General features: G+C 48.7%; 118 protein-coding genes, 2 tRNA genes and 1 riboswitch (1 of these 121 running past the window's edge). Of the genes, 70 read left to right on the forward strand and 50 right to left on the reverse strand.

Annotation, left to right across the window (positions count from 1 at the left end; all coding sequences use genetic code 11):
• The coding region (locus CLV60_RS03145) for a fibronectin type III domain-containing protein (RefSeq protein WP_106593967.1) at positions 1–2,315 on the reverse strand (2,315 nt) is incomplete at its 3' end.
• A 291-nt stretch (positions 2,316–2,606) separates the two neighbouring features.
• On the opposite strand from CLV60_RS03145, the gene CLV60_RS03150 reads away from it, so the two are divergent.
• The 3 genes from CLV60_RS03150 (at position 2,607) to CLV60_RS03160 (ending at position 6,146) form a co-directional block, all read left to right on the forward strand.
• Positions 2,607–3,278 carry a succinate dehydrogenase cytochrome b subunit gene (locus CLV60_RS03150; RefSeq protein ID WP_106593968.1) on the forward strand — a complete coding sequence of 224 codons (672 nt, stop codon included), beginning with the start codon at positions 2,607–2,609 and terminating at the stop codon, positions 3,276–3,278.
• A gap of 49 nt (positions 3,279–3,327) precedes the next feature.
• Positions 3,328–5,316, forward strand: a complete 1,989-nt coding sequence (locus CLV60_RS03155) for a fumarate reductase/succinate dehydrogenase flavoprotein subunit (RefSeq protein WP_106593969.1) — start codon at positions 3,328–3,330, stop codon at positions 5,314–5,316.
• 77 nt (positions 5,317–5,393) lie between these two features.
• On the forward strand, positions 5,394–6,146 hold the full coding sequence (locus CLV60_RS03160) for a succinate dehydrogenase/fumarate reductase iron-sulfur subunit (protein WP_211302197.1): 753 nt from the start codon (positions 5,394–5,396) through the stop codon (positions 6,144–6,146).
• 140 nt (positions 6,147–6,286) lie between these two features.
• On the opposite strand, the gene CLV60_RS03165 is transcribed toward CLV60_RS03160, so the two are convergent.
• The 4 genes from CLV60_RS03165 to CLV60_RS03180 form a co-directional block, all read right to left on the reverse strand.
• Positions 6,287–6,907 carry an OmpH/Skp family outer membrane protein gene (locus tag CLV60_RS03165; RefSeq protein WP_106593971.1) on the reverse strand — a complete coding sequence of 207 codons (621 nt, stop codon included), beginning with the start codon at positions 6,905–6,907 and terminating at the stop codon, positions 6,287–6,289.
• An 85-nt stretch (positions 6,908–6,992) separates the two neighbouring features.
• Complete coding sequence (locus tag CLV60_RS03170; protein WP_106593972.1) at positions 6,993–7,358, reverse strand: hypothetical protein; 366 nt, start codon at positions 7,356–7,358, stop codon at positions 6,993–6,995.
• 10 nt (positions 7,359–7,368) lie between these two features.
• Positions 7,369–9,825: a penicillin acylase family protein gene (locus CLV60_RS03175; protein ID WP_106593973.1), complete on the reverse strand. Its 2,457-nt coding sequence runs from the start codon at positions 9,823–9,825 to the stop codon at positions 7,369–7,371.
• Positions 9,826–9,862: 37 nt separating this feature from the next.
• Complete coding sequence (locus CLV60_RS03180) at positions 9,863–10,594, reverse strand: copper homeostasis protein CutC (RefSeq protein ID WP_106593974.1); 732 nt, start codon at positions 10,592–10,594, stop codon at positions 9,863–9,865.
• Between the two features lie 138 nt (positions 10,595–10,732).
• Between CLV60_RS03180 and CLV60_RS03185 the strand changes: the two genes are divergently transcribed.
• The 4 genes from CLV60_RS03185 to CLV60_RS03200 all read left to right on the forward strand — a co-directional run bounded on the left by CLV60_RS03185 (position 10,733) and on the right by CLV60_RS03200 (position 12,635).
• Positions 10,733–11,029: a type II toxin-antitoxin system HigB family toxin gene (locus CLV60_RS03185; RefSeq protein ID WP_106593975.1), complete on the forward strand. Its 297-nt coding sequence runs from the start codon at positions 10,733–10,735 to the stop codon at positions 11,027–11,029.
• Between the two features lie 5 nt (positions 11,030–11,034).
• Complete coding sequence (locus CLV60_RS03190; RefSeq protein ID WP_106593976.1) at positions 11,035–11,412, forward strand: helix-turn-helix domain-containing protein; 378 nt, start codon at positions 11,035–11,037, stop codon at positions 11,410–11,412.
• 158 nt (positions 11,413–11,570) lie between these two features.
• Entirely contained in the window at positions 11,571–11,792 is a 222-nt protein-coding gene (locus CLV60_RS03195) for a DUF2795 domain-containing protein (RefSeq protein ID WP_013927448.1), read from the forward strand.
• Positions 11,793–11,981: 189 nt separating this feature from the next.
• A complete protein-coding gene (locus CLV60_RS03200; RefSeq protein ID WP_106593977.1) occupies positions 11,982–12,635 on the forward strand; it encodes an AlbA family DNA-binding domain-containing protein in 654 nt (217 codons plus the stop codon).
• Here CLV60_RS03200 and CLV60_RS03205 read toward each other — a convergent pair.
• The 3 genes from CLV60_RS03205 to CLV60_RS03215 all read right to left on the reverse strand — a co-directional run bounded on the left by CLV60_RS03205 (position 12,604) and on the right by CLV60_RS03215 (position 15,656).
• Positions 12,604–13,893, reverse strand: a complete 1,290-nt coding sequence (locus tag CLV60_RS03205) for a voltage-gated chloride channel family protein (protein WP_106593978.1) — start codon at positions 13,891–13,893, stop codon at positions 12,604–12,606. The two genes, CLV60_RS03200 and CLV60_RS03205, sit on opposite strands and share 32 nt — an antisense overlap.
• Before the next feature lie 30 nt (positions 13,894–13,923).
• Positions 13,924–13,988, reverse strand: a riboswitch (Fluoride riboswitch).
• A gap of 83 nt (positions 13,989–14,071) precedes the next feature.
• Positions 14,072–14,431 carry a DUF3127 domain-containing protein gene (locus CLV60_RS03210; protein ID WP_106593979.1) on the reverse strand — a complete coding sequence of 120 codons (360 nt, stop codon included), beginning with the start codon at positions 14,429–14,431 and terminating at the stop codon, positions 14,072–14,074.
• Between the two features lie 79 nt (positions 14,432–14,510).
• Positions 14,511–15,656 (reverse strand): cystathionine gamma-synthase, encoded by a 1,146-nt coding sequence (locus tag CLV60_RS03215; RefSeq protein ID WP_106593980.1) that lies wholly within the window; start codon positions 15,654–15,656, stop codon positions 14,511–14,513.
• 166 nt (positions 15,657–15,822) lie between these two features.
• Here CLV60_RS03215 and CLV60_RS03220 point away from each other — a divergent pair, with 166 nt between their 5' ends.
• The 5 genes from CLV60_RS03220 (at position 15,823) to CLV60_RS03240 (ending at position 20,648) form a co-directional block, all read left to right on the forward strand.
• On the forward strand, positions 15,823–16,509 hold the full coding sequence (locus tag CLV60_RS03220; RefSeq protein ID WP_229210795.1) for a TVP38/TMEM64 family protein: 687 nt from the start codon (positions 15,823–15,825) through the stop codon (positions 16,507–16,509).
• Between the two features lie 125 nt (positions 16,510–16,634).
• A complete protein-coding gene (locus CLV60_RS03225) occupies positions 16,635–18,218 on the forward strand; it encodes a sodium:solute symporter family protein (protein ID WP_106593982.1) in 1,584 nt (527 codons plus the stop codon).
• Positions 18,219–18,286: 68 nt separating this feature from the next.
• The gene (locus CLV60_RS03230) at positions 18,287–19,267 is read left to right on the forward strand and encodes a dihydrodipicolinate synthase family protein (RefSeq protein WP_106593983.1); all 981 of its coding nucleotides are present in this window, start codon (positions 18,287–18,289) and stop codon (positions 19,265–19,267) included.
• Between the two features lie 31 nt (positions 19,268–19,298).
• Complete coding sequence (locus tag CLV60_RS03235; protein WP_106593984.1) at positions 19,299–19,622, forward strand: RNA polymerase sigma factor; 324 nt, start codon at positions 19,299–19,301, stop codon at positions 19,620–19,622.
• 150 nt (positions 19,623–19,772) lie between these two features.
• A complete protein-coding gene (locus tag CLV60_RS03240) occupies positions 19,773–20,648 on the forward strand; it encodes an AraC family transcriptional regulator (protein ID WP_106593985.1) in 876 nt (291 codons plus the stop codon).
• Here the strand turns inward: CLV60_RS03240 and CLV60_RS03245 are convergent, their stop codons facing one another.
• The 7 genes from CLV60_RS03245 to CLV60_RS03275 all read right to left on the reverse strand — a co-directional run bounded on the left by CLV60_RS03245 (position 20,649) and on the right by CLV60_RS03275 (position 25,475).
• Complete coding sequence (locus CLV60_RS03245; RefSeq protein WP_106593986.1) at positions 20,649–21,083, reverse strand: DoxX family protein; 435 nt, start codon at positions 21,081–21,083, stop codon at positions 20,649–20,651.
• Between the two features lie 94 nt (positions 21,084–21,177).
• Positions 21,178–22,473 carry an MFS transporter gene (locus CLV60_RS03250; RefSeq protein ID WP_106593987.1) on the reverse strand — a complete coding sequence of 432 codons (1,296 nt, stop codon included), beginning with the start codon at positions 22,471–22,473 and terminating at the stop codon, positions 21,178–21,180.
• A gap of 24 nt (positions 22,474–22,497) precedes the next feature.
• Positions 22,498–23,292 (reverse strand): alpha/beta fold hydrolase, encoded by a 795-nt coding sequence (locus CLV60_RS03255; protein ID WP_106593988.1) that lies wholly within the window; start codon positions 23,290–23,292, stop codon positions 22,498–22,500.
• Complete coding sequence (locus CLV60_RS03260) at positions 23,285–23,548, reverse strand: type II toxin-antitoxin system RelE family toxin (RefSeq protein ID WP_106593989.1); 264 nt, start codon at positions 23,546–23,548, stop codon at positions 23,285–23,287. The genes CLV60_RS03255 and CLV60_RS03260 overlap by 8 nt, the downstream gene beginning before the upstream one ends.
• Positions 23,541–23,732, reverse strand: coding sequence for a hypothetical protein (locus tag CLV60_RS03265; protein WP_106593990.1), 192 nt, complete (start codon positions 23,730–23,732; stop codon positions 23,541–23,543). Before CLV60_RS03265 ends, CLV60_RS03260 begins: the two co-directional genes overlap by 8 nt.
• A gap of 105 nt (positions 23,733–23,837) precedes the next feature.
• Positions 23,838–24,912 (reverse strand): peptide chain release factor 2 gene (gene prfB, locus CLV60_RS03270; protein ID WP_146151516.1). Its coding sequence is split into 2 segments (ribosomal slippage): positions 23,838–24,851 and positions 24,853–24,912, totalling 1,074 coding nucleotides; the frame shifts between segments, so codons are not numbered across the junction.
• Positions 24,913–25,112: 200 nt separating this feature from the next.
• Positions 25,113–25,475, reverse strand: coding sequence for a four helix bundle protein (locus tag CLV60_RS03275; RefSeq protein ID WP_106593992.1), 363 nt, complete (start codon positions 25,473–25,475; stop codon positions 25,113–25,115).
• 239 nt (positions 25,476–25,714) lie between these two features.
• On the opposite strand from CLV60_RS03275, the gene lpdA reads away from it, so the two are divergent.
• A complete protein-coding gene (gene lpdA / locus CLV60_RS03280) occupies positions 25,715–27,112 on the forward strand; it encodes a dihydrolipoyl dehydrogenase (RefSeq protein ID WP_106593993.1) in 1,398 nt (465 codons plus the stop codon).
• A gap of 254 nt (positions 27,113–27,366) precedes the next feature.
• Positions 27,367–27,864, forward strand: coding sequence for a nucleotidyltransferase (locus tag CLV60_RS03285; RefSeq protein WP_229210796.1), 498 nt, complete (start codon positions 27,367–27,369; stop codon positions 27,862–27,864).
• Positions 27,865–27,915: 51 nt separating this feature from the next.
• On the opposite strand, the gene CLV60_RS03290 is transcribed toward CLV60_RS03285, so the two are convergent.
• Complete coding sequence (locus CLV60_RS03290; RefSeq protein WP_106593995.1) at positions 27,916–28,914, reverse strand: polysaccharide deacetylase family protein; 999 nt, start codon at positions 28,912–28,914, stop codon at positions 27,916–27,918.
• A 53-nt stretch (positions 28,915–28,967) separates the two neighbouring features.
• Between CLV60_RS03290 and CLV60_RS03295 the strand changes: the two genes are divergently transcribed.
• The 4 genes from CLV60_RS03295 (at position 28,968) to CLV60_RS03310 (ending at position 32,044) form a co-directional block, all read left to right on the forward strand.
• Complete coding sequence (locus CLV60_RS03295) at positions 28,968–29,609, forward strand: hypothetical protein (RefSeq protein WP_106593996.1); 642 nt, start codon at positions 28,968–28,970, stop codon at positions 29,607–29,609.
• The gene (locus tag CLV60_RS03300) at positions 29,551–30,498 is read left to right on the forward strand and encodes a hypothetical protein (RefSeq protein ID WP_106593997.1); all 948 of its coding nucleotides are present in this window, start codon (positions 29,551–29,553) and stop codon (positions 30,496–30,498) included. The genes CLV60_RS03295 and CLV60_RS03300 overlap by 59 nt, the downstream gene beginning before the upstream one ends.
• Before the next feature lie 56 nt (positions 30,499–30,554).
• On the forward strand, positions 30,555–31,535 hold the full coding sequence (locus tag CLV60_RS03305) for a hypothetical protein (protein ID WP_106593998.1): 981 nt from the start codon (positions 30,555–30,557) through the stop codon (positions 31,533–31,535).
• Positions 31,536–31,690: 155 nt separating this feature from the next.
• Complete coding sequence (locus CLV60_RS03310) at positions 31,691–32,044, forward strand: META domain-containing protein (RefSeq protein WP_211302182.1); 354 nt, start codon at positions 31,691–31,693, stop codon at positions 32,042–32,044.
• Positions 32,045–32,049: 5 nt separating this feature from the next.
• Here the strand turns inward: CLV60_RS03310 and CLV60_RS03315 are convergent, their stop codons facing one another.
• Genes CLV60_RS03315 through CLV60_RS03325 form a run of 3 tightly spaced genes read right to left on the reverse strand, consistent with a single transcriptional unit; the run spans position 32,050 to position 34,748 of the window.
• Positions 32,050–33,027, reverse strand: coding sequence for a bifunctional heptose 7-phosphate kinase/heptose 1-phosphate adenyltransferase (locus CLV60_RS03315; RefSeq protein WP_106594000.1), 978 nt, complete (start codon positions 33,025–33,027; stop codon positions 32,050–32,052).
• 42 nt (positions 33,028–33,069) lie between these two features.
• Positions 33,070–33,498 (reverse strand): GNAT family N-acetyltransferase, encoded by a 429-nt coding sequence (locus tag CLV60_RS03320; RefSeq protein WP_106594001.1) that lies wholly within the window; start codon positions 33,496–33,498, stop codon positions 33,070–33,072.
• The gene (locus CLV60_RS03325) at positions 33,495–34,748 is read right to left on the reverse strand and encodes a bifunctional 3,4-dihydroxy-2-butanone-4-phosphate synthase/GTP cyclohydrolase II (RefSeq protein WP_106594002.1); all 1,254 of its coding nucleotides are present in this window, start codon (positions 34,746–34,748) and stop codon (positions 33,495–33,497) included. The genes CLV60_RS03320 and CLV60_RS03325 overlap by 4 nt, the downstream gene beginning before the upstream one ends.
• A 182-nt stretch (positions 34,749–34,930) precedes the next feature.
• Between CLV60_RS03325 and CLV60_RS03330 the strand changes: the two genes are divergently transcribed.
• The 4 genes from CLV60_RS03330 (at position 34,931) to CLV60_RS03345 (ending at position 40,457) form a co-directional block, all read left to right on the forward strand.
• Complete coding sequence (locus tag CLV60_RS03330; RefSeq protein WP_106594003.1) at positions 34,931–36,904, forward strand: T9SS type B sorting domain-containing protein; 1,974 nt, start codon at positions 34,931–34,933, stop codon at positions 36,902–36,904.
• Positions 36,905–37,091: 187 nt separating this feature from the next.
• Positions 37,092–39,014: a T9SS type B sorting domain-containing protein gene (locus CLV60_RS03335; RefSeq protein ID WP_106594004.1), complete on the forward strand. Its 1,923-nt coding sequence runs from the start codon at positions 37,092–37,094 to the stop codon at positions 39,012–39,014.
• Between the two features lie 55 nt (positions 39,015–39,069).
• Positions 39,070–39,417, forward strand: coding sequence for a YbaB/EbfC family nucleoid-associated protein (locus tag CLV60_RS03340; protein ID WP_211302183.1), 348 nt, complete (start codon positions 39,070–39,072; stop codon positions 39,415–39,417).
• Between the two features lie 11 nt (positions 39,418–39,428).
• Positions 39,429–40,457: a glycosyltransferase family 2 protein gene (locus tag CLV60_RS03345; RefSeq protein WP_106594005.1), complete on the forward strand. Its 1,029-nt coding sequence runs from the start codon at positions 39,429–39,431 to the stop codon at positions 40,455–40,457.
• Here the strand turns inward: CLV60_RS03345 and CLV60_RS03350 are convergent.
• Positions 40,438–40,659 carry a PspC domain-containing protein gene (locus tag CLV60_RS03350; protein ID WP_106594006.1) on the reverse strand — a complete coding sequence of 74 codons (222 nt, stop codon included), beginning with the start codon at positions 40,657–40,659 and terminating at the stop codon, positions 40,438–40,440. The two genes, CLV60_RS03345 and CLV60_RS03350, sit on opposite strands and share 20 nt — an antisense overlap.
• A 352-nt stretch (positions 40,660–41,011) precedes the next feature.
• Between CLV60_RS03350 and CLV60_RS03355 the strand changes: the two genes are divergently transcribed.
• Positions 41,012–41,206 (forward strand): cold-shock protein, encoded by a 195-nt coding sequence (locus CLV60_RS03355; RefSeq protein WP_015813455.1) that lies wholly within the window; start codon positions 41,012–41,014, stop codon positions 41,204–41,206.
• Positions 41,207–41,269: 63 nt separating this feature from the next.
• Here CLV60_RS03355 and lysS read toward each other — a convergent pair whose 3' ends face one another.
• Positions 41,270–42,985 (reverse strand): lysine--tRNA ligase, encoded by a 1,716-nt coding sequence (gene lysS / locus CLV60_RS03360; RefSeq protein ID WP_106594007.1) that lies wholly within the window; start codon positions 42,983–42,985, stop codon positions 41,270–41,272.
• Between the two features lie 210 nt (positions 42,986–43,195).
• Between lysS and CLV60_RS03365 the strand changes: the two genes are divergently transcribed.
• Positions 43,196–45,697 carry an AsmA-like C-terminal region-containing protein gene (locus CLV60_RS03365; protein ID WP_106594008.1) on the forward strand — a complete coding sequence of 834 codons (2,502 nt, stop codon included), beginning with the start codon at positions 43,196–43,198 and terminating at the stop codon, positions 45,695–45,697.
• Between the two features lie 3 nt (positions 45,698–45,700).
• On the opposite strand, the gene CLV60_RS03370 is transcribed toward CLV60_RS03365, so the two are convergent.
• Entirely contained in the window at positions 45,701–46,411 is a 711-nt protein-coding gene (locus tag CLV60_RS03370) for a response regulator (RefSeq protein WP_106594009.1), read from the reverse strand.
• Positions 46,412–46,498: 87 nt separating this feature from the next.
• Positions 46,499–47,308 carry a YjiK family protein gene (locus CLV60_RS03375; RefSeq protein WP_106594010.1) on the reverse strand — a complete coding sequence of 270 codons (810 nt, stop codon included), beginning with the start codon at positions 47,306–47,308 and terminating at the stop codon, positions 46,499–46,501.
• On the opposite strand from CLV60_RS03375, the gene CLV60_RS03380 reads away from it, so the two are divergent.
• Positions 47,307–48,521 carry an AI-2E family transporter gene (locus CLV60_RS03380; protein ID WP_229210797.1) on the forward strand — a complete coding sequence of 405 codons (1,215 nt, stop codon included), beginning with the start codon at positions 47,307–47,309 and terminating at the stop codon, positions 48,519–48,521. The two genes, CLV60_RS03375 and CLV60_RS03380, sit on opposite strands and share 2 nt — an antisense overlap.
• Positions 48,522–48,530: 9 nt before the next feature.
• Here CLV60_RS03380 and CLV60_RS03385 read toward each other — a convergent pair whose 3' ends face one another.
• From CLV60_RS03385 to CLV60_RS03400, 4 genes are all read right to left on the reverse strand, one after another.
• On the reverse strand, positions 48,531–49,013 hold the full coding sequence (locus tag CLV60_RS03385) for a gliding motility lipoprotein GldH (RefSeq protein ID WP_106594011.1): 483 nt from the start codon (positions 49,011–49,013) through the stop codon (positions 48,531–48,533).
• A gap of 46 nt (positions 49,014–49,059) precedes the next feature.
• The gene (locus CLV60_RS03390) at positions 49,060–49,560 is read right to left on the reverse strand and encodes a hypothetical protein (protein WP_106594012.1); all 501 of its coding nucleotides are present in this window, start codon (positions 49,558–49,560) and stop codon (positions 49,060–49,062) included.
• Positions 49,561–49,650: 90 nt separating this feature from the next.
• On the reverse strand, positions 49,651–50,448 hold the full coding sequence (locus tag CLV60_RS03395) for a (Fe-S)-binding protein (RefSeq protein WP_106594013.1): 798 nt from the start codon (positions 50,446–50,448) through the stop codon (positions 49,651–49,653).
• A 13-nt stretch (positions 50,449–50,461) separates the two neighbouring features.
• On the reverse strand, positions 50,462–51,820 hold the full coding sequence (locus CLV60_RS03400) for a 4Fe-4S dicluster domain-containing protein (protein WP_106594014.1): 1,359 nt from the start codon (positions 51,818–51,820) through the stop codon (positions 50,462–50,464).
• A 225-nt stretch (positions 51,821–52,045) separates the two neighbouring features.
• On the opposite strand from CLV60_RS03400, the gene CLV60_RS03405 reads away from it, so the two are divergent.
• The 6 genes from CLV60_RS03405 to CLV60_RS03430 all read left to right on the forward strand — a co-directional run bounded on the left by CLV60_RS03405 (position 52,046) and on the right by CLV60_RS03430 (position 56,752).
• Positions 52,046–52,118, forward strand: a tRNA-Phe gene (locus CLV60_RS03405).
• Between the two features lie 158 nt (positions 52,119–52,276).
• Positions 52,277–53,260 carry a helix-turn-helix transcriptional regulator gene (locus tag CLV60_RS03410; protein ID WP_106594015.1) on the forward strand — a complete coding sequence of 328 codons (984 nt, stop codon included), beginning with the start codon at positions 52,277–52,279 and terminating at the stop codon, positions 53,258–53,260.
• Between the two features lie 82 nt (positions 53,261–53,342).
• Entirely contained in the window at positions 53,343–54,422 is a 1,080-nt protein-coding gene (locus CLV60_RS03415) for an alkene reductase (RefSeq protein ID WP_106594469.1), read from the forward strand.
• A gap of 227 nt (positions 54,423–54,649) precedes the next feature.
• Positions 54,650–55,300 carry a hypothetical protein gene (locus CLV60_RS03420; protein ID WP_106594016.1) on the forward strand — a complete coding sequence of 217 codons (651 nt, stop codon included), beginning with the start codon at positions 54,650–54,652 and terminating at the stop codon, positions 55,298–55,300.
• On the forward strand, positions 55,279–56,064 hold the full coding sequence (locus tag CLV60_RS03425; RefSeq protein ID WP_106594017.1) for a sensor histidine kinase: 786 nt from the start codon (positions 55,279–55,281) through the stop codon (positions 56,062–56,064). Before CLV60_RS03420 ends, CLV60_RS03425 begins: the two co-directional genes overlap by 22 nt.
• Positions 56,048–56,752 (forward strand): response regulator transcription factor, encoded by a 705-nt coding sequence (locus tag CLV60_RS03430; RefSeq protein ID WP_170118706.1) that lies wholly within the window; start codon positions 56,048–56,050, stop codon positions 56,750–56,752. Before CLV60_RS03425 ends, CLV60_RS03430 begins: the two co-directional genes overlap by 17 nt.
• Before the next feature lie 14 nt (positions 56,753–56,766).
• Here CLV60_RS03430 and CLV60_RS03435 read toward each other — a convergent pair whose 3' ends face one another.
• Positions 56,767–57,351, reverse strand: coding sequence for a hypothetical protein (locus tag CLV60_RS03435; RefSeq protein ID WP_106594019.1), 585 nt, complete (start codon positions 57,349–57,351; stop codon positions 56,767–56,769).
• 23 nt (positions 57,352–57,374) lie between these two features.
• A complete protein-coding gene (locus CLV60_RS03440) occupies positions 57,375–58,157 on the reverse strand; it encodes a hypothetical protein (protein WP_106594020.1) in 783 nt (260 codons plus the stop codon).
• A 156-nt stretch (positions 58,158–58,313) separates the two neighbouring features.
• On the opposite strand from CLV60_RS03440, the gene ubiE reads away from it, so the two are divergent.
• From ubiE to CLV60_RS03475, 7 genes are all read left to right on the forward strand, one after another.
• The gene (gene ubiE / locus CLV60_RS03445) at positions 58,314–59,036 is read left to right on the forward strand and encodes a bifunctional demethylmenaquinone methyltransferase/2-methoxy-6-polyprenyl-1,4-benzoquinol methylase UbiE (protein ID WP_090156021.1); all 723 of its coding nucleotides are present in this window, start codon (positions 58,314–58,316) and stop codon (positions 59,034–59,036) included.
• On the forward strand, positions 58,985–59,719 hold the full coding sequence (gene porT / locus CLV60_RS03450) for a type IX secretion/gliding motility protein PorT/SprT (protein ID WP_310589259.1): 735 nt from the start codon (positions 58,985–58,987) through the stop codon (positions 59,717–59,719). Before ubiE ends, porT begins: the two co-directional genes overlap by 52 nt.
• 123 nt (positions 59,720–59,842) lie before the next feature.
• A tRNA-Val gene (locus tag CLV60_RS03455) sits at positions 59,843–59,917 on the forward strand.
• Positions 59,918–60,461: 544 nt separating this feature from the next.
• Entirely contained in the window at positions 60,462–60,929 is a 468-nt protein-coding gene (locus tag CLV60_RS03460; protein WP_211302184.1) for an ankyrin repeat domain-containing protein, read from the forward strand.
• A gap of 18 nt (positions 60,930–60,947) precedes the next feature.
• Positions 60,948–62,168, forward strand: coding sequence for an amidohydrolase (locus CLV60_RS03465; protein ID WP_106594472.1), 1,221 nt, complete (start codon positions 60,948–60,950; stop codon positions 62,166–62,168).
• Positions 62,169–62,283: 115 nt separating this feature from the next.
• A complete protein-coding gene (locus CLV60_RS03470) occupies positions 62,284–62,760 on the forward strand; it encodes a DUF4822 domain-containing protein (protein ID WP_106594021.1) in 477 nt (158 codons plus the stop codon).
• Positions 62,761–62,921: 161 nt separating this feature from the next.
• The gene (locus CLV60_RS03475; RefSeq protein WP_106594022.1) at positions 62,922–64,052 is read left to right on the forward strand and encodes a TlpA disulfide reductase family protein; all 1,131 of its coding nucleotides are present in this window, start codon (positions 62,922–62,924) and stop codon (positions 64,050–64,052) included.
• Positions 64,053–64,211: 159 nt separating this feature from the next.
• Here CLV60_RS03475 and CLV60_RS03480 read toward each other — a convergent pair whose 3' ends face one another.
• On the reverse strand, positions 64,212–65,369 hold the full coding sequence (locus CLV60_RS03480) for a Gfo/Idh/MocA family protein (protein WP_106594023.1): 1,158 nt from the start codon (positions 65,367–65,369) through the stop codon (positions 64,212–64,214).
• Positions 65,370–65,492: 123 nt separating this feature from the next.
• Between CLV60_RS03480 and CLV60_RS03485 the strand changes: the two genes are divergently transcribed.
• From CLV60_RS03485 to CLV60_RS03530, 10 genes are all read left to right on the forward strand, one after another.
• Entirely contained in the window at positions 65,493–67,592 is a 2,100-nt protein-coding gene (locus CLV60_RS03485; RefSeq protein WP_106594473.1) for a bi-domain-containing oxidoreductase, read from the forward strand.
• Positions 67,589–69,487, forward strand: coding sequence for an alginate lyase family protein (locus CLV60_RS03490; RefSeq protein WP_106594024.1), 1,899 nt, complete (start codon positions 67,589–67,591; stop codon positions 69,485–69,487). The genes CLV60_RS03485 and CLV60_RS03490 overlap by 4 nt, the downstream gene beginning before the upstream one ends.
• Positions 69,488–69,531: 44 nt before the next feature.
• Positions 69,532–69,819, forward strand: a complete 288-nt coding sequence (locus CLV60_RS03495) for a DUF6364 family protein (protein WP_106594025.1) — start codon at positions 69,532–69,534, stop codon at positions 69,817–69,819.
• Positions 69,812–70,237, forward strand: a complete 426-nt coding sequence (locus CLV60_RS03500; RefSeq protein ID WP_170118707.1) for a type II toxin-antitoxin system VapC family toxin — start codon at positions 69,812–69,814, stop codon at positions 70,235–70,237. Before CLV60_RS03495 ends, CLV60_RS03500 begins: the two co-directional genes overlap by 8 nt.
• Before the next feature lie 9 nt (positions 70,238–70,246).
• Positions 70,247–71,512, forward strand: coding sequence for a glycosyltransferase family 4 protein (locus tag CLV60_RS03505; RefSeq protein ID WP_106594027.1), 1,266 nt, complete (start codon positions 70,247–70,249; stop codon positions 71,510–71,512).
• Between the two features lie 50 nt (positions 71,513–71,562).
• The gene (locus tag CLV60_RS03510) at positions 71,563–72,183 is read left to right on the forward strand and encodes a thioredoxin family protein (RefSeq protein ID WP_106594028.1); all 621 of its coding nucleotides are present in this window, start codon (positions 71,563–71,565) and stop codon (positions 72,181–72,183) included.
• Positions 72,184–72,245: 62 nt separating this feature from the next.
• Positions 72,246–73,649 carry a 4Fe-4S binding protein gene (locus CLV60_RS03515; protein ID WP_229210798.1) on the forward strand — a complete coding sequence of 468 codons (1,404 nt, stop codon included), beginning with the start codon at positions 72,246–72,248 and terminating at the stop codon, positions 73,647–73,649.
• Positions 73,650–73,655: 6 nt separating this feature from the next.
• Positions 73,656–74,177 carry an NADH-quinone oxidoreductase subunit J family protein gene (locus CLV60_RS03520; RefSeq protein ID WP_106594029.1) on the forward strand — a complete coding sequence of 174 codons (522 nt, stop codon included), beginning with the start codon at positions 73,656–73,658 and terminating at the stop codon, positions 74,175–74,177.
• Positions 74,174–74,485, forward strand: a complete 312-nt coding sequence (gene nuoK / locus CLV60_RS03525; RefSeq protein WP_106594030.1) for an NADH-quinone oxidoreductase subunit NuoK — start codon at positions 74,174–74,176, stop codon at positions 74,483–74,485. Before CLV60_RS03520 ends, nuoK begins: the two co-directional genes overlap by 4 nt.
• Positions 74,482–74,928: a DMT family transporter gene (locus CLV60_RS03530; RefSeq protein WP_106594031.1), complete on the forward strand. Its 447-nt coding sequence runs from the start codon at positions 74,482–74,484 to the stop codon at positions 74,926–74,928. Before nuoK ends, CLV60_RS03530 begins: the two co-directional genes overlap by 4 nt.
• Positions 74,929–74,984: 56 nt before the next feature.
• Here the strand turns inward: CLV60_RS03530 and CLV60_RS03535 are convergent, their stop codons facing one another.
• On the reverse strand, positions 74,985–75,482 hold the full coding sequence (locus tag CLV60_RS03535) for a DUF6265 family protein (protein ID WP_106594032.1): 498 nt from the start codon (positions 75,480–75,482) through the stop codon (positions 74,985–74,987).
• Between the two features lie 171 nt (positions 75,483–75,653).
• Positions 75,654–77,546, reverse strand: coding sequence for an amidophosphoribosyltransferase (locus CLV60_RS03540; RefSeq protein ID WP_106594033.1), 1,893 nt, complete (start codon positions 77,544–77,546; stop codon positions 75,654–75,656).
• 331 nt (positions 77,547–77,877) lie between these two features.
• On the opposite strand from CLV60_RS03540, the gene recO reads away from it, so the two are divergent.
• Positions 77,878–78,573: a DNA repair protein RecO gene (gene recO, locus CLV60_RS03545; protein WP_106594034.1), complete on the forward strand. Its 696-nt coding sequence runs from the start codon at positions 77,878–77,880 to the stop codon at positions 78,571–78,573.
• 69 nt (positions 78,574–78,642) lie between these two features.
• The gene (locus CLV60_RS03550) at positions 78,643–79,347 is read left to right on the forward strand and encodes a DUF4488 domain-containing protein (RefSeq protein ID WP_229210799.1); all 705 of its coding nucleotides are present in this window, start codon (positions 78,643–78,645) and stop codon (positions 79,345–79,347) included.
• Positions 79,348–79,350: 3 nt separating this feature from the next.
• On the opposite strand, the gene CLV60_RS03555 is transcribed toward CLV60_RS03550, so the two are convergent.
• Together CLV60_RS03555 and CLV60_RS03560 are read right to left on the reverse strand one after the other, a co-directional pair.
• Positions 79,351–79,785 (reverse strand): DUF3299 domain-containing protein, encoded by a 435-nt coding sequence (locus CLV60_RS03555; protein WP_106594036.1) that lies wholly within the window; start codon positions 79,783–79,785, stop codon positions 79,351–79,353.
• Complete coding sequence (locus tag CLV60_RS03560; RefSeq protein WP_106594037.1) at positions 79,782–80,192, reverse strand: hypothetical protein; 411 nt, start codon at positions 80,190–80,192, stop codon at positions 79,782–79,784. Before CLV60_RS03560 ends, CLV60_RS03555 begins: the two co-directional genes overlap by 4 nt.
• A gap of 89 nt (positions 80,193–80,281) precedes the next feature.
• Here CLV60_RS03560 and CLV60_RS03565 point away from each other — a divergent pair, with 89 nt between their 5' ends.
• Positions 80,282–80,824, forward strand: a complete 543-nt coding sequence (locus tag CLV60_RS03565) for a heavy-metal-associated domain-containing protein (RefSeq protein WP_106594038.1) — start codon at positions 80,282–80,284, stop codon at positions 80,822–80,824.
• A 364-nt stretch (positions 80,825–81,188) separates the two neighbouring features.
• On the opposite strand, the gene lptB is transcribed toward CLV60_RS03565, so the two are convergent.
• Together lptB and recJ are read right to left on the reverse strand one after the other, a co-directional pair.
• Positions 81,189–81,920, reverse strand: a complete 732-nt coding sequence (lptB, locus tag CLV60_RS03570; RefSeq protein WP_106594039.1) for an LPS export ABC transporter ATP-binding protein — start codon at positions 81,918–81,920, stop codon at positions 81,189–81,191.
• A gap of 19 nt (positions 81,921–81,939) precedes the next feature.
• On the reverse strand, positions 81,940–83,652 hold the full coding sequence (gene recJ / locus CLV60_RS03575; RefSeq protein WP_106594475.1) for a single-stranded-DNA-specific exonuclease RecJ: 1,713 nt from the start codon (positions 83,650–83,652) through the stop codon (positions 81,940–81,942).
• Positions 83,653–83,770: 118 nt separating this feature from the next.
• On the opposite strand from recJ, the gene ruvX reads away from it, so the two are divergent.
• From ruvX to CLV60_RS03590, 3 genes are read left to right on the forward strand one after another with little or no spacing between them, the layout of a single operon-like run.
• A complete protein-coding gene (gene ruvX, locus CLV60_RS03580) occupies positions 83,771–84,184 on the forward strand; it encodes a Holliday junction resolvase RuvX (RefSeq protein ID WP_106594040.1) in 414 nt (137 codons plus the stop codon).
• 48 nt (positions 84,185–84,232) lie between these two features.
• A complete protein-coding gene (gene def, locus CLV60_RS03585; RefSeq protein ID WP_106594041.1) occupies positions 84,233–84,820 on the forward strand; it encodes a peptide deformylase in 588 nt (195 codons plus the stop codon).
• A 25-nt stretch (positions 84,821–84,845) separates the two neighbouring features.
• Entirely contained in the window at positions 84,846–85,637 is a 792-nt protein-coding gene (locus CLV60_RS03590) for an amidohydrolase (protein WP_106594042.1), read from the forward strand.
• Between the two features lie 24 nt (positions 85,638–85,661).
• Here CLV60_RS03590 and gatC read toward each other — a convergent pair whose 3' ends face one another.
• Positions 85,662–85,949 (reverse strand): Asp-tRNA(Asn)/Glu-tRNA(Gln) amidotransferase subunit GatC, encoded by a 288-nt coding sequence (gene gatC / locus CLV60_RS03595; protein ID WP_090156047.1) that lies wholly within the window; start codon positions 85,947–85,949, stop codon positions 85,662–85,664.
• A 627-nt stretch (positions 85,950–86,576) separates the two neighbouring features.
• Between gatC and CLV60_RS03600 the strand changes: the two genes are divergently transcribed.
• The 7 genes from CLV60_RS03600 (at position 86,577) to CLV60_RS03630 (ending at position 92,553) form a co-directional block, all read left to right on the forward strand.
• A complete protein-coding gene (locus CLV60_RS03600; protein ID WP_106594043.1) occupies positions 86,577–87,416 on the forward strand; it encodes a MotA/TolQ/ExbB proton channel family protein in 840 nt (279 codons plus the stop codon).
• A 61-nt stretch (positions 87,417–87,477) separates the two neighbouring features.
• The gene (locus tag CLV60_RS03605) at positions 87,478–88,092 is read left to right on the forward strand and encodes an ExbD/TolR family protein (RefSeq protein ID WP_106594044.1); all 615 of its coding nucleotides are present in this window, start codon (positions 87,478–87,480) and stop codon (positions 88,090–88,092) included.
• 25 nt (positions 88,093–88,117) lie between these two features.
• Entirely contained in the window at positions 88,118–88,699 is a 582-nt protein-coding gene (locus CLV60_RS03610; protein WP_106594045.1) for an ExbD/TolR family protein, read from the forward strand.
• A 27-nt stretch (positions 88,700–88,726) separates the two neighbouring features.
• A complete protein-coding gene (locus CLV60_RS03615; RefSeq protein WP_106594046.1) occupies positions 88,727–89,551 on the forward strand; it encodes an energy transducer TonB in 825 nt (274 codons plus the stop codon).
• 3 nt (positions 89,552–89,554) lie between these two features.
• Positions 89,555–89,776: a hypothetical protein gene (locus tag CLV60_RS03620; RefSeq protein ID WP_106594047.1), complete on the forward strand. Its 222-nt coding sequence runs from the start codon at positions 89,555–89,557 to the stop codon at positions 89,774–89,776.
• Positions 89,773–90,720 (forward strand): substrate-binding domain-containing protein, encoded by a 948-nt coding sequence (locus tag CLV60_RS03625; protein ID WP_106594048.1) that lies wholly within the window; start codon positions 89,773–89,775, stop codon positions 90,718–90,720. Before CLV60_RS03620 ends, CLV60_RS03625 begins: the two co-directional genes overlap by 4 nt.
• 90 nt (positions 90,721–90,810) lie before the next feature.
• Entirely contained in the window at positions 90,811–92,553 is a 1,743-nt protein-coding gene (locus CLV60_RS03630) for a tetratricopeptide repeat protein (RefSeq protein ID WP_229210800.1), read from the forward strand.
• A 92-nt stretch (positions 92,554–92,645) separates the two neighbouring features.
• On the opposite strand, the gene CLV60_RS34590 is transcribed toward CLV60_RS03630, so the two are convergent.
• The gene (locus tag CLV60_RS34590; protein ID WP_106594050.1) at positions 92,646–92,852 is read right to left on the reverse strand and encodes a hypothetical protein; all 207 of its coding nucleotides are present in this window, start codon (positions 92,850–92,852) and stop codon (positions 92,646–92,648) included.
• 133 nt (positions 92,853–92,985) lie between these two features.
• Between CLV60_RS34590 and CLV60_RS03640 the strand changes: the two genes are divergently transcribed.
• Together CLV60_RS03640 and aroC are read left to right on the forward strand one after the other, a co-directional pair.
• Complete coding sequence (locus CLV60_RS03640; protein ID WP_229210801.1) at positions 92,986–94,356, forward strand: BatD family protein; 1,371 nt, start codon at positions 92,986–92,988, stop codon at positions 94,354–94,356.
• 4 nt (positions 94,357–94,360) lie between these two features.
• Positions 94,361–95,440: a chorismate synthase gene (gene aroC / locus CLV60_RS03645; RefSeq protein WP_106594052.1), complete on the forward strand. Its 1,080-nt coding sequence runs from the start codon at positions 94,361–94,363 to the stop codon at positions 95,438–95,440.
• Here the strand turns inward: aroC and CLV60_RS34110 are convergent, their stop codons facing one another.
• The 3 genes from CLV60_RS34110 to CLV60_RS03655 form a co-directional block, all read right to left on the reverse strand.
• Positions 95,441–95,635 carry a hypothetical protein gene (locus CLV60_RS34110; protein ID WP_146151517.1) on the reverse strand — a complete coding sequence of 65 codons (195 nt, stop codon included), beginning with the start codon at positions 95,633–95,635 and terminating at the stop codon, positions 95,441–95,443.
• Between the two features lie 130 nt (positions 95,636–95,765).
• Positions 95,766–97,109, reverse strand: coding sequence for a Gfo/Idh/MocA family protein (locus CLV60_RS03650; protein ID WP_106594053.1), 1,344 nt, complete (start codon positions 97,107–97,109; stop codon positions 95,766–95,768).
• Positions 97,110–97,134: 25 nt separating this feature from the next.
• Positions 97,135–98,142 (reverse strand): formylglycine-generating enzyme family protein, encoded by a 1,008-nt coding sequence (locus CLV60_RS03655; RefSeq protein ID WP_106594054.1) that lies wholly within the window; start codon positions 98,140–98,142, stop codon positions 97,135–97,137.
• A 111-nt stretch (positions 98,143–98,253) separates the two neighbouring features.
• On the opposite strand from CLV60_RS03655, the gene CLV60_RS03660 reads away from it, so the two are divergent.
• The gene (locus CLV60_RS03660; protein WP_106594055.1) at positions 98,254–100,146 is read left to right on the forward strand and encodes an ABC-F family ATP-binding cassette domain-containing protein; all 1,893 of its coding nucleotides are present in this window, start codon (positions 98,254–98,256) and stop codon (positions 100,144–100,146) included.
• Between the two features lie 112 nt (positions 100,147–100,258).
• Positions 100,259–100,891 carry a DedA family protein gene (locus CLV60_RS03665; RefSeq protein ID WP_106594056.1) on the forward strand — a complete coding sequence of 211 codons (633 nt, stop codon included), beginning with the start codon at positions 100,259–100,261 and terminating at the stop codon, positions 100,889–100,891.
• Positions 100,892–100,895: 4 nt separating this feature from the next.
• Here CLV60_RS03665 and CLV60_RS03670 read toward each other — a convergent pair whose 3' ends face one another.
• Positions 100,896–101,165: a helix-turn-helix domain-containing protein gene (locus CLV60_RS03670; protein WP_106594057.1), complete on the reverse strand. Its 270-nt coding sequence runs from the start codon at positions 101,163–101,165 to the stop codon at positions 100,896–100,898.
• Between the two features lie 178 nt (positions 101,166–101,343).
• Here CLV60_RS03670 and CLV60_RS03675 point away from each other — a divergent pair, with 178 nt between their 5' ends.
• On the forward strand, positions 101,344–102,045 hold the full coding sequence (locus tag CLV60_RS03675) for a hypothetical protein (protein ID WP_229210803.1): 702 nt from the start codon (positions 101,344–101,346) through the stop codon (positions 102,043–102,045).
• Here CLV60_RS03675 and CLV60_RS03680 read toward each other — a convergent pair.
• Positions 102,006–102,533, reverse strand: coding sequence for a gamma carbonic anhydrase family protein (locus CLV60_RS03680; protein WP_106594058.1), 528 nt, complete (start codon positions 102,531–102,533; stop codon positions 102,006–102,008). The genes CLV60_RS03675 and CLV60_RS03680 overlap by 40 nt on opposite strands.
• A 90-nt stretch (positions 102,534–102,623) precedes the next feature.
• On the opposite strand from CLV60_RS03680, the gene CLV60_RS03685 reads away from it, so the two are divergent.
• A complete protein-coding gene (locus CLV60_RS03685; protein WP_106594059.1) occupies positions 102,624–103,184 on the forward strand; it encodes a YqgE/AlgH family protein in 561 nt (186 codons plus the stop codon).
• Positions 103,185–103,189: 5 nt separating this feature from the next.
• On the opposite strand, the gene CLV60_RS03690 is transcribed toward CLV60_RS03685, so the two are convergent.
• Positions 103,190–103,411, reverse strand: coding sequence for a hypothetical protein (locus CLV60_RS03690; RefSeq protein WP_229210804.1), 222 nt, complete (start codon positions 103,409–103,411; stop codon positions 103,190–103,192).
• A gap of 160 nt (positions 103,412–103,571) precedes the next feature.
• Between CLV60_RS03690 and CLV60_RS03695 the strand changes: the two genes are divergently transcribed.
• The 3 genes from CLV60_RS03695 (at position 103,572) to gcvP (ending at position 108,159) form a co-directional block, all read left to right on the forward strand.
• Positions 103,572–104,828: a metallophosphoesterase gene (locus CLV60_RS03695; protein WP_106594060.1), complete on the forward strand. Its 1,257-nt coding sequence runs from the start codon at positions 103,572–103,574 to the stop codon at positions 104,826–104,828.
• 96 nt (positions 104,829–104,924) lie between these two features.
• Positions 104,925–105,131, forward strand: coding sequence for a hypothetical protein (locus CLV60_RS03700; RefSeq protein ID WP_106594061.1), 207 nt, complete (start codon positions 104,925–104,927; stop codon positions 105,129–105,131).
• A 133-nt stretch (positions 105,132–105,264) separates the two neighbouring features.
• The gene (gene gcvP / locus CLV60_RS03705; RefSeq protein ID WP_106594062.1) at positions 105,265–108,159 is read left to right on the forward strand and encodes an aminomethyl-transferring glycine dehydrogenase; all 2,895 of its coding nucleotides are present in this window, start codon (positions 105,265–105,267) and stop codon (positions 108,157–108,159) included.
• Positions 108,160–108,237: 78 nt separating this feature from the next.
• On the opposite strand, the gene CLV60_RS03710 is transcribed toward gcvP, so the two are convergent.
• The 6 genes in view from CLV60_RS03710 to nuoF are tightly spaced (at most 41 nt apart) and all read right to left on the reverse strand, a layout consistent with a single transcriptional unit that may run on beyond the window.
• The gene (locus tag CLV60_RS03710; protein WP_106594063.1) at positions 108,238–108,756 is read right to left on the reverse strand and encodes an NADH-quinone oxidoreductase subunit J family protein; all 519 of its coding nucleotides are present in this window, start codon (positions 108,754–108,756) and stop codon (positions 108,238–108,240) included.
• A 35-nt stretch (positions 108,757–108,791) separates the two neighbouring features.
• Entirely contained in the window at positions 108,792–109,385 is a 594-nt protein-coding gene (locus tag CLV60_RS03715) for a NuoI/complex I 23 kDa subunit family protein (RefSeq protein WP_106594064.1), read from the reverse strand.
• An 18-nt stretch (positions 109,386–109,403) separates the two neighbouring features.
• The gene (gene nuoH, locus CLV60_RS03720) at positions 109,404–110,483 is read right to left on the reverse strand and encodes an NADH-quinone oxidoreductase subunit NuoH (RefSeq protein WP_106594065.1); all 1,080 of its coding nucleotides are present in this window, start codon (positions 110,481–110,483) and stop codon (positions 109,404–109,406) included.
• A 41-nt stretch (positions 110,484–110,524) separates the two neighbouring features.
• Positions 110,525–111,640: an NADH-quinone oxidoreductase subunit G gene (locus CLV60_RS03725; RefSeq protein ID WP_106594066.1), complete on the reverse strand. Its 1,116-nt coding sequence runs from the start codon at positions 111,638–111,640 to the stop codon at positions 110,525–110,527.
• Between the two features lie 17 nt (positions 111,641–111,657).
• Positions 111,658–113,178, reverse strand: a complete 1,521-nt coding sequence (locus CLV60_RS03730) for a glycosyltransferase family protein (protein ID WP_106594067.1) — start codon at positions 113,176–113,178, stop codon at positions 111,658–111,660.
• Positions 113,178–113,306: the final stretch of an NADH-quinone oxidoreductase subunit NuoF gene (nuoF, locus tag CLV60_RS03735; RefSeq protein WP_106594068.1), read on the reverse strand. 1,212 nt of this gene lie beyond the right edge of the window; only the last 129 of its 1,341 coding nucleotides appear in the window; its start codon lies off the right edge, out of view — the gene reads right to left on this strand; the stop codon is at positions 113,178–113,180. Before nuoF ends, CLV60_RS03730 begins: the two co-directional genes overlap by 1 nt.

A 113,306-nucleotide genomic window follows, 5' to 3' on the forward strand; every position in this document is an offset into this window, starting at 1 on the left:
GCCCTGAGCGAATCGCAATTGAGGGGGTCCAGGGTAAGCACCGGCGGACATGGCCTGGTGGTATCCGAAGAAGAAACACAGAGTATCTGCGAGAAGTTATAGAGCACTGATGGCTTGATCTGGCTGTTGTTGTAGGAGCCGACCGTTTCCACTTTATAACAATAGGTAGAGTCCTTGAAAATGGTCACATTCACGGTTCCGTCGGCGGCGTATTTGTCGGCCCCATCATCGACGTAGGTAAATGTCTGCGGCCCGGTGACGGATACTTCGGCAATGCGGTTGAATGTGCCGGGTTTCGTTTTATCCTCGCGGTACACGCGGTGCACGCGGTTGCCATTGTCCCAGGGCACGAGCGCGGTCCATTTCAATCCTACCTGATTAGGCTGTGCAGCGGCTTGTTCGAGCCTTACCGAGCTGGCGGTTTCGGTTTCGTCAAACTTGGTGAGCTGACCGTTTACGGTGGTATAATATTCGAGCTTGTAGTTGTAGGCATTGACCTGTGTGTTCAGCCCTTTATCGACGAACAGGGTATCGGCAGCTCCTGGTGTGAGGTTTGTGTTGATGTCGGCAATTTTGGTGAAAGCGGTACCATTCTGTCCGGTAGCCCTGTAAAGGCGGTACTGGGCGGGAAGGCCAGTTGCAGTGGCAGGTCTGATCCATTTCACGGTGATTTGTCCTCTTGTAGTGCTGGTAGAATCGACAGTCACGTTGGTGATGACCGGCATGGCCAATGGGAGGTTGAGGCAATACTCGGCGGAAGCAAGGCTTTCCCCGCCGCCGATCAGGTAACCCGGGTCGGTAGGGCTGGCACCTGGCCGTGGGAACATGGCCACGATGCGGTAGGAATAAGAAACTCCCGCGCGTAGGCCTTCCCCGCCGTTATTGTCCAAGAATGTGGTCTGGTTAATATCGACTCTTCCAATTTCTTCATACCCCGATCCGGCAGGAATGCCCGGGCTACATGGCTCTATGGGAATATCCGTACATCTTTCAGCCCGGTAGATGGCAATTTTGGCGCCGGGGATCTGGCATTTATAGGCATCCCAGTTAAGACGGTATGCTGTTCCCGTCGGATCAGCAACTGCAGTCCCTTTCAGACCCATTGGCTGAGGGCCGTAAACTCTGATATTCATAGTGGTCATATCGGCCAGCTTCTTGAATAGCGATGGGTTGGGGTAGGTAGGCGGAGGGCCGTCCTCCACCTTGAACAGCACGGAGTAAGTGCCCAAACGGATGTGATCACAGGAAGTTTGCCAGGTGAAAGTTCCGTTTACAGTACCCTGCGCGCCCTGATTGGCAACGGTGAAAGTCGCTACCGGAGGTTTGATTAGGGTGGGGTCATACAGGCCGCTGGCAGATGTCAATGTAAGCTTATCGCCGTTTTTATCGGTTGCGACAACCTTTTGGTTAATCAGCGTCCCTGCCTCGACGCAAATATCAGGGATTGGTGTAATCACCGGCCGATCGTTGCGGGCGTCGTCGACGATGATCTGCATATCGCGGACGATCTGCCCGATAAGCACGCCATCGCGCCATTCTTCGACGATAAATGCTACATTATAATAGCCTTTGGTAACAGGCGCATCCCAGATCAAATCGCCCGTGACGTTGTTCAGACTGAATGTTGCCGGGGTAGCTCCGGTCTCGGTCTGGCCGGGCGGGGTTGTCAGGTTGGGATCATCATATATAAGGTTCATGCCCAATCCATTAGCCCCGGCTCGCTGGGGGACGAACATCCGATAGGCGATGCTGTCGCCATCGGCGTCGAATGCAGCAGGGTTATGGATGTAGCGTTGCCCCACAGCCGCGAGGTCAATAGGAGCGTTGCGGAGAACGGGGGTTCTGTTCAAACCAAAAGCAGCATTGATTTCCAGGGTCGTACTTACATAAAAATTGAGACTCTTAGTCGGCTTTGGCCCGATGTTCAGCACGTTTTCGTTACGGGCATCCGCTTCGGCAGAGATGCGGTAGGCGCCTACTGACGGGAACGTGTAAATGGCTATGTACACGTTTTGAGTGGTATTGTTGCCAATATCGACAATGGGAAGAATCCTGGGTGCTTCAACAAATTGAGGCTCTCCGGTGCCTTTCACATTATTGATTGTGAAAGTGATCTTGGTCTGTGCATCAGCGGCACCTTTTCCACTAATCATGTCGAAATAGCCCGTAAGCTTGATCTCGTACGTGGGTGTGGTAAGCGACAGCCTTGTGGCCGTGATTTCCCCCGCCCGAAAGTGTGTGGCAAAAGCCTGGCCGAACGGCGCTATAAGCAGCAGGATAACAGTCAGAATCCGGAAAAATAGAGGTTTGGGCATGGGTAGGTTCGTTGATCGTTCGGCTATGTAACAACTCAACGAAACTCGTGTTTGAAAATGTGTGCTATTCGGTTACAAAATAGTTGGAGAGAAAGTGCTGATGCGTTCGCACTGAGCGTCTTGCTTTTGCAAAGACTAATCAGTCTAAATAATTCTTAATAATGATTATAAATAAACGGCGCGGTTTGCAAAAATGAAAGGGATTCTTTGTCTCGCTAACGTTTGTGATATACCTTTGAAAGGTTCTAAATATACCTCATTTTTTTGCACTAAAACCATTCGTTTTTGATTATGTCGTGGTTTTCACAAACGTTAACGAGCTCTATCGGTAAAAAACTTCTGATGGCTCTTACCGGACTTTTTTTGATCAGCTTTCTGGTAATTCATGCCACTATCAACGCCATGATTTTCTACAATGATGGCGGCGAGACGTTCTCCCACTGGGGGCATTTCATGGGTACTAACCCGATTATACGTACGCTTGAAATAGGCCTGGTGGCGGGTTTTCTGATCCATATCATTGATGGTTTGATGCTCTGGAAAAGTAACCGCGATGCCCGTCCGGTGAAATATGCTGTCAACAATGCAGCCGCGAACAGCACCTGGTACTCGCGCAGCATGGGCTTGCTGGGAACGTTGCTTCTGATTTTCCTTGTGATCCATACTTCTCATTTCTGGATTCCTAACCGTTCCAATCAGTTTGCAACAGGCGAAGAACTGAACCTTTATCAGATGATGCTCGAAACTTTCCAGAATCCGGTGGTGGTACTGATTTACGTACTGGGCTGCGTTTCACTTTTCTGGCATTTGCTGCACGGTTTTAAAAGCGCGTTCCAGTCGTTGGGTCTTAACCACGTGAAATACAATGGTGCGATCTCATTCGTAGGAACCGCATTCTCGATCATCGTGCCGATCCTCTTTGCATTAATGCCGATCTCGATCTACCTCGGCTGGGTGAAGTAATCCCGATAGCGTCTTATTTCTAAATTTTCGATTAAATAATATTTGATATATGGCAACGTCATCTCGTCTGGATGCCAGAATACCACAAGGACCACTCGAAAGTAAATGGAGCAAATACCGCTCGTCGGTTCCGCTTGTCAACCCTGCCAACAAACGTAATCTCGAGATTATCGTTGTAGGGACCGGACTTGCCGGTGCTTCTGCCGCTGCTACGCTCGCGGAGCTCGGTTATAAAGTAAAAGCATTCTGTTTTCAGGATTCTCCACGCCGTGCGCACTCCATTGCCGCACAGGGAGGGATCAATGCAGCAAAAAACTACCAGAATGACGGTGACTCGGTTTACCGTCTTTTTTATGATACCATTAAAGGAGGTGACTACCGTGCGCGTGAAGCGAACGTGCACCGCCTTGCCGAAGTTTCGGGTAACATTATCGACCAATGCGTAGCGGCAGGTGTGCCTTTCGCACGTGAGTACGGCGGCTTGCTTTCCAACCGTTCATTCGGTGGAACGCAGGTGCAGCGTACATTCTACGCAGCGGGTCAGACGGGCCAGCAGCTTTTGCTTGGAGCGTATTCAGGCTTGCAGCGCCAGGTAGGTATGGGTACTGTTAAAATGTACAACCGCCACGAAATGCTCGACGTCGTGAATATCGATGGCAAATGCCGCGGTATCATCGCACGTAACCTCATAACCGGGGAGATTGAAAGACACGGAGGCCACGCGGTACTGCTTTGTACAGGTGGTTACGGAAACGTGTTCTACCTTTCTACCAATGCAATGGGCAGCAATGTAACTGCCGCATGGAAAGCCCACAAACGCGGTGCATTCTTCGGTAACCCTTGCTTTACCCAAATCCACCCGACTTGTATCCCGGTTTCCGGCGAGCACCAGTCGAAGCTGACGCTGATGTCGGAGTCGTTGCGTAACGACGGACGTATCTGGGTTCCCAAGAAGAAAGACGACAACCGTCCGGGTAACGAAATCCCCGAAGGCGAGCGCGATTACTACCTCGAACGTCGCTACCCTGCATTCGGTAACCTCGTACCGCGTGACATCGCGTCGCGTGCTGCGAAGGAACGTTGCGATGCCGGTTATGGCGTAGGAACTTCCAAACTGGCCGTTTACCTCGATTTCGCTGCGGCGGTTGAGCGTTACGGACGAGGTGAAGCGAACAAGAACAACATTCACAATGCCTCCGATGCGGATATTACTGCATGGGGTAAGGCAGTCGTGAAAGAAAAATATGGTAACCTCTTCGATATGTATAAGCAGATCACGGGTGAAGATCCGTATGAAGTGCCTATGCGTATCTATCCTGCGGTGCACTATACCATGGGCGGCCTTTGGGTTGACTATAACCTGATGACCACCGTTCCGGGCTTGTACTCATTGGGAGAGGCCAACTTCTCCGACCACGGCGCCAACCGCCTCGGTGCTTCGGCGCTGATGCAGGGCTTGGCCGACGGTTATTTCGTGATCCCGTACACTATTGGTAACTACCTGGCGAGCGAAATACGTACTGGAAAAATCTCTACCGACCACGAAGCATTCGTGAAAGCGGAAGCGGAAGTGAAAGAGCGTATCGACACATTGCTGCGCATTCAGGGAAAAACCTCTCCGGAGCTTTTCCACCGCCGTCTGGGCAAGATCATGTGGGAAAAATGCGGTATGGCACGTAATGCACAAGGTTTGAAAGAGGCGATCGAAGAAATCCGTCAGCTGAGAAAAGACTTCTGGTCGGACGTGAAAGTAATGGGTACCGCCAACTACTTCAACCCTGAACTCGATAAGGCGAACCGCGTTGCAGACTTCATCGAACTCGGCGAATTGATGTGTATCGATGCTTTGGATCGTAACGAATCATGTGGTGGCCACTTCCGGGAAGAATACCAGACCGAAGAAGGCGAAGCATTGCGCGACGACGAAAATTATATGTATGTATCGGCCTGGGAACACAAAGGACCAGAGAATTGGGAGCTTCACAAGGAAGAACTGATTTACGAAAACATCAAAATTGCTCAGCGTAGCTACAAATAAGAAACCCCCGGTGGCACGGATTTATGCCACGCTTAAAAGTTGTATCAGAAATAAAGAATATAGGTATGGAAGGAAATATGAGGTTGTCTCTGAAAGTGTGGAGACAAAGCAATACAGACGCAGCGGGAGGTTTCGAAGACTACAAGCTGGACAACGTTTCCCCTGATATGTCATTTCTTGAAATGTTCGATGTACTGAATGAGCAGCTCATCGAAGAAGGAAAGGAACCAGTTGCATTCGACCACGACTGTCGCGAAGGTATTTGCGGGATGTGTTCGATGTATATCAATGGCCGTCCGCACGGGCCTCTGCGCGGGGTAACTACCTGCCAGCTGCACATGCGTTCGTTCAAAGACGGTGATACCATCGTGGTGGAACCGTGGAGAGCGCAGGCATTCCCGGTGATCAAGGACCTCGTTGTAGACCGTGACGCATTCGATCGCGTGATCTCTGCCGGTGGTTTCGTTTCTGTAAACACGGGTAACGCGCAGGATGCTAACTCATTGCCGATTGCGAAAGAAGCGGCTGACGACGCTTTTGCAGCAGCAGCATGTATCGGCTGCGGCGCTTGCGTAGCGGCTTGTAAAAATGCTTCTGCGATGCTTTTCGTTTCAGCCAAAATCTCCCAGCTGGCATTGTTGCCGCAAGGACAGGCGGAACGCAGCATCCGCGCCGAGAAAATGGTCGCTCAAATGGACGCAGAAGGCTTCGGAGCTTGTACCAACACCGGTGCCTGCTCGGCAGAATGCCCTAAGGAAATCAGCCTGGAAAACATCGCCCGCATGAACCGCGAGTACATCGGCGCGAAGTTCTCTTCTTCGGCGGTTTAAAATATATCTAATGCAGTGCGCAGGGCAGTCGGGTTTCCGGCTGCCCTGTTTTTGTTTTTGAGGGGTAAATAATTAGGCATAAAAAAGCGAAGCAGACGATCTCCCGACCGTCTGCTTCGCTTTTATTTGAATTCAGAATATTACTTCGCTTTGGTAGTATCAGCCGCAGCTGGCTTGCCTGAGCTTTTATATTCTTTGTTCAGACCGTCGATGATCTTCTTGGTGACATCCAGTGAAGGATTGGCGAACAGGATACCGCCGCCCAAAGAGTAGCCGAGAACGTATTCGTAGCCGTTTTCCTTGTTGTATTTATCGATATAAGAACGGATGTTTTTGTACAGTTCTTCGTTCTTTTTAGCCTCTTCCTGACCCAGCGCTTGTGCTGATTGATCGCGGTAGGCCATCAGGTCCTGCTGCTTTTTCATGAGCTGCGCTTCGGTTGAACGGGCTTGCTCAGGAGTCATGGTAGCTGCACGTTGCTGGAAGAATGCTACTTCATTTTGCAATGAGCGTCCTTTGGTAGTCAGCTCGTTTTCAAGCTGGAAATTCTTGTTTTCAAGCTCTTTTCTGGTATCCTTGAAGAAATCGTAGTTTTTCAGAAGCGAATCCACCTGAACGTAAACAGTGCGGCGGCCCTCCACTACTGCACCATCTGCGGCTGCACCTGCATCTGACGATTTGCTTGAAAAATGAAGGAAGAATAACACCGCCACAGCAAGCGAAAGGACGACGTTCCAGATCAATGAAGTATTGTTGTTCACGTTTTTAAGGTTTATTGTTTTTGAACGAGCCGCAAAGATAATGATTTGTGTTTAAGTACAATGAATAAGTGGCGACCCGCAGCTTTTACGAGGTATGGGTCGAAAGTGGTACCGGATGCTTGCGGAAGATTTGTCGCACCCAATACCCGGCTGCCCCTGAAAAACCGCCTACAAGGCCTCCTATGAGGGCTGTTACCAGTAAAAGCAGGACGCCGTTCGGCAGCATGAATATCTTCGCAACGCGGTCGGACAGTGCGCCGTCGGAAATGAAATGCTGGTAATAGCCGTAAAGCAGCCAAGGCACGGCAATGCCGCCGAAACCCGCCCAAAACGACCCGGCGGATCTGGAAGGACGCCATAGCAGGATTACAAACGGGACAATCGCAATTACCCACCACGGGGCGAATACTTGTAACAATGCCGACAGAATGGCTATAATAAGGAAATTCATAAGCTCCGGGTTAACGTTTTTGCAATACAAGACTGGACGCCAGGTGAGGTACTTTCTGATCCGGCGAGGTGAGGAATATCAACTCATTAAGCTCGCCCTTCTCCCATTTTTTTAACAGATTGAGATAATAGGGACTACCCGGATTACCCGACTGCCCTCCCGGATAAATGCCGTAGGCTCGCGGTGTTGGCCCCAGTTCGACGACCATTCGCCATGAAGGCCCTTTTCGCTTCGTCATCGCGTTCACAATGCTGCTGCCACCACCCGTCACCAACGGAGGCGCATTGAATGGTTTAATGCTCCGGCTCAAATGCCTGATTTCAGCGTCTTTCACCTTCGACCATTGCCATTCGGGGCTCATAGCGCCTTTTCGCTTGGTGAGCGTGTCAAGCGAGGCGTTGAAACTTTGATAAACCAGGTCGGGCAGTGTCTCTTTTTCGGGAGTATTCACATTATCGAACCACTTTTCATTCGGCTGTTTCAAAATCAGATATAATGTCCTGTCGCGCGACGGATATTCCATAGGCGCTTCGGGTGAAGAGAAATCGTCGTTCCAGATGGCCTGGCCCAGCAGCGGGAACCAGGTTTCAAAGATCGACGCGGCGATGGACTCGGGAGCATTCTGATAATTCCAGTTGGAAAGCAGGATATGGGCCGCTTTCTGTTTCGGGGTCAATGACCTTGTTTCGAGAATACCTAGAAGCTTGGGCAGCAATGTGCGCGCCAAAACGCTGAAATTGTCGTTTTGAAGCATGCGGAGGCTGTCGGCATTGGCGTTGGTCATCGCTTGCAGCCGCTCGTTAATGCGGATACCCCGCTCGGAAGGCGCAAAACTCCAGTTGATATAATAAGGATAGGTAGTATCGGCGGAGGACTGGTTTGCACTGCTTACAAAACCTCTCGGCGGATTTTTCACGAACGGGTTCTGCTCAGCCGGGATCCAGCCGTGCCAGTCATCGGCAGGCGAGGAGCCGTCCAGCAGGAATTTGCCCTGTTCCTTATATTTCAAAGGCATTTTACCATTGACGGTAATAGCAATATTCTTCTCGTTGTCGGCAAATACGAAGTTTTGGGCGGGTCCCACATAGTTAGTCAATGCCTTGCGGTAATCGTCGTAGGTTTTAGCCTTGTTGAGCTCGTAAAAGGTTATGAAACTGTTGCCCGGTTCATGACCGATCCATTTGATCGCCAGATTGGGCAAATCGCCGAAGGTACCGTCCGAGTCAGTCACGGGTCCGTGATGGGTGTAGAGAATGGTTTCCCGGTAGGGTTTCAGCTGGCCTTTGACATGGATGATTTCCTCCCGCTTGTGCGTCGGTTTCCATTGATTATCATGCCAATAGAAGTTCCGGTATTCATTTTTGAATTTGATTTTATATAAATCAAACACATCGGCATCCACGTTGGTAACGCCCCAGGCAACCCGCTCATTAAAGCCGATTATCACACTCGGAATGCCCGGTAGCGATACACCGTACACATTCATGTCGGGTGAATGGAGTTGCACCTGATACCAGATAGACGGTAAAGATAGTTCGAGGTGCGGGTCGTTGGCCAGGATAGGATAGCCGGTTATGGATTTTTCGGCCCCCACCGCCCAGTTGTTGCTGCCGATCCCTTCTTCTTTGGGCGCCCTCGGAGGCAGTGCGGTAAGGGATTTTGCGGATAACAAATTGCTGTCGCCAGGTGCCATTGGCGGAACGGCCTTTGGAACGGGGAGTTTAGGGAAATCCCAGGCTGTACCTGAGGGGATAATCGGGCTTTCCTGCAACATCGGGTAGTCGGGGAAAAGCTGTGCGATGGTTTCCCGGCCGTACTTTTTCAGCGCATTGGTCATAGCAAGCTCGTTGGAGCGCCCCGCAAGCGTGAGCGTCATCTGTTCGAGCATGTACATCGTATTAATCGGCTTCCAGGGCTCCGGTTTGTATCCCAAAAGTTTGAATTCGATGGGATAATCCTTCGGGGCCAATTGCCGGATAAATGCATTGACGCCCGCCGTGTAGCCGAGCAACGCCTCCCGCGAGCGGGGATCGGTCATAGCTACTTTGAGGTTAGCTTCTGCTCCGTAACCCATGCCCAGGCGACGGCTTTGCTGATCAAGGGTGAGTGTTGCCGGCCCCAGTATTTCGGAAAGCCGGCCTGCGGCGGCGCGGGTTTGCAGGTCCATTTGCCATAGCCGGTCCTTGGCGGTAATGTAACCCTGGGCGTAAAAAAGGTCGAAGTCGTTTTGGGCAAAAATGTGCGGCACACCGGAGTCGTCGAAGCGGATCGTCACCTCGCCGCGCAGGCTGTCGAGTTGCAGGGTTACGCGCGTTTTGGGATCGATCACTTCCTCACTGTTTTGCCATAACCCGCAAAAAGGACTCAGGAATGGCCCCAGTGCGGGTGCGGGTGCCCACGGCTTATCCAGCACATACACGAGCCCGGCAGTGATTGCGATAAACAGAATTGCCTTTACGAACTTCATACAGAGGATGTTGATGTGCTTTTGCTTGAAAAAGGTATTATTCCGAAACGGCCTGTACCATAGCCTCGACCAGTTCGAGATCCGAATACATGACCGATTTTTCATCCGGAATTTCCCCGGCCATTGAAATGCCATCCGGGAAGAATTTCTGACGTGCGGGGCGGAATTTTTTGGCAGTCAAATGCAATGCATGCACGCCGGCGGCTTTCAGCTCGGCCGCATTGTTGTGGTTTACGCCGCCGCCTGCCATAATTTCAATTTTCCCATCGGCTTCTCTGGAGAGCTTACCGAGCAGCTCCGTCGCCTGAATGGCGGAGGGCTTCTGACCGGACGTAAGAATACGCTCCGCGCCGGTGGCGATAATGTCTTTCAGCGCCTTCATCGGATCGGGCGTGAGGTCGAAAGCGCGATGGAAGGTAACTTTTAATGGTGCCGCATAATCGACGAGAGCCTTGGTGCGGGCCACGTCCACATTGCCGTCGGGCGTGAGTATGCCCAGCACGACGCCGTTGGCGCCCAGTTTTTTTGCCAGGTCAATGTCTTTTCGCATGATTTCTTCTTCAAAAAAATCATAGACGAAGTCTCCGCCGCGCGGCCTGATCATCACATATAGTTGAATGTCAATGTTTTTTCTTACGATTTCGATCAGTCCGGCGCTGGGGGTAGTACCGCCTTCGCCAAGCCCGCCGCATAGTTCAATCCTGCCCGCCCCGCCGGCCTGCGCATTGATACAGGATTCCAGCGAATAGGCGCAAATTTCAATAGTCATGATATGGTATTTGTAATGGTGAGGGAAATTAAGAGTTTTTCGGGGAGAGGGGAAACATGGGGGTTACAAACTTTGTAAATCATTGAAAAATTACCAATCTTGTATATTATTTACCAAAATGGGAATTATTTTTAGCTTATGAGGATTATTACCCGTGGAACCCTTCGCGACTTTTGGGAGAAATATCCCGACGCAGAGCAGGAACTTAAATACTGGCACCAAAAGATAAAAAATGCAAATTATCAGGCTGCAAATGAAGTAATTGCAGACAATCCAAGAGCGGATACAGTGGGAAATAACAGGATTGTGTTTAACATCTGCAGAAACCGCTATCGTCTGATAACCATGTTTAAATACCAGGTGCAGCGCGTCTATATCCGTTTTATCGGCACACACAAAGAGTATGATCGGATTACTGATATAAGGAATATATAAGGGTTATGAAGACATTGGAACAAATCAGAAGCGAATTGCGGCCGATCCGGTCGGAAGCGACTTACAGGGAATACCTGGATATAATAGATGAGTTGATAGATTTTGAGGAGAACAGCAGGGAAGGAGAGCTACTTGAACTGGTTTCCATTCTGGTCGAGAATTACGAGGCAAAGCACTACCCGATAGAAGCGCCCGACCCACTCGAGGCGATCAAGATCAGAATGGAGGAGCAGGGATTGAAGCGGAAAGACATGATCGACTATTTCGGCAGTGCCAGCAGGGTGTCGGAAGTACTCAATAGAAAGCGCCCGCTAACCCTCGAGATGATCCGTAAAATTCACAAAGGATTAGGGATTTCCGCAGAAACTTTATTAGCTGTATGAATTTCAAATTATTGATATTCAGCGCATTAATTGGGAGAAAAAAATAAATTTTGTAACCAGACAATTATTTTTCTTTTTTTTTGCTTTAAGCTTTTAAAAGATATCAAATTTTTTACTTTTGCAGAAAAGTAAAGTAACCATTAATAGGCGAAAATATTATGTACTGGACTCTCGAACTCGCATCGTACCTTGAAGATGCTCCCTGGCCAGCTACCAAAGACGAGCTAATTGACTTTGCAATCAGAACAGGCGCTCCGTTAGAAGTAGTTGAAAACCTTCAGGAGCTTGAAGATGATGGGCAGCCTTATGAAAGCATTGAAGAGATTTGGCCCGACTATCCCACGAAAGACGATTTCTTTTTCAACGAAGACGAATACTAAATGCAAACGGCACTCTATCGGTGCCGTTTTTTTATGATATATGGTCCGCTTTTTTTACGTGACTCGCTCCCCATAATTTTTTAAATCTGACAAAAGGAATGTAAATTGTTAGCGTTAACAAATGAGGAGGACGAGGTAAGTTACCGAAAGTGATTTAGTCATAACTCATAATTTATCCATTCCAACCCGATGGAGCTTCGATTGTTGAAAGAGCTGGTTAAGAAAGGTGAGGGGGAACATCTGGAATTCAAACTGAAATCCAATCACCCCGAGAAGATCGTCCGCGAAGTGGTTGCTTTCGCAAATTCAGGTGGCGGTAAGCTGCTGGTCGGAGTGGGTGACGACAAGACCATCAAGGGCCTTAAAGATGCCGAGGAGGATGAATACACGCTCTCTCGCGCCATCGACAAGTACATTTATCCCAAAATCAGTTTTAAAAAGGAGCGCGTGGCCATCACGCCCGATCGCGATGTGCTTGTGCTGACAATCCCGCGCAGCGTCGATAAGCCGCATTATGTGGTGGATGACACGGGTGCGAAGCAGGCGTACATCCGCGTGGAGGACAAATCGATCCAGGCGAGCCGCGAAATGAAGGAAATCATGCGCCGGGGCCGCGGCGAGCGGGACGTCAGTTTTCAGTATGGGGAAAAGGAAGAAAAACTGATGAAGCTGCTCGACGAAAAGGAGTCGGTGACGGTGGATTTGTTCGCGACGGTGGCGGGCATTCCCCGGAAAATGGCTTCCAACACATTGGTAGTGATGGTGCTGGCCCGGATCCTCGAAGTGCACCCGCACGAAATGATCGACAAATTTACCATGTCGATGGCTTATCAGTCGAGCTAGTTTTAGGCCCGCCGTAAACTTGCGAACGATAAATACTCGTGTGACCCGACAGGAGATACGAGACCACGCAAGCTATGGCCACAAAAACGCCGCATTCGCTCCCGAACAGTTCGATGCCCATTAGTATGCAGGCAAGCGGGGTATTGGTAGCGCCTGCAAACACTGCTACGAAGCCCATTCCGGCTAGTAATCCCATCGGAAGCGGGATGAAATACGATAATGCATTGCCCAACGCAGCGCCGATGAAGAATAGCGGCGTGACTTCCCCCCCTTTGAACCCTGCGCTGAGCGTGATGATGGTGAAAATGATTTTTAATGCAAAATCATACGGGGCCAGCTGCGTTGTAAATGACTCCACAATCACCGGAACACCCAAGCCAATATAACGCGTTCCGATCAGCCACACGCCTACCGAGACGATTATCCCGCCGACCACCGGCCGCAACGGTGGATAAGCAATGTATTGTTTGAATTGCTGGGAGCAAAAATGAATGGTTTTACTGAAAGCCGCCGCTATCATGCCGAATGCTATTCCCGCAAGAATGGCGTAAATAATATTGATAAACGACATTTCAGGAATGACCGGAATGTGGTAATGCGTGTGTTTTACCTGCCACAAATCGGTAACAAGGCTTGCAATGATAGCGGAAGCAAATGCAGGGAAAATGGCGTCGTATTTTAATCTTCCTATCAAAAATACCTCCAAACCAAATATCGCTCCGGCCAGCGGAGTTCCGAAAACCGACCCGAAACCGGCGCTGATAGCCGAAATGAGCAGGATTTTGCGGTCATAGGCATTCAGTTTGCATATTTTACTGAATTGCTCGCCAATGGCTCCGGCCATTTGCAGTGCGGTTCCCTCGCGCCCCGCCGACCCTCCGAACAAATGCGTGGTAACCGTTCCGAGCAACACAAAAGGTGCCATTCTGAACCGGATGAACTCCTTTGGGTCGTGAATCGTCTCGATGAGCAGGTTGTTTCCCCGCTCAACTTCCCTGCCGAAATAGTGGTAAAGCAAGCCGATCGCAAATCCGGCGACGGGCAATAGCCAGATGATCCAGGCATTGGATTCCCTCACATTGGTGGCCCAATCGAGTGAAACAAGGAAAAAAGCGGAAGCTGAACCGATAAATGCGCCTATTACGGAGCAAATAACCAGCCATTTTACAATGTATAATGTAGAAGGGAATCGCTTGTTAACGTCGGAAAGCCGGCCTAAAAATGTGTTGGAGTTACCTGATGGTTTTTGAGCGGACATAGTAATACCTGGTGATAATGAGCATTTTTCGTTATACCAGGCGCCATCAGCTTTTTAGGGCGGTTAAATAGGAAGACACCATTTCCTTTTTTGCAAAAATAGCAAAAAATCTACGTGTAAAAATAAATCGCCAACGCCCGCAGGCATTGACGATTTGAAAGAGCTCGACTTTCGGTGATCAGAATGGCAGATCGTCCGATTCGTCTTCGGTGAAAGTGGTTACCGGAGGCAGTGGTGCGCCGCCCGCATTGTAACCGGCATTACCACCACTAGCACCTGCTTTCTCTACTTTCCATGCGCGTACTTCCGTGTACCAGCGGGAGTTGTATTCACGGCTTTCCACGTCGATGGAAGCGGTTACTGAGTCGTTCACTTGCAGGTTAGCCTGGTCAATTTTGTCTCCCCAAAGTGAAATACACACTTTTTTAGGGTATTGAGAAGGTATTTCAAGAATGAATTCCTGCTTGCGCCACATTCCGTTTTTTCCCTGGCCGGTAACTTCCGGCAGCAATGAAATGACTGTTCCTGATACTTCCATTGATAATATGTTTTTTTAGTGTCGTTTCAAAAATGGTTCCAAAAGTAAGGTTTTTGACCGTCGATTGCAACGCTGATTGCTAATCGGTGCCGATGGCCTGGTCGAGATCGGCTATAAGATCTTCTACATCTTCTATGCCTACGCTGAGGCGTATCAACGTGTCTTTCAGGCCTATTTTTAATCGTTCCTCACGCGGCATGCCCCCGTGCGACATGCTTGCGGGGTGCGTACAAAGCGATTCTACGCCGCCGAGCGATTCCCCCAATGCAAAAACCTCCATTCGTTCCATCGTACGGACGGCTTTTTCATAGCTGTCGTCTTTCAGCTCAAAAGACACCACGCCGCCGAAACCTCGCATTTGTGCAGCAGCCAGTTCGTGCCCCGGGTGATCGGGCAGGCCGGGGTAATAGACCTTCCCGACTTTGGGATGGGCAGCGAGCCAGACTGCCACCTGCCCGGCATTCTCGCAATGCCGCTGCATTCTTAAGTGCAATGTTTTAATTCCCCTTAACACCAAAAAGCAATCCTGGGGACCGGGTACCGCACCACTGGCATTCTGGATGAATTTCAATTGAGCAGCCAGCTCGTCATCGCTCGTGATTAAGGCGCCCATTACCGTGTCTGAGTGGCCGCCCAGGTATTTCGTGACCGAATGCATGACGATATCGGCTCCAAGATCCAGCGGGTTTTGCAGGTAGGGCGATGCAAACGTGTTATCTACGCAGGTTAACACACCCCGTTGTTTACAAACCTGGGCAATTTGTCCAATATCGATGATTTTCAGCAATGGATTGGTGGGCGTTTCCAGCCAGACGAGCTTCGTGTTTCCCGATAGCAGCCGATCGATTTCACTGACTTCTTCAATATCCACAAACTTGAAAATGAGTCCCAGCGGCTCGAAAATGCGCTTCATGAGGCGGTAGGTGCCGCCATAGATGTCGCTGGGAGCGATGATCTCGTCGCCGGGTTTGAAAAGTTTCAGAACTGCGTCCGTAGCTGCGAGGCCGGAGGCGTAACAAATGCCGTGCTTGCCATTTTCAAGGGCAGCCAATGCTTTTTGCAATGCCGTGCGTGTGGGGTTGCTGCTGCGGGCGTATTCATAGCCTTTGTGCTTGCCAGGGCTTTCCTGAACGTAGGTGGAGGTTTGGTAAATCGGCGTCATAATGGCACCGGTACTCGGGTCCGGCTCGACACCGGCGTGTATGGCTTTGGTGGCAAATTTCATTTTTAGCTTTGAAAATTGCCACGAAGACACTAATTATCACGAATGTAACTTAGAGCTTCTTCGTGCCTTCGTGGCATAAAAAATATATTACTACAAAAGCAAGTTCACAAAAACCTTTTGTCAAAACAACTGGTTATTCAATTAGAAAAAGTAAAGCAGATTAGCCTTGGAAACGTCTACACCAAAAAGATTCTCACTTCCGGTCGTCGTAAGCCTATTGATGACGATCGTGCCATTGGTGACGACCTCTATCATAACGGCGTGGGCTATCAATCATGAAAAAATCCTCCGTGAGCTGCCGATAGAATGGTGGCTGGGTGTGACGGTACTGCTTACCCTGGCCTCCGCCTCCGCACTCACACCACCTACATTCCTGGCATTGGTATACGGTTACTTCCTCGGCTGGTCCTCGATCCCGATGCTTTTTGTATTGAACATCGGTGCAATCGCTATTATATATGTATCGGCGCATTTCCTGCATGCCGCTTCTGTGAGAAGTTACCTCATTCAGGTTTACCCGCAGGTGGGAACGTTGCTACGCCGGTTTTACAAAAATGAATTAAGGCTGATCTTTTTTGCCAAACTATCTCCCGTACTGCCGTTCGCCATTACCAACCTGTTTTTTGCGATGGCCGGCGCGCGTTTCAAACAAGTACTTACAGGCGGCACACTGGGTATGATCCCGCGGACCGTACTGGCCGTTTGGGCGGGCAAGGAAGCGCAGGATATCCGCTATTTGCTCGAACATCCGAATGAAGGATTAGCGACCAAATTGGTGTTGATAGCCCTCATTGTGATATCTACCGTCGGCATCGGATATTTCTTCAAAGACAAGAGTACAGTAGAATCCTAGGATGGTTTTTGATGGCGGGAACACTCCTTTGATAATATCGTACAATAATAGGCTACAAAACGCTACAAAACCATCGGCTTCATCCTGTTTCTTTGTGGTAAAGTTATAAATACCCGAAAAGTAGAATGAAATCCTTACCTTTCATTGATCTCGTTATTGTGATTGCCTACCTGGCAGGGATGGTTGCCGTAGGGATTTACTTTTCAAGGAAAAATACCAATGCCGAGCAGTTTACCAAAGCGTCGGGCCGTATTCCCGGCTGGGCGATCGGTATTTCCATTTACGCGACTTTTTTGAGCAGCAATACTTTCCTCGGCGTACCGGGTAAGGCATTCGGAAGCAACTGGAGTTCCTTCGTTTTTAGTTTGTCGATGCCGTTGGCCGCGTGGGTTGCTACCAAGTTTTTTATTCCTTTTTACCGAAGTACCGGCGAAGTTTCAGCCTATACCCACCTCGAACACCGTTTCGGACCATGGGCGCGGACTTATGCCGTGGCTTGCTTCCTGCTCACGCAGCTCGCCCGCATGGGGTCGATTTTCTTCGGGATTGCACTGAGCTTGCAGGCGCTGACGGGCTATCCGATGTCCACCATCATGGTAGTCGTGGGAATCTGCATTGTTCTGTACACGGTAATGGGCGGAATGGAGGCGGTAATCTGGACGGAAGTGGTACAGGGCGTGATTAAAACCATTGGTGCGCTGGTGATACTTTACCTGGTCGTGTCGGGAGTTTCCGGCGGGATGCCGAGCATTATTGAGATCGGTAAGGCTAGTGACAAATTCAGCCTGGGCACGCTGGCGCCTGATTTTACCACAGCCTCGTTTTGGGTGATATTACTGTACGGGTTTTTCATGAACCTGAATAACTTCGGGATGGACCAGAACTACGTGCAGCGGTACCACACAACATCGTCGGCAAAAGAAGCTGCCGGTTCGGTATGGCTTTGCGTGTACCTGTACGTGCCTGTGTCGCTGATATTCTTTTTATTAGGAACCTGTCTTTTTGCTTATTACCAGGGCAATCCGGAATTGCTGCAAACCATCAAAATGCAGGTAGCCGCCGAAAAACTGCCGGGAGGGACTTCGGACGCGGTTGCTAACCTTGCCGCGACACTCACGCCTGCCGACTATGGCGACAAAGTGATGCCGCATTTCATGGTTACCAAAGTGCCGGTAGGTTTGCTTGGACTGATCATCGCCGCGATCATGTCGGCTGCAATGAGCACGATTAGCTCGGGAATGAATGCCTCGGCGACGGTTTTCTCCGTGGACATTTATCAGAAGTATATCAAATCCGACCTCACACCGCAGCAATCACTGCGCCTGCTTTACATTGCCACGACCGCTTTCGGTTTGCTGGGGATGGTTACTGGGATTGCGATGATCGGCGTGAAAAGCGTGCTGGATGTGTGGTGGATGCTCTCGGGGATTTTTGCGGGCGGAATGCTCGGGTTGTTCCTGCTGGGTATGATCTCGAAAAGTACGAGAAACACCGAGGCGCTTACAGCCACTATTATCGGGATTGTAGTGATTGTCTGGATGACATTTTCGACTCAGCTTCCCGACACCTATTCCTATTTGCGAAACCCGCTCCACCAGAACATGATCATGGTGGTCGGAACACTGACGATCTTTTTGGCCGGCGTGCTGCTTACCAGGCTGAGACGTAAACAACCGGTTGAAAAAGAGGTGCTTTTGCACAGTAAGTAATTACGAGTCCGGTGTGTGAACCGGAATTTCAGAAGGATTTTTCTTATTAGTATTTAAAACCATACACGATGTCATCTGTAACGTCTTCCGCCGCGTCGTTGCCGCAAGGCTTCATTCCTGTCATGCTTACCCCTTTCCTGGAAACCGGCGAGGTGGATTATGAAGGATTAAAAGCATTGACGGACTTGTACCTTGAAGCGGGTGCAGCGGGGCTGTTTGCCAACTGTCTTTCAAGCGAAATGTACGAGTTATCGGTGGAAGAGCGGTTGAAAGTGACGCGCACGGTAGTGGAACACACAGCAGGTCGCGTGCCCGTTGTTGCGACAGGAACCTTCGGAGGACCAATCCCGGAGCAGGCGCAGTTCGTTAAACGTATATATGATACCGGTGTGCAGGCGGTGATTGTAATTACCGGGCTGCTGGCGGACGAGGACGAATCGGATGAAGTATTTATCCAACGGGCAAAGGAGCTGATCAGCCTTACTGCGGAGGTTCCGCTCGGTTTTTATGAATGTCCCGTGCCATACAAGAGGCTGATCAGTAGTGAAGTCCTCGCGGAGCTGCTGCCTTCGAATCGCATTATCTATCATAAAGACACCTGCCTGGATATCGAAGAAGTCATTCGGAGAATCAAGGTGGCCGAAGGCTATCGCTTCGGGCTTTACGATGCTTACATGGTGAATGCAACGGCCTCACTCAAAGCGGGCGCTGCCGGGCTGTCATGTATTCAGGGGAATATTTATCCGGAACTGATCGTCTGGATTTGCAAAAACTATAACAATGCGGAGCGGCAGGAAGACGTGAAAGCGTTGCAATCGTTCTTCGTCGAGTCGATGGACATCGTGCATTCCGCCTATCCGATCATTGCAAAATATTGCCTCCAAAAAAGAGGTTTTCCCATCTCGACGTACACGCGCCGCGATGTGGGCGAGCTGACCGCCGATTTGCAGGAACGTGCCGACCAATTACTGGACGAAGTGGACCGGATCCAAGCTGCGCTCGGAATTCCGAGTGTATTTAAAAAGGCTCTTGAAGTACCATTGAAATAACCCAATCGGATCAAACCCTAAATTTTGAGCTATGACTTTTCCTAACCAGCAAATTTTGGATCGGGTAACCGAGGGGGATGAAGTTGCATTTACGCAACTCCGTTCATACTTCCATGTCGCTGCATTTAAATTTTGTGCCGTTCTCCTGAAAGACGAAACAGAGGCGGAGAATGTCATCAATTCCGTTTTCAATAAAATCTGGAACGAGCGGCTTGACTTACAGACCGAAGGTAATTTCCAATCCTACCTTTTCAGCAGTCTCAAAGATCAGATTTTTGGGGAGATGCGAAAATACAGTGATCCCGCTGCACGTAAACAGTATCTAGATCGTATACAGTCGTTTCGCGCCAGCTAATATGGCTGTCTAAGAATAGCAATATTAGTATTACACTATTTAATAGTATTTTTTTAGCATTTTGTCGATTGGACAGGATGGATTATTAAAAAATTTTCTTTTAAATTGAGCAATGGCAGCCAACCTAAACCCTGCCAGCATTGATTTAAAATGAAACCGCATTTCCATAAGGTCCCTATTCCCTCGAGGACTTCGTTCAGCATCCGTCATGACAAAGATTCTGGCTTCGGCACGGTTTGGCATTACCATCCCGAGCTCGAACTTCACTATCTGGTCAAAGGAAAAGGGGTAAGATTTATTGGAGACAACATCAGTAACTTTTCGGACGGAGAGTTGATTCTGTTGGGGGAAAATCTCCCGCACACCTGGCGGGTGGAAGAGGGAGCCAGTAATACGACCGTGGAGGTGGTTATTATCCACTTTTTGCCCAATTGCCTGGGCAGCGAATTGCTGTTGCTGCCGGAGGCTTACCAGATCCCGAAATTATTTGAACGTGCGAAAAGAGGCTTGCTGATACGCGGCGAGGCCAGGGAGAAAGTGATTCGTCTGATGCATTCTGCTGTGGACGCTGAAAATCTCGACAGGTTGATCGCCTTGCTTTCGATTCTGAAAATCCTGGCAGAGGCAACAGAATATGAGACGATAGCTTCGGCACATGCATTCTATAAATCCAATGATGCCGAAACGCTGCGGTTGAATAAAATTTACGCCTATACGCTTTCCAACTACCGCAACGATATTTCCTTGCAGGATGTCGCGTCGATCGCCAACCTGGGCATTACTTCTTTTTGCAGGTATTTTAAATTGATGACCAAGAAAACCTACAACGATTTTCTGGTGGAGATCAGGATTAGCCAGGCTTGCCGGTTCCTGATTGAAGATAAAATGGCTACGGAGGTGATCTGTTTCGAGTGCGGCTTCAACAATGTTTCCAACTTTTACCGGCATTTCAAGAAGGTTACCGATATGACTCCCCTGGAATACAAGCGGAAGTATCTTTACAAAGCCGCACCCGAAATGGTCTGATCATTTGTCGTGATTCTTCATCCACTCGTCCATTGAGAAACGTCCGGAGCCTACCACTGCGAATGTTATGACCAGGATGAGCGTAATCATCGAAAGCCACAACTCGGAGTTGAGGTACGAAAAGCCGAGTCGGATATTGACAAAGAACACGGCGGTAAGCAGGATCGGTATCTGAATGATGGATGCGATTCTGGTCAGGCATCCCATTGCGATGAGGAATCCGCCAAAAATGTGCGCAAAAGCTACGTAGTGAACGGCGGTGACGGTGTACAGATGAAAGTCGAGGCCGGTAACCAGATGAGACAACTTGGTGGTATCGCTGATGAAGCTGATACCCTTAGCAAACAAAAATACTCCCAAAGCAATACGAACTATGTCCATCCAGGCCGGATGGTGCGTATCGCCCCAATGCTCGATTCGATCCATCATGTTCATAACTTCTCAAATTTTGGTTTCAAGAAAGTTACAGGTTTGAATGGACTATGTCAAGAGAAAATGGCTTTTTTCCAAGTCTCTTAAAGGCTAAAAATCAATGTTTTTCGATGAGAGAAGTGTGTTTGGTATCCTTCATGCGGATGTAGACGATCAGTGAAATAAAAATGCAGATGGTCACATACCAGTAGTACCATGTTTCATGCCCCAGGTTCTTGGCCCACAATGCCAGGTATTCGGCCGTGCCGCCGAAAACGGCCACCGCGATCGAATAGGGGAGTCCCACACCCAGTGCACGCACCTCCACGGGAAACAGCTCGGCTTTTACAACAGCATTGATGGACGTATAACCGCTCACAATGATCAGCGCGGCCATCAGTAGCCCGAATGCAGGCCACATTTCGGTAGTATGGCTCAGCGTAGTGAGGAGTGGATAAGTGAAAATCGTCCCTAACACGCCGAAACCAATCAGTAGCGGCCGACGGCCAATACGATCGCTGATCGCTCCGAAAACCGGCTGCAATGCCGCAAATATAAAGAGCGAGCAGAAGGTGAGTATCGTAGATTGGTATTTGGTAAGCCCTACCGTGTTTACGAGGAACTTCTGCATATAAGTGGTGTAGGTGTAGAACGCCAGTGTACCGCCGGATGTAAGGCCAATTACCACCAAAACTGCCTTGGGGTGTTTCATCAGCTCTTTCAGTGAGCCTTCTTTCTTTACTTTAAGATCTTTGGATTGAAATGCTTCCGTCTCGTTAAGATGCGCACGCAGGTACAATGCTACTAATGATAACATAGCCCCGATCACAAATGGAATACGCCAGCCCCAGTCATGCATTTGCTGGTCGGTAAGGAAGATATTTTGTAAAATCAGCTGTAAACCCAATGCAATAAGCTGCCCGCCGATGAGTGTCACGTATTGGAAGCTGGAAAAGAACCCGCGTTTTTCCTCGGTCGCCACTTCGCTGAGGTACGTGGCGGAAGTGCCATATTCTCCGCCGACGCTGAGCCCTTGGAGCAGTCGGGCGATCAACAGCAGCAATGGCGCTGCAATACCGATGCTGTTGTAACTCGGCAGGAATGCGATGAGCAACGATCCCAACGACATGAGTAGCACCGAAACAGTCATGGCTACTTTGCGCCCACGGTTATCCGCCAGCTTACCGAAAACATATCCGCCGATAGGCCGCATCAGAAAGCCCACTGCGAAAATGCCTGCTGTGTTGATCAGTTGGACCGTTGGGTTTGAGTCGGGAAAGAATGTACCGGCAAAATAGAGGGAGAATGCGGAGTAGGCGTACCAGTCGTACCATTCGACAAGGTTACCTGCGGAACCCCCGATAATGGCTTTGAGGCGCCAGCCGGTGTCGTCTTTGTGTAAAGTTTGCTCCATAAATCGGGATTAGGTTTTCCCAATTTACTTAAATAAAGTGCAAATCCATGCGGCCGCGTGCTCTACCAGACGGGTATGGCCGCTTTTTAGTTCAATGTATTGTTTTTCGGGAAGCAGCTCCGCCAACTTTTGTACTGCTTTGGGTTTCAGCAAACTATCATAAACGCCTGCGAAAAGGTAAATCGTTACGCCATTTGCATTCGCTGTTTTGACCAATGCCGGAATATTAAACCGCAGATCCCGGAATGCTACCCAGGAACGGTAAATGGTTTGCCTTTTCTCAGGCGTGTTCAAGACTTGCTGCGTGAACCGGACAAGGCTTTTGCTGGCCAGTTTCAGCGTCCTGGCCACACGAACACCGGGGAAAAAAATGCCGGGATGCCGCATTAACCATCCATACATCCATCGCGCGGGCGGGATGCGTGTCGCGAGCGCGTACATAGGGTGCTCGGATACACCGTCGGGTGCAATGAGGAATGCATTATCGATACTTTCTGGAAATGCTTCGAGCGTAGCCAATGCAAAGCGCCCGCCAATGCTGAAACCGGTAATGTCGAAGCGGGTGATGTTGTTTTGGTTTAGGAAATGTTGAATGCTGTTTTTCCACTCTGCTTTTGAAATGACTTCGAAAGGGGCATTGCTCTTTTGCCCGTGGTACGGGAGGTCGAATGCGTAGATGGTGTAATGCGTGCCGAGAGGAGTAAGGATTGGCGCAAAACACGATGTCCCGTCTTGCCCAATTCCGTGGAATGCGAGGAGAATGTTCGGGCCGGAGCCGAGTTTGTGAAAAGGGAGATTTTTTGAATAATGGTCACTCATAGGCTTCCCGGCGATGTTTTACTGCCGATACTTCTACAATCCTGATATGGTCCTCAATGCAGTAGAGTATCCTGTAATTTCCTACCCGAACCCGGTAAGTGTTTTTTGTAGTGACTAACTTTTTACTGCCAGAGGGCCTTGGCTCGTTGGCCAGCAGGCGAATGGCCGGGACTATTTTTTTGACTTCCTGTACCGGAAGCTTTTTGATATCTTTTTGAGCCGAACTATTAATGATGACTTCGTAAACTTCATTCATCAAATTTTCCCTCGGCTTTTAATTGTTGCACAAATTCTTCAAAGGGAATTGATTCTTCATGTTTCCTTTCTTCGACCAGTAGCGCATCCAGAATATCTTCCACTATCTGACCATGTTTTTTCAGATCGATAATCACTTCGGTCTTGTGCCCTTGCGCGTCGGTATTGTATCTGACTCCGGTCATGTAAATTGAAGTTTGAATAGGAATATTAAATTTAAGCTAAAACAAAAAGACCTCCAAACGCCCTGCTCACTGAAACAGCCCGTTTGAGAGGTCTTTTTGATTATCTTAGGCTTCCATCAAATACGCCTTGATGAACGCATTGATATCACCGTTCAACACCGCTTCGGTATTCGAAGTCTGGTAATCGGTACGGTGGTCTTTGACGCGGCGGTCGTCGAGGACGTAGCTGCGGATTTGCGAGCCCCATTCGATCTTGCGCTTCGAAGCTTCCACTTCGGCACGAGCCGAGTTACGCTTTTCGAGCTCGATCTGGTACAGGCGCGATTTCAACAATCGGATCGCAACCTCCTTGTTCATGAGCTGCGAACGTTCCTGCTGACAGGCGATGATGATGCCCGAAGGCTTGTGGTGCAAACGTACCGCGGTTTCCACCTTGTTTACGTTCTGTCCACCAGCGCCACCCGAACGGTAAGTGTCCCAGGTAATGTCGGCCATATTCACCTCGATCTCGATATTGTCGTCTGCGAGCGGGTACACATACACAGAGGTAAATGAGGTATGCCGGCGTGCATTCGAGTCGAATGGCGAAATGCGGACGAGGCGGTGTACGCCGTTTTCCGATTTCAGGTTACCGTAGGCATATTCACCGTCGATTTCGAGGGTCACGGATTTCACTCCGGCCACATCGCCATCCTGCAAATCCACCTGGCGCACCTTGTAGCCATTCTTCTCCGCCCACATAATGTACATCCGCATGAGCATGGAAGCCCAGTCTTGCGACTCGGTACCACCCGCTCCCGCATTGATTTCGATCACGGCAGGCAGTTCGTCGCCCTCTTCGCCCATCATTTTCCGGAACTCGATTTCGTCGAGTTTGTCGGCGAGTTTTTTGCCTTCGTCGTCCACCTCTTCTTCGGTGGCTTCGTCGGCTTCATAAAATTCCCAGATCGTGTCCAGGTCGTCGCGCAGGCGCGCGAGTTCCTCGTAACCATTGGTCCAGAATTTCAATCCGCGGATCTCTCTCATGACTTTTTCCGCGCGGGTCGAGTCATTCCAGAATTCCGGCTGAACAGTTTGCTGTTCGAGTTGTCCTAGCTGTTGTTTCCGGTTAGCGTAGTCAAAGATACCTCCCCAAAGCCTCTACACGGGCTTTCAAGTCTTTCAATTGCTCTGCAGTCATTGAATTTTTTGAATTTAAGTTAAAAATAAATGCTTCGCTGTCAGGTTTTGGCGGGGGTGGTCAAGTTTGGTCATGAATTGTCATGAGTAGTCATGGGTTGTCATGAGTGGTCATGAATTGTCATGAGTAGTCATGGGTTGTCATTAGTAGTCATGAATTGTCAGGTGTGGTCATTTGTTGTGACTGTTACCTGTCTTGAATCACCGCAGGCCTTTGCCTATTGTTTTGATGTAGTTGTTAAGTTTAACTGATAACAACTCACAAAGTTGGTTCAATTCTGTGAATTTTTCCCTAGAAATCAGATTCCTGTTCAATGCTTTGGTAAGCCAGGTTACTGTTTCCCTTAAAGAACCCCTAGAATAGTAGCAGAAGTTCAGATTCTCTTTATAATGGTATCTTCCAAAGCCCTCGGCGATGTTGGCAGCGATAGAATCGGAAGCGCGGATCAGTTGTTTGCCAAATGCGTCTTTCACAAAATAGCTCCAATCGTCTACTATTCGCCATATTTCGTCGCCAATCACCATTGCCAGCTGGTATACTTGCAGTTCTTCCAGTTTCATCATGCAGCCCGTTTGTTACCACATTGATACGCCAGAATCTCCCTTTGGTAACAACTTGTAATAACCTTATCAGCTTCACAACAAATGACTTCCTGACTATACTTGACCAGACCTGACTAATTCCTGACCACACTGACAACATCTGACCAGACCTGACTAATTCCTGACCAATTTCTAACGATAATTATTACCTTTGCGTCAAAATTTTGTCAACCCATTTCGTACAATAAAAATACCGGAAAATGGCTCAAACATATGATGTGATTGTAATTGGTAGCGGCCCCGGGGGTTATCCCGCAGCCATTCGTGCTTCCCAATTAGGACTTAAAGTTGCTATTGTTGAAAAAGAAAGTTTAGGAGGAATTTGCCTTAACTGGGGTTGTATTCCAACAAAAGCGTTGCTGAAAAGTGCTCAGGTTTTCGAGTACATCAAGCATGCAAAAGATTACGGTATCAATGTAAGCGACTCATCGGCTGATTTCGGAGCGGTGATCAAACGCAGCCGCGGTGTTGCCGACAGCATGAGCAAAGGGGTGTCGTTCCTGATGAAAAAGAACAAGATCGACGTCATCATGGGTACCGGCAAAGTGAAAGGCCAAAAGACGGTTGAAGTAACAGACAAGGATGGCAAAAAAGTGGATTACACCGCTTCAAAAGGTGTGATCATTGCAACAGGTGCACGCGCACGCGAGTTGCCGAACATCAAACTCGACGGTCAGAAGATCATCGAATACCGTAAGGCGATGAGCCTTGAAAAACAGCCTGCTTCCATGCTGGTAATCGGCTCAGGTGCGATCGGAATGGAGTTTGCATACGTTTATAACTCAATGGGAACCAAGGTTACCGTAGTGGAATTCCTCCCTAACCTGGTTCCGGTTGAAGACGAAGAGATTTCAAAGGAAATCGCGAAGCAATACAAGAAGATCGGTATCGAAACTTTGGTAAACTCTTCGGTAGAAAAAGTGGATACAAGCGGCAAAGGTTGCAAAGTGACCGTGAAAACTCCTGAAGGCGAGAAAACTTTCGAAGTAGATGTAGTGCTTTCGGCGGCAGGTATTGTTTCAAATATCGAAAACATCGGTCTGGAAGAAACAGGTATCAAAACGGAGAAAGGTAAAATCGTGGTTAACGAGTGGTACGAAACCAGCGTTCCTGGATTCTACGCAATCGGTGACTGTACGCCAGGCCAGGCATTGGCACACGTGGCCACTGCCGAAGGGATTATCTGCGCCGAGAAAATCGCGGGGCACAAAACCGAAGCATTGGATTACGGCAACATCCCTGGATGTACTTATTGCCAGCCGGAAATCGCATCGGTAGGTTTCACCGAGAAAAAGGCGAAAGAAGCAGGCTACGATATCAAAGTAGGTAAATTCCCATTCAAAGCGTCTGGTAAGGCGGTAGGAGCAGGCGTTACCGACGGTTTCGTAAAAGTAATCTTCGACGCGAAATACGGCGAGTTCCTCGGAGCGCACATGATCGGCGCGAACGTAACGGAAATGATCGCTGAGGTAGTAGTTGCCCGCAAGCTGGAAACTACTTCGCACGAAATCATGCGTTCCGTACACCCGCACCCAACCATGTCGGAAGCGCTGAAAGGTGCTACTGAGGCGGCTTATGGCGAGGCGATCGATTTGTAAGAATGACCGCCGACGGCTGACGGCCGACCGCTGAACGCGGGCTGTCGTTTGTTGGAAGTAACAATATTGAATGCGCAATGCCCGGGAGTTATTCCGGGCATTGTTTATTTTTACATAAACTACTGCTCAACATTCCTATGTCTGCAAACGCATTAACCAGACAACATTCCGAGAATCTGGAAACATTTCTGCGCTTAAACAACGTGGCAGACAAATTACATCGTGGAAATCCCAACGCTACAAAGAAACGATCAATGGATATCAGCAGTGACGACGTTTTACAGCTTTTGAGAAGTTTAAACCAACATAAGGTCAAATACCTGTTGGTAGGGGGAATGGCCGGAGTCGTTCATGGGCACATCCGGACGACACTGGATATGGACTTGTGGATTGGTAATACCCGTGAAAATACGGAGGCGTTCGTACGCGCTTTGCGGGAGAACGAGGTGGTTGGAGCGGAGCTTTTGACGACAATGCCTTTGATATTCGGATGGACGTCGGTACGATTCGGGAAATCTGGTTTCGAACTGGATTTAGGACATTCGTTAAAAGCTTTCGCAGATAGCGACTTCGAAGCTTGTTATGAAAGAGCATTGGTGGCGGACTACGACGGTGTGCCATTTTCCGTTATCCATCTGCGCGATCTGATTACCGAAAAAAAGGCAACTGCAAGAAAGAAAGACCTTGCCGATCTGGAAGAATTGCAGCGAATCTGGGAGGAGGATTACCGACGGCCGACGGCCGACAGCTGACCGCCGAAAGTCGGTACACACGATCGGCCGTCGGCGGTCAGTCGTCGGTCGTCATTTCACCTTCTGCCTCCGCTGCATCGCCTCCCGCCACGTAGTTAGTATAATTCCTTCCTTCTCAATATACTTTCGCAACTCCGGGTCGATCATCGCCAGGAAATCGCCTTCGCGGGTGGGCCAGGAGTCGGAGATTTGCGGGAAGACTTCGGTGTGGACCGTGCAATGCATGATGACCATCGTGAGGCCGGGTTTCAGTTTACCTATCGCTTCGATGTATTTTGCGGTTTTGTATTGCTGCAATGCTTTTGCGGATTTGTCGCCATTTTCGGGGCCCTTCCATCCGTAGCTGGTGTTTTCCAGGTCGTCCAGGACTGGCAAGCCTGCCGCCCAAAGCTGTTTGCCGACGTTTTGAGTCATTTCAAACTGCTTGTCGATCATTTTTTCCTCGCCCCTGATAGCGGTATTGTGGCCGCCGGGAAACATCACAGGAATCTTTTCCTGCATTCCTACTTTCAAATACCTTTCCAAAAACTCGGGCGTCGCGAACAGCGTGCCCATATGCGAATCGAGGTGCGTAGGCTCGAAGCCCATCGTGCGTGCGCGTTCCAGCTGCGCGCGGATTTCGGTTTCGACTTCGCCCGGAGAGGCATTTTTGACAACATCTGCTACACCGCGCCACAATGCACCTTCCGGATCGGTAAGTCCTTTAACCTGGTTCTTGCCGGCCAGCGGCCCCCAGCGATAGTCTTTCCATTCCGACGTCATGGTCAGGTGCAGCCCCGCATCGATGTCCCTGTTTTCTTTCCAGTAATGCACAAAACCAGGCACCCAGCCGCACGGCATCATCACACTCAATGAATTGGCAACACCTTCGCGAATGGCTTTGATAGCGCCCTGGTTGGACTCGTAGGACATACCCACATCGTCGACGTGGATAATGAGCACCTTTTTGCCTTTGGGATACCCGAGTTTTTCGGCGTAGGTAGGTTCTGTTGTCTGAGCGAAAGCGCTTCCGGACAATAGGATTGCAAATAGCAGTGACACTTTCTTCATAAGCTCATTATTTGGTTATGTTTGCAGTTGCTCATTAACAGACTATACCCCTTATGAAGAACTTCGTACTAGCGTTTTTACTGCTTTTTTACACGGGCCAGTTATCCGCGCAAAATGTGTCGGCGAGGGCGATCGTGAAGAAGGCTCTTTTGAAAACTACGGGCGGTAAGCAAGTGAAAAGTTTTAAACTCGTTACCACTTTCGACCGCTCAGGTACAGCTGCCTTAAAACAATCACAACGCAGCCCGATGCGCGATTTGATGGAGTCACTCATGAGCATTGCCCCCGACTCAGTTAAAGAGCAAATGGCCGCCGAAATAAAGCGCGTCAGCGAAACCCTCGATCAGGATTTGATAGCGATGTACGAGCGATTGGTAGATGTTTCAATTGTCGATTTGAGCTTAAAAAGGGCTGTTCACCTGAGAACAGGCCTAACAAGTACCGAGGATACGAGTCGAACTGTGAAGGAAGTTCGCAAGGGTGAAATGGCCCCGTTTATACTTAGTAATCCAGCATTATTGCTTGAATATATGGCGGTCGATACCGTTGAACTGCACTACACGGGAACGGCCGCTGTGGAGAATGAGGATCAGCACATTGTACAGGTAAAGACTGGTGACAAATGGATCGATGGTGATGATCGGGAAGGAAAGCCAGCTCGTGTCGCAGATTGTCATTCCGCAGGTAGATACTGACCCGTTGATGGGAAAAGGGCCGGTGCATTATAAAGACATCCGTACGTTCAGAAATTACAAGAAGATATCCAACATGCTGCTACCGGCCGATTTGGAGGAAACGAGTACGAGTTTCGGTATGACCGTTAAGCAAAATTTGGCTTGGAGTCACATCAATGAGCCATTTCCCGATTCCACATTTGCCCGTGAGCCAACGCCGGAGGAGAAAGCCCAATTCAGGTTTACGGATATTGGTAACAGCCTTTTTGTAATGGAATTAACCGGGGGGAATTTTGGGGGTATGCGTACACTTGTCGTGGAAAGCGGCCAGGTCATTGATCTCTTTACCGGATTCGTTTACAATGAAGTGATTATCGCTAAAATGAGAAGGGCTCTTGCTGACAAGTTTCCGGGAAAGAACATCCGGAATATCTTTGGCGCTCAGGCAATTTCCTGGGTTCAGTCCCTTTCAGATCTGTTTGATTCCGGTACGCAGTTGCATTGCCCCAAAGGGTTGGGCGTAATGTCGGAAGATCAGCTACATAAGTATAATGCGAAGGAAGACTCAACCTGGCGCGCCCGGCTTTCAGATGGTACCTTGCATCCTTTCGACACCGGTTTTGTGAAGGACGGCTACCGGATTGTTATGCTTAATTCGAACCCGAACCCTAATTATGAACAGTGGCAGGTATGCTATTACCTGAGTAGCCAAAAGGCGATTTATGTAAATGGATACCTCGGAGAACCCGAAAAAGGGCGGAGTGCGACATCCTGGGAAAAACGATTGTATGAGATAATTACCCGTGACGGATGGGCGGTTGAAAAGATAATATGCCCGAATGCACTCTCACATACGGCACCGCTCGCAATGAGCTATGAAGAGCTGCGACTGAGAGTCACTGCACAATAGCCCTATTATTTTCGCGTTATTTGCCAACATTTTAACGCATCCCCTGACATTCCTGCATGGCTAACTCGCGCAACCTGTTAACCTGTCTGCTATTGTGCCTGATCATTCCGGCACAAGCCCAGCACTTTTCCCTAAGTCGCCTTTTTTATCCGAACCTGACGCTGAAAGCGGATTACACGGTGCCTGCGAGCCTCGACGGCACACGGGATTATGGTCTTTCGAGGACAGGTTTTTTCGGGATCATTCCCTTGCAGAGCGAGGTACAGCTGGGGTACAGCCTGCGCAAAAAATTCGACCTAAGAGCAGTTCATACCGTCGCCATTGCTCAGTATACCCAGATACAGCCAACATTCGACGGCAAGAACGACCCATCCAACGGCTATAAAACATTATCTCTCGGTGTGATCCGCTTGCAAGCGAGTATTCAGGACCGGCTTTGGGTTTATGGCGGCGGATTGGGTATGACGGAGAGCAATGAGACGTTTTTCAGCCCGCAGCCATTTTTCTGGGGCGGGGCGGCGAGAATGCACATTCTCGGGCTTCGTACGCAGTTTATGTATGGATCGGTGCTGGCCTATAATCAGAAGCTGCGTTTTATTCCGGTATTGGGGGTAAATAAGGGGCTGGGTAAACATTGGCGCGTTTCCGCATTGCTGCCGTTTATGGTCAATGCGAATTACAAGGCTACCAAATGGTTCAATGTCGATTTCCTGGCGGGATTAAATGGTTACAGCGGTGGTTTTCAGGTGCAAACACCGGAGGAAAAGGCCTTGCGGCGCGAGAATTACCGTCAGATGAAAACCGGCGTTGCTGCCAATGCGCACTTGTTTTCGGTGCTGAATGTGTCGGTGGAGGCGGGTGTGACCACATTCAGGCAGCTGCGAACATTTAACAGCGCCCGCGAAAACCTCACGTCCTACACACCCGCAACCACGCCTTACATAGGCGCGAGCATACGTTACATCACGAGCCGGTCCAGTCTTTCGTCGAAATTCATGCGGCGGATGAGCCTGGGAGAGGGTGGTATTAACTGGTAAGTTTCAGGCCGAAATATTTGTAAATTAGCCAGGAAACTTACTTCATTCACCTAACTAACAGCGCTATGAGGACTTTCGGGCTTTTTCTACTCGTATTTCTGATCGGATTTGTCGCTTGCAAGAGCAGTAAAACCGCCAAAACAACACAAACAGCCATGTCTGAAAAAGCTACGCTGGAAGGAGAATGGGAGTTGAATTACATCATACTTCCGGGGAGTTCCTTCGAAGAACTTTACAAGGAGAAAAAGCCGGTCATAAGGTTCGACCTCACTGAGCAGAAGTTCAGCGGGAACACAAGCTGCAATTCATTTGCCGGAAAGCTCAAAACGGACGGGCCTAAAATCGACTTCAACGAGCCTTTCATGATGACCAAAATGTTTTGTCCCGGTGAAGGAGAAAACAAATTCGTAGAAACACTCAAAAAAGTGACGACCTATTCGGTGAGCGACGGAAATACATTGAACTTCATCTCCGGGGATATTGGCGTGATGCGTTTCACCCGGAAGTAGGCGCGCTAAACCAGCCGTTTCGCTTCCGATTTCAATAGATCTTTATCAATAGGTACCACACCGACCATCTCGCATACCAGCCCTCCGCCGAGGTTGGAAATGGCTGCTACGCTTTTGGCGGGAAGCCCTAATGCCACGCAGCAGGCGGCAATGCTGATGACCGTGTCCCCAGCGCCGGAAACGTCGGCAATCTGGCGGATATGCGCCGGAAGTTTGTGGGTTTCGTTATTGAAATCAATGAAAACGCCTCTTTCCGACAACGTGATCAATGCGCCGTTGACTTGAAGCGTATCTTTCAAATGCTGCACTGTCGCTTTCAGCTCGTCGAGGTTATCCACATTGAAATCCACTTTTAAACCTTCGCGGAGCTCTTTCAGATTGGGTTTGAAAAGCGTGACGTGGTTATAGGCCAGGAAATTGCGCTTTTTGGGATCGACAACCGTCGGGACATTATTCGCATTGGCGAATGCAGTGATTTCGGCGATGGATTCGGGCGTAAGCACACCTTTGTCGTAATCTTCAAAAATGATTACCTGGCAGGAAGGGATCAGCTCCTTAGCCTTCGCGATCAGTTTTTCAGTTTCTGATTTTGAAACCGGCTTGTCGGTTTCGGTATCAATCCGGACCACCTGCTGGGAACCGGCGATAATCCGTTCTTTAATGGTGGTTATGCGGTCGTCGCTTCGGATCAGTCCTTCGCAGTTCAACCCTTTCTCTTTCAGGCTGTTTTCGAGCAGGTCGCCGGGGCCATCGGTGCCGATAACAGAGCAGATAATAGCTTCTGCACCGAGTGATTGTACATTCAACAGCACATTGCCTGCGCCGCCCAGCCGGTATTCCCTTTTTTGAACATTGACCACCGGTACGGGAGCTTCCGGAGATATTCTTTCAACTTTTCCCCAAACATAGGAATCGAGCATTACATCGCCGATTACCAGTACACGAAGGGTATCAAATGCTTCAAAAACCTGATCGATTGTCATGTAGTTATGTGCTAAAATTGCCGGCAAATCTGCGGTAAAAAATCAGACTTTGGCAACAAAATGCAGGCTGGCAACCTGAAATCTTTTATTGAGATAAAGCCGGTGCGCGTCCGTCCGGGCCGCATTTACGCCCGAATCGAGATGGATTTCATTGAACCGTTCTTTCCGGGCATATTCCGTGATCCAGTCGAGCAGCATTCCTGCGTAGCCCTTGCCGCGCTGCGTCGGCAAAGTCGAAAGATCGTCGATGTAGATGTATTTTCCACGAAAAAGATTGTAACCGGTTTCAAAAACGGCCACTGCGGCGGCATCGGGGCTGCCGTCTTCGATGAAAATGATTTGCCGGTTATCGGCGAGGGTTTGCTTGATGGCGTCGGTATAAATGTCGTCAGTCAGCAATGGCCGCAGCGCCTGGATAGCGCCGCGGCATTTGAGGATATCTGCGTCTGTTCGGACGGTTTCGATCGTCATAGTCCTTTGTTATGTCCTACGATGGTCAGGTTGCTCAGATTGTGACCCATTTTGTCACGTTTGGTGAGCAGGTATTTCTCGTTATAGGGGTTGGCCGGGATTTCGATTCCCACCGAATCCACGATTTCAAGGCCGTAGCCAATTAATCCCGCACGTTTCTTAGGATTGTTGGTAATGAGCTTGATTTTGGTGAGTTCGAGATCACGCAAAATCTGCGCACCTACACCATAGTCGCGGTCGTCCATTGGGAAGCCCAGTTCCAGGTTTGCCTCCACAGTGTCGCGGCCCATTTCCTGTAACTTATAGGCCCTTAGTTTATTTAAAAGACCAATTCCGCGGCCTTCCTGGTTCATGTAAACGATCACCCCTTTACCGGCCTGATCCACCATTTCCATGGCGGCGTGCAGCTGAGGACCGCAGTCGCAACGGCATGAGCCGAAAATATCTCCCGTAACGCACGACGAATGCACGCGCACGAGTACAGGCTCGTCTTTTTCCCAGGTTCCTTTTACCAATGCAAGGTGCAAATCCCCGGTATTGATCTGGCGGTAGGCGATCAGGTCGAAATGGCCCCATTTGGTGGGCATATCGACGCCGATTTCACGTTTGATCAGCGATTCTTCCCGAAGACGGTACTCGATCAGGTCCTTAATGCTGACGAGTTTCAAGTTGAAGCGATTCGCGATTTCGCGCAGTTGAGGCAGGCGCGCCATCGAACCATCTTCATTCAGAATCTCCACCAAAACACCTGCCGGTGATAGTCCGGCCAGACGCGGGAAATCGATCGCCGCTTCGGTATGGCCGGTGCGGCGAAGCACACCGCCTCTTTTGGCTTTCAGCGGGAAAATATGTCCGGGGCGGCCGAGATCCGTTGGCTTGGTGTCCTTGCTGACAAGCGCCTGGATGGTCTTGGAGCGGTCGCTGGCCGAAATACCGGTGGTACAGCCGTGCCCAAGCAAATCGACGGAAACGGTGAATGCAGTTTCGTGCAGGGCGGTGTTGTTGCCTACCATCATTTCCAGTTCAAGTTCGGCGCAGCGCTCTTCGGTAATGGGCACGCAGATAAGTCCGCGGCCTTCCCTCGCCATAAAATTGACTATTTCCGGCGTTACCAGTTCGGCAGCGCAGATAAAATCACCTTCATTTTCACGGTCTTCATCATCTACAACGATGATAAGCTCCCCTCTTTTGATTGCTTCGATGGCGTCTTCGATAGAGTCCAGCGCAATCGGGTTCGTATTGTTACTCATTAATCGGGTTAATGAAAAAATAGTTTTAAACTAAAACTCGTTTTTACTCTGCAAAGGTACGTTGATAATGTCGAAAGTTCTATTTTTGAACGTCCGTTACAGATTGAACAAAGGATTTGCATGATCCGTTTCACGGGAGCAAACCCGGCTGGCACACCTTGCGGGAACCTACTTTACTCAATATGAAGCATAAGCTACTGATCGCATTTCTCCTTGGCATTTTTTCGCTTGTTATTCAGGAAGTTTCCGGTCAGGGCGCTAGTGCGAGGACAGAAGCTACACAGAGCTTTTGCGGTACTACGGGCGGATTTACCGTGACACCGGAAGTCGGTTGCGCGCCGCTGACGGTGAATGTGAAAAATAAGGTGCCGAAACCGGAGAACCTTACCTATGCTTTCCGTTTCGACCGCAACCAGAATACTCCCCCCAGTCTGAGCGAAACCACACAGGATTCTTCCTATACCTATCCTACGCCGGGCACTTTCACGATTTTACAGTACGGCAGTGCAGGTGGTACCGGTTTCAGTGCGTGTAAGGACGTGGTCGTAAAGGAAACGCGGGGGCCGAAGGGAGAACTGATAACCTGCACTAACGGCAAGGCGATGGTCACGCTCGGTGACGATCCGGTGACGAAGGCATATGATATCGTGACGATCAACTGGGGCGATGGCGCGACATTGAATGTCAATGTGAAAACAAGTACCACAGCTTTTTTCGAACATAGTTATAATCCCGGCAACCTGCCAGCCATTACTTTGAAAGGGTCTTACGCCAATAGCGTGTGTAATACCGAAGCGAATACCACCACCCTGACAGCCAACGGATCGCAATCGCTCACCGGTATCCGGATCAGAACCGTAGAAATGCCGGAAGATGGGAATGCGAAAATCATTTATGATGGAATGGAGGGAATCGAAACCAAGGTTTACATCGCCAAGGGAGACGGAGAATTTGTTTTTACCAACCAAAGCAGGAAAACCGGCGGGGTACAGTCGGTATCAGTCCCTCTGCTGGATCCGAAGGCTGTATACCGCTTTCAGCTCCGTTCGACGGACATTTGCGGTAATGTCATTACAAGCCCGATTGTAAGCAGCGTTGCGATCAAGGAGGGAGGCCTGTCGCTCGACGAAATCATCTCCCTCGAATGGGAGACGGAGTCAAATACCGATGGAGTGGTGGAGTTTCAGTTGAAACGGAACGGCGCCGTAATTTTCACTACTCCCGACAAGCGTTCGTATGAAGATACGGATGTCAAATGCGGGAATACCTATCAATACGAGATCGTCACCATCATCAACAACGATGTCCGATCCTATTCGGCACCCATTAGATTGCAGCCTAAGAGTTCGGCTCCGGGCGACATTACCAATGCGTTGGTTACGGTGAAGGACAACAATACGATCGGCACCAAAGTGGAGCTTTCGGGCGAAGGGCTTACCAGCGAATACAACCTGGTTGTGGAGCGCGCAATGCTTGGCAGCTCGAACTTTGAGGTCGTTTCCCCTCCCAACAACCAGAGTTTGCAATGGGATGATACAAACGTAAGCACTTCGCAGAGTTCCTATTGCTATCGTTTCCAGTACGAGAATGCCTGTAAAATGAAATCTCCGTCGTTCAGTACGCCGGTTTGCTCCATTTTGCTTGCAACCAACACGCCGGATATTGTCTGGAATCCCGAGGCGCCGTTCATCAGTACCGTTGAGACCTATACCTTGCAACAGGTCGATGGGGGAGGAAATGTGGTTAATGAAACCGCGAAAGGCCTTTCTACCAGTCATACCCTCGATCTTGCCTCCCAATCCGATTTCGGTTACCGGATCGAAGCCAAATCGTCCGATGGTAATTTTACGAGCGTATCCAATTTGCTGAATTTCAGGAGTGAAGCGATTCTTCTCGTTCCCGATGCATTTACACCGAACGGCGATGCTTATAACGAGCGCTTCGAAGTGAAGGCTTATTTCGTTAAAGATTTCAAGATGTCTGTTTTCAGCCGCTGGGGCGAGGTGGTTTACCATTCCGAGGATATCGCCGAAGGCTGGGACGGAAACATCAAGACCGGCAAAGCTCCGGGCGGTTATTACCTCTACAAGATCGAAGCGACCAATGCTTCCGGCCAGACTGTGGTCAAAAATGGGAGCTTTCTCCTAATAAGATAGGATTTTTTCAAGACAATCTTTCCCGGGATAATACTTTTTTAATATGCCCGTTTAATAGGTACGCGTTACTGCCACCCCTAAATAGCTTATTTTTGCTATCGCGTTTTTGAATTCGTTATGATTCCCGGAAACTTATTGTTTTATCTATCGTCTTTGAAAAAAGGTCAGGGTTAAATATGCCACACTTATGAGAATAACACTACTATCCTTCTCTTTCTTTTTCCTTATACTTTCAACCATTGCTTCGTATGGGCAGGGGCTGTGTGACCGCGGCGGAGGCGATTTTGAACTTGATAAATACGAGGGATGCGCACCGTTGACCGTCAATATTACGAATAAGGTTCCCAATCCGATCTTAATTGGTTATAATGGCAATTATGACGGCAAATCGTTGAATCCCAGCTTTGTAGAGGTTTCTTTTACGGTTTACAACAATCCCGGAACATTTATTTTTTTACAACAGGCGGCAATTTCCACCGGTCGGGTGTATGCGTGTAAAACGGTTAAAGTCAGCGAAACGCGGGGAATCGGTGCGACCTATTCCTCTTGTGGCGGCGGAAAGATCATCATGGTTCTGACAGACGATGCGATCCTGAGAGCTTATGATGAAGTTGAAATTAAGTGGGGCGACGATGAAACTGTCAAATGGCAGAAAGGAGATGCGCTTAGATTTGAACATACTTACACGAGCGTTGCTACCAGCCCAACAGTGATGATCACAGGCTTGTATGCAGCTGGGAAGGCTTGCAACAAAGGCGCTACCGCCAACCTGGCGATCAAATTTGATCGCCCCCAGCTTAATGAGATTCAGGTGAGTGCCGTGGACATGCGTATTGATGGCACGATTAGAGTAACTTACAAAGGAGTTGCCGGAATTCCAACCAACATTCAGTACAGTCCGGATGGAAGTACATACGTTACTTCCGGAAGACGTTCATCGGGGGGGACCCAGCCTTACGATATTAAGGGAATGAATCCAGGGCAGAGTTATAAGGTAAGGCTCTCGTCCGAAGACCTGTGCGCAGGCAGCACCGAAACGGTGCCGGTAAGTACGATGACAATGACAGGAACTTCTGCGGACGGGTCCAATACGCTGAAATGGAATCAGTATCCTGATGCGTCTGCATTTGACGGTTATGATCTGCTTCGCGACGGGATAGTCATTAAAAGTTTCACTGCGATCGGTGAAACAACTTACACCGATAATGATGTAGAATGCGGCTCATTCGCTGAATACCAGATTATAGCGAAGTTGAAGACTGCAACGTCCACGTCGGCGCCTGTGCCTTTGAAAGTAGCAACAGGTAACGCCAAACCACTCAGCGGTGGCTCTGTTTCGGTGCTGGATAAAAGCAGCGTGGCTATCAAAGCGGAGGTTCCCGGCGCGGGCCCGAATACCTCGTACGAATTAACGATCGAGCGGGCAGAGGCGGGTAGCACATTGTTCAAGAAAATCATCACGCTTTACAACCAAAGCGATTACATTGACAACGCTGCCAAAACGGAGGAGCTATCTTATTGTTACCGCATGAGTTATGAGAACTCGTGCGACCAGAAAGTACCCGCATCGGAACCGATTTGCACCATTCTTTTGAGTAAAAAATTGACAACGCTTAACTGGACCGGCGATAACCCGATCCTGGGTGGTTTTGAGGATTACACGGTTGTTCAGACCGCATCAGGAGGAGCTTCTGAGGATATTCCTGTGCAGAAGAATACCAGCTACACGGTGAAAATGAACAATCAGAGTGCCCTGGAATATAATTTCCTGGTAAGGGCGGTTTCGCAGGATGGCAGTTTTGAGAGTTTATCGAATATCATCAACTATCGCCGCAGCGCGGGCGTTTTCATTCCCGACGCATTTACCCCGAATGGCGACGGTTATAATGATATCCTGGAAGCGAAATCGGAGCAATTGCAGTCATTTAATATGTCGGTAATGAACCGCTGGGGAGTGGTCGTTTTCCACTCCGACGACATTGCCAAAGGCTGGGATGGAACTTTCGAAGGAACCAATGCGCCTGTGGGTTATTACTACTACAAGATGACTTTCGTCGACGACATCAATCAAACTGTTGAAAAAAGCGGTACTTTTATGCTTTTACGGTGAGGAACTATTTCCGTAAAATAAGTTTTTTCAAGTTTTAAACTTAATAAGTACAGCTATGTTTGGAAATATGGCGGACATGATGGGCCTCATGGGCAAAATGAAGGACCTTCAGTCGCGTATGAAAGAAGCACAGGAGCAACTGGTATACATCACCGAAACCGCCGAATCGGGTGGGGGAATGGTGAAGGCTACGGTTGATGGTAAAAGAAAGCTGCTTAGCCTGGATATCGATAAGGATATCATTAATGCTGACGATAAGGAAATGCTGCAAGATCTCATTGTAGCGGCAGTGAATAAAGCCAATGAGAACATCGAATCCAAAATTCAACAACATCTGCAAAAGGTAACGGATGGCGTGCTTCCCAATATTCCAGGGTTGGATTTGGGCAGCTTTATGAAATAACCGAATACCGAATGACTCCCTCTGTTGCGATTGTAATCCTGAATTATAACGGTCAGCATTATCTCGAAAAATTTCTTCCAAAAGTCATTGAGCATTCCGGAAGCCACGCGATCTGGATTGCCGATAACGCCTCGACAGACCATTCGCTCGAATGGCTGAATACGCATTACCCGGAGATAAATACACTCACGATCAGCGAAAACAAAGGCTATGCGGGAGGTTATAACGATGCGCTGAGACGCGTTCAGGCCGATTATTACATTCTGCTTAATTCCGACATTGAGGTTACTGAAAACTGGATTACTCCTGTAATCGCGTTCATGGAGTCGGACCCGCTTATTGCTGCCTGCCAGCCCAAAATACGTGCATACGACCTGCCTACGCACTTCGAGTACGCCGGCGCGGCGGGTGGTTATATGGATTACCTCGGTTATCCTTTCTGCCGCGGGCGCATTTTCGATACCAGGGAGGAAGATCTTGGCCAATATGACGATGAAAAGGATGTGTTTTGGGCCACGGGCGCCTGCCTTTTCGTACGTTCGTCGGCATTTCACGCCGCTTCGGGCTTCGACGAGTCGTTTTTCGCCCATATGGAGGAGATCGACCTTTGCTGGCGGCTGCTGAATATGCGGTTTCGCATTACCTATTGCGGCAAGTCCACTGTTTACCATGTCGGCGGCGGGACATTGCACAAATCCAATCCGAAGAAGACGTTCCTGAACTACCGCAACAACCTGATCATGCTCTTCAAAAACCTGCCGAAAGGCCGCAGGTGGAAAACGGTGTTCATCAGGCTGGTGCTCGATGGCATTTCCAGCGTGCGGTTTATGGCCACAGGGGCGTGGCCCGACGTTTTGGCGATTGTAAGGGCGCATTTTGCTTTTTATGCGATGATCCCGGAGCTAACACGTAAGATTCCACGGACCCGGTACCGGGCGCCGCTTTATTACAGAAGTGTTGTTTGGGAGTATTTTGTGCTCGGGAAACACAAATTCGGCAAGCTCACCGGCATCGAACCGATTAAAGCTCCCAGATTGTAGGACTGTTATGCCGGCGCCAATGCTGGTGCAAGTCCATCCAGAATGCCAGTACAAGGTACAGGATAATGGGCGAGCCGAAGGTCATGAAAGTGGCATAGATGAAGTATTTCCGGATGCTGCTCGCCGGGAAATTGAGCTTTTCTCCTAGTTCTGCACAAACTCCAAATATTTGGTTTTCAACGAAATACCTAAACTTGTTCATACCTGCTTTTTTATAATTGCCTCATAATTAGCGATTTTCGCCCGGATATGCAATTTTGCCGTGTGAAATTTGCTTTAAATGAGCCAAAAAGGCAAAATACCGCTTGCTCGTTAAATTTTCAAATTCTTTAATCAAATAAATTGTTTTACAAACAATTTTTGTTTCTTTGTGATTGAAGAATTTGTAAGTTGTTCATTATAATCAAGATGTCTTCGGGAGAATTTCCAAAATTTCTTTTGCTAATGCGTTGAGCCTCCCTCAATTATTTGGTATAGCCATTTCGACTTTTAACTGAAACGCCTACATATCTTCTGTATTTTCACCTTATTTCAATTTTTTTATTTCAACTATTATGCCAACAGGTACTGTAAAATTTTTCAATGAAGCTAAGGGATACGGCTTCATCGTGGAAGACGACACAAAAAAGGACATTTTTGTCCATGTGACAGGATTGGGAGGACTTACTATCCGTGAAAATGACCAAGTAGAATACGAAGTCGTTGAAGGAAAAAAAGGACTTAACGCTGTGCAGGTAAAAAAGATATAATTGTATTTTTTTTGCAAGAGAAATTAAAAATGCCGCTAGTAAGCGGCATTTTTAATTTACAAGCTATTCCACCCAGGACTTCACGTCGTCCAGCAGCGGCATTTTTTCATCTATTTTGAGCTTTTTGCGCATTCCCCCCAAATCGTTGAAGATTTTGTTTGGATTCGCACTTTTCAGTTGCTCGATCGTCAGAATATTCATTTTCTGCAAAGCTGGCACCCACACCGCAGGTACGCCCGCAGTCACGTAATCAGCCTCTTTGGCAACCTCCGCTTTCTTTTCAGGGCGCATTTGCGGGAAGAAAATCACTTCCTGGATGCTGGCATTGTCTGTCAGCAGCATAGTAAGGCGGTCGATACCGATACCAATACCCGCGGTCGGCGGCATACCGTATTCCAGCGAGCGGATAAAGTCGTCGTCCATCTCCATCGCTTCGTCGTCACCCTTTTCTTTCAGGCGGAGCTGGTCTTCAAAGCGCTCTTTCTGTTCGATCGGGTCGTTCAACTCGGAGTACGCATTAGCCACTTCGCGACCATTCACAAACAGCTCGAAACGTTCCACCATCCCTTTTTTGGTACGATGCTTCTTGGTCAACGGCGACATTTCAACCGGGTGGTCGATAATGAAAGTAGGCTGGATGATGTTCGACTCCACTTTCTCTCCGAAAATTTCGTCGATCAGCTTGCCTTTGCCCATGCTTTCGTTCACTTCCATTCCCCATGCACGGCATTGTTCGCGGATTGCGACCTCGTCCAGCGTTTCCACGTCCAGGTCGGTGTATTGCTTGATCGCGTCGGTAATGCTCAACCTCGGGTAAGGGCCTGCAAAATCCAGCTCTACATCCCCGAATTTCGCTTTGGTAGTGCCATTCACGGCCAAAGCCACTTTTTCGAGCACTTCCTCGGTCATATTCATCATCCAGAGGTAATCCTTGTAAGCCACATAAAGCTCCACAGTCGTGAACTCAGGATTATGCGTACGGTCCATTCCTTCATTACGGAACAGTTTTCCGAATTCATAAACACCTTCAAAACCACCCACGATGAGGCGTTTCAGGTGAAGCTCGGTCGCGATACGCAGGTACAGGCCTAAGTCGAGCGCGTTGTGGTGCGTCGTGAACGGACGTGCGGCCGCACCCCCATGAATGGATTGCAATACCGGCGTTTCCACTTCCAGCCAGTTGTTCGAATCGAAATACGAACGCATGGTAGTGATGATCCGCGCACGTTTGATAAATATGTCGCGTACTTCCGGGTTCACGATCAGATCCACGTACCGCTGGCGGTAACGTAGTTCGGGATCGGTAAAACCGTCGTGTACATTGCCGTCCTCGTCGCGTTTTACGACCGGCAACGGGCGGAGCGATTTGTTCAGGATCTTGAACTCCTGCACGTGGACGGAGATCTCACCGGTTTGTGTCGTGAAAACAAAACCCTGTACGGCAATGATATCGCCGATATCGAGCAGTTTCTTGAAAACGGTGTTGTACAAAGTCTTGTCTTCGCCCGGACAAAGATCGTCGCGGCGGAAGTACAGCTGGACACGTCCTGTGGCATCCTGGAACTCGGCAAATGCAGCGCTTCCCATAATGCGGAAGCCCATCAGCCGGCCGGCCATCGTCACGTTTTTATAGTCGATCTTGTTGTTTTCGTAGTTTTTAAGAATGTCGGCCGCGTAGGCATTTACGACAAATTCTTCCGCAGGATAAGGCTCAATGCCCATTCGCATGAGTTCCTCGCGTTTTTGACGGCGCAGTATTTCCTGTTCGCTCAGTAGCATCTTACAGCAATGGATTGGTAAATGGAAGTAGGTATTCCAAAAGAGTGCGCAAAACTACTACATTTTGTGCTGAATAGCGAGTAAAGCGGCCGTTAAGATGCTGTAATGGCCGGTGGGACATTATTTCTGGCACGCTATTAATGTCTTGCTTATATTGTAGATCGGAGCGAACTGTTCCCTTTCATCAACAGCGCTAAACCTCTTCGTTAGATGTCTCAAAAGGTCTTAAAAGTCATTGGTATCGTCGCTCTGGTTTGCGCCCTGCTCTTTGGGGCGATCGAACTCTGGGTTTATAAAAACAGGGAAAAACTTTTCCTGAGCGCTAAGGAGCTGATCAATGAAAACCTTAACGGAAACCTCGAAATAGCCGATTTTAAATTCAGGCCATTCTACGGCGGCTTGGGGCTGAACTTCACACTATACGATATTAAGCTCACCGACACGCTTTACAACGTTCATCACAAACCGTTTCTTGAGGCCGGTAGAATTCACGTCGCGATCGATCTCCGTCGCATTCTGTCGGGCGATATACAGGTAAGAAACCTGGTGTTGGAAGATGGTGCGCTCAAAATGTTTGTTCAGCGGAACGGGTATTCCAATGCCTCCATTTTCAAATCGGAAGCACAAAAGAAAAATAAGTCACAAAAAAGGGACCCCGACGAAATTCTTCAAAAACTGGGGAATATCCGCTTTGTCAACTTTGCGGTCGCGTATTCCGACTCGGTAAAGGAAAAATACTACGGGGCGCTTTTTCATGACGCTACGAACATCGTCGAACGGACCGATTCGAGCACGAATGCCAGCTTTACCGGATCAGTGCTTTTCAATGGGTTGACGTTCAGGGTGGAGAAAGGTGGTTTTCTGATGAACCAGGAAACGACGCTGGCCCTGGCTTTGGGTTATGACGAAGATGAAAAGAAACTTAAAATTTACCCATCGACCCTTGAAAGCGCGACGCACGATAAGATTGGAATCAATGGCGTCTTCGATTTTTCGGATACGATCAAAATATTCCACCTTAATTTCGAGGCAAAGGGAATAGCCGTGAAAAATGCATTGCCATTGCTCAATCAACGCCTGCAAAAGCAGATCGATTCGATCGGTATTCAGACGAATGTGGATACGCAGGTCAAGATAGCCGGAATTTTAGGTCGGCCGGGACTCAAACCACAAGTAGATGTGCATTTTGAAACGGATACTTTTCGTTACAATCTTCCGGTAGGCGTGCTGCGCAAAATGAAAGCTTCCGGCACATTCACAAACCGCGCAGACACGACCAAGCTTGCTGACGTATTCAATTCGAGGCTGATAGCGCCCAAGATAACCGGCTTTTTTGAGACAATACCGTTTGCATTCAAGCTCGTGGTCAACAATTTCCGAAACCCGCGCGCTCAAATCGACGGCCGCATCGAGGCCGATTCCACCAATTTGGGCGCATTGCTCGATCCCGGACGTTACCGATTCAAAAACGGCTCAGCGAAGATCGACTTTCATTTCAGCGGCAGCCTGAAAAAGTTTTACAATGCCGGTAAGGACAATTTCGATGGCAAAGTCTCGGGCAGGGTCTCACTCAAAAACGTCGCGATGGATTATCTCCCGCAAAAGGTGCGGATCAGCAAAATCAATGGTGATCTGACATTTAATGAAAAGGTGATGGTAATGCCTAATCTCCGGTTTTATGACGGGCAGAATATGTTGTTCGTACGCGGGACATTGGTGGACCTCATACCATACCTGTTTGGCTCACCGAAGCCGTTGCGCGCGAATGTGGATATCAATATCCCCGACTGGCAACTCAATTGGCTCGAAACCTTGCTGGCGGCAAAGGGCAGCAGCAGGCCCCAAGCCCGAAAATCGCTTAAACTCTCCGAGCTGCTCGATAATGCGATCGATAAGATGGAAATCGTGGCCAAGCTGGATGCGAAAAAGTTGCGGTACAGGCATTTCACCGGCCGCGACGTGAAGGGCCAGTTTACGATCAGCAACAACGCGGTCCGGATCGAGTACTTTACGTTAAAAGCATTTGGTGCAGGAAATGTCCGGCTCTCAGGTGAAATGGAAAACTCAGGTTCCGGAAAACTGCCGCATTTGGCGGTTCGGGGAAAAATCGCGAATGCAGATGTGCATTCCGTTTTTTATTCGTTCGATGATTTCGGCCAAAAAGCGCTTACCCATCAGAATCTGAAAGGCATACTCAACACCGATTTCAACTTTGAATCCACCCTCAATAACAATGTGAAGCTCGTACCATCGAGCATGAAAGGCCTGCTGAGGATCGATCTGACGAACGCTTACATTATCAACTTCGAGCCGTTTATGAAAATGAAAAAGCTGATTTTCAAAAGGCGGAATTTCGAACGTGTCAAATTTGCCCCGATCCGTAACGACTTCCGACTGACCGGGCAGGAAGTGGAAATAGCGCCAATGGAAATTGAATCCAATGTGCTGACGCTCTACATTGACGGTATTTATAGTTTCGGTAATAAAACCGATATCAATATTCAAATCCCGCTTAGTAACCTCAAAAAGCGTGATTCAACCTACGTTTTGGACCCCAATAATCCCGAAAAAAGGGAAGGCTCGAAAATATTCCTCAGGGCGGTCGATGAAAACGGAGAGGTCAATATCAAACTCGCCTTCCGCAGAAAGAAGAAGGATAAATCGAAAGACGAGGAGTCCGAGGTCAAAAAGCTGGAAGATATCGAGCGGTGACGGTTACTCCCGCTCGTTGCTGAACATGTAGCCTACCCCCTTCAAAGTTTTGATATAATTATCGCCGAGCTTCTCGCGCAGTTTGCGGATATGCACGTCGACGGTCCGTTCGAGTACATAAATATCCGCGCCCCAGATCTTTTGCAGAAGCTCATCGCGGCTAAAAACCTTATTCGGCGTCTGCGCGAGGAAGAAGAGCAATTCAAATTCTTTTTTAGGCAAAACAGTCGACTTCTCGCCGCCCTGGGTTACTGTATAATTCTTCCGGTTGATCGACAAATCGAGGATTTCGATTGTATCGCCCGACTCCGCTTTTTGCGCTTCGCGACGGAACAATGCATTGATACGGCTCATCAATGCACGCGGCTTGATAGGCTTTGTAATGTAATCGTCGGCACCCACCTCGAACGCCGCCACCTCCGAATACTCCTCGGAACGGGCTGTCAGAAAGAGAATGTAGGTGTTTTTGATATCCGGGTTTTGGCGCAGAATCCTGCCGGTTTCGATGCCGTCGAGTTGAGGCATCATGATATCGAGGAGGATGAGGTCCGGCACGAATGCCTTGGCGATGTCGATGGCCTTCTTCCCATTGGAAGCAGTTAGTACCGAATAGCCTTCCTTGGTTAAGTTATATTCTAGCAATTCAACTATGTCGGAATCGTCGTCAACTACCAGTACTTTCGGAGCCGAGTTTGCAGATTTAGCAGTGCTCATTGTTTTGATGATTAAAACACGATTCGAAATTAGCAGATGTGATGTTCACATTACATGAGGAAATCTAATATTAACATAAACATAACATCAGCGAAAAGTAGTTCGATAGACTCCGCCCTGCTCGTTGGTGATCAGCATATCGGTATTGTTCAAAAATTCGATGGCCTCGGTTTGCTTCCTTGAAAAACGGAAACAGCCCTTTGGTTTGCTGAAATCGATGTTGTCACCGGCCGTTTCGAACAGCAATACTTTCCCATAAGTCAGCAACGCGAATGTTTTACCATCCGGACTGATGGCCGCCGACGTAACCTGCGCATTGATGCGGATACTGTCGCTGGCCGCGATGGTATGCTCGCCTGGTTGCGTGGGGAGGCGGTACATTTTCACCCATTTGTCCTTGCCCCAGTTTTTCGAAAAAAGATACAAACTTCCCTGATGATAAAAAAAAGCCTCGCAATCGGTGGGCGCCGACTGGTAGCGAAAAGTAATGCGCTCGCTGTTATTACTTTCGGGGTTGAAACGATAAATGTCGAGAACCTTGCGCTGTGAGGCATTGTTTCCGAAATCGCCGATGTAGAGATTGCCGTTGTTGTCGTGTGTCAGATCTTCCCAATCGATGTTTTTGGCATTAGGAACGGCTTTTGTATCGAGTAGTTTGCCGTTCAGGTCGAACAGGTAAAGTTCCGGTTTACCGCCGCTGTCGTTGTGTGTCCAGAAAGTGTCAGGCTGCTTGCCGCTAGCCAGTCCCGAACTTTCCGAGGCTACTGCGGGAAGCTTTCCTATTTTGCTATTTTTGTAATGCGCTTTAACTTTCTTAAAATCATTGGTTCTGTGATCGGGTTGACAGGTACAGAACACCGTTTTGACCGCTAACCACAGATATATCAACTTGTTCATGAATTCAACGTTGCGTCCTCTTCCAAACAAAGATAACGAAACCCCCGTGTACTTAAAGCTCGCCAGCTCGCTTGTGGCGCTCATTGCGACGGTATATATTCTTTACGTACTCCGCGAAACGATCATCCCGCTGGCATTCTCGATCTTGCTGGCGATCCTGCTGCACCCGGTTTGTGCATGGCTGGAAGTGCGGAAAGTACCGCGGATAGGGGCTATTCTGCTAAGCATTCTTGCGCTGTTTACGGTAATTGTGATCCTGGTTTACGTCGTTTCGATGCAAATAGGCAGTTTTGCGGAAGAGCTTCCCCGCATTACGGAAAAAGCGGAGGCAATCCTGGACGAAACGCTCACAATGGGCGAACGCTACCTGAACATCAGCCGCACCCAGCAGGTAAGTGAAGCCAAGAAATACCTGATCAATGCATTGAGTGAAGGCCGTGCCGTGCTGCTAAATACGCTTGTGACCACAACCGGCGCTATTTCCACCTTCGTGCTGATCCCGCTGTATATATTCTTCTTTCTGCTCTACCGCGATTTTTTCAGGATGTTTGTTCACAAAGCCATCCGCAGCGTTCCGAACGAGGAATTGAATATGTTGTTGAAGAAAATTTATGAGGTGATCCAGAGTTATCTCTCCGGTTTGTTCCTCGTGATCCTGATCGTGGGCGTGCTCAACAGCATTGGGCTGCTGATTTTAGGCGTTCCGCATGCGATATTCTTCGGGTTCCTGGCTGGTTTCCTGATCCTCATACCCTACATCGGCATCCTGATCGGCTCAATATTGCCGGCTTTGTTGGCCATTGTAACCATGGATTCGCCCTGGTACGCGGTGGGGGTAATAGGGGTAATGAGTTTCGTGCAATTTCTGGAAGGAAATCTCATCACACCGCATATTGTGGGCTCAAAAGTGAGCGTAAACCCCTTAGCGGCGATCGTCGCATTGTTTCTGGGCGGACAGCTCTGGGGGCTTTCCGGTTTGATCCTAGCCTTACCGGTTACCGCCATACTTAAAGTGATCATGGACGCTGTTCCAAGCCTCGAACCTTACGGATTCCTATTGGGAGAGCCAGTGCACGAAGTAGCGGAAGAAAAGGCGGATATGGCCAGAGAGCAGGCTGCCACAAAGGAATTCAAGAAAAAACCCTATCGCCGGCACCGCAACAGACCGAAGAAAAAGCCGGAAGGTGATGTGCCTCCTGCACCTGCTGGATAAGTTACCGGGTTATTTTTCCACCGCTACTTTCTCCACACTGATACCCACACTGATGATAAACGGCAGCGGGTTCTGGCGCATGGACTGTGAAATCGTAAATGTGTAGGTACCTGAGCGGGGGAAGCGGTAATTTTTCAGGAAAGGGATTTTATGGTCGAACAAATCGCCCAGGCCATGGCCGTACGGTTTGCCGGTGGTTTCATTGGAAATAAAAACCTCTTCGAGCGTATTGGAAATAACCTTTCCGTCGGGCCCGGAGAAGTTGCGGGTGATGTAAAGGTTGTAATAAGGGTATTGCAGCGCATTCCGCAGCACATAATACAGGTTATAAGCCTGCGTGGTGTCGGTGATCTCTACCTTGAACGAGGGCTTATTTTTAATATACCAGAGTCCGTCATCAATATCCTCGTGGGCTTTGTAGACGACATTTTTATCACAACCTGATAAAAGGGACACAAAAAAAACGACGACAGCCAGTCGGATGAACTTCATGAAAGACTCTGATATGTTGAATTGCAAAAGTACCTGTTTATCGTTTTTATAAACTGGTTTGTTCCGTAAAATAACGACTCAGCCATGAATTCGAAGCCGGAATTTTCCATCGATTCATCCACTGGGCCTTGGTAGCTACCTGGTTATCGAAAACCGTGGTGGTCGGCAGGATCGTTTCGTTGATCACCGCCTGCTTGATCTTCGGTACGGGGATGGTTTTTACCTGGTCGTTCTCGTCGACGTATGCGAGCGAGCGGTCGAAGAAATCGATATTCATCCGCTGCCCGATTTCCTGCAACCAATGCACCGACTTGTCGATCGAGCAGCCGCTCGGCAGCTCGTCGCGTTCGTCCACGGCGATCACAATGAAGCGGTGTTCAAATATTTTTCCGGATGCGGTGAGTGGTTTGCCGTGTGCTTCCCAGGTGTCCAGCGAAGCCTTGAGCGTTTCGGTGATAATTCCTGTTTCTTCCGAGGTGAGTTCCCTGTTGGCCTGATACACCCAGACCCGGGATTGAAAATCGATATCACTAAAAGGGATGTACATGGTTAAAAAGGGTTAAATGCCGGTCAAACGGTTTACTGTATGGGTACCTTAAAACAACCGTGCTAGCAGCATAGTTCTGACAATAGCTGGTTACAAACCTTTTGCCTGGGCGATGAGTTCGGCCAGGTCGTATACTTTCACCGACTGTTCTTTTTCTTTGTTTTTAACGCCATCGGTCATCATGACCATACAAAACGGGCATGCCACGGCTATCGTATCGGCGCCGGTTTGCAAAGCTTCCTCGATCCGTTCGATATTTACGTCCTTTTTGCCGGGTTCGGGTTCTTTGAACATCTGCCCGCCACCCGCGCCGCAGCACAAGCCTTTGGTACGGCAACGCTTCATTTCGACCAGATCCGCATCCAGCGCTTCCAGCACATGCCGGGGCGCTTCGTACACATCGTTCGCACGGCCAAGGTAACACGAATCGTGGAAAGTAATCTTTCTCCCTTTGAACGCCTCGCCTCCCTGCAAGCGCACACGCCCGGCATCGATCAGTTGCTGAAGGTATTCCGAATGGTGCAAAACCTCGTAATTCCCGCCTAATGCCGGATATTCATTTTTAAGGGTATTAAAACAATGCGGGCACGCCGTGACGATCTTTTTGACATTGTACATATCCAAAACCTGGATATTCGACATCGCCAGCATTTGGAATGTAAACTCGTTACCCGCTCGCCGGGCAGGGTCGCCGGTACAGCTCTCTTCCGTCCCGAGTACCGCGAATTTCACCCCGGCACTGTTGAGAATCTTCACAAAAGCGACCGTCACCTTTTTATAGCGGTCGTCGAACGAGCCGGCACAGCCTACCCAGAACAAGACTTCGGGAGTCTCGTTGTTGGCCGCCATTTCGGCCATTGTAGGTACCCGGTATGCGATCTCACTCATATTTTCAATGCATTTATGACGCTGTTGAATTGCCTTCTGGGCCGCTATCCGTCACTGCGGAAGCCCAGTTGAATCGGTCGCCGGGCGAAAACTTCCACGGTGCCTGGTTGGTATCGAGGTTTTGGAACATCATATTCCACGATCCCGGCGCGTGCGCTTCGTCCATGACCTTATGCCTGCGCAATTGCAGGATAATGTCTAGCGGATTGATTAGCACCGGGCATTCCTGCACGCATGCATTACACGTCGTACACGCAAGGAGTTCTTCCTCCTGGATGTAATCGCCAAGCAGGCTTTTGTTATCATTGACAAATTTCCCCTTGTTCGCCAGCATATTACGGCTTACGTCTTCCAGGCGGTCGCGCGTGTCCATCATGATCTTGCGGGGCGACAATTTTTTACCGGTGATATTAGCCGGGCAAGCGGCAGTGCATCGCCCGCATTCGGTGCAGGAATAAGCGTCCATCAGGTTTTTCCAGGTCAAATCCGCCACATCCTTTGCGCCGAAACGTTCCGGAACCACGGCATCTGCCGGCTGTGTTTCCAAACCCAGCATGATTTTCACCTCCTGGGTAATTTCAGGCATGTTCTTCATCTCGCCCTTGGGTTCCAGCCGCGAGAAATAGGTGTTGGGGAACGCCAATGCAATGTGCAAATGCTTCGAATAGGTGAGGTAAACCGCAAAAACGAATATTCCCAGAATGTGCACCCACCATGCAATGCGCTCATAGGCGATCAATGCACCTTCGCTCCAACCCGAAAACAGAGGTTTTAACCATTGACTAATCAAAAAATCGCCTGCAACCGGGTAATGTGCGCTGCCAAGGTCCTGTAAAGCACTATCGGCGGCATTCATAGTGAGGATCGCTATCATTAAAACGATTTCAAAAACCAGGATCAGCTTGCCGTCGAGCTGAGGCCAGCCGGTCATTTCGCGATGGCGTGAGGGTTGGAAACGCTCCACTTTGAGAATACTTCGCCGGATCAGGAAAATGGAGCAGGAAATAAGCACACCCAATGCAAGTAGTTCAAAAAAGCCGATGAGGACGCCGTAAAAAGAACCTAGCGGCCCTGCAAAGATCCGGTGCGTGCCCAAAATGCCGTCCAGGACGATTTCCAGCACTTCGATGTTAATCAATATAAACCCGGCATACACCGCGAAATGCAGGAAGCCGATCAGCGGACGATCGAACATCTTTTTCTGCCCGAAAGCGACCCGCATCATAATCGATAGCCGTTTGCCGGGCTGGTCAGTCCGGTTCTCCTCCTTCCCGAGCCGGATCGTCCTGCCGATAATGCCGACCCGCCGGGAAATCAGCCAGGCTACTGCACCGAGGGCAGCTATGAAGATGGTTTGCTGTATAATCGCCATTGCGAAATAGGGCTGGTTTAGTATGCAAGCATACTAACAAAGTATGATAAAAATGTAGTTCGGCGCAAATGGAACAGGTATAAATTAATGTATGGAAAGATTAAATGACATATAATCAGGATGATACGTAATTTAGAAAAACTATTTCAAAAATATTTGCCAAAAATATTTGCAAAGCCAAAACAGACATCTATTTTTGCAGTCCCAAAAGGTACCAACTGAAACGGTGATGTAGCTCAGTCGGTAGAGCAATAGACTGAAAATCTATGTGTCGGCGGTTCGATTCCGTCCATCACCACTCCAAAATGCATTACGCCTTGACAGTCAAATGTCGAGGCGTTTTTGTTTTTAGTGCTTTCAGATTTGAAAAAATAGGGGATCGGCTTGAACGGGTTTGAGTGATTTTTGTTTAATACGCTATAAAAGAGCCAAATCCGACATTTCCTGCTAGCCGTCATGACATTTGAATTTACCGCCGGAGCCGGCTTCGATTTTCTGAAAGGGTTTTCCGAACAATTTGGTGCACACGTCAGCGGAAATAAGCTGGGGATACCCGGGCATATGGGGCAGGGAAATATCAGGAGAATCGATTTCAGCGACAATTTTAAACTGCTCATTCATCAGTACACTTTGCATGAGGATTTTGTGCTTAGGCGAAGGGCGCCCGAGGCGGTGAGCGATCTGATCACGATCATTTTTTATAATTCTTCACTCCCGAATAATCAGTTGTCTAACCGCGAGGTGAGTTTTACTTGTACCAAACTCAATACGGCTTCGGTAGAAGTTTCGTCAAATGACCTCAATTCGGAGATTCGGTTTCCGGGCGGGCGGGAGATTTATTTTACTGTGGTGGGCATCAAGGCGGCACTACTTGCCGAATTGCTCGGGCCCACCGATCCGAATGAGTTGATCGACAGGGTAACGAATGGGAACAGCACTTTTTTGTACCATTTAATGATGGTTCCTGAATTTGAAAAGGCGCTCAAAAGCCTCGCCGAAGCCGACGAAGCCGATCCATTGAACCGGTTTTTCTATAAAGTGAAGGCCCAGGAGTTGCTTTATCATGTTTTTTCGAAGCTAGCGAAGCGGGAGAATAAGAAACAATGCCACCTCAACAACCAGGATGTGAGCAGACTGATGACGGTCCGTGACGCCCTGGTGGCCGACCTCTCGGAGCCTCCTCAACTGCGCGATCTGGCAAAGCTCGCAAACATGAGCGAGACCAAATTGAAACAGCTTTTCCGGCAAATCTTTGGCGACAGTATTTATAATTATTATCAAACGGTGCGGATGGATGAAGCGGCGTCGATGCTGCGCCATCCCGGGGTGTCGGTTTCACAGGTGGGCTACCAGCTGGGCTTTTCCAACCTGAGCCATTTCAGCAGGCTTTTTGCCAAACATCACGGCAAGGCTCCCAAGCGCTATCAATCTGGCGGATAGGACTATTAATTTGCCATTTCCGAATATTTTGTTCCTTCTCTGGAAAGTAGTTTTGCTCTATCAATTTAATCTGAAAAAGAAAATGAGCAAGTTACTGTCTGAATACCAGAAAGATACCTTTGAATTGAAGAACCGTCTGGTCATGGCTCCTATGACGCGGTCGAGAGCTATCGGCAACCTTCCCAATGACCTCATGGTGCAATATTATGCACAGCGCGCCGGCGCCGGGCTGGTTGTTACGGAAGGAACCGCGCCGGCGCCCGAAGGATTGGGTTATGCACGGATCCCCAGAATTTTCAGCGATGCGCAAACCGACGCATGGCGGAAAATAGCCGATGCGGTACAGGGGCAGGGAAGCCGGATTTTCATGCAACTTATGCACACCGGGCGTATCGCGCATGTGCATAACCTGCCCGCGGGCATCCGCGTGATCGGAGTGTCGGACATCCCGGCTGCCGGGCAAATGTGGACCGACGAGGAGGGCATGCTCGACCATTCGGTACCGGAAGCATTGTCGACCGCGGGCGTGGAAGACGTTATCAATGAATTCGTAAAAGCCGCAGAGAATGCCGTGGAGGCGGGTTTTGATGGGATTGAGCTGCATAACGCGAATGGCTATCTGCTTGAACAGTTCCTGAACCCGAATGTGAATAACCGGACGGACCGTTTTGGCGGCTCCATTGAAAACCGTTCGCGGGCGGTGCTGGAAATTGCTCGGAAAACCGCCGCAGCAATCGGAAAAGACAAGGTAGGCATTCGTTTCTCTCCTTTTGGGACCTATAATGACCTGCTGCCTTACGACCGGGCGGAAGTTCAGAAAACGTACGAATATCTGGCCACGGAACTGAACGCGATCGGAATTACCTACATTCACATTTCGCTAACGCCGGATCTTGATAATGAGACTCTGCAAATTATCCGCCGGCAGTTTTCGGGGACCATTATTTTGTGTAACGGCTTTACATCTCAAACCGCCGAAACTGCGCTGGGCGAAGGTATTGCCGATCTGATCGCATTTGGTCAGCCGTTCCTCGCCAACCCGGATCTGGTAACGCGGATTGAAACCGGCGCCGCATTGAATGCCCCTGACTACAAGACATTTTACACCGCGGGAGAGACAGGTTACATCGATTATCCTTCATTGACGCTAGCCGATAAATAATCCAGAGGAACCATAAATCGGCCTTTTTAAATGAAGCCGCGCTTTATCGTGCGGCTTTTTTCTTTCCGTCCCATCGCGTAATTTGCCGGCGGCTCAATGGCCTCCCTCTCAGAAAATTCACGGACGACTTACCGTCGTCATCCCGGCACCTGATATCGTAACCTCACCCGCAGGAAGTACCTGTGCGGCCTATCTGTATTTAAAGGCTTCGACAACTCAGAGGAATCATGCATTATTCCAGGGAGCAACTAATTGTACTGTTTACATATCTGCCCGTGCTCGTGGCAGCGGTAATGGCTATGATGCGTTACCGCAAGGCCGACCGCCCCATGAAACTCCTTTGCTGGCTGATCTTCTTTGCATTGCTCATCGAGAGCATTTCGCGCATTTTCTGGTTTTTCAAAGTATCCAACCTGTTTCTGTGGCCTATCTACATTACCGTGGAATTTGCATTGCTGACATGGATGTATAGCCTGGTCCTCGATCAAAAGTGGCTGACGGCTTCGCGGGGCTGGATGCTGGGGATATTTACGGCTATTGTTCTCGTGCGTGAGCTGGGGCAGCCCGGCCAGTCGGTATGGATCGATAATGCGGGGCGGTCGATTGAGAGTGTAGTAATCATTATTCTGGCACTTGCTTATTTCTATAAAGTTTTTCAGGAATTGAAAGTACAAAATCTGTTGCTCGAGCCTTTCTTTTGGGTGTCGGCGGGGTTACTGCTTTTCTTTTCGGGTAACTTCCTGATTTTCATATTTATGAATTTCATTTTGCTGTATTCTAAAAATCTGAATGACCAGATTTGGGTGATCCATGCGCTGATGAATTATATGCTGTACATTACTTACGCCATCGCATTATGGGTAGGCCGGGGGAAATAGAGTTTGCGCAACTGCTTTTCGGTGGGATCGGCATTATGGTGATGATGGCCCTTGCGATCGTCATTTTTGTGCTGCTTTACCAGCGGAAGTTGCATTTTCAGCAAAGCCGGCTGCACCAGATGGAGATGAGCCACCAGAAAAGGATTCTTGAATCGATCGTGGCCTCACAGGAGAACGAGCGTGAGCGCATCGCGCGCGACCTGCACGACGAGATTGGCGCGTCCTTGTCGGCGGTCCGTTTGTTTGTGAACCAGATCCAGTACGAAAAGTCGCCGGAGGAAATGAAGGGTCTCGCGGCGCGCTCAGGGCAGATTATCGGAGATGTGGTGAAAGATGTAAGGCAAATTGCTCATAATCTGTCGCCGGTAATTATTGAAAATTTCGGTTTCGCAGGCGCTGTAAAAATCCTGTTAAACCGGATGGAGGATGCGGGAATGGATATCCATTGTACGATCGACGACCCGGCGGAGGTACTTTCGTCGTACCAGCAGTTGGTCTTGTACCGCATTATCCAGGAGGTGATCGGTAATGTGGTGAAACATGCCGAAGCCAGTGAAATTATGTTTGATTTGCACCATACCGGCTCACAGCTGAGTTTGCTGATGAGCGATAATGGCAAAGGGTTTGATATGCATTCCGGCCCGAAAGCCGCAGGGATGGGAATGAGCACGATCCGTACCCGAACCGACCTGTTAGGCGCCAAACTCGAACTGAGTTCCGCTCCCGGTGAAGGCACCCGTTTTAAAATTGAAATGCCCGTTTAACATTTTCTCAACGATCACATTGAAACCGGTTAAAATAGCAATAGCGGACGATCACAAGCTGTTCCGCCAGGGATTAGGCCAGATTCTGGCCCGGAACGAAGATTACCAGGTAGTTCTGGAAGCCGCTTCCGGCGAGGAGCTTTTGGAAGAAATAAGCAATGCCGAGCCCGACGTGGTGCTGCTGGACCTTTTCATGAAGGGAATGGATGGGAAAGAAGTTGCAGGTCTGCTCTTAAAGCAATATCCCGATATAAAAATCATCATCCTCTCCATGAACTACTCCCCCGAGCACATATTGCAGCTCATGCGTGTAGGCGTGCACGGCTACCTGCCCAAAGATATCGACCAGGCCATTCTCAGCGATGCGATCGGGCAGGTTGTGTCGAAAGGGTATTATATCAATGACGACATTGCGCAGGTAATGCGGCAGGGCTTGCAGGCGGGGGATATCAAACCGACGCGGAGCAAAGTGGCTATCCCTTCTTTGAATGTCGGCCTCACCGATCGCGAAATGGAGGTGCTGGCACTCATTTGCAAAGGATACAATACGGCCAAAATCGCGGAGGAGCTTTTTATCAGTTACCGAACAGTGGAAGGCCACCGTAAAAACCTGCTTGAAAAAACGGGGGCGAGCAATTCGGTCAGCCTGGCGATATTTGCGGTGAAATATCAGTTGCTCGATTTCTAGCCGGGTTATCGGTGTTAAATACGGGCAAATACCCGTAAATCGGTAATGCGGTCGCGATAAGTTTCCAGGAATTCGCAGAAGCGGGCGGTTTGCTCCTCCTGATAAGTCAGATCTGCCATTTGATCATACTCTTCCAGATAAACATCCTTAAAGTCGGTGATCACATAGCGGAGGCTTCTGATCCCTTTCGCACGTAATGCGGGCAGGTAAAAGTTCTGGTGACTTTTGGCGAAGCTGCCTTCGCGGTAGTTGCCGGTAGTTTTAATATCCACGGCCAGCATCTTTCCGATTACATCCACATAGCCGTAAATGAGGCTGTCGTTCAGCTGGTATTCGCAGTATACCTGCGTTTTCAGCATGGGACGGGGCAGGTACGACCGCACTTTTGACAATATCTCCGGATCGAATGTCTCTTCACCAATGCCTTTAATCACCGCGTCTTCGAAAGAGGAGCCACGAAACTGCGCTTCCGTTTGCGGCATCGGTACGCGGTTAATACGGTCGAGGAGCTCCTGTTCATTGATATAACCGCGCTCAAACCGGTCGAAGCAGCTTAATAGGGATGGGTAAAGTTTGTATTTAACAGTGGTAGAAATCATTGGTTAACAACGTTAATCGGCATTCAATTTTTCTGTTGACCGAAATGGTATTGCAGCGATACCGCAATGAAGCTGAAAGTATCGTTCGGCGTGTCGCTGTATGATTCGCTTTCTTCAGGGTTGATCAGCCGTCGGCCCGATGTGGCGTCCAGCTTGTCGGTCCGCACGAAATAGAAACGGTATTCGAATGCAATTTTTAATTTTTCTAACAAAACATAGCTCACAGAAGTGCCGAGCGGCAGTATGCCTTCCCGCGTTTTTTTTATTCCTCTCGGCCCTTTGGCTGGCCCCCAGCGCAGGAAAAGCGGGTTTCTGGCGCTTTGCTCACTGTTGGTGAAGCGTAACAGACGGCTGTCGCTCAGATCATAGGCATTGGCACTGAACCAGATTTGTCCTAACCCGGCAAAAACCGAAACATGCGCAAGGCCGGGCTCTTTTTCGCAGAATTGCTCCGAGAGGTCCCATTTCACGAGGCATTCCGCAGTATTGTATTCATTCACAAACCAGGAATTGAAAAAGGCCCTTTTCTCGCCCCCAATACTTCCCGCATTGTAGTCGAGCTGAATGGCGAATTGTTTGTTGAGCGATCTTCCGATCCCTATACCGGCGATCCCGTGCATGGCCTGGGCATTGAGCTCGCCGTAAAACTGTGTGAGGCCGCACCGGAGGTCAAGAAACCAGGGTTGCGTGGCTCCGCGGCGGTAGTTTTTCTTGTCGCTGATGCCATTCGGCGAGCGGTAACGGACAGGCTGCGCGAGGGTCATGCCGGCTAGTACACAGGCGGTAAGGAGCAAAATGTAACGCATGGCTGGAATTGATCAGGATGAAATGTTTGTTCACCCATTGATACGTGCGCTTTTCGTTTTGGTCACCTTTTGTAGAACCAATAAGATGCCGGCCCGCCGTGCGATAACCGTAAATATCTGTTAGTTTTGCTTGTAGTTGAAAAATACAATATAAAGATGAGTGTAGTACCCTATAAAGATAAGGAAGGGACCAAGCGGGAGCAGGTTGCGGAGATGTTCGATAACATTTCACCCAAGTACGACCTGCTGAACCACGTCCTGAGCGGCGGTGTAGATATATATTGGCGCAAAAGGGCCATTAAACTGCTCAAAAAGCAGCAGCCTAAGGTGATTCTCGATATTGCTACGGGCACTGGCGACTTCGCGATCGAGGCGCTTGCATTGAAGCCTGAGAAGATCATCGGCGTCGATATTTCGGAAGGAATGCTGGCCGTAGGTCGCGAGAAAATCGCGAAACTGGGCAAGCAGGACGTGATTACCCTGCAAAGCGGTGACTCGGAAAGTTTGGCTTTTGCAAACAATTATTTTGACGCGATTATCGTTTCGTTTGGAGTACGCAATTTTCAGAATTTGCTGGCCGGACTGACAGAGATGAACCGCGTGATGAAGCCGGGCGGAACTTGTGTGGTGGTCGAGTTTTCGAAGCCTAAGAGCTTTCCGTTCAAGCAGATTTACAATTTTTATTTCAAATACATATTACCAATAATAGGAAAAACGGTCTCGAAGGACAGCGCGGCATATACTTATCTGCCCGAGTCGGTACAGGCCTTTCCGGATGGGGAAGCTTTTCTTGATATTTATAAAAAAGCAGGTTTCATAAATACCAAATGCATATCACTTACCTTCGGGATCTGTTCAATTTACGTCGGACACAAGTAATTATCGGCATTCTGGCGCTGCTGATGGCGGCGCAGGAGGCGCAGTCTCAGGGCATCGGGTACCGTCGCAAGCACCTCGAATACTACGACGACAAGCCGATCCATTACGGTATTCTTTTCGCGGTACCCTTTACGCGGTTCAATATCAAGCATAGCAACGACTTTGTGACGAAGGATACGGCATTTGCTATCCAGTCGCCCACGAATGCGGCATTTCGCATGGGATTCACCATAAATGCCTATCTGAACGAGCATTTCGACCTGCGCACAACGCCTGCTGTTTCGCTGTATGAGCGGCATGTGAAATTCAGCTATCCCAATGGTACTGAGCGGACTGAAAAACGGGAGTCGACCTGGATTGAAGTGCCGCTCTTGCTAAAATACAAATCTGTCCGGCGGGTTAACTCGCGCATGTACATGATCGCGGGCGTGACGCTGGGGATTGAGACCAATGTAAAACGAAACCGTGGTGGGGGAGCAAATGCCCTCGATACCAAGTCGAGCGACTTCTCGATCGACTACGGCATTGGCTACGAACAGTTCTTCGAGTTCTTCAAATTCGCGCCGGAGCTGCGTTTTTCACATGGCTTGACAAATATGCTGGTACCGGGATCAAATTCTGTCGGCAATGGTATCAGCCGCCTGCGCACCCACACTGTTACGCTCTATTTAAATTTCGAATAGCGTATACTGGTAATCAGGAGGTTAAAAAATATTTTAAATTTTTTTTCAAGAATATTTGCAGAGTTCAATTTAGTCGCACATATTTGCACTCCCAAACGACGGGAAAACAAAAGCAAAAAGAAAGGGAGTTTAGCTCAGTTGGTTCAGAGCATCTGCCTTACAAGCAGAGGGTCGGGGGTTCGAATCCCTCAACTCCCACAAAAAGCATCGAGCAATCGATGCTTTTTTCGTTTCTGGCCGCTCAGTTGGTTTAGAGCATAAGATTTACAAGCAGAGGGTCGGGGACGGTCGGCCGCTGCCGTTCGAATCCCTCAACTCCCACAAAAAGCATCGAGCAATCGATGCTTTTTTCGTTTCTGGCCGCTCAGTTGGTTTAGAGCACAAGATTTACAAGCAGAGGGTCGGGGACGGTCGGCCGCTGCGACGGTCGGCCGCTGCCGTTCGAATCCCTCAACTCCCGCAAAAAGCATCGAGCAATCGATGCTTTTTGCGTTTCTGGCCGCTCAGTTGCTCCGAATCCCTCCAATCTACTCCTAGTAATAAATCCTCCAACTATCAGCATAGATTCGGCAAAGCGTCAGCCGAAAACTCGCCTTACCTTGTTGCTGTAATTTTTCAATTAATCCATGGGAGTTATGAGAACATTATTGCTGCTGGCATTGATGGGCGTATTCGCCTCGTGCAATGCGAAAAATGAGCCATTAACAAGCGATACAATGATGCAACAGGAAAATCGCTGCTATTGCTGGCCGTAATTGATAAGCAGGTTGAAATGGCCACGCTGCTGACGGAGAAAGGGGCGGATGTCAATTTGCAGGACAATATCCAGGATAGCCCGTTTCTGTACGCCGGTGCCAGCGGCCAAACGGAACTGGTGAAGCTTTTTCTAGCCCATGGCGCCCGGTTTGATGTTTTCAACCGCTACAACGGTACTGCATTGATTCCAGCGTGCGAGCGTGGGCATGTGGAAACGGTGCGGGTATTGGCAAATACGAAGGGCTTCCCGGTCAACCATGTGAACCGGTTGGGGTGGACAGCCTTGATGGAGGCCATTGTTTTAGGCAACGGAGGTAAAAAATACCAGGAAATCGTGCAGCTGCTGAAAGACGGCGGCGCGGATCTCGGCATACCGGATCACGATGGCGTAACACCATTGCAACATGCTCAAAACCGTGGTTTCACGGAAATAGTAAGAATTTTATCGAAGTAAATGCCGCGAGGCGTCAAAATGGAGAATCAAGCATACACCCTGAAAAACGTATTGTTGGAAACGGGTTTCGAATATGAGGCGGGGGAGGTAGTGAATACGAAGACAGCCCTGTTTTGTATTGAGGTAGAGCATGGCAAAATAAAAAGCATTAAACCCAATAGCCCTAACATTGACGGCATAGACGCGAAAGGCAGGCTTTTGCTGCCGGCATTCAAGGATATGCATGCGCATCTCGACAAAATGCTGTTCGGATTGCCATGGCAGGCTGTTTCGGCTAAAAGGAAGACAGTAAAGGATATGATCGCCTACGAGCAGCGGATGATTCCCGAATGGCTCAAAACCGCTGTCGAGCGGACTGAAAAATTGATTGACTTCCTGCATGCTTACGGGACCGACTTCATTCGTTCCCATTTCAATGTCGACCCCACTTCGGGGCTCGACTCCCTCTACCACCTGGAAGAAGCACTCCGGCACAAGCGCAAGAGCCTGGCGGCGGAATTGGTCGCGTTTCCTCAACATGGTATTTACTACACGCAAACGGAGTCGCTGCTGAAAGAAGCGGCCAAAATGGATTCTGTGGGCTTTATCGGGGGCGTAGATCCCTATTCGATTGACGGAAGCATCGAGAAGCCGATGGACTTGATTACGCAATTGGCGCTCGACAATGGCAAAGGTATCGACCTCCATTTGCATGAAAGGGGAGATAGCGGTGTAAAGACGATCGAGTTCCTGATCGACAAGGCACTTGAAAACCCGCAGCTGAAAGGAAAGACGTACGTCAGCCACGCATTCGCGCTGGGGCATATGAGCACGCCCGAAACAGAGAAAATAGCCGAACGCCTGGCCGCAGCCGGTGTGGGCATTGTGTCGTCGGTTCCGTTCAGAGGTACTATTATGCCCATTCCGACGCTTCGAAAGCACGGCGTGGAGGTTTTGATCGGGAATGACAACATACAAGACCATTGGAGCACTTTCGGATCGGGGAATATGCTTCAAAAAGCACACCTCATCGCAGAGCTTTATGGCTACTCAACCGAATGGGAGCTGTCGCGAACACTGGCTTTTGCTACCCGTTATGTGCTTCCATTGGACGACAAAGGGGCGCAGCAATGGCCCAAAGCGGGAGATGATGCGGATATGGTGTTGGTAGCGGCAAGTTGTTCGGCAGAGGCGGTATCACGTATTTCAACGATTACTTCGTTGATCCACAAGGGAAATATTGTATTTAACGAGACGTAGCGATCGCGCGTAAGTGTAGCGTCTATTATAAATTTTACAACTATTGGAATGAAACGAATAAAGTGATTACACAACACATAAAATACTTTTGTCGTGTATTTAAACTTTATCAAACATGACTGATTTCAAGAGAATTGTATTGGGTTTAGTGGTCATTTTTTGTGCCGCATTATTTGTTGGTTGCAGCGATGACCATGAGCCCCAGAAAGCATTAACACCCAGCGAAGTGCTCGCGAGCGTTGCCTGGGAAACAACAAATGCAAAAAATAATAAGGGCGAGAATGTGGTATTGACGGATGCGAATGTGGCCAACTTTGTAGGTTTCGCCTATTTCAAGGCGGATGGAACATTTACCATGTATAACCTGGACGATTCGCCCAAAATGCATGGTGATTGGACGGTTTCCGCGGATGGAAAAACCCGCACGATCGTAGCGAAGGATAATGCAGGCGCTGTTTTGTTTACACGCGTGGTAGACATTACGGTGCTCACAAAAGATGAATTTACGTACCGGATTTATCCCAACAATAGCGACAAATCGATCTATTTCGATATCGTTCACACGCCTACCACGCACGTGGAGCCAAAGTAATGGGTGAAGATATTTAGAGTTTACTCTGATAAATGGCAGCCATTTCGGCTGCCATTTTCATTTTGGAAGTAAAACAAATAATGGATATATAATTTTACTTTATATTTTGTTTTCTATAACAAAGTCATTACCATTGCACATCAACAAAATCATAATGCGTTATGGAAAACAGTCGGATTATACGTGCCCTTTCCGGTGTGACAGGGTTGCTTTTGATGATTTGTGTGTTGTGGGGCTGCGGGGACAGTTCTGAAATGGTAATACGTGGCGATTTCCGGGGTGGAAATACGTTCCTGGAAGGCAAGAAGCTGTATTTTGGCAATGCCGAAACTCGCAACTTTGTCGATACCGCCGTTGTACGCGAAGGGAAGTTTGAATTTAAGGTTAAAACTGATGAGGGTTTTGTGCCGTTTCGGGCGGCTATTGTATTTGAAACGGGTAATCCCGATTGGCCGCATCAACTGGTTGGCTATAAAAATCCCTACTTCAAGAAGACGAGCGAAAGTAATTTCTATGCCGAGCCGGGTGTAATGGAGTTGCAACTCGATACGATCCAGGTATTTACTCCAAAAAATAAGGTCGTTACCTTTAAAATGGACAAAGTAAACCGGCAAACGGAAGTACTATTCCGCCATTACGCTTTTAAAGGCAATACAAAGGACAAAACTGATAACTCTGATTATAATGAATCGATCGTTCGAAAGCATCCCTATTCACTCGACTTGTTACGTACACTGAATTATAGCAAAACGTCACTCGAAACTCGCGAAGCCAAACATCTGCTTTCACTTTTCGATCCCGAGCTGCATTCAAACCCAGGTTATATTGCCTTAAAAACCTATTTCGAGTACGAAAACAAAACCGGCAGTGATTTTCCAACAGAAGTTGCATTAAAAACGACGGATGATAAGTCGGTCAGCGAAGTGCTGGTAGATTCCTCCAAACATAACCTCATTGTCTTTTGGGCAAGCTGGTGCGGGCCTTGCCGGATGGAAATTCCGCAAATTAAGAAACTCTATGAAAGCAAAGGAGCGGATTTGAATGTCGTCAGCATTTCCGTCGATAAGGATCAAAATGCCTGGAAAAAAGCCATGGAAAAAGAGCAAATGCCCTGGAAGCAGTTCCTCCTGCCCGTGGGAGAGACTTATGCGATGCTGGATAAGAAATACAACTTGCAAACTATCCCGATTTGGGTGCTGCTGGACGGCAATGGAAAGGTGGTCGATCAGCACGTAGGGTACGACACCGGCGATAATGCAGTGGATTTGAAAGTCGCGGCGCTTTTGAAGTAGAAAAAGGAGGAGGGGATGAAGGGGATGAGAGGGAGGAAGGAGGAAGGGGATGAAAGGGAGGAAAGGGAGGGTGGAATGCTAGGATTGCTCCTTTCCATCCACTGTCTTTTCCCTCCTCCCCTTCCTCCCTTTCCTCCTTTCCTCCTTTCCTCCTCAATTTTACAACCTTACCTCACTACCACTTTCAGCGGAACGTAATCCGGCTTCCAGCACCTGAATGATTTTCAAACCATCGGCGAAGTCCGGTTTGATTTCGGTATCATTTTCAATGGCATCCAGGAAGTCGACTACCGCGTGTACGAATGCATGCTCGTAGCCAATGATATGCCCGGCGGGCCACCAGTGGCCGGCGTATGGGTGGATGGATTCGGTGGCGAGGATCGTGCGGAAACCGTGTTCGCCTTTTGTGTCTTCGTTGGAATAGTATTGCAGCTCGTTCATGCGTTCGAGGTCGAAAACGAGGCTGCCTTTGCTGCCGTAAATTTCGAATGTAAGGCGGTTTTTGCGACCGGTTGCGAATCGGGTGGCTTCAAATGAGCCCACAGCCCCGTTTTGGAACCGGACCATCATCAGCGCCGCGTCCTCCACGGTTACTTCACCCATTTCATCGCCCTTGGACGCACCGGACAGGCTTCCGGTGGCTGTTTCATCGGCTATCGGGCGTTCTTTGATGAAATTCGCGGTTAATGAGGAAACGGAAACGATGTCGCCTACGAGGAAATGTGCGAGATCGACAGCGTGGGAGTTGAGGTCCCATTGAGGGCCGGCCTTGGCGGTTTCCTTTTTAAGCTGCCAGGTAAGCGGGAACGACGGATCGACGATCCAGTCCTGCTGGTAAGCGCAACGCCAATGGAAAATGCGGCCAATCTTGCCTTCTTCGATCATCTTTTTGGCCAGGGCTACGGCAGGCGTCCTGCGGTAATTGTGGTTCAGGTAATGCTTTACGCCGTTTTCCTGGCAAACTTTCAGCATTTCGGCCGCCTGCGTACTGTCCATCGACAGCGGTTTTTCACAAAAAATATGCTTGCCAGCTTTTGCCGCGGCCAATGCGACTTCATAATGCAGGTTTTGGGGTAACGCGATGTCGATAATGTCGATATCGGGGCGGTTGATGAGCTTTTGCCAGTCGGTTTCGGTCTCTTCCCAGCCCCAGTTTTGGGCAAACTCAGAAAGTGATTCCTGATGACGGCCGCACGCGACTTTCAGGACGGGCGTCGAGGGGGTGTCAAAAAACAGCGGGGCTTTTTTCCACGCATTGCTATGCGCCCGGCCCATAAACTTGTAACCTACTATGCCGATATTAATCTGCTTTTTCATCGGGGAATTTGTGTGGTTAAGGATTGAATGCTAATCAGGTTTGTCAAAATTATCAAATCTTGGCGATTGGATTTAATTCGTAAATTCCTGCTCCTGATTTTTACGTCAACGACACACTATTTCATGAAACAACTTGCCCAGAATCTCCGGACGGGAGAGACGTTGCTCCTGAATGTCCCCGTTCCGCTAGCCCGCAAGGGCTGCCTGCTCATCAAAACCCGCAAAAGCCTTGTTTCCGCTGGTACAGAACGAATGCTGATCCGGTTCAGCAAAGCAAATTTTCTGTTCAAAGCCCGGCAGCAACCCGATAAGCTGCGCCTCGTAATCGACAAAATCCGGACCGATGGCTTCTGGAAAACGACACGCTCGGTACTCCGCAGGCTGGACCAACTCCTGCCGTTGGGGTATTGCAATGTGGGGGAAGTAGTAGGAATAGGAGAGGGTATAGAAGGATTCATGATCGGCGATCGGGTGGTCAGTAACGGGCCGCATGCCGAGGTGGTTTGTGTGCCCGTCAATCTGGTAGCCAAGGTCCCGCGAAATGTGCCCGACGAGGAGGCGGCATTCACGGTGCTGGGCGCGGTGGGCCTGCATGGCGTGCGTTTGCTGGCACCTGCGTTGGGTGAGCGCGTGGCAGTAGTAGGATTAGGATTAATCGGTTTGATGGTGGTCGATCTTTTGCGTGCGCAAGGGTGCGAGGTAATCGGTATCGAGCCTGACGGAGACAGGAGAAGAATTGCCGAGGAAAAGGGTATTCCAGCCATTCATCCCGCCAAGTCTGCCGGCCAATCAGTTTCAGAGCAGTTCGGTGAAATGGACGGTGTTATCATCACGGCTTCGTCCGAATCTGGAAATGTCCTTTCAACAGCCTCTGCGATTTGCAGAAAAAGAGGAAAAATAGTCCTTATCGGTGATGTTCCATTGCACTTGAACCGCTCAGATTTTTACCATAAAGAACTCACATTCCAGGTTTCCTGCGCGTATGGGCCCGGGCGTTACGATCACGCGTACGAGGAGCAAGGCATCGATTACCCGCTATCGTATGTCCGCTGGACGGCAAACCGCAATTTTCAGGAAATACTGCGACTGCTGGACAATGGTTTGCTGGATGTGAAGCCACTCATATCCGGTATCGTTCCGCTTGAAAACTATTCGGGTATTTATCAAAAGAACAACCGATCGCTGGGCACGTTGATCGATTATAGCGGAGAATGTAAAAGCGACGAAAAGATAATTCAGAATCCCGCCAATGTATTGGTAGCAAATAAGGTGGTTGCGGCGGTGATTGGCGCAGGAAATTTTGCCTGTATGACGCTGCTGCCGGCGCTTCATGGGAAGTGTATCAAATACATCGCGAGTTCGGGAGGGCTGAGGGCGGCGGAGTTGGCTGAAAAGTATGGTATTCCATTCGTTGCGACCGATTATCAGAAAATTTTGGGAGACAATGAAGTCAATCTGATCATCATTGCCACCCGGCACGACCAACACGTTTCCATCGCAGCGGATGCACTTTGTGCGGGTAAGCATGTTTTTGTGGAAAAGCCGCTTAGTATTGATTTCAGGGGTGTGGAAACGGTGAAAACGGCATTTCAAAATGCGCCACGGCCGGTTTCGCTCACGGTAGGTTTTAACCGAAGGTATGCGCCGCATATTACCAAAATGCGGGAGTTGTTGGATGGCAGCCCGATGAACGTCGTGATTACGATCAATGCGGGCTATATCTTGGGTAATGCCTGGATACACGATAGCGCCCGGGGAGGCGGAAGGCTGGTAGGAGAAGCGTGCCATTTTGTCGATTTGGTCGCCTGGCTTGCGCAGAGTCATATTACTGAAGTTTGTACTAATGCATTGAGTACCCGAGGTAGTATGCATTCCGAGAATGCCAGTGTGCTGTTGCGACTGGCGAATGGTTCCGTGGGTGTGGTGCATTATTTTTCAAATGGCCATAATGGTTATCCAAAGGAGCGTGTCGAAGTCCATTCACTAGGCCGAACACTGGTTTTGGATGATTACAGAGTGCTGAGGGGGTACGGTTTCGAAAGGTTTCGTGAACTGAAAACCAATGCTGGTAAAGGCCATCGGGAGCAATTCGATAAGTTGTTTGAATGCATTTCAAGTGGAAGAGAGCCGTTAATGCCCCTCGAAGACATTTGGAATTCATGCCGGGCTATATTGGCGGCGCGAGATAGCATGTGGGCGGGTGGTTGGGTGAAGGTATCATGAAAGCGCTGCGGTATCTGACACTCTTTTGGGACATTGCTCGGCAGATGGGCTGGCGCTATGTGCTGTTCCGGGCTTGGCATTGGTTGCAGGCGAAAACCGGGGTGCTGAAAGTTCGCTTTCCAATAGGAGCTACCGGGCAATCATTTGTAAGTATCGGGGAATGGCGTACGTACAAAACCGCATTTCTCTTCGATCCCGAAAAGCTGAGCCTGCGAAAGAATACGGGCCTCACTGATTTGAAATGGAGGGTTGGACAAATAAAAGCAGGGAGATTCCGCTATTTCAGCGAGCAATGGTTCGAAGTGCCGGATTGGCACACCAATCCATTAACTGAATTTGTCTATCCGAAAAAACGGCATTGGTCGGAGGTCAACGACTTTTCTTTGCGCGAGGGCGATATCAAATATGTGTGGGAGAAATCGCGGTTCACTTTCTTGTATGACCTTATTCGGTATGACTTACATTTTTCGGAAGATCAGTCCGTTACCGTCTTTGCGCTCATCGCCGACTGGATCGACCATAACCCGGTCAACTGCGGCCCGAATTGGAAATGCAGCCAGGAAATCTCACTTAGAGTATTGAATTGGACTTTTGCATTGCATTATTACCGCGGCTCGCCTGCCTTGTCGCAGCAGCTACTTGACCAAATTCTTTGCAGTATTTTTGATCAGATGCGTCATGTCGCCGCCAATATCAGGTTTTCTGAGATAGCAGTACGGAACAACCATATTTTAACAGAGGCATTGGGGCTTTTTGTGACCGGGTTAATGTACCCGTTTTTTTCCAAAAGTGTGGATTGGAAGACTAAGGGAAGGTTTTTGTTCGAAAGAGAGATCATTTCACAAATTGCGTCGGACGGTACCTATTTGCAGTACTCGATGAACTATCATCGGGTTGTGGTTCAGCTAATGATCTGGGGAATCCGGTTGTCGGAGCTGAATGAGGATCGCATGTGTGAAGAGGTGTATGCACGAGCGCGGGCTGCATTAATGTTTTTGAGGGCTTGCCAAGCCAATGCAAATGGGCAGCTTCCCAATTATGGTCACAATGACGGCGCGCTATTTTTTCCGCTTACAGCATGCAAGTTTCGAGATTTTCGCCCGCAAATGGCAGCTCTTGCCACGGTGCTGAGGATTGATTTGGGTTATCAAACGGGCAAATGGTTGGAGGAAAGCCAATGGCTGGCTGGAAATTGTGGACCATCCCTTGTTAAAAAAAGTCCACAGCGTTTGTCTGCTTTTTCCAAAGGCGGTTATTATGTGATCCGCAATTATGGCACACTTACATTTCTGCGCTGTGGAAATTATCACAGTCGGCCCTTTCAAGCCGATAACAATCACCTCGACATTTGGGTAAATGGCCGTAATATTCTACGGGACGCCGGTACGTGGCTTTACAACGCGGACGAGGAGTCCATGCGTTATTTCTCAGGCACGCGCTCGCATAATTCGATCATGATCGATGATTTTGACCAAATGCAAAAGCAGCACCGATTTATCTGGACGCATTGGATTCAGAATGCAAAAGGTGAGGCGAGCTGTTCGGATAGCGATTATTGGATTGAAGCTGAATTTGAGGGGTTCAGACATGTGGCAAGAGGTATTGTGCATCGGCGGCGGGTGACGAAAAGGAAGAATCAGTTGCATTGGATCATTGAAGACCAGGTTCTGAATGTGCCAAAAGGAATGAAGATTCGGCAACTATGGCATCCGGATGAAAGGTTCGGGCGGCATTTCCGGATTGAAGCAACGGATGAAAGCGGACGAGAGCTATCGGCGACTACTGAAAAAGGGTGGTATTCAGATGGTTATGGTGTGAAAAAGGACAGCGATATTTTGTTGTTTGAGAGTAAGGGGAGTTGCATCCGGACCATCATTACGACCAGAACCGATTGAACTTGGCACAAAGATTGGCTATTTTTAGAAAAAACCTGATGACTATGAACCTGACAATCCACATCGATGATCAAAAATTGACGGCAGTAGAAGAGTGGGCAAAGGCGCACGGGGAGACTGTGGAGCAATTGGTAGAAAAATATCTTGAAAAGTTGGCGACAAAAAGTGACCAACCTTCAAAAGAGACGTATCAAGAAGCGGAGGAATCATCTATCCGTCTTTTGGTTACCGAAGAAATCAAACGATTGCAGGACGAGGCAGGAATCAAGCCGGTAGGTGATTTCGATGAACGTAAAGACTTCGAAAATCACATTAAACGAAAACATGCATAAAGTCTGGCTCGATACCAATGTTCTTCTTGATTATCTGCTGCGAAGAACAGGGTTTGAAACTCCTATGATAGAACTTATCAGAAAAATTGAAAGGAACGAGATCAAAGCTTTCGCCTCCATCATTAATCTGATCCACACACATTATCAACTGAGAAAACTTACTACTGAGCCAGCTGCGAGAGCCATTCTTCAAAATCTCACCAAGCTCATTCATATACAGGATATTCCACCTGATATTACCAGCCGGGCATTATCAAATTCTACAATAGCAGACTTCGAAGACGCGGTGCAATATGAATTGGCGCTGCTAAGCGAAGCAGATTTTTTCTTGACGAGAAATTTAATGGATTTTGTCTCAGCGACAGGTCCGGTGGTCTGCTCGGTGGAGCACTATCTTATTTTCTCTCAAAAGTTATGAATTCCCGGCATGCATTTTCTCCTCATTCACCAATACTTCCTCGAAGACCATGCCGCCGGCGGCTCACGCTGGAATGAAATGGCGCGGATTTGGGTGCAGGATGGTCATTCGGTGACCGTGATTGCCGGAGATGCGCATTATATGCAGGACAACGAGGGTGGTGTAGCCCGAAAGTTCTTCGATGTAAAACGGAATGCAGACAGGGTACTGGTAATTCGATGTAATGTGGCCCGGTTTTATCACCGCGGTTTCCTGGGACGGTTTTGGAGCTATGTTCTGTTTGCATTCATGGCCATTTACGCAGGAATACGTTACGCAAATTCCAGGTATGAATGCATTATAGCGACCTCGCCGCCACTCCTGGTGGGCATTTCGGGGTGGGTGCTGTCGGTATGGAGGGGCATTCCGCTGGCGCTGGAAATACGGGATCTCTGGCCGGAATCGGCGATCGAAATGGGCGTTTTGAAAAACAAGTGGCTGATCCGTTTGTCTTACGGATTGGAAAAATTCCTTTATCGGAAAGCAAAGCTGATTAATGTGCTTACCCCGGCATTTCGGGAACGCCTTATTCACGATAAGAAAATTGATCCGGGGAAGATCATTATGATACCCAACGCGGCGGATTTCCGTTGGAGCGAACGCGCATTGCGTAGCGCATTCACGTGTGGGTTTCGTGCGAAGCTTGGGCTGGAAGGGAAGTTTGTGATCATTTACGTCGGGGCGCATGGACTGGCGAATGACCTTATGCAGCTCCTGGAAGCCGCGACACTGCTCCGCGGCACTGACGCCCATTTTCTGCTGATAGGCGACGGGATGCAGAAAAAAATGTTGATGGAAGAAGCGCGGTCCCGCGGCTTACCCAATGTCTCGTTCCTGGGTCCGGTTTCAAAAGAGCAGGTATTCGAATACATTGTCGCGGCCGATCTCGGTGTTGCGGTTTTAAGAAAAGCAGCCATTTTCAAAACGGTTTACAGTAACAAAACCTTTGACTATTTGTCCTGTAAAAAGCCGGTTTTGATGGCAATCGACGGCGTTTCGCGCAATTTGATTGAACAAGCCGATGCCGGGATTTTTGCAGAGCCGGGAAACCCTGCCGATCTGGCGCGGAAAATCAAACTTTATATGGAAGACCGCGCACTTTTGAGCAGACATGGTGAAAACGGCTACCGATTCGTGCACATGCATTTCGATCGGGAGAAATTGGCGAAGAGTTTTTTGGAATGCATTGAAAATCAACTCGAAGTGACAGGCAAAAGTACAATTTTTGATAGCTAAAAAGTGAACTGAAAGTGCCGCCAAGGGGTTTTCTAATAAATGAAAATCCAATGAAAAACGTAGCGCATCTGTTCCCCGAATCGGTCAGAAAAGGGGCTTACACATATTCCGAATACATGCATTTGATGGAAACCGTAGTTTTGGAAAACAGAACAACCGGTCCGAAACAATCCGAGGCGCTGGCCCATTATACAAAGCTGAACCTGGCACGGATGCAGCGCCTTAATAGAACGGCGACGCTCCACGACTCGCTGAAAGAGGCCGTCAGCCAGATCGATTTTCCACAAACCTGGTACATCCTGACGGAAGCCTGGTGTGGGGACGCTGCGCAGAACCTTCCGACTATCGTGGCGGCCTCGCTTTCGAATCCTCTAATTACCGTGCGGTTTTTACTCCGCGACGAGAATCCCGAATTGATGGATGCTTATCTCACCAATGGAGGACGGTCGATCCCGAAATTGATTGCTGTCGATGAAGATTTCAATGAAATTTTTACCTGGGGGCCGCGTCCGGCAGGTGCACAGGAGCTGCTGAGGGAGTATAAAGCCAATCCGGTGAAGTCTTACAGCGAATTTTCGGAAGATATCCAGCGTTGGTACATTGCCGACAAAACGGCCTCGTTGCAAAATGAATTGCAGGAGCTTTTGGAAGCAGTGGTTGTGGATAAGTGAGTTTTTGAACCGTTTACTCTATATTTGTCATAGGGTAACCGCAATACCAACGAACAGGGATTTTGTCAGAATACTTTAAAAATATATCCGACGGCATCAGCACGACCCTCACGGGCATGCGGCTGACGTTACGGCACCTCTGGAATGCACGTAAGAGCCGTAGACCTGCGGATATTCGTTCGTCCAGCTTTTATGACCAGCAGGATGGGATCGTCACGATCCAGTATCCGCTGGAAACTATTCCCATTCCCGACAATGGGAGGTATCGTTTGCATAATGAGATGGACGACTGCATTGTTTGCGACAAATGCGCGAAAGTCTGTCCGGTAGATTGTATCGATATCGAGCCAATTAAAGCAGTGGAAGATGTGGGACGAGCCTCCGATGGCTCGCCGATCCGCCTGTACGCAGCCAAATTCGATATCGATATGGCCAAATGCTGCTATTGTGGCCTTTGTACGACGGTCTGTCCTACGGAATGTCTTACAATGACCAAGACTTTCGATTACAGCGAGCTCGATGTGCGGGATATGGTTTACAATTATTCCAACCTCACTGCCGAGCAGGCCGACGAAAAGCGTATGCTGCTGGAACAGTTCCAGAAGGAAAAAGAAGCTTTGAAAGCGGCCAAGGCTGCTCCTGCGGCAACACCGGCTACCGCTTCTGCGGGTACGCCTGCTCCTGCCCGCCCGGTTTTCAAACCAACGGCCAAGCCAAAGCCAACCGAAGAGTCCGTTACCAAAAATACGGACATGGATGCCGCCGAACCTGCGTCTACTCCGGCTCCGAAACCGGCGTTCAAGCCGCTGATGAAGCCGAAGAAAGTCGAGGACAATCCACCTGCACAAGAGCCTGCACCGGAAGCGACGCCAACTGAAAAGCCGGTGGCTGCCAAGCCAGTATTCCGCCCGACTTTGAAACCGAAGGTTGTTTCTGACGAGAATGTGGATAAACCTGTTTCTGAAATGCCTGCGGAGCCGGTTGAAAAGCCTGTTGCCAAAGCGCCGTTCCGTCCAACGATGAAACCGAAGGTAGCTACGGAGGAGAATGTGGATAAACCTGTTGCTGAAACACCTGCGGAGCCGATTGAAAAGCCTGCGGCCAAAGCGCCGTTCCGTCCAACGATGAAACCAAAGGTAGTCACGGAGGAGAATGTGGATAAACCTGTTGCCGAAACACCTGCGGACCCAGTTGAAAAGCCTGCGGCCAAAGCGCCGTTCCGTCCGACAATGAAACCAAAAGTTGTTTCGGAAGAGAATGTAGAGAAATCTGCTGCCGAAACACCAGCGGAGCCAGTTGAAAAGCCTGCGGCCAAGACACCGTTCCGTCCGACCATGAAACCGAAGGTCGTCTCTGATGAAAATGCAGAGAAGCCAGCGGTTGAAACGCCAGCGGAGCCGGTCGAAAAGCCAGTTGCTGCCAAACCCGCATTCCGGCCAACGATGAAACCTAAACCCAAAGAATAGGCGCGCATGGAAGCAATTATATTCTATATTTTTTCCGCACTAACGCTCGCTGCCGGGCTATTCATACTTTTCTCCAAAAACCTCATTTACGGAGCATTCGCGCTGTTTCTTGCATTCCTGGGCGTAGCTGCGTTGTATGTGCTCGCAGGCGCGGACTTTCTGGCCGTTTCGCAGATTATGATCTATGTCGGAGGGATTCTGGTGTTGCTTATATTCGGAATCATGCTCACCCAGAAGAAGAAAAAAAGCGACGACTCCACGCGCCATAATCGCGTCGAAGTGCCTACTACCCGGAAAATCTGGGGCTTTTTAACAGGTATCGGGCTCTTCGGATTGCTGCTGAAAGTCATTCTTTCTTCGGATTTCAGGATGTCCGGCGAGGAAATGAGTACGAAATCGACGATCAAGACGATTGGTGTGGAGCTTATGACGAGCCATTTGTTGCCTTTCGAAATAGCCGCTATCCTTTTGTTGGTTGCGCTTATCGGCGCCGCTTACCTCGCATTAAACCGAAACCCCTCCGCATGACGACGATACCTGTACAATATTATCTGGTCGTTGCAGCTGCATTGTTTTGCATTGGACTGGCAATTTCCATTACCAAGCGGCATTTTATCGGTATGTTGCTCGGAATCGAGTTGATGCTAAATGCGGTCAATATCAATTTGGTGGCATTTGGCAGGCACGATCCGGAACGTTTGAGTGGTCAGCTTTTTGCATTGTTCGTGATTGTCGTGGCAGCGGCCGAAGTGACGGTGGCGCTCGCGATCATTCTGCGCGTATATGGCCGTTTCAAAACGGTTGATCCCGATCAAGTAAATGAATTGAAGCAATGAACTGGATCTTCCTGATCTTCGCTTTTCTGATCGGTATCAGCAATGCCGTACAATCGGGCGTGAATACGCAGCTCCGCGAGTCGATCAATAACCCTATTCTCGCGGCGATGACTTCCTTTTTCGTGGGATTAATGGTCCTGACGATCGCATTTGCCTGCTTTAACCAAAATCCCGTTCCTTCCCTGGCCGATCTCAAACAGGTTTCGTGGACGCGCTTTACGGGCGGAGTACTGGGTGCATTCTACGTGATTACGGTCATTTTTATCGTCCGCAATATCGGCCCGGCGAATATGATGTGCCTTGTGATTGCCGGCCAGATGGTGACGGTCATGACAATCGATCATTTTGGTTTACAGGGATTTGCCGTTCACCACATGAACCTGCCGCGCATTTTGGGCACAATCCTGCTTGTGGGCGGAGTTTATCTTATTCTTAAAAATTAGGACACAAAAAAACAGCAACCCTCGCGGATTGCTGCTCTGGATGCTTTCAGGAAGCCTCAGGGGATTTTGTTGAAAATAAACAGATCCACGAAGCTCCACTTATCATTTTCTTTCTTCCCGCGCTGGATAACCAGTTGAGTTGGTGAGCGTCTCTCATAAATGATCCGTACCGACGCGTCGTCTTTTTCAAACAAAGCCTGGTTCTTCTTCGCTTCGATGAATTTGTAGCGGTCGGCTACTTCTTTTTCTTCCAGCGAGATCATTCCCGGTTTGAAATGCTTCACCATCGCCACAGGGCCATTGTCTGTCTGTTCGAAGGCAAAGATCTCATAAAGAGCAGGCTTGTCGTCTTTAATCATGCGGATGAAACCGACGATGTTATTGCCTTTGGGAGCCGTCCAGGACGCTTCGATCGGCCCGCCATTGTAAGTACCGAGCCAGCGGCCATCCAGGAACGCGATGTCGTTCAGGGTGCCCTGCGCCTGAGCAAATGTAGCTGTCAGTACAAGCGCAAATGCCAGACAAGCCTTCTTAATTGTGTTGAATTGGGTCATTGAGATTTAGGTTGTGAATTGAGGCAGCAAATTAATAGAAATGTTAATTCCGTCAACGTACTGACTGTATTTAGCTAAATTGCGTCAGTACATTGACGGAATTTAGCTAAATAACTCAAAAAAATAGCCGGCTCGTTTCCAAGCCGGCTATCCTCACTTAAAATTCTATGATCAATATGCCCTTTCCAATTTCCCCTCGTAAGAGTTGGTAAAGGCTTTGTTTACCACTTTATTTCCGCCTTGTGTCGGATAGTTTCCGGTGAAATACCAGTCACCGAGGTGGCCTGGGCAGGCTTTGTGCAGGTTTTCAACGGTTTGGAAGACCACAGATAGCTCTGCATTCAAGCCCTTAGGGCGGACAATTTCTGCTATTTTCTGAGAAATCTCTTCGTCTGTGAATGGTTCGTAAAGCGCCTTCACATAATTGGTATGATACGGGTTCTTCGTGGCGAGTGCTGTTACACTTTGGGTGTAGGCATCTTCCAGCAAATACTCCATATCGCGCTCTTCAAGCAATTTCAGCACTGCACGGTAGGCAACGAAGTCCTTCATCCTCGACATATCGATGCCGTAGCAATCCGGGAAACGAATCTGTGGAGCAGACGACACTACTACAATTTTCTTCGGTTTTAGACGGTCGAGCATTGTCAGAATGCTCTTCTCCAATGTGGTACCGCGTACAATCGAGTCGTCGATGATCACGACGGTATCCACATTCTTGCGGACCACTTCAAAAGTAGTGTCGTAAACGCTCGAAACCATATCGTCGCGCAGGGCGTCGGCGGTAATGAACGTGCGCGATTTCACGTCTTTCGTTACTAGCTTCTCGATCCTCGGGCGGAACGAAAGCACTTTTTCAAGGTCGGCTTCAAAAAGAATACCTTCCATGATAGCCTGCTTGCGTTTTTTGGCCAGATATTCTTCCAGACCTTCGATCATACCCAGGAATGCTGTTTCAGCGGTGTTCGGGATGTACGAGAATATCGTGTTTTCGAGGTCGTAATTAACTTCTTTGAGAATTTGAGGGATCAGCAGTTTACCCAGCTGTTTCCGCTCATTGTAAATATCGGGATCAGTGCCACGCGAGAAGTAAATGCGCTCGAAACTGCATGAACGTTTTTCAAGACGAGGCAGGATCGGGAACTCATTATATTCACCGTTTTTGTCGACGATCAGTGCAGAACCTGGCGTGATTTCAGTGATCTGATCGTAGTCAACATTGAACGCAGCTTTAATAGCCTGCTTTTCAGAAGCTACTACAACTACTTCATCGTCAGCATAATAGAATGCCGGGCGAATACCCGCCGGGTCGCGAATCACGAAGGACGCGCCGTAGCCGGTGAGGCCGCACATGGCGTAGCCACCATCGAAGTCCCGGCACGAGCGGTATAGCAACCGGGGGAGGTCGATATTGTCTTCAATGACGTCGGACAACGTCGGATTTTCGTAAATTCCTTTGAAACGCTCGAACACCCGCTGGTTTTCTTCATCCAGGAAATGTCCAATTTTTTCCATTACCGTTACGGTGTCGACTTTTTCTTTCGGGTGCTGGCCGAGTGAAACCAGTTTGCCAAAAAGCTCATCCACATTGGTCATGTTGAAGTTTCCCGCCATCACCAGATTACGGCTCCGCCAGTTACTTTGGCGCAGCATCGGGTGGCAGTTTTCCACTTCATTGGAGCCATGGGTACCGTAACGAAGATGTCCCAGCCATACTTCTCCAGTAAATGCGAGGTTTTCCTGCAACCATTTCGCGTCGTTGACGTGGTCCCGGTTGTTTTTGAGGCCCTTGCGGAATTTTTTGTGAATTTTGGAGAAAATATCCGTAAGTGGCTGAGGTTCTACGGATCTGTATCGGCTGATATATCGTTTCCCGGGCGGGACGTCGATCTTGATATTGGCTACTCCGGCTCCATCCTGGCCCCGGTTGACCTGTTTTTCCATCATGACCGAAAGCTTATGCACTGCGTACAGCGGCGTTTCGTACTTGTCGATGTAGTATTGATAAGGCTTTCTAAGACGGATAAGTGCTATGCCGCACTCATGCTTAATGGCGTCGCTCATAAGAAGAGTAATGCTTTTAGAGATATTGGTGTTTGCTGGTATGCAAAGCGTATTCCCTGAATATTAGCCTAACGAATTTCGATTCTCGTTTAGTTCGTTATTTCTTACAAAGGTACAAATCCTTTGGCTTAAAAAACTCCAAAATTGCCTGATTTTTCATACTCCTTTCCGTCGGTTTAAACCGACGGCCTTAGATATGGCATATTGTTGCCAAAATCGGCATGTCGCTCAATCCATTCCCGGCAGTTTTAACTGACGGATCAACAATTATAGTAGATTCACTGTAAAAGAAAGATAACTATTTTTGATCAGATCGATATTAAAATTTCATATGCTTCACAAAACCCGCGGTATCGCGTTGAGCTACATCCGGTACAAGGAATCTTCCATTATTGCCAAGATTTATACGGAAGCCTTTGGTATCCAGACTTATATCGTCAACGGAGTGCGAAGCAGTAAGTCCAAAACCAACCGGATCGCCTTCTTTCAGCCGCTTACCTTGCTGGACCTGGTGGTGTACCATAAGAACAAGGAGGATACGATTCACCGCATTTCCGAGATCAAGTGTTATGCGCCATTCTTTTCTATACCTTTTGATGTAATAAAATCGGGCCTGGCGCTTTTTATGACCGAAATGCTCGGTAAAACTTTGCGCGAAGAAGAGAACAACGAGCCATTGTTCCACTTTATTGAGCAATCGGTGATCTATCTCGATGAAGCCGAAGCTGGTTTTGAAAACTTTCACATCCAGTTTCTGATGCAATTGGCGCATTACCTGGGATTTGGTGTGGAGACGACCGATGATCTTGAAAATGAGTTGAAAGACAATCATTTCCCGCACCAACCCGACACACAAGAGCACGAGGCTATGGTGCAAATGCTGGAAAATGGCTACGGTTTGTCCATCCCGCTGGACAGACAACGGCGGATAAATATCCTCGAAAAGATGATTTTCTTTTACAAAATTCACATGGAAGGGCTAGGGGAGATCAAGTCACTGGACGTTTTGAGGGAAGTTTTGCGTTGAAAATTGCTTCCGGCCTAAATTGGCATAATTTTGATAACGTATATGGTAACTCCACCAAAACCGAATGCAATGAAACATATACTGACGACCGCCTTTTCACTCATTTGTTTTTTCTCCCTTGCGCAGGTACCGAAAGGTGCATGGAAATCGCAGGAGCCTACCGGTAGCGCTTCAACACTTATTGTAGCGGATAATTATATGGTTATCGCATCTTATAGTATCGGTAACAAGTATTTTGAAAGAACCGAGGGTGGGCCATTCACAATGAACGGAGATAAAATGACCTATACCCCGGAGTTCAATTCGGCGGATACGGCTAAAATCGGTATTCCCATAGAGTTTACCGTCACAGTGAAGGACGACATCCTGACGTTGCGTTATGAAGAAGCGATGGTTTGGATGCGTGTCGACGATGCTACCAGCAACGCCCCAATGGCCGGAGCATGGCATATTACCGAACGGGATAACGGGCAGGGTACGCTCGTTAAAATACATCAGGAGGGAACGCGTAAAACACTTAAATTGCTCTCAAAGACGCGCTTCCAATGGTTTGCCATCGATCCGGGAGTGAAAAAATTCTATGCGACAGGCGGTGGTACCTATACAGCCAAAGACGGTAAGTATACCGAAAACATCCAATTTTTCTCGAAAGACAATAACCGTGTAGGTTCTTCGCTGAAATTTGATTTCAAGCTCGATAATGGTCGTTGGGACCATAGCGGAAAGAGCAGCGATGGGAAGCCCGTTCACGAGATCTGGGAAAAAATTCCCTGATATTCATTCGATCACCTCGGCGTTTTTCAGGATGTAGTTAAGGTGGTCGACGTCATTCGTGTTGAGCGCCAGCCTACCGCGGACAGTTAACACCTCGTCTGTCCGGAAGTGCTGTTTTTTCTTCCTGAATTGCAATTCGATGATGGATTCGGGCCCGGCTCCGCCACAGAAGAAACAGGCTGCCATTGGTTTCGCGGAAATCACGTAGATATTGTCGTTTTCGTCCACCGGGATCATGTAGCCGCGGATACTGACTTCTTTATCGTGTAATACGTTTACCGAAGGCCCGAAGGTGGGGTATAGGAAGTACATACTTAGTTCCTTATTGAGTTTTCTGGTAAACCGCACGTCGGTCAGGCGTTTCCAGGTAATGGGCAATGGCTCTGCACGAAATGTGAAGGCCAGTAGCGGAATGAGCAGGATCGCGATTCTTTTCATTTTCCCAGGCTGTTCAACTTTGCAATGGCTTGCCTCAGTTCAACAATGGCTTCCATGGATTGCCGCTGGTAGTCGAGCATAGATTCGTCCGTCATAGGCGGCGCGGATTTGTGCGAGTGTGGACCATGTGCGTGGTCATGTGCATGTGCGAAGCCCGGTACTTCGATCGTATTTTCTTCCCAGACTTCGATTAGGTTTTTCAGACTATCGAGCTGCGATTTTGCCAAATCGTCTTTTGCCCGTACAGAGAGGCTGTCCAGTTGTTGTTCGAGTTGTCCGGATATTTTCATGGCTTCGAGATGCAAACGGTTCGCTTCGATGAGGTCGGGGCTCTTTTCATTTCGCCGGGAGCACGAAGGTGCCCCGAGGACAAGAATTAGCGCGAGAGTTGAATAGGCGGCAGTCATACGGTATGGAACTTCATTAAATGCAACAATGTTGCAAAAATGAATTAAATACTTTTAACAAACAATAGCCTTGCCTATTTCTTCCAGTCATGCGAAGCTTTTATTCTCTGTCTTTCAGCTTACTAATTACCTTTCTGCATATTGGTTGCTGCCTTTTGCCGCTGCTCTCGATTGCATCGCTACCGTTGTTCAACACCAGTTTCCTGATAACCCACCAACCCGTTTTTACCATTCTGCAATCCATACTTTTTATATGGCTCACTGTCCGGCTATGGGCTTTTTACTTTTGGGGTAGAAGCTTTCACAGCCGCACCGAAGCATTATCCTACCTGCTTGGCTGGTTTATCGCATTGTTGGGGCTGGTTATCAATCGATGGGAGCCATTCAAAACCGAAGAACAGGTAATGGCGGCGCAGCACTTTGAACGTTTCAAATCCCAAAGGCAACTTCAGATTGAGCTGAACAGCCGGGATGATGCACAGGAACTAATGGCCGATCTGCGGGCGATCGACGGGGTGAGAAAAGGAAGCATTACCCTCGAATCGAAATCGGTGAGGCTTTCCTATCATAAAGGCAAGATCTCCCCCGAGCAGATTTTGGCTGTTTTACGAAGCAAGGGACATTTGAAGTGACCCAAAATGTCCATTCAGTTATTTAGATTTATTCAAAACAATTTTGGCAAAACATTTGAATCATTCTAAATAGGTAATATATTTGCCTCAGTTTTAACGGCAATGTGAATGAGCGCTTGTACAATTAGTGATTACAATGTGGGGTCGGAGCAGGGGTGTTTCTGGATGAAAAGCTTCGAAGACAGCACCGACTGCGTGTTTAAGAAGTGTTGTGAGAAATACAAAAAGAAGGGCAAGCATTGTAAAAAGTGCCCTAAGAAGTAGCATCGCTGTTACTCTTTTTGACTAGTAATACAGTTCATGGTGAATAATTGTAAGAGAGGGAGTGCCGCCTGAGCGTTCCCTTTTCTATGCTGGAGACATTTCAGATCTTCCGCTTCAACTCAAAATTCTGGCCCAGGTAAACGCGTCTTACAACCTCGTCCTCCGCGAGTTCTTCGGCGGTGCCCTGTTTCAATATCTTTCCTTCGAATAGCAAATAGGCCCGGTCGGTAATTGACAGAGTTTCGTTCACGTTGTGGTCGGTGATGAGAATACCGATATTCTTGTGTTTCAGCTTGGCCACAATGCTTTGAATGTCCTCTACGGCAATAGGGTCAACACCGGCGAAGGGCTCATCGAGCAGAATGAACTTCGGATCGACGGCGAGTGACCTTGCAATTTCCGTCCGGCGGCGTTCGCCACCCGATAATACCATCCCTTTGCTCTTGCGTACGTGCCCGAGGTGAAATTCCTCGATTAACTCCTCCACTTTTCGTTTCTGATCGGCCTTAGGGAGATCGGTCATTTCCAGAACCGCTTTAATATTCTCTTCGACGGTCAGTGTCCGGAAAACGGAGGCTTCCTGCGCAAGGTATCCGAGCCCGAGGCGCGCACGCTTGTACATGGGCAGGTCGGTAATGTCCTTGTCGTCAAGGTAGACCTTGCCGCTGTTGGGCTTTACCAAACCAACGGCCATATAAAAGGAAGTGGTTTTACCGGCACCATTCGGCCCAAGCAATCCTACGATTTCGCCCTGCTCAACCTGGTAGCTTACATTATTATTAACAAGACGAACCCCGTATTTCTTCACGAGGTTTTCGGTTCTTAGTATCATCGTTCGTTTAAGTTCTTCCTCAATGCAGCTTAATGTCTTTCAACGAAAGCTGTAAGGTTTTCTTGTCACGGAAATTGTTCTCTTCGAGGCAATAGCAGATCGAGAACGGCCTACCGTTGACAATATCAGGATAAAAATGCCCCATTCCGAAGCCCACAGCTGTGAAAACCGCCGAGTTATTTTGTTTTACATCAAACTTGATGTGCTTTTCCTTCATCAAAACGGGTCGGCCGACGAGTGTCATATTTCTCGATTCGAAAACCGGCGTCATATTTCCAGGCCCGAAAGGCCCCATCTGCCGAAGAATATTATAGAACTTCGGAGTAATGGTTTCCAGCTCAAGCAGCATATCGACGTTGATCATCGGCACGAGTTGGTCCGGTTGAATGCGGCTGCTTACGATTTCATTGAATCGCATTCTGAATGCCTCTACATTATCGAGGGGCAATGTCAACCCGGCAGCAAATGTATGCCCACCATATTGTTCCAAAAGGTCTGCGCATTCCTCGATCGCCTCGTACACATCGAAACCCGGCACAGAGCGTGCAGAGCCCGCGGCCTTTCCGTGCGATTGCGTGAGAATGATCGTCGGGCGGTGGTATTTTTCAATGCACCGGCTGGCCACGATCCCGATCACGCCTTTGTGCCAGTCTTCCTTATATAATACGGTACTTTTCGCGTTCGAAAACCACTCGTCGTTTTCGATCATGAAAAGCGCCTGTTCGGTAATGCTCGAATCGAAATTCCGGCGTTCGCTGTTGTGTTTGTTGATTTCTTCTGCGAATGCGATTGCTTCTTCCTCGATTTCGGAAAGCAGCAATCGCACAGCCTCTTTCGCGTGCTTGATGCGCCCGGCTGCATTAATACGTGGCCCGAGCCCGAAAACGACATTCGTAATATCCAGCGCGCCGCTGATGCCCGAGATTTGGATCAATGCCTTAATGCCCGTCCGGGGCTGCGCATTCAATCTTTGCAACCCGTAAAATGCCAGAACGCGGTTTTCACCGGTGATAGGAACAATATCAGAGGCAATGCTGACGACCAGCAAATCCAGATAATCGTAAAGCGTTTCCGGGTTGAGGCCTTGTTTAATACAAAATGCCTGCAAAAGTTTGAAACCAACGCCGCAGCCGGTGAGCTCTTTATAAGGATACAAGCAATCCTCGCGCTTCGGATCCAGCACGGCCGCCGCCGGTGGAAGCTCGTCGCCCGGACGGTGGTGGTCACATATAATGAAGTCGATGCCTTTTTCGGCGGCGACGGTTACCTTATCAACGGACTTGACGCCGCAGTCGAGGGTTACTATTAATGTATAACCGTTGGCCTGGGCCCAATCGACGCCTTGCCACGAAACGCCATAGCCTTCTTCGTACCGATCGGGAATGTAATAGTCGAGATTAGGGTAAATCCTTTTAAGAAAACCATAGAACAATGCGACGGAAGTGGTACCGTCCACATCGTAATCGCCGTAAACCAGTATTTTCTCGTTGGTATCGATCGCTTTGATCAAGCGCTCCACGGCCTGCTCCATGTCGGCCATCAGGAACGGATCGTGCAAATGCTTTATGTCGGGGCGGAAAAAATCGCGGGATTGGTCAAAGTCAAGAATGCCGCGCTGAACCAAAAGTGTTGCCAGCGAGGGACTTACTTTCAAGGATTCGGCAAGGCTCTGTGCAATCTGTTCTTGTTCAGAGGTAAAGGGAGGGTAATGTATCCAGCGCTTTTCAATCATAGGGCAAAGATAATCGGAATCCGGAATGCTTGCTGCCAAAATGTGCAATCGGGTGATCGATCGGGAAAAGCTAACCGAAAGGTCTTATCTTTGCAAACTATTAACATATTTTAAGCCCATGCCACGTCTTCTGGCGATTGATTACGGTGCCAAACGCAGCGGAATAGCCGTGACCGACCCGTTGAAAATTATCGCAACCGCGCTCGACACGGTCCCTACGCATCAGCTCACCGATTTTCTCAAAAAATACACATCGGGGGAGGAGGTAGAGGCATTTGTAGTAGGGATGCCCAAGAAGCTCGATAATACCGACAGCGAGAATGCAGCGAGGGTCACAGCTTTTGTAAAGACATTACAAAAAGCATTTCCCGAAATCCCGGTGCATTTGCACGACGAGCGGTTTACTTCTTCGATGGCATTACAATCGATGATCGCCGCGGGGTCGAAGAAAAGCGATCGGCGCGACAAAGGCAATATCGACAAGGTAAGCGCAACCATCATTCTCCAGTCGTTCATGGAAAGCCGGAGGTAGAATTTGTAAGTAGTACATATTATATAGGAAGCAAAAGTTTTAACAAGCATGATTTATCCAATAGTTGCATACGGTGACCCGATCCTGAGAAAGCCAACCCGTTTTATCGAAAAAGATGAGGTGGACCTGAAGAAACTTTCAGAGGATATGTTCGAAACCATGCACGGCGCGAACGGCGTGGGCCTGGCCGCCCCGCAGATTGGTCTGAATATCCGCATTTTCGTGGTCGACGCTACGCCGTTCGCCGAGAGAGATGAGGAAGACGAAGACGATGAGCCGGATTTGTCATTGGCCGATTTCAAGAAAACTTTCATTAATCCCGAAATCCTCGAAGAAACGGGAGAGGAGTGGGCATTTGAAGAAGGCTGCCTGAGCATCCCGGGTATCCGCGGCGACGTGTACCGCCCCGAAACGCTCCGCATCCGCTACCGCGACCTCGACTGGAACGAGCATGAAGAAACCTATTCGGGCATGGCCGCCCGCATTATTCAGCACGAGTATGACCATTTGCTCGGGAAACTGTTCGTGGATTACCTGCCCACGCTCAAAAAGCAGTTCATCAAGAAGAAACTGACCGATATTTCCAAAGGAAACGTGGATGCCGATTACCGCATGCGTTTCCCCAGCCGCAGATAGGTTTCAACCCATATAATATTCGGTCATGCAGGAAAACAAAGAAATTCTTTCCATTGCATTGGTCCAGGCTGATCTGCATTGGGAAAATGTGACTGCCAACCTTGCGACATTTGAGGAAAAGCTGGCTGCATTGCCGGAGGCGGTGGATATGATCGTGCTTCCGGAAATGTTCAATACCGGTTTTACGATGAATACCGCATTGGCCGAGCCGATGAATCTCACGACCACCCGCTGGATGAAGCAGATTGCGAAACAGACGGACGCGTTGGTGGTGGGAAGTTTCGCAGTAAACGAGGGCGGCAGTTTTTTTAACCGCCTCCTTTGCGTACGTCCGGATGGTACTTATGCACAAAGCGATAAGCGGCATCTTTTCACAATGGGAGAGGAGAGTAAGCATTACACCGCCGGCAATGCGCGGCTCACAGTGGAATGGAGAGGCTGGAAATTATGCCCGCTTGTGTGCTATGACCTGCGGTTCCCCGTTTGGAGCCGTAACCAGCAAAGCGATCCTTACGACATCCTATTATATGTAGCCAACTGGCCCACGCGTCGTGCGCACGCGTGGAGCACGCTCTTGCAAGCGCGCGCGATCGAAAACCAATGTTATGTAATAGGCGTCAATCGGATCGGGGCCGATGAGAATGGGCTGGAATACCGGGGAGATTCTGCGGCGCTCGATTACCTGGGCGAACCGACGGCTCTCCTGGGAAGTCATGAGACTGAAAAGATCGTCCATATTTCGAAGGCCGATTTGGCTGCTTACAGGAAGAGTTTCCCCGCGTTGCCGGATGCCGACGATTTTGAAATCCATTGTTGAGGTATAGGACATTGTGTCCTATACTTACTCAATCACTTTGGGTACCATTATATAGGTACTATTTTTCGATGGTGCATTGAAGAGCGCTTCCTCGCGCGTGAGCGTATTTGCGCCTTTGTCCTCGCGCCAGTTATTTTCTTCGTCGAGCACGTGCGTCAAAGGCTCCACTCCCTGCGTATTGATTTCATTGAGCTGGTCCATCCAGGTAAGAACCGAATCCATACTTTGTAGGAGAGCCGCTTCTTCTCCGGGCCTGATCTCCAATCGTGCGAGGTGCGCGATCTTTTTAAGCGACTCCTGATCGATCTTCATGTATTTTAAGAATTTGTTAAGTTAATGGACACGCTATCTGCGGAAAGCCAAAATTACCGGATTTTTGTCATTCCCCTAGTGGTAAGCTCCGGGAAATTGAGTGACGAGCGGTTGCATAGGTGAAAAAACTCGTGGCGCAGGGCGGATTGATTTAGTCAAATTTCAGGGTGCGGCGGAAAACCCCTGCCACTGAAATTTAAAATTGTTGTTAAGACACATAGTAGGAGAAAAATAATATTTGCTTTTCTAAGGTAATCTTGAAATATTTTGAAACGCAAATCTCCTCACTAAAAAACATGTTGCTACATATGAACGCAAAGAGTGCAATTATATAGAGGTTTGGGGATAGTCGTTATATCCCTAGAAGTCAGTATTAAAACTAGAAATTTTACTAAAAATAGAAGGGAGGGCATTCTTTAAATTATGCAATTCGGAGCCGTTTCGGAGAAAAAACTGAGAAAAAATCTGCCGAAACGCTTGCTTTTTTTTAAAAGGAAAACTCATACTTTTGTAGATGTCGTTTATCCGAAAAGCATTCAAAATTTTATTTTACGAAAACCAGTTTAAACCAAAAGTTTTATTTAATTCACAACCAAAATCTCAATTTAACCTTTAAAAGTAAGTCTGATGGAAAAGAAAGCTACAAGTCCGGCACCAGCTCCAAAGCCTGCTGCGGCAGCAACTAAAGGCAAAGGCGGTTTGAACCCGGCATTGGTAATCCCTCTCCTTTTTGCGATTGCATTGTGTGTTTACATTTTCGTTCTGGGTGCTCCGGAGCACTTTAAAGATGGTGATCACGAAAAAGGGCCTATCGATGGTGATTACTACGGAATCGTTTACAAGGGAGGTCCTATCGTACCGATCTTGATGACGTGTTTCCTTGTTGTATTGACCTTTACAATCGAGCGTTTGATCACTTTGAGCAAAGCTAGCGGAACTGGCAGCATCGATTCATTCGTGCGTAAAGTGAGAAGCCTGCTTGACAAAAACCAAATCGAAGAGGCTATCAAAGAATGCGACAAACAAAAAGGATCTGTTGGTAACGTAATCAAAGCAGGTCTGTTGAAATACAAGCAGTTGACTACTGAAACTGCGCTCGACAAAGAGCAAAAACTGGCAGCTCTTCAGAAAGAGATCGAAGAAGCTACTACACTTGAACTTCCAATGCTTCAGAAAAACCTTACCATCATCGCTACACTGGCGGGTGCTTCTACCCTCTTGGCGCTTCTTGGAACGGTAATCGGTATGATCAAGGCGTTCGCGGCTTTGGGTACATCAGGTTCACCTGACTCCGCTGCTCTTGCAACTGGTATCTCTGAGGCCCTTATCAATACCGCATTGGGTATCGGTACTTCGGCTATCGCAACAATCTCTTACGCTTACCTGAACAGCCGTGTTGACGATCTTACTTACAGCATCGACGAAATTGGCATGAGCCTTCAGTCGAACTTTGCTGCACATTATTAATAGTTCCCAGAACTATTTTATAGTGAAGTTTCGTTAATATAAAAAAAACTTATATATTTGTATGGGAAAGGTAAGGCCTAAGAAACATGCGCCGCATACTGATATGACGGCCATGACGGATGTTGCCTTCTTGCTCTTGACGTTCTTCATTATGACGGCGACTTTTAAGTCGAACGATGCAGAGATTACAACGCCTACATCGATTTCGCAGATCAAAGTGCCAGATGATAAGATCATGGTCATTAGCATTGACAAAACAGGGAAAGTGTTCTTTGGTGTTGACGCCCAGCCTACTCGTGCTGCGATGCTGGACAACATTGGTCAGGCCAAAGGAATCACGTTCACTGATGCCGAGAGAGCTAAGTTTGCACTGCAGTCAAGCTTTGGTTTGCCTTTGAATCAGTTGAAGCCCTGGTTGAACATGCCGAAAGAGCAGATGAGCCAGGTGAAGCAACCAGGGATCCCGGTTGACTCCACAGGCGCCAGCGAATTGGCAGACTGGGTTTATGCTGCGCGTAAAGCAGATAGCGGTCTACGTATTGCATTGAAGGGCGACAACCTGTCGAAATTCCCTGCGTTCAAAGACGTATTGGCTAACCTGCAATCGCAGAATATTAACAAGTTCAACCTGATCACAGGTAGCGAACAAGCACCGGCCGGTTATACAAACGAATAATGTTATCATTTAATAATTAGAAGAAATGGCAGCAATTGAAGAATCCGGTGGTGGTGGGCACGGTAAAGGTAGTGGTAAGGTTCGCGGTAAGAAAATGTCCACCCGTGTGGACATGACCCCGATGGTGGACCTAGGATTTTTGCTAATTACCTTTTTCATGCTTGCGACAACAATGTCTAAACCGACATCCATGTCGCTCGCTGTGCCTGACAAAACCGAAGATCAGGAAAAGCCGACAGAACCTTTGAAAGCGTCGAAAGTACTAACCCTGTTCATGGGAGCGAACGACGACGTTTATTATCTGGATGGTATCGCTGCGGATGATGATAAAGCACCTACTGAATTGAAGACAACCCGTTACGGTTTCGATCTCAGAAGTGTGATCTTCGCATCTCAGAAGCGTATCAATGCGGCCAATCCAAAGGATAAAGACGGTAATGAAGCGTTTGTGGTGGTAATTAAGCCAACAGATGTATCTACTTATAAAAATATGGTGGACGTTCTGGATGAAATGGCGATTACAAAAACCAAGCGCTATGCACTTGTGGACGCTTTGACCGACGCGGAGAAGAAAGTCCTGGGTGACAAAGTCAAACCAAAAAACTAGTTTTTAAACAAAATTAATCACAGCGCCATGGCAGAGATAAGCCCGAATGCAACACTGGATGATATAGTGTTTGCGGATCGTAATAAGGCGTACGGAGCTTTTGAACTTCGTCAGGGATATCGTAAAGATGTGACGAAGGCCACTATAATCGGAGCTGCTCTTTTTGTTCTTGCCATGTTTACACCGTCAATTATCAACAGCTTGACGGCCGGTAAGGAAGAAGAAGCGCCGATGGTTGAAGTGGACTTGATGAAGATCCCACCGCCGCCAATTGACCCGGCAGAACCACCACCGCCACCGCCGCCACCAGTGGAAGCGCCAAAGGTGAACACGGTGAAATTCTTGCCTCCTGAGGTTAAGAAGGACGAAGAGGTTCCCGAAGAGGTACCACCACCAACAGTAGAAGAAATTAAAGAAGCTGTTGTTGCGGATAAAACCGTAGAAGGTGATCCTAACGCGAATGAAATCATTGTTGCACCCGAAGCTGTTGCAGCGCCTAGCAAAGGAACAGTAGTAGAGGCAGCCCCTGAACCTGAAAAGGTATTTACAGTGGTTGAGCAACAACCGGAATTCCCGGGAGGTACTGCAGAAATGTACAAGTACCTTGGAAAGAATATCAAGTACCCAAGTGCGGCATCCCGTGCTAACGTTTCCGGAAGGGTTTTCATGTCCTTCGTTGTTAACACTGACGGAAGTATCCAGGATGTTCAGGTTTTGAAAGGATTGGGTTTTGGTTGCGATGAAGAGGCGATCCGCGTAGTGAAAGCTATGCCGAAATGGAAGCCAGGAAAGCAATCAGGACGTGCAGTTCGTGTAAAATATAACCTGCCGATCAACTTCCAATTGGAGTAAGGCATGAGGGAGAAACCATTGCACGAAAAGCTCGGTGATCTGGCCTCTTCGGTAATGGCTCTGGCATACGTAGGAGGAGGGGTCTTTTTGATCCTCTCCTCCTTCTCGTTTAGACTGCTGCCGATCGGTAGCGTATGGCGGTATGCTTTTGCTGGCACGCTTATTTTATACGGAGCCTACCGGGGGTACAGAGTGTTTAGAAATAACCAGGACGACGAGTCATGAAAAAGAGATTGGCAGGACTGCTGCTGTTGGTGACGCTCGGTATTGCAGGATTACTCAGATGTACCTCGTCCAGCAACAACCTGGACAATCCACGGCAAGGTACGATCACTATCGCGGCAGATGAATCCTTCAAGCCGCTGATCAACTCGCTGACGAGTGCCTATGAGGGAATCTATCCCGATGCGCATTTCAAACTGGACTATAAGCCCGAGCAGGAGGCGATCCGACAGCTATTGAATGATAGCGCGAGGATCATTTTTGCAACCCGGCAGTTGAATGACAAGGAGCTGGAAGTTATCCGAAAGCAAAAAGGCAGCCAGAAATTTCAGCACATTGCAACTGACGGACTGGCCCTGGTGATAGGAAAGAGCAATCCAGATAGCCTTATTACGGTTCCGGAGCTCAAATCGATCATGGAAGGTAAGCTGACCGACTGGTCGCAGATCAAAGGTGGGCAAGAGGGATTGATTACATTGGTATTTGACAATGCCAATGCAAGCAATCTGAATTTTGTCCTCAACAAGTTTGGCATTAAGGATATCCAGAAGCTGAGGATTATTTCAGCGGGATCAAACGAGAATGTAATCAAGGACGTCAGGGATAATCCGACGCATCTCGGCTTTATCGGGGTGAATTGGATCAGCGACGGAAATTCACTGGCTTCGGAAGAGCTGTCGAAGGGAATCCGGGTAATGGGGGTTGCAAAAGATGCCCAGCCAGATTCACTTTCCGACTACATTCAGCCGTTTCAAGCGGGACTGGAGTTCAAGCGATATCCGCTGCACAGGGATTTATATATTATCAGCCGGGAAGGTTACTCGGGCCTGGGTGGTGGGTTGATGACCTACATTGCCCGGGACGTAGGAGGGTTGATTATTCAGAAAATGGGTCTGCTGCCAACCGTAGTTTACCCGCGCGAACTGGAAGTTAAGAAAGAGTTATAGTGAATGTAAACAATTAGTAGATTTGGGGCTTGTTATTGAAAAACCAAGTTTTTTATCATTATTTTAACCGGGTAAAAAATGAACAGAAACATGAGATTGAAATTAGTAGCATTGGTATTTGGTTTATTAGCGTTTGTTAACTTACACGCACAGACGGTACAGGACGGGTTGGCATTAATCGTTGGAGAACGCTACAATGAAGCAGGCGCTTTGTTTAAAAAGCTTGCCGAAGGAACCCCTTCTGCTGATAACCAATATTACCTTGGTTATTACTATATCAAAACCAACCAATTGGATGAGGCGCAGAAAGCATTTGAAAAAGGCTTGTCGCTCGATGAGAAATCTTACCTGAATCAGGTAGGTCTGGGTACGGTAGCGTTGGCGAAAGGCGATCGTGCGAAAGCGAAAGAGCTTTTCGATACAGCTGAAAAGAAAAAGGGCAAAGATGCTGAGGTTCTTTTCAGAATAGGCGAAGCTTATACACTTTTCGAAAAAAATAACGACCCTGCCGAGGCGATCCGTCTGCTGGACCTGGCGGTTAAACGCGACAAAAACCTAGCTGATGCCTACATCGCAAAAGGTGACGCTTTGATGCTGCGCAACGAAGGTGGTAACGCTGTAACTGCTTACGAATATGCTTTGACGGCAAAACCAAACTATGCAGCTGCACACAATGCGATTGGTTCTATTTACCTGCGTGGTAAAAACTATAACCTCGCTTTGGAGAACTATAAAAAGGCGATCGAAGCGGATGCTAACTTCGCACCTGCTTACAAAGATCTCGCAGAACTTTACTTCTTTGCTCAGAAATACAAGCAGGCTGCTGAAAACTTCGACCTGTATCTGCAAAAAAGTGGTAGCACAGATCCTGAAATGCAGCTTCGTGGCGCTCAGTTCGCATTTACTGCGGATGATTACACCAAATCACTTCAGTTCCTGGAACAAGCAAAAGGAAAGATCAACAACCCGATCATCAAGCGTATGTACGGTTGGGCTTATTTCAAAACCAATAAGCCTGACGAAGCAATCCAGAACCTGGACGAGTTCATCAAAGGTTCTCCTGACAAAGTAATTGGCGATGACTACAAATACCTTGGCCGTGCGCTGAATGCCAAATCAACTGATGGCAAAGGCTACGACTCATTGGGTATGGAGTATATGAAGAAAGGTGCTGAAATGGATACCAGCAAAGCCGAAGCCGCTGCTGCTTACAAAGAAGTAGCTGGTTTATATTACGCTGCAAAGGATTATCCTAAGGCTGCTGCTGCGTATGCAAAAGGTAATAGTTTGGATACTGCGAAAACAACTGCCAACGACTACTACTACGAAGGTCTTGCTAACTTCCAGACTGCTCAGGGAATCATTGTTCCGAAAGCAAGCGATGCCAACTTCGCTGATAGCGCGAAAATTGCAACTGACAAGCGTAACCAGTATTTGAAAGCAGACTCGATCTTCGCTACTGTAACCAAGAAATTGCCGGATTGGCCATATGGATACTACTGGCGTGCAAGTACGCTTTACAACGCGTACGACAGACAAGAGAACGTCGACAAAGGTATTTCGCAGCCGTATTACCTGAAATTGACTGAATTGGCTGAGAAAGATGCAGACCCAAGCAAGTATAAGTCCTACTTGAAACTGGCTTACGGTTACCTGGCATTCCACGCACAGTCGACATTGAAGGATGAAGCAAAAGCGAAGGAGTACTGGGAGAAGCTGCTTAAAGTAGATCCGGACAATGCTGCTGCGAAAGAGGCATTGGGACTGGCGGTTGCGCAACCTGCACAGCCAGCTGCCGGAACAGCTGCTAAGCCCGCTCCTAAGAAGAAATAACGCCCAAAAAGGCTATAAGCAAGAAAGCCGCCCGAATTCGGGCGGCTTTCTCATTTTATAAGCTCTCGATTATCAAATGGTAGTATTTGTTGCTAATTAGATGGAGAAAGTCGTTCAAAACAAGTGTTCAACACTGGCAGATGGACGGTCGCGTAATGGTCGTAACACCACTGCCTAAGTCTTTTAATCTCAGCGGGCATTAACATGCGGATCGCTTTGCGGAGTTCTTTTTCAAATAATTTGCGGTCGAAGCTGACTTTTTGGAGAATAATTTTAATGTATTCAAGCATCGAGGCCATAGTATTATGTAGTTTTGTGGTTTAGGGACAACGATAAAACAAAGAGAAACCCTTAAAAACGCTTCGTTTTCAGCAATTCCAATAAAGATAACGAAAAACTGAAATGAAATTATATGCGTTATTAAATATTTTTTTGTGTTTTTTTAGTATTTCCCTGGCTCAGACGCCCGAAAATGCCGCCACAATCGAGTACGGATCGAAGAATCTGACGCTTGATCAGCCGTTTCTGATATCGGTTGTGCTGCGGGATGTAGAGACAAGGCCGGCCGTTATTTTCCCTGAAATCAAGGATCTGGAAAAGCGGAGCAAGTCGGCGACTAGCTCGGTCAGTACGGTGGACGGTAGAAAAGTAGTTATCCAGACAATCACGCAAGAGTATTATGCGACGAAGGCGGGAAACTACCTTATCCCCGAGTTTACGCTGACAGTCAATAATGCAAAACTGCGCTCCGAGGAGACGATGGTCGTTTTTGCAAAATCAGGAGAAGAGGGCGGAAATGCAATCGCTGCTGAAAACGTGGATGTAGGGGAGGTGGACGATAATACCCAGTCGGTGTTTTTATCGGTTCAGACGGATAAAAAGCAGGTTTATATCCGTCAGGGCTTTGCGGTTCGGATATCCCTTTATATCGCTGAAAATGCACCGGTAGAGATGGAATTTTATCGTTTCAACGAGCAGTTGCAGGGTATTTTGAAAACTTTAAGACCTGTGAATTGCTGGGAGGAGAATGTGGGCGTCGAGGAAATTATCAAACGAAAAGTAACGATCCGGGGCAGGAAATTCGCCGAGTACAATATGTATCAGGCCCGTTTCTTCCCGATTACCACCGAAGATATAAAATTGCCGGCAGTGAAGCTGGATATGCTCGTAACCGAAAGCGGCCGCGCAGTGAATGTGGAAAAGAAGTTGGTGAAGGGTTTCTATTCAAGACCTGTGACAGTAGTGGTGCGGCAGCTTCCTGATCACCCGTTGCGTGATCAGCTGGCGGTTGGACAGTATAGTTTGAAGGAGAGATTGTCGAGTGACCTTGTGTATCCGGGCGAAAGTGTCAGGTATATGTTCAAAGTGGAAGGGGTTGGTAATATCACTGCGATTCCCGCGCCGGTGATTCAGGCAAGTTCTTCGTTCGATATTTATCCACCGGAGGTGAGCCAGATCACGAAGCGCAGTTATCAGAGTGTCGTGGGAGAAAAGACATTCAACTATTTTGTCGTTCCGCGGAAGGATGGCCAATTTCCACTGGGACGGTATTTTCACTGGATCTATTTCAATGTAGAAAAGGAGAAATACGATACATTAACATCCGCTGCTTCACTGGAAGTGAGGGGAGAAGATTACAAATTGAGTAACTTGTCGCTTTCCGGCTCGTCGGGCCTGTACGATAACCTGGAAAACCTCGACAGCGGCAGGGAGACGATTGATTATAAAAGGATTTTGAAAGATTTAACCAACATCGTCATTGTGTTGTTGTTGGTAACAATGATTTGGGTATTTAGAAAGTAAGTTAATGGGCAGTACATACGGTAAGATATTTAAAATAGCCACTTTTGGCGAATCGCACGGGGTAGGAATAGGTGTGGTGATCGAGGGATGCCCTGCGGGTGTGACATTTGATTCCGACTTCATTCAAAGTGAATTGACCCGCAGAAAGCCGGGACAGTCGAGAATCACTACGCAACGCAAGGAAGCAGACGAGTTCGAAGTGTTATCCGGCGTATTCGAAGGAAAAACGACCGGTACGCCCATCGCAATGGTCATTCGGAACGAAGACCAACGCAGCAAGGATTACTCGCATATAGCGGCGCAATTCAGGCCTTCTCACGCCGATTACACTTATCAGGTCAAGTATGGCATTCGCGACTACCGCGGTGGCGGGCGCAGTTCCGCGCGTGAGACGGCCGCACGTGTAGCCGCAGGTGCGCTTGCGAAGCTGATGCTGGCCGAGCTGGGCGTGAGCATTCAGGCTTACGTATCGCAGGTAGGTACTATGAAACTGGACAAAAGCTACCAGGAACTGGATCTTTCCGAAACAGAGAACAATGCAGTTCGCTGCCCGGACCCGGAAATGGCCCAGCAGATGTTCGATTATATTGATAGCATCCGTAAGCAAGGCGATTCGATCGGTGGCGTGGTTAACTGCGTGGTGAAAGGTACGCCTGCCGGTTGGGGAGAACCTGTTTTCGACAAACTCCACGCCGAGCTCGGGAAAGCAATGTTGAGCATCAACGCTGTAAAAGGCTTTGAATACGGTAGCGGCTTCGATGGAGTCCTATTGCCCGGTTCACAGCATAACGATGCATTCTACACCGACGAGAATGGCGGAGTACACACACGTACCAACCATTCAGGCGGTATTCAGGGAGGCATTTCAAATGGTGAGGATATTTATTTCCGCACTGCATTCAAGCCGGTGGCTACGATTATGCAGGACCAGGAAAGTGTTGATCAGTTCGGAAATGTGGCAATTGTGCAGGGAAAAGGTCGTCACGACCCGTGCGTGGTACCTCGCGCTGTCCCTATCGTGGAAGCGATGACAGCACTGGTCCTGGCAGATTTTTACCTGAGAAACCGATCGGCGAAGTTGTAATCAGGCTTTGTGACGCTTGCGCCGCTGGTTGAGGTATAATACCAGCCAGATTGTTCCTACGAATTCGATCGCGAGCCCGCTCAGAATGACCGGGTCGCTGAATTGCGTTTTGGAAGAGTTTAAAAACGAACCGGTTGCCAGCACGATCATACCGGCAAGAAGGATAAGTACAGCGTTTCTCAGGCTAAGCTTCACCGACTACATATTTCGTTCCACAATAAGTATCGTCAAGAATTCTCTAACCGAATATAGTTATTCGCTCCGAGAAATACTATTAAAACGCAAAATGGCCCTCAGCGGGCCATTTTGCGTTATTAGTCTTGAATTATATCACCTGAGTTTTGCCAGGGATTGCCACTGGATAAAGCCCATCCGGACCCGGCAGGATTTTTGGAGAAGCATCCCATGCAAGTTTGTCAGGGAACAGGTTGATATCCGAGTTCAACGCTTCTTCCCATTTGATTTGCTTGCCCGAGTATGTCGCCATACGACCCATAATTGCCGTCATGGTACTTTTCGCGCCGTTTTCAGCATCAGCGAATTTGTATTCACCTTTTGCAATCGCAGCGAACAGCTCATCGTGTTCTACCTGATATGGATTTCTGTAATTCGAGTTGTCGTGGTGATAAATAACGCCTCCTTTGTAGTCTTTCAGGATCGTTTTCTTATCGTCGAAGCTGTCGATACGGCCTTTCGTACCCACGAAAGCTTCGTCAACGCGGTTCCAGGTTCCTTCGAACTGGCGGCATTGGCTTGAAATCACCGTTCCATCCGCATACACGAGGTCGAGCGTGTGGTGGTCATAAATTTCACCATAAGCCTTGCCCGTGCGTACCTGGCGGCCGCCTGAGCCTTGGATGGTGACAGGATAGCCCTGTTTCACCCAGTTCGCCACGTCGATATTGTGAACGTGCTGCTCCGAAATGTGGTCACCGCAAAGCCAGTTGAAATAATACCAGTTTCTCATTTGGTATTCCATTTCGGTCTGGTTAGGCTGGCGCTCCTTCATCCAGGGGCTGCTTCCTACCCAGTAAACCTGGCCGCCCACGATATCACCCAAGGCACCGTCGTGAATGCGTTTGATGGCCTCACGGTAGTTTGCCTGGTAGTGGCGTTGCAGACCTACTACTACGTTCAGTTTTTTCTTTTTAGCTTCTTCTGCCAATTCAAGCACTTTGCGGATACCCGGTGCATCGGTAGCAACCGGTTTTTCCATGAAAATGTGCTTGTTGTTCTTTACAGCCTCTTCGAAATGCGAAGGACGGAAGCCCGGAGGCGTTGCAAGGATCACTACATCCACATCTTTCAATGCGATGGCCTTTTTGAATGCATCGAATCCTACAAATTTCCGGTCTTCGGGTACATCCACTTTCACTTTGGTGTCAACCGGCTTTCCTGATGCGTCTTTGTATTTTTTAGCAGTCAGGTTTTTGTAAGCATCGTCGAGACGGTCCTTGAAAGCATCAGCCATGGCCACAATCTGCACGTTTTGCGTAGTGCTCAATGCCTGCGCAGCAGCACCCGTACCACGACCGCCGCAACCGATAAGTGCCACTTTGATTGTATCACCTACCGCGCTGTTGTAGCCGTAGCCTGCGAGCGGGCTCAGGATGGCACCGCCGGCGATGAGGCCCGATGCTTTCAAAAAATTACGTCTGTTCTGTTCCATTTCGAATTTAAGAGTTTAAATATGATCAGTAGTCTTCAATCAACTTAGGGCTGTAATACGCTTTGATCTCTTCAGGGGAAGGCGTTTTAAGCGGTCGTACAACACGGAAACCCACAAATGACGCGCTGGTCATCCACCATTCCGATTTAGGCAATTGCGGGTCGAGGATTTTCCACTCAGGCTTGGAAGCTACGCGGGCTGCACTGCGGAGATCGGCCGCTTCGTCGTCCCATGAGCCGCCGCGAACGGAGGTAGGGTAAAGTTCAGTCACAGGAGCGAATGCTTCGCCTTTGGGCTGCTTCGCATAGTAATCAGGAATGTACTGGTCAAGTGTCCATTCCATTACGTTACCGTGCATATCGTAGAGTCCCCATGCATTCGGCTTTTTTGTTCCTATTTTTTTATAAGCAGCATCGCTGTTTTTGCGGTACCATGCATATTCATCGATTTTCGCTTCGTCGAAAGAATAAGCTGTTTTTGAACCGGCGCGGCAGGCATATTCCCATTCCGCTTCGGTTGGAAGGCGGTAGAAAATGCCGGTTTTTTCATATAACCACTTGCAGAAATAGATGGCCGCATATTGCGTCATGTTAATCGCCGGATAACCCGAACGGCCCATTCCGAATGACATGTCTACATAAGGAGGGGAAGGACGTGTACTTGCGTCGGTTTTCTGAACGCTTTTGTCAGGATCCGGGTGACGAGCGCCCATTTCCTTTTCCATATTCTTGAAAGCGTACAAATCGTAAATGTCCCAGGTGATTTCTGTTTTGCCCATCCAGAAAGGCTCTATTTTCACCTTGTGCTGGGGACCTTCGTCGGCTCGGCGGCCTTTTTCATTGGCCGGGCTGCCCATCGTGAATTCACCGCCAGGGATCGCGACCATGTCGTACACCTGAGGGCTACCTCCGATTTTTTGCGTGTAAGTCTTAAAATTACTGTCCTGCGCTACTGCTTTAAAACAAAGAAAAACGGTTAAGATTAGGTAAAGGGATTTTTTGGACATGATAATGAATGTGTTCAATGGAACCATCTAACTGAATATAAGTGGCAATATTAGCCTATTTACCCTATGAAAGCGAATTTTTTCTTCGTTGTTTAATATCTGTCCTAACTTTGCATATACAGAATTTCACATTTGAACATGAATTATCTTTCGGCGGAAAATATAGCAAAGTCATTCGGTGACCGGTGGCTCTTTAAGAATATCAGTTTTGGGATCAGCAAAGGAGATAAGGTAGCGTTGATCGGGACGAACGGGACCGGAAAAACCACATTTCTGAATATCCTCACAGGCAAGATCCCCGCCGACGAAGGGGAGGTCAGTATCCGGAAAGACATCCGCGTCGGCTACCTCGACCAAAGCCCGGCATTTGACGAATCCCTCCCGGTGCTGGAAGTGATATTTTCTTCGAATAATCCGGTAGCACAAGTAGTGAAACGCTACGAGCATGCCATCGAAAGTGATAACCACGATGAGCTTGCCCAGGTAATGGAGGATATGGACAAGTTCAATGCGTGGGATTTTGAATATAAAACGAAGGAAATTCTCGGTCGGCTCGGCATCCACCATACGGATAATGCGTATGGAACGCTATCAGGCGGGCAACGCAAACGCGTAGCTTTGGCCAAAGTACTGCTCGAAGATCCTGATCTCCTGATTCTGGATGAACCTACCAACCACCTTGACCTCGACACCGTCGAATGGCTGGAAGAATACCTGAATACTTCGAATACGACATTGCTGGTCGTAACGCACGACCGTTACTTCCTCGATACCGTTTGCAACCAGATGCTCGAACTCGATCATGGTTCGGCATATACTTATAAAGGAAATTACTCTTACTTCCTCGAAAAGAAGGCCGAGCGTGAAGAACTCGAAGCAGCGACCATCGACAAGGCGCGCAACCTCATGCGCAAAGAGCTGGATTGGATCAGGAGGCAACCGAAAGCGCGCGGTACCAAAGCCAAATATCGCATCGATGCATTCGAGGATTTGAAAGAGAAGGCGAGCCAGAAGAAATTTGATGTGCAAATGGAACTCAACGTGCGGACCTCGCGCCTGGGTAGCAAGATCATCGAGCTTGAAAATATCAGTAAGGGCTTCGGCGAGCGTCAGCTGATCAAAAACTTCGAATATACTTTCCGTCGCGGTGACCGCATTGGGGTGGTTGGGAAGAATGGAATGGGCAAATCGACGCTGCTGAATATGATCACCGGCGAGTTGCAGCCTGATAAGGGCAAGATCAGCACCGGAGAAACGGTACAATTTGGGTATTACAAGCAAACGGACCTGGTATTTAATGAAAACCAGCGCGTGATCGATATTGTAAAGGATGTGGCCGAAGTAGTGCAGCTGGGAACCGGTGAAACGGTGACGGTAGGCGTTCTGTTACAGGCATTTCTGTTCTCGCCGTCAAAGCAATATGATTTTATTTCAAAACTAAGCGGAGGAGAAAGGCGTCGTTTGCAGCTTCTATTGATTCTGATCAAACAGCCGAATTTCCTGATTCTCGATGAGCCTACGAACGATCTGGATATCGATAGTTTGAATGTGCTTGAAGAGTTCCTGCTCAACTTCCCCGGCTGTTTGATGATCGTTTCCCACGACCGTTACTTCCTCGACAGGCTCGTGCAGCATATTTTTGTGTTTGAAGGGGATGGTAAGATCAGTGATTTCCCGGGTAACTATACCGAGCTGCGGGATTATCAGGATGAGCAGGAGGCAGAAAAGAAATTAGCGGCCAACAATGCGCCCAAGCCTGCCGCGCCCGTTGTAGTAGCTCCGAAGGAACCCGTAGCAGCTGCGCCCGCAACAACAGCTAAACGGAAGCTGAGCTATAAGGAGCAAAAGGAAATGGAGCAGTTGGAAGCGGATATTGCCAAAATGGAAGTCACGAAAACGCAGCTGGTAGAAAATCTGAATAAAGGTGGCTCTCACGAGGAACTGGCCAAATGGTCGAAACAGATAGAGGAAATCAATGACAGTCAGGCCGAGAAGGAGATGCGCTGGCTGGAACTGTCGGAAAATGCTTAATTTTAAAAGTCAACAAACCCGTAGCCGCGCTTCGGTAGCCGTGGACAGCTAGTCATGCACTGCTGATCGCAGGCCAGCAGCAGCATGCGAGCGAACTCTCAGATCATAGATTATGGATTCAATTGTCGAGTTTTTCCAATACATTGTTAATTCAGAGGAAATCATCCGTACCGGCGGACTTCTGGTGATTACGTTCATTGTATTTGCGGAAAACGGCCTGTTTTTCGCGTTCTTTCTGCCAGGCGACTACCTTGTTTTCCTGGCCGGGGTGTTCTGCGGCACCGGCATCCTCGACGTGCCGATCCTCATTTTGCTAACGAGCATGCTGACGGCCGCGATATTAGGCTCGCTGGTCGGGTATGTATTCGGGAAGTATTTCGGTGATTTTTTCAAAAACCGGCCGGATTCTTTTTTCTTCAAGAAAAAACACATCGAAACCACGCATAATTACTTTGAAAAATATGGAAGCCGAACGCTTATTATCAGCCGGTTTCTGCCTATCGTGCGCACATTCGCACCTATTCTCGCGGGACTGGTGAAAATGTCTTTTCCTTCATTTCTGATCAATAACGTAGTGGGTGGGGCGATCTGGATCTTCACATTGACCGGTGGCGGCTACCTTTTTGGCGAAAAATTCCCCTGGATCGTGGATTATGTGCAGTACATTATTCTCTTCTTCCTGGCGATCACGACTTTCACGGTCATCAAGGGTTATCTGAATGCGCGGAAAGGTATGGCGGAATAATGCATTAGGCAGGGACCGGTAGTACTTTTCCCGCTTTATGCATCTTCTGTTTCGGCAAGGCGGATTTCCCTTTAAATAATACCGTAACGACAAGCGATATATCGAGCTGCAAGCTGATCGCCAGCTTTTGCAAGATCTGTATGTCGAGCTTTCTCTTATTGTTCTCGATTCTGTTGACGACCGAGGCGGACACGTTCAAATTAATTCCCAGCGCCTCCTGGGAAAGCCCTGCCCATTCCCTCAACTTCCTGAAATTACTTCCAAAATCTGTCATAGTGTGCTTCGTTATGAGTGGCTTGACAAATTTAGCGGCTTTTTGAAATTGCCAAACAGCCTGTGCCTTTTCCCTTCAATTATGTGCGGAAACCGCAAGTACCCCTGCGATTTCCGCAACAGCACCCGGCAAGTAATTCATTTGCTTTGTGAGGTAGTTTCACATAACGCGAAATGAGATGGGTAATTCATCAACAAACTTGAACCGCAATGCATTGAATGGGGGCATTATGCGCGATAATGCTCTCACCGTGGCCTGCTGTAAAACAGGGCCCGCCTGGTCAGGGGTATTTGTTAAATGGATATTGAGTATGCAAGGCTGGATGAAACGCTACTTAATTTCGGCGCCCTTATTCTTGCTTTCTGCTTTTTCAGCCGTCTTGGCACAAAAGCCGTACTTCTTAGTACAATCTGTCGAAACAAAACATACCGTCAAAGTCAAAAAAGGTCAGTTTATACAATGCATTCAAAAGAATGCCTTTGGGCAGGAGGAGTTTGTTTTTGGAGAGGTCACGGTGATAAGACACGATGGCGTTATGTTGCGGGATAACCCTTACATTCCCGGGAGCGGCGGTTTCGTTTTTTATGAGGACATTGTCAATATCGACAAAATCAAACTCCTGAAGCGAATTATGCTGCCGGCATGTGTCGCCGGTATTGCACTTGGAGGGTTGACGGTAGCTTTTCAGCTTTCAAAGCCAGTTTATCGGCCTTTGGGAGGTATTGCCACGTATTACGTGATGTATCGCGCCGTCAAACGCAAAAGAAAATCCCTATTTGAAAATCGCATCCCGGAGGCGGTGATTTTGATTCCTCCGGGCGTGTCGGCGCAGGAGGACTATTATTTCAGACCATTATCCTCTTTAAACCAGCCCGAATAAATCAGGTAATTATTAGCGGTCCGATCAATAGCCGCATTTAGCTCCGGTGAAACGTCTTTCAGATATTTGGCGGGATTCCCGGCGTAAATGGTACCAGGCGGCACTTTGGTACTCTGGGTAACAATGGCTCCGGCGGCGATGATGGCCCCTTCGCCTACAACGGCCCCGTCCATCACAATGGCGCCCATTCCGATCAAAACGTGGTCTTCGATCGTGCAGCCATGCACGATGGCGTTGTGCGCGATGGAAACGTAATTCCCGATCGTGGTAGCGAATCGCTGGTAGGTACAGTGGATCACGGCGCCGTCCTGGACATTGGAATGATGCCCGATGCGGATACTGTTTACGTCGCCGCGGATCACCGCGTTGAACCATACAGTGCAATTTTCGCCCATCACCACGTCGCCCACAATGGTAGCGTTTTCTGCAAACCAGCAACTCTCGTCGTAGGTAGGGTGATGTCCGCGGACAGGTTTTATCAATGCCATGATCTTATTTTTATTATATTTTGGGCAATATCCGTTTTTCAGTGCGAAAAATAAATATATTTCGTTGTTGAATTAACAATTTGCCTAGCCATGCCGTCAGCTGCGAAAGTTTCAAAAGGAAGCTTGCTCATCGCCAAGCCGTTTTTGGGCGATCCCAATTTTGAAAGGGGGGTTATCCTTATGTGCGAACATAACGAACAGGGAAGTTTCGGTTTTGTGCTCAACCAAACCACCGACTTGTTCCTGGGCGATGTGCTGGACGAAACCATTTATCAGGACATCACGCTTCACCTCGGCGGTCCCGTCGAGAAAAACACATTGCATTTCATCCACCGCCGCCCCGACCTCGTTGCCGGAGGAACGGAGATTATGAAAGACGTTTATTGGGGTGGTGACTTTGAAAATGTAAAAACACTGCTGAACCTGAATACGCTGAAACAGGAAGACGTCATGTTCTTCATCGGCTACTCCGGATGGAGCGGCGGGCAGCTCGACGAGGAGATCAAGCAAGATTCATGGATCGTTTCCAGCACCAATTCCGACTTCCTGTTCTCGACACCGGCAGGGAATTTTTGGCGCGAAATTCTTCGCAATATGGGCGGTGAATATCGTTCCATTGCCCATTATCCCATCGACCCGCGTCTTAACTGATCCTGTTAGTTAGGCTGGTTCAAGCCTCTCACCGACTCATAATCCGACTTGATCCGCGCAACCTCGTGGGTAAGGAAATGCTGTAACTCTTCATTGAAGATCTTTTTTTCGTCATCAGGCAATGAGGCGTACAAATCTTTCAATTCCTGATTGATCGCCGCTCTCTCCTGGTCGGTTCCTGCATTCATCGAGCGGATGTGGAACCGTTTGAAATCGTATTTAGGCATAACAGAGATAGTATAAGGTGCAAAAATACCGAAAACCGCTTAGCTGTCGAAATCAACCTTCATTCATTCCTGGCAAACATTCATCCAAAATCCCGGCTGCCTGCTGAACGTGAAAGACTTTGCATATGTTTGTCGTTGATATGACAACTATCATTTTAAAATGAACAGAACCTTCTTTTTTATCATACTAACTTTTATACTCTTTGCCATCGACTGGTATGTCTGGCAAGGTCTAAAACTGGCCGTTCGCAGCCTGAGCCCGTTAACACAACGCTGGATCGGAGGGGCATATTGGGCATTGACAATCGCTACGCTGGGCGCCTACATCGGAATGCAGTTACTACCGCCCGACTACTTCAAAAGCACGACCCGGACATTTGTAGTCGCATTTATTGCTATTCCCTATTTATCCAAGTTGCTGGCAGTTGCGATCCTGCTCATCGACGACGTACGTCGCTTTTTCCAATGGATTGTAAGCTTTTTCGTGCCGTCCGCCGCTACGCCTTCGCCTGAAACCGGGGAGCCGGTGATCCCGCGTTCGCAATTCCTCGCAACGACGGCCGTTGTTGCCGGGGCCGGGTTAATGGGCACATTTGCTTATGGAATCCTTTCCGGTGCGCACGACTACCGCATTCGCCGGGTAAAAGTGCCTTTGAAAAATCTTCCCCGACAGTTTCATGGCATGAAAATAGCCCAGCTTTCGGATATTCACTCAGGCAGCTTTTTCAATAAAACTGCCGTAAAAGGCGGTGTGGAAATGTTGATGAAGGAGAAGCCCGACATTGCATTCTTCACCGGCGACCTGGTGAATGACCGGGCAAAGGAGGTGCAGGACTACATCAACATTTTCGATAAAGTGAAAGCGCCGCTCGGCGTGCATTCCGTACTGGGTAACCACGATTATGGTGATTACTTTCAATGGCCGGATGCCCAGGCGAAGATCAGCAACCTCGCCAATTTGAAAAAAGCCCACGAATTACTAGGCTGGAATCTGATGCTGGATGAAAACCGGCCCATTACCGTGGATGGCGAGTCCATCGGATTGATTGGTATTCAAAACTGGGGCGCCGGCAATTTTGCCAAATACGGAAATCTGGAAAAGGCTTATGAGCATACCGATGATTATCCTGTGAAAATATTGCTCTCGCACGATCCCAGCCATTGGAGTGCGCAGGTTTTGCCTAAATATAAAGACATCGACCTCGCGCTCGCAGGCCATACGCACGGGATGCAATTTGGCGTGGAAATCGGCGGTCTGAGATGGAGCCCGGTGCAATATCGGTACAAGCAATGGGCGGGACTGTATGAGGAGAAGGACCAATATCTGTATGTAAACCGCGGATTTGGCTACCTGGGTTACCCGGGTCGTGTGGGTATATTGCCCGAAATCACGATCCTGGAATTGGTAAAGGCTTAAAATTTTAGGAAATTGTGAAAGGGTTGGCACAATGCATACCGAAAACGGCGCGCATTCCGTTGCATTAATAACCTTTGACGATCCATCGCAACGAACATGATAAAGAAAATCACTCCCTGGCTCCTGGTACTGGCTCTGATTTGCAGTATTTCAGGTTTTCAGACGGTTTCGGCGACGCCCGATGCCACCAAAGTGGAACTGTTTGGTAAGAAGAAAAAATACAAAGGTTACAAGAAGCCAAGGTCCAAGAAATTTCTCGGAATCTTCAAAAGAAAAACCGATTGCGGCTGCCCTAACCACTAGGAACTTCCCGTTCATACATTTTGTACATATTCAAGAGTAAGCATAGCCATCAATCTCTGAGAGATTTGGTTGGATTTGCTTACTTTTGTATTTTAAAATCACCAAATAAAGCGGCATTCTCAGCCTAACTTGAATGAAAGTTAATCTTCGAAACCAGGACAAGTTTGAAAACCGTCACCACGGTAAAGATGAACAGGAATTGCAGGAAATGTTGAAGACCATCGGAGCCGGGTCAGTGGATGAACTGATCGACCAGACTCTGCCTTCTGCGATTCGTCTACAAAAACCACTGAATTTGCCGAGGCCCAAATCGGAGCAGGAGTTTTTACAATACATCAAAAGAATTGCCTCCAAGAATGCGGTGCTGAAATCTTACATCGGCACGGGCTACTACGACACCATCACACCGAACGTTATTCTGAGTAATATCCTCGAAAATCCGGCATGGTACACCGCCTATACCCCTTATCAGGCGGAAATCGCGCAGGGACGCCTCGAAATGCTCCTGAACTTCCAGACGGTTGTGACGGATCTGACCGGCATGGAAATCGCGAATGCATCATTGCTCGACGAAGCAACCGCAGCAGCTGAGGCGATGACTATGCTGCACGCCGTGAAGGGTGCTTCGAGAAAGAAAGCCAACACATTTTTTGTTTCTGAGCTTTGCCACCCGCAGACAATCGACCTCATCTACACCCGTGCGAAGCCTATCGGCATTGATGTGGTGGTGGGTAACCACGCGACGGTTGATCTAACCGACGAAAATATTTACGCCGCGCTCGTTCAGTACCCCGCTACCGACGGCGCGGTGATCGATTATACCGATTTTATTGCTTCTGCTCATGAATTGGGCATTTCCGTAGCAGTTGCGGCAGACCTGCTCGCCTTGACGCTTCTCAAATCGCCTGGCGAAATGGGAGCTGATGTTGTAATCGGCTCTTCGCAGCGTTTCGGCGTACCAATGGGTTACGGCGGCCCGCACGCGGCTTATTTTGCGACGAAAGATGCCTTCAAGCGCCAGATTCCGGGCCGTATCATCGGTGTATCGGTGGATGGCGAAGGCAACCGCGCATTGCGTATGGCTTTGCAGACGCGCGAGCAGCATATCCGTCGTGAAAAAGCGACTTCCAACATCTGTACTGCGCAAGTATTGCTGGCCGTTATCGCCGGCGCGTATTCGGTATACCACGGACCTGAGGGGATCAAGAGCATTGCGGCGCGCGTGCATGGCCTTACCCGCCTGTTTGTGGATACAGTGAAGAAATTCAACTATGAGGTTGTTACCGAAACTTATTTCGACACCGTAACGATCAACACGCCACTGACGCGCAAGCTGCGTGAGCAGGCGTTGAAATGGGGTATCAACCTGAAATACCATGGTGACGAAAGCCTTTCGGTTTCGTTCGATGAAGCTAAGACGTTTGACGATGTTATTGCATTGTTGAATGTATTCGCAGAAGTTTCGGGCTTCCAGGGCGAAATGGTGATCGATGAGGATCTTGAATTCTCGCTTCCTGAGAATCTGGCGAGAACGTCGGAATACCTGACACACCCGGTTTTCAACACGCACCATACGGAGCACGAAATGCTCCGCTACCTGAAATCGCTGGAAAACAAAGACCTTTCTTTGGTACATTCCATGATTTCGCTGGGTAGCTGTACGATGAAGTTGAATGCCACTGCCGAAATGATCCCGCTTACCTGGCCGGAATTTGGCGGTATTCACCCTTTTGCACCAACCAACCAGGTAGGCGGTTACGGGCAGCTAGTGAGTGAATTGAACACCTGGCTTTGTGAGATCACTGGCTTTGCAGCGATGTCGTTCCAGCCGAACTCTGGCGCACAAGGTGAATATGCTGGTCTGATGGCCATTCGTGCATACCACGAGAGCCGCGGCGATGCTCACCGTAATGTGGCATTGATCCCGTCGTCGGCACACGGTACCAACCCCGCATCCGCTGTCATGGCCGGTATGAAAGTGGTGGTGACCAAATGTGACGAACGCGGTAACATCGATGTGGAGGACTTGCGTGCAAAGGCAGAGCAACACGCCGACGACTTGTCATGTTTGATGGTAACTTACCCATCAACACACGGTGTTTACGAAGAAAGCATTATCGAAATCTGTTCGATGATCCATTCATTCGGCGGGCAGGTTTATATGGACGGCGCGAATATGAATGCACAGGTTGGATTGACAAGTCCGGCGAGCATTGGTGCGGATGTCTGCCACCTCAATTTGCATAAAACATTCTGTATCCCTCATGGCGGCGGCGGCCCCGGCGTAGGGCCGATCGGCGTTGCGGAGCACTTGATGCCGTTCCTGCCAGGTCACGTGAATTTCAGCACCCAGCCTGAGCATTTGCCGAACGGGCAAGCCGGAGCAGTTTCTGCGGCACCTTACGGCAGCGCGAGCATCCTGACAATCTCTTATGCGTACATCGCGATGATGGGCGGCGAGGGGCTTACGAATGCTACTAAATTCGCGATCCTGAATGCAAACTATATTAAGGAGCGCCTGAACGGACATTACGAAGTGCTTTACACCGGCACAAATGGCCGCTGTGCGCACGAAATGATCGTCGACTGCCGTGGATTCAAGGCGGCTGGCGTAGAAGCCGAGGATTTGGCGAAACGTTTAATGGACTACGGTTTCCACGCGCCGACCCTTTCGTTCCCGGTTGCAGGTACATTGATGATCGAGCCGACGGAATCTGAATCGAAAGCGGAGCTGGATCGTTTCTGTGACGCGATGATCGCGATTCGCAATGAGATTCGTGAGGTAGAAGAGGGAGTTGCAGACCGTACAGACAACGTTTTGAAGAATGCACCGCATACTTCACGTGTATTGCTGAGCGAAAACTGGACGCGCTCTTACAGCCGTGAAAAAGCCGCATTCCCGCTGCCTTACCTGCGCTTCAACAAGTTCTGGCCAAGCGTAAGCCGCGTCGACAGCGCTTACGGCGACCGTAACCTGATTTGCTCATGTATCCCGGTTGAAGCCTATTCAGAAGTGGAAGAAGCTTGATCCGGAAGCTGATAAAACAAAAATGGAGATGTCCGAAAGGGCATCTCCATTTTTTATGTCTTGAAATAAAAGTCTAAACTAGAAGTGGCGTTCGCCAATCTCTCTTTTACCTAGCAACACGGCTCCTACCATCGCTACAAGCAAAAGGATCGACGCAAGCTCAAATGGCAACAGGTAATCCCGGAAAAGCATATGACCGAGGCTTTCGATCATCCCGATCTGCGAATCGTAGGTTTGTGGATTGAATGGCTCGATAGCGGTTTTGCGGTAAGCACCGAAAAGGATCACGAAAACCGTCCCGCCGACGATCGTAGCGGCTATTTTGGTCAGATTCGTCTTAGCTTCCTCCTGGTCCTGCTTCATATTGAGGAACATGATCACGAACAGGAAAAGTACCATGATAGCCCCGGCGTAAACGATAATGTTCACTGCCGCGAGGAATTGGGCATTCAACAGGATATAATGCCCCGAGAGCGTGAAGAACGTCAGGATCAGGTACAGAACGCTGTGAATGGGGTTACGCGATACCACGACCATCACCGCGCTCAGGATGGTCAGGAAGGATAGAAAGTAAAAAAATGATACTGCTGAATTCATAATGTTAGTAACTGCTGACAGTCTTGGTTTACCAATCAGGGAATAGCTCGGGGAACAACGTTGGTGACCTCACCACTGGCTCTTTTGGCATCCAGCGCACGCGCTTCTTCTTTGGTCCAGGCCTCACGGGTGTAGCGGTTGTTCATATCTTCCACGAGCAGGTCTTTACCCCAGATCACCTGGTCGCGTTCGGTGAATACCGGAACGAACTCATCGTGGCGCAGGTATACTGCCTGTTTCGGGCAAGCTTCTTCGCAAAGGCCACAGAAAATGCAGCGTAGCATATTCACTTCATACACTGCTGCGTATTTTTCTTCGCGATACAGGTTTTCTTCACCTTTCTCGCGCTCGGCTGCTACCATTGAAATAGCTTCCGCAGGACACGCTACTGCGCACAACCCGCAGGCGGTGCACCGCTCGCGGCCTTCCGCATCTCTTTTCAGGATATGTCGTCCACGGAAAACCGGTCCCAGGTACCGTTTCACTTCCGGGTATTGGATCGTTACTTTCTTCGAAAAAAAGTGCTTGATCGTAATCGCCAGACCTGTTGCAATAGCAGGCAGGTAGGCGCGTTCCGCCAGCGTCATTTCTTTATTGCTTACTTGCTTTGAGCGATTTGTCAATTGCATGGCAATACGATTTTGGAATTAATTCAACCACGCGGTGATCACAGGCTTCAAGAAAAGCACAGCTGCACCGGTGATAATAATGTTAAAAATAGCAAGAGGGATCAGCTTTTTCCAGCCCAGGTTCATCAATTGATCGTAGCGGAAACGCGGGATTGTCCAGCGCACCCACATGTAGAAGAACACAAAGAACAATGCCTTTCCGAAGAAAACAGCCGTTCCGATCAATGTTGCGATGTTATGACCTGTATCCGGGCCGAAAGATTTCACCAATTGCGCATACACGAAATCCATTCCGGGGTAGTTGTAACCGCCGAAATACAGCACGGAAATGATCGCCGAAGAGATGAACATGTTGATATACTCCGCGAATAGGTAGAAACCTAACTTCATACTGCCGTACTCGGTGTGGTAACCACCTACAAGCTCCGTTTCGCACTCGGGAAGGTCGAAAGGCACGCGGTTACATTCTGCGAAGGAGCAGGTAATAAAAATGATGAAACCCAGCGGCTGGTAGAAGATATTCCAGTTCATACCGTGCTGCTGTGCCACGATTTCGCCCAATGAAAGCGAGCTGCTCATCATCAGGATCGCGATGAGCGAGAGGCCCATGGCTACCTCGTAACTGATGTTCTGCGAAGCCGCGCGGATCGCTCCGAGAAGCGAGAATTTGTTGTTGGAAGCCCAGCCACCGACCATGATACCGTATACACCCAGCGCCACAACGCCGAATACATAAAGGATACCAATGTTCGATTCAACGCCTTGCAATGCCACCTCATGACCTGCAATGCGGAATGTGCTACCGAAAGGAATTACAGCACTCGCCAGCAATGCCGTGAGCATCGCCAAGCTAGGGCCGGCGATAAAGAGCCATTTGTTGGCTAATGCGGGAATGAAATCCTCTTTGAAGAACATTTTACCGGCATCGGCAAGCGGCTGCAAAAGTCCGCCCCAACCCGCGCGGTTAGGTCCGCTGCGGTCCTGGATGAAACCTGCTACCTTTCTTTCAGCCCATGTAGAGTACATGGCGATGAGGAGCGTTAGCCCGAAAACGGCAACGATGGTTACGGTTTTAACAAGAAATTCTACTAAATCCATTTGAAAGCAATTTTATCCGGCTGCTTTGACTACTGATTCTCTTAATTATTGTTGGCTGCCAACGAACGGTGGTTGGCCTTATCGTTATTCTCGATGCTTTGGTGACGGATCGTGTCCTCGTCGGTCACGTATGGCCGTGAATCGTCGATTTGCTTGAACTGTGATGCTGCCAGTTTCAGTGCGAAATCCGGTTTTGCCACCAGGTCTTTGCGGTATTTGTTGGCAGAAATTACAGAGCTCCGTTTCACTTTGGTAGGTCCTTCCAGTACCCAGTCACTGGTTTTTTTCTTCTCAAAACGGCAGGTATTGCAAATGAAGTCATTCACCTCACCCCAGGTATTTTTGCGGGCAGTCACGCGGATGATTTCATCGCCACGGTACCAGACGGTCGTTTTACCGCAGCATTTGTCGCAATCGCGGTGCGCATCTTCGGGTTTCGAGAACCACACACGGTTTTTGAAACGGAATGTCTTGTCGGTCAATGCGCCTACGGGGCAAACGTCGATCACGTTTCCTGAGAAGTCGTTATCGATGGCTTTCTCGATGTAAGTGCTGATTTCCGAAGCATCCCCGCGGTTCATGACGCCATGTACGCGTCCGTCGGTGATCTGGTCGGCGGTGTACACGCAACGGTAGCAAAGAATGCATCGCGTCATGTGCAGCTGCACGTGCGGACCGATATCGATCTTGTCGAAGGTTCTTCTTTCTTCTTCGTAGCGGGTTTTCACCGAACCGTGTTCAAATGCGAAATCCTGTAAATGACATTCACCGGCCTGGTCGCAAATAGGGCAGTCGAGCGGGTGGTTGATCAGCAGGAATTCCACAATGCTCTTGCGGGTATCGAGTACAGCCTGGTTGGTCGTGTTCTCCACGATCATTCCATCCTGAACCTGTGTGATACAAGATGGGACCAGCTTTGGCATCGGACGTGGGTCCTTCGCGGAACCTGCCGATACTTTTACCAGACACGCACGGCATTTACCTCCGGAAACCGGAAGCGGTTTATAGTAGCACATCGCAGGCGGAACAAGGTGCCCCTGGCTCTCATCCGCTTCGGCGATCTTCCGCGCCGCCTGCATAATGGTAGTCCCGGGTTCTACTTCGACCTCGATGCCATCGAATGTAATTTTCAACAATTGGGGTTTAACTTCTTCCATGTCAGTAATACATTATGCTATCTCCTGTCGGCTTCATATATGTCGAACGAAGCCATTGTAGTTCTATATTTCAGCGTATTCGCAAAGTTATAGCCCAAAATGTTTGCAGGAGCTTTTCCTTTTGGTGAAATCACGTAACGAATTTCCCTTTCATCTACCATCCTTCTGAACACGTCATAATTGAACGTCCCATTTTGGTCTGCAAGGTAAACCAGATCGGTGAAAGGAATCAAATTATTTTTATATAGAAACAAACTTAAAAAAGACCCTTGGAAATTCTCTGAGGAAGGACATATGTACACATGTTCCGTAGGCTTCAGGCCCATTTGTTTGGTCAGATATTCAGCCACTTTACGGTCTTCAATGTACAGCCTTTCGAAATTGTAAACCGCGCTCGCTTTGTATTTCATAAAGACGTACAAAGTGCAATGCAGGAATGTGAATGCCAGGAAAAGCGCGAGGCCGGCTTTGGTAAAACCTGTTTTCAATCCTGAAAAATCATTGGGCATTGAAAAGAACAGCGCCAGCTGAATTACCGCTACGATAAGGTAGTCCTGGTAGTATCCAACCCCGGCCCCGATTTTAAATGCGGTCATAGTCGCAAAAAGGAAAAACAGGGCAGAGGCGATCACCAGAAAAAGATGAAAGCCGGTAGGGTGATGATATAGGGTATATGCGCTTACGAGGGCATTAAGCACAATGAGCGCCGCAAATTGTAACAGCCAATGCTGCAATGTCCAGTCGTAGAACCAGCCCCAGCTGGTAGAGTTTGCTACGCCACCGACAATGTTGAGAAAAAACAGCTCGATAGTATTAATGGGAAGAATCGCGAGGTAGAGCGCGAATGCCAGAATCCCGAAGCCGGTGAGTTTCAGGAACATTACGAAATCCCGCTTAATCAGCCAGTAAACGCCCGCCGCAATAGGTAGTATAGCTCCGCTTTGTTTGACAAAAAATGCCGAAACACCGATGAAAATAGCCAGAAACCACAATTTCTGATCCCTGTTCTCCAACGCGTAATACACTGATATGACAAAGAGCGTGGTCAGAAGCACCAGCAGGCTGTCAGGACGGGATGTAGTCAGAAACCAGAACGACAAAATATGAAAGAGCACCAACCCGGTAAGCAGGGCGGCGACCTTTTTCTTTGTGACCCGGTAAATGAAATAACCCGCTGTACTCAAGGTGACTATGGTAAAAAAGTTTGATAAAAGGCGACTGGCAACATAAATCTTGTGAACGTCGGTGCTCGCCCATCCCGTGAGTTTCACAAGGAATGTCACGATGGTAAAATATAGCGGTGTGTACTGCGTCAGCCGGAACGGCGCTTTTTCAGGATCGGTATAAATGTCCTGGCCGTCGAGCAAGAGCTGAATAGCGGCGATCGCACTGGCTTCACTGCCGGAAATGTCGGGTGAATAACTGAATACAGCCTGCATTTTCACTACTAGCAATGCAAGGCCGCTTAGCAACCCGAACAGTGCCGATAGTAACAGAATTCTGTCTTTAACCCAAACAAGACCACCTCTTACAATCATTAGCCCAATACCATTTCACCCATATAAACTGCGCCGGGCTGCGTTGCCTCCTGCGGGTGGGTGATATGCCACACAAATTCGTCGCGGAAATGGCGGATCGCGCTGGCCACCGGCCAGGCTGCGGCATC

Origin of the sequence: Dyadobacter jiangsuensis, from assembly GCF_003014695.1 — a bacterium.
Taxonomy (GTDB): Bacteria; Bacteroidota; Bacteroidia; order Cytophagales; family Spirosomataceae; genus Dyadobacter; species Dyadobacter jiangsuensis.

Bases quoted from the DNA above. Each gene is read 5' to 3' on its own strand.
- CLV60_RS03150 (WP_106593968.1), top strand. From the start codon at position 2,607: ATGTCGTGGTTTTCACAAACGTTAACGAGCTCTATCGGTAAAAAACTT.
- CLV60_RS03710 (WP_106594063.1), bottom strand. From the start codon at position 108,756: ATGAATTCAGCAGTATCATTTTTTTACTTTCTATCCTTCCTGACCATC.
- CLV60_RS03695 (WP_106594060.1), top strand. From the start codon at position 103,572: ATGAACAGAACCTTCTTTTTTATCATACTAACTTTTATACTCTTTGCC.
- CLV60_RS03540 (WP_106594033.1), bottom strand. From the start codon at position 77,546: ATGAGCGACGCCATTAAGCATGAGTGCGGCATAGCACTTATCCGTCTT.
- gatC (WP_090156047.1), bottom strand. From the start codon at position 85,949: ATGAAGATCGATCAGGAGTCGCTTAAAAAGATCGCGCACCTCGCACGA.
- CLV60_RS03245 (WP_106593986.1), bottom strand. From the start codon at position 21,083: ATGAACATGATGGATCGAATCGAGCATTGGGGCGATACGCACCATCCG.
- CLV60_RS03260 (WP_106593989.1), bottom strand. From the start codon at position 23,548: ATGAATGAAGTTTACGAAGTCATCATTAATAGTTCGGCTCAAAAAGAT.
- CLV60_RS03160 (WP_211302197.1), top strand. From the start codon at position 5,394: ATGAGGTTGTCTCTGAAAGTGTGGAGACAAAGCAATACAGACGCAGCG.
- ruvX (WP_106594040.1), top strand. From the start codon at position 83,771: ATGCCACGTCTTCTGGCGATTGATTACGGTGCCAAACGCAGCGGAATA.
- CLV60_RS03630 (WP_229210800.1), top strand. From the start codon at position 90,811: ATGAGATTGAAATTAGTAGCATTGGTATTTGGTTTATTAGCGTTTGTT.
- CLV60_RS03190 (WP_106593976.1), top strand. From the start codon at position 11,035: ATGAAGACATTGGAACAAATCAGAAGCGAATTGCGGCCGATCCGGTCG.
- CLV60_RS03385 (WP_106594011.1), bottom strand. From the start codon at position 49,013: ATGAAGTTCATCCGACTGGCTGTCGTCGTTTTTTTTGTGTCCCTTTTA.
- nuoK (WP_106594030.1), top strand. From the start codon at position 74,174: ATGACGACGATACCTGTACAATATTATCTGGTCGTTGCAGCTGCATTG.
- CLV60_RS03180 (WP_106593974.1), bottom strand. From the start codon at position 10,594: ATGACTATTGAAATTTGCGCCTATTCGCTGGAATCCTGTATCAATGCG.
- CLV60_RS03295 (WP_106593996.1), top strand. From the start codon at position 28,968: ATGAAGAACTTCGTACTAGCGTTTTTACTGCTTTTTTACACGGGCCAG.
- CLV60_RS03620 (WP_106594047.1), top strand. From the start codon at position 89,555: ATGAGGGAGAAACCATTGCACGAAAAGCTCGGTGATCTGGCCTCTTCG.
- CLV60_RS03605 (WP_106594044.1), top strand. From the start codon at position 87,478: ATGGGAAAGGTAAGGCCTAAGAAACATGCGCCGCATACTGATATGACG.
- CLV60_RS03725 (WP_106594066.1), bottom strand. From the start codon at position 111,640: ATGGAAGAAGTTAAACCCCAATTGTTGAAAATTACATTCGATGGCATC.
- CLV60_RS03320 (WP_106594001.1), bottom strand. From the start codon at position 33,498: ATGACGATCGAAACCGTCCGAACAGACGCAGATATCCTCAAATGCCGC.
- CLV60_RS03495 (WP_106594025.1), top strand. From the start codon at position 69,532: ATGAACCTGACAATCCACATCGATGATCAAAAATTGACGGCAGTAGAA.
- CLV60_RS34590 (WP_106594050.1), bottom strand. From the start codon at position 92,852: ATGGCCTCGATGCTTGAATACATTAAAATTATTCTCCAAAAAGTCAGC.
- CLV60_RS03485 (WP_106594473.1), top strand. From the start codon at position 65,493: ATGAAACAACTTGCCCAGAATCTCCGGACGGGAGAGACGTTGCTCCTG.
- def (WP_106594041.1), top strand. From the start codon at position 84,233: ATGATTTATCCAATAGTTGCATACGGTGACCCGATCCTGAGAAAGCCA.
- CLV60_RS03390 (WP_106594012.1), bottom strand. From the start codon at position 49,560: ATGTACATCCCTTTTAGTGATATCGATTTTCAATCCCGGGTCTGGGTG.
- CLV60_RS03325 (WP_106594002.1), bottom strand. From the start codon at position 34,748: ATGAGTAACAATACGAACCCGATTGCGCTGGACTCTATCGAAGACGCC.
- CLV60_RS03730 (WP_106594067.1), bottom strand. From the start codon at position 113,178: ATGATTGTAAGAGGTGGTCTTGTTTGGGTTAAAGACAGAATTCTGTTA.
- CLV60_RS03625 (WP_106594048.1), top strand. From the start codon at position 89,773: ATGAAAAAGAGATTGGCAGGACTGCTGCTGTTGGTGACGCTCGGTATT.
- CLV60_RS03395 (WP_106594013.1), bottom strand. From the start codon at position 50,448: ATGAGTGAGATCGCATACCGGGTACCTACAATGGCCGAAATGGCGGCC.
- CLV60_RS03170 (WP_106593972.1), bottom strand. From the start codon at position 7,358: ATGAATTTCCTTATTATAGCCATTCTGTCGGCATTGTTACAAGTATTC.
- CLV60_RS03500 (WP_170118707.1), top strand. From the start codon at position 69,812: ATGCATAAAGTCTGGCTCGATACCAATGTTCTTCTTGATTATCTGCTG.
- CLV60_RS03375 (WP_106594010.1), bottom strand. From the start codon at position 47,308: ATGAACAAGTTGATATATCTGTGGTTAGCGGTCAAAACGGTGTTCTGT.
- CLV60_RS03265 (WP_106593990.1), bottom strand. From the start codon at position 23,732: ATGACCGGAGTCAGATACAATACCGACGCGCAAGGGCACAAGACCGAA.
- CLV60_RS03660 (WP_106594055.1), top strand. From the start codon at position 98,254: ATGAATTATCTTTCGGCGGAAAATATAGCAAAGTCATTCGGTGACCGG.
- CLV60_RS03195 (WP_013927448.1), top strand. From the start codon at position 11,571: ATGTACTGGACTCTCGAACTCGCATCGTACCTTGAAGATGCTCCCTGG.
- CLV60_RS03400 (WP_106594014.1), bottom strand. From the start codon at position 51,820: ATGGCGATTATACAGCAAACCATCTTCATAGCTGCCCTCGGTGCAGTA.
- CLV60_RS03215 (WP_106593980.1), bottom strand. From the start codon at position 15,656: ATGAAATTTGCCACCAAAGCCATACACGCCGGTGTCGAGCCGGACCCG.
- CLV60_RS03225 (WP_106593982.1), top strand. From the start codon at position 16,635: ATGAAATCCTTACCTTTCATTGATCTCGTTATTGTGATTGCCTACCTG.
- CLV60_RS03470 (WP_106594021.1), top strand. From the start codon at position 62,284: ATGACTGATTTCAAGAGAATTGTATTGGGTTTAGTGGTCATTTTTTGT.
- CLV60_RS03685 (WP_106594059.1), top strand. From the start codon at position 102,624: ATGCCGTCAGCTGCGAAAGTTTCAAAAGGAAGCTTGCTCATCGCCAAG.
- lptB (WP_106594039.1), bottom strand. From the start codon at position 81,920: ATGATACTAAGAACCGAAAACCTCGTGAAGAAATACGGGGTTCGTCTT.
- lysS (WP_106594007.1), bottom strand. From the start codon at position 42,985: ATGCTACTGAGCGAACAGGAAATACTGCGCCGTCAAAAACGCGAGGAA.
- CLV60_RS03535 (WP_106594032.1), bottom strand. From the start codon at position 75,482: ATGACCCAATTCAACACAATTAAGAAGGCTTGTCTGGCATTTGCGCTT.
- CLV60_RS03235 (WP_106593984.1), top strand. From the start codon at position 19,299: ATGACTTTTCCTAACCAGCAAATTTTGGATCGGGTAACCGAGGGGGAT.
- CLV60_RS03185 (WP_106593975.1), top strand. From the start codon at position 10,733: ATGAGGATTATTACCCGTGGAACCCTTCGCGACTTTTGGGAGAAATAT.
- CLV60_RS03550 (WP_229210799.1), top strand. From the start codon at position 78,643: ATGAAACATATACTGACGACCGCCTTTTCACTCATTTGTTTTTTCTCC.
- CLV60_RS03285 (WP_229210796.1), top strand. From the start codon at position 27,367: ATGGATATCAGCAGTGACGACGTTTTACAGCTTTTGAGAAGTTTAAAC.
- CLV60_RS03200 (WP_106593977.1), top strand. From the start codon at position 11,982: ATGGAGCTTCGATTGTTGAAAGAGCTGGTTAAGAAAGGTGAGGGGGAA.
- CLV60_RS03530 (WP_106594031.1), top strand. From the start codon at position 74,482: ATGAACTGGATCTTCCTGATCTTCGCTTTTCTGATCGGTATCAGCAAT.
- CLV60_RS03475 (WP_106594022.1), top strand. From the start codon at position 62,922: ATGGAAAACAGTCGGATTATACGTGCCCTTTCCGGTGTGACAGGGTTG.
- CLV60_RS03300 (WP_106593997.1), top strand. From the start codon at position 29,551: ATGATCGGGAAGGAAAGCCAGCTCGTGTCGCAGATTGTCATTCCGCAG.
- CLV60_RS03340 (WP_211302183.1), top strand. From the start codon at position 39,070: ATGTTTGGAAATATGGCGGACATGATGGGCCTCATGGGCAAAATGAAG.
- CLV60_RS03480 (WP_106594023.1), bottom strand. From the start codon at position 65,369: ATGAAAAAGCAGATTAATATCGGCATAGTAGGTTACAAGTTTATGGGC.
- CLV60_RS03490 (WP_106594024.1), top strand. From the start codon at position 67,589: ATGAAAGCGCTGCGGTATCTGACACTCTTTTGGGACATTGCTCGGCAG.
- CLV60_RS03560 (WP_106594037.1), bottom strand. From the start codon at position 80,192: ATGACTGCCGCCTATTCAACTCTCGCGCTAATTCTTGTCCTCGGGGCA.
- CLV60_RS03205 (WP_106593978.1), bottom strand. From the start codon at position 13,893: ATGTCCGCTCAAAAACCATCAGGTAACTCCAACACATTTTTAGGCCGG.
- CLV60_RS03565 (WP_106594038.1), top strand. From the start codon at position 80,282: ATGCGAAGCTTTTATTCTCTGTCTTTCAGCTTACTAATTACCTTTCTG.
- CLV60_RS03290 (WP_106593995.1), bottom strand. From the start codon at position 28,914: ATGAAGAAAGTGTCACTGCTATTTGCAATCCTATTGTCCGGAAGCGCT.
- CLV60_RS03650 (WP_106594053.1), bottom strand. From the start codon at position 97,109: ATGGAACAGAACAGACGTAATTTTTTGAAAGCATCGGGCCTCATCGCC.
- gcvP (WP_106594062.1), top strand. From the start codon at position 105,265: ATGAAAGTTAATCTTCGAAACCAGGACAAGTTTGAAAACCGTCACCAC.
- CLV60_RS03310 (WP_211302182.1), top strand. From the start codon at position 31,691: ATGTCTGAAAAAGCTACGCTGGAAGGAGAATGGGAGTTGAATTACATC.
- CLV60_RS03465 (WP_106594472.1), top strand. From the start codon at position 60,948: ATGGAGAATCAAGCATACACCCTGAAAAACGTATTGTTGGAAACGGGT.
- CLV60_RS03675 (WP_229210803.1), top strand. From the start codon at position 101,344: ATGGGTAATTCATCAACAAACTTGAACCGCAATGCATTGAATGGGGGC.
- CLV60_RS03365 (WP_106594008.1), top strand. From the start codon at position 43,196: ATGTCTCAAAAGGTCTTAAAAGTCATTGGTATCGTCGCTCTGGTTTGC.
- CLV60_RS03210 (WP_106593979.1), bottom strand. From the start codon at position 14,431: ATGGAAGTATCAGGAACAGTCATTTCATTGCTGCCGGAAGTTACCGGC.
- CLV60_RS03155 (WP_106593969.1), top strand. From the start codon at position 3,328: ATGGCAACGTCATCTCGTCTGGATGCCAGAATACCACAAGGACCACTC.
- CLV60_RS03175 (WP_106593973.1), bottom strand. From the start codon at position 9,825: ATGAAGTTCGTAAAGGCAATTCTGTTTATCGCAATCACTGCCGGGCTC.
- CLV60_RS03355 (WP_015813455.1), top strand. From the start codon at position 41,012: ATGCCAACAGGTACTGTAAAATTTTTCAATGAAGCTAAGGGATACGGC.
- CLV60_RS03520 (WP_106594029.1), top strand. From the start codon at position 73,656: ATGGAAGCAATTATATTCTATATTTTTTCCGCACTAACGCTCGCTGCC.
- CLV60_RS03230 (WP_106593983.1), top strand. From the start codon at position 18,287: ATGTCATCTGTAACGTCTTCCGCCGCGTCGTTGCCGCAAGGCTTCATT.
- CLV60_RS03690 (WP_229210804.1), bottom strand. From the start codon at position 103,411: ATGCCTAAATACGATTTCAAACGGTTCCACATCCGCTCGATGAATGCA.
- porT (WP_310589259.1), top strand. From the start codon at position 58,985: ATGCATATCACTTACCTTCGGGATCTGTTCAATTTACGTCGGACACAA.
- CLV60_RS03505 (WP_106594027.1), top strand. From the start codon at position 70,247: ATGCATTTTCTCCTCATTCACCAATACTTCCTCGAAGACCATGCCGCC.
- CLV60_RS03255 (WP_106593988.1), bottom strand. From the start codon at position 23,292: ATGAGTGACCATTATTCAAAAAATCTCCCTTTTCACAAACTCGGCTCC.
- aroC (WP_106594052.1), top strand. From the start codon at position 94,361: ATGGGCAGTACATACGGTAAGATATTTAAAATAGCCACTTTTGGCGAA.
- lpdA (WP_106593993.1), top strand. From the start codon at position 25,715: ATGGCTCAAACATATGATGTGATTGTAATTGGTAGCGGCCCCGGGGGT.
- CLV60_RS03350 (WP_106594006.1), bottom strand. From the start codon at position 40,659: ATGAACAAGTTTAGGTATTTCGTTGAAAACCAAATATTTGGAGTTTGT.
- CLV60_RS03655 (WP_106594054.1), bottom strand. From the start codon at position 98,142: ATGGTTCCATTGAACACATTCATTATCATGTCCAAAAAATCCCTTTAC.
- CLV60_RS03555 (WP_106594036.1), bottom strand. From the start codon at position 79,785: ATGAAAAGAATCGCGATCCTGCTCATTCCGCTACTGGCCTTCACATTT.
- ubiE (WP_090156021.1), top strand. From the start codon at position 58,314: ATGAGTGTAGTACCCTATAAAGATAAGGAAGGGACCAAGCGGGAGCAG.
- CLV60_RS03590 (WP_106594042.1), top strand. From the start codon at position 84,846: ATGCAGGAAAACAAAGAAATTCTTTCCATTGCATTGGTCCAGGCTGAT.
- CLV60_RS03420 (WP_106594016.1), top strand. From the start codon at position 54,650: ATGCATTATTCCAGGGAGCAACTAATTGTACTGTTTACATATCTGCCC.
- CLV60_RS03610 (WP_106594045.1), top strand. From the start codon at position 88,118: ATGGCAGCAATTGAAGAATCCGGTGGTGGTGGGCACGGTAAAGGTAGT.
- CLV60_RS03415 (WP_106594469.1), top strand. From the start codon at position 53,343: ATGAGCAAGTTACTGTCTGAATACCAGAAAGATACCTTTGAATTGAAG.
- CLV60_RS03305 (WP_106593998.1), top strand. From the start codon at position 30,555: ATGGCTAACTCGCGCAACCTGTTAACCTGTCTGCTATTGTGCCTGATC.
- CLV60_RS03435 (WP_106594019.1), bottom strand. From the start codon at position 57,351: ATGATTTCTACCACTGTTAAATACAAACTTTACCCATCCCTATTAAGC.
- recJ (WP_106594475.1), bottom strand. From the start codon at position 83,652: ATGATTGAAAAGCGCTGGATACATTACCCTCCCTTTACCTCTGAACAA.
- CLV60_RS03410 (WP_106594015.1), top strand. From the start codon at position 52,277: ATGACATTTGAATTTACCGCCGGAGCCGGCTTCGATTTTCTGAAAGGG.
- CLV60_RS03345 (WP_106594005.1), top strand. From the start codon at position 39,429: ATGACTCCCTCTGTTGCGATTGTAATCCTGAATTATAACGGTCAGCAT.
- CLV60_RS03315 (WP_106594000.1), bottom strand. From the start codon at position 33,027: ATGACAATCGATCAGGTTTTTGAAGCATTTGATACCCTTCGTGTACTG.
- CLV60_RS03665 (WP_106594056.1), top strand. From the start codon at position 100,259: ATGGATTCAATTGTCGAGTTTTTCCAATACATTGTTAATTCAGAGGAA.
- CLV60_RS03615 (WP_106594046.1), top strand. From the start codon at position 88,727: ATGGCAGAGATAAGCCCGAATGCAACACTGGATGATATAGTGTTTGCG.
- CLV60_RS03680 (WP_106594058.1), bottom strand. From the start codon at position 102,533: ATGGCATTGATAAAACCTGTCCGCGGACATCACCCTACCTACGACGAG.
- CLV60_RS03335 (WP_106594004.1), top strand. From the start codon at position 37,092: ATGAGAATAACACTACTATCCTTCTCTTTCTTTTTCCTTATACTTTCA.
- nuoH (WP_106594065.1), bottom strand. From the start codon at position 110,483: ATGGATTTAGTAGAATTTCTTGTTAAAACCGTAACCATCGTTGCCGTT.
- CLV60_RS03330 (WP_106594003.1), top strand. From the start codon at position 34,931: ATGAAGCATAAGCTACTGATCGCATTTCTCCTTGGCATTTTTTCGCTT.
- CLV60_RS03275 (WP_106593992.1), bottom strand. From the start codon at position 25,475: ATGATGAAACTGGAAGAACTGCAAGTATACCAGCTGGCAATGGTGATT.
- CLV60_RS03700 (WP_106594061.1), top strand. From the start codon at position 104,925: ATGATAAAGAAAATCACTCCCTGGCTCCTGGTACTGGCTCTGATTTGC.
- CLV60_RS03670 (WP_106594057.1), bottom strand. From the start codon at position 101,165: ATGACAGATTTTGGAAGTAATTTCAGGAAGTTGAGGGAATGGGCAGGG.
- CLV60_RS03240 (WP_106593985.1), top strand. From the start codon at position 19,773: ATGAAACCGCATTTCCATAAGGTCCCTATTCCCTCGAGGACTTCGTTC.
- CLV60_RS03715 (WP_106594064.1), bottom strand. From the start codon at position 109,385: ATGCAATTGACAAATCGCTCAAAGCAAGTAAGCAATAAAGAAATGACG.
- CLV60_RS03425 (WP_106594017.1), top strand. From the start codon at position 55,279: ATGGGTAGGCCGGGGGAAATAGAGTTTGCGCAACTGCTTTTCGGTGGG.
- CLV60_RS03250 (WP_106593987.1), bottom strand. From the start codon at position 22,473: ATGGAGCAAACTTTACACAAAGACGACACCGGCTGGCGCCTCAAAGCC.
- CLV60_RS03600 (WP_106594043.1), top strand. From the start codon at position 86,577: ATGGAAAAGAAAGCTACAAGTCCGGCACCAGCTCCAAAGCCTGCTGCG.
- CLV60_RS03440 (WP_106594020.1), bottom strand. From the start codon at position 58,157: ATGCGTTACATTTTGCTCCTTACCGCCTGTGTACTAGCCGGCATGACC.
- CLV60_RS03370 (WP_106594009.1), bottom strand. From the start codon at position 46,411: ATGAGCACTGCTAAATCTGCAAACTCGGCTCCGAAAGTACTGGTAGTT.
- CLV60_RS03380 (WP_229210797.1), top strand. From the start codon at position 47,307: ATGAATTCAACGTTGCGTCCTCTTCCAAACAAAGATAACGAAACCCCC.
- recO (WP_106594034.1), top strand. From the start codon at position 77,878: ATGCTTCACAAAACCCGCGGTATCGCGTTGAGCTACATCCGGTACAAG.
- CLV60_RS03510 (WP_106594028.1), top strand. From the start codon at position 71,563: ATGAAAAACGTAGCGCATCTGTTCCCCGAATCGGTCAGAAAAGGGGCT.